Source organism: Desulfuromonas versatilis (assembly GCF_019704135.1).
In the GTDB taxonomy this organism is placed as follows: Bacteria; Desulfobacterota; Desulfuromonadia; order Desulfuromonadales; family NIT-T3; genus Desulfuromonas_A; species Desulfuromonas_A versatilis.
In genome coordinates, this window is record NZ_AP024355.1 from 4,337,430 (window position 1) to 4,451,665 (window position 114,236).

Here is a 114,236-nt window from a genome sequence, read left to right on the forward strand (position 1 = left end):
CCGGTGTTCTCCTCGACCTCGATCTACTCGGTGTTCGCCGTGGACGAGTACCAGGAAGTCAGCGCCGAGCTCGGCTACAGCCTGGCTCCGGGGCTGCGTACCTTCGCCCTGTACACCCGCGAGATCTACCAGGACTTCGACGACGCCAACGTCTACGAGGCCGGCATCGAGAAGATCCGCACCGAGCGTTTCTCCGGTTACCTGATCGGCACCCTGCGCGACGCCGGCGACAGCCAGGACCTCTACGGCTTCAAGGCATACGCTTCCTACCTGTTCTGCCCCTCCTTCCAGGCCGGCCTCGGTGCCCACGTCGACGTGATCGAGCGGCGCCTCGAGGAGCAGGACGACGAAACCACCAGCAGCCGGCTGTGGGTTGACGCCACCACCTACCTGAGCAAGAAGCTCAACGTCCAGGCCAAGGTGGAACGCGTGGAGAGCGACCTGTGGGACGATTACTACCGCGGCCGGGTTCGCCTGAACATTCTCTTTTGATCAAGGAGTTGCGATATGAATAGGATTCTGCTTGCCGCGCTGGCGGCCGTCGCGATGCTGGGAGCCGGGCCCGCCCTGGCGGCCCAGTTCGACCACGCCACGCACAACACCTACCTCGACCCGGTCGACTGCGCCACCTGCCACGTGGCCGGTGCGCCCAGCATCAGCCCGGACCAGAAAGTCTGCCTGGAATGCCACGAGCAGGGCTTCGTCGACGAGGTCAGCTTTCCCGGCCTGAAGACCCACGGGGTCACCTGGCCGCTGACCCACCGCCCCTTCGCCAAGGGCAACACCTATGACTGCGCGGCCTGCCATCAGCAGTCCGACTGCCTGGAGTGCCACAAGTCGGGCTTCGCCGACGAGCAGGGCTCCTTTTCCAACAGCATGCTCAACGTGCACCGCAGCGACTTCCACGTCACCCATCCGCTGGCGGCGCGCACCGAACCGCAGCTGTGCTCGAGCTGCCACGAGCCGAGCTTCTGCAGCGACTGTCACGACAACTTCAACCGCAACGACCTGGCCCTGGCCTCGCATCGTCGCGGCTTCACCGACGGCACCCTGGACGGCGCCCACGCCGGGTTCGACGACAGCCAGTGCCAGACCTGCCACCCCAACTCGGTGCTGCCCACCCACCAGTGGTCGGGCCAGCACGCCCGCGAGGCGCGCAAGAACCTGGCCACCTGCCAGAGCTGCCACCCCGAGGGGGATATCTGTCTCAAATGTCACAGCGCCCGCAGCGGGTTGATGGTCAACCCCCACCCGGGCGACTGGGATGACTTCAAAGGCCGGCTGGATCGTGCCAGCGGCGGCAAAACCTGTCGGAGGTGCCACTAAGGAGCTGCTGCGGTCAAACGACGGACCGCACGGGGCTCCGGCATACACGCCCAATGAGTAACCACCAAAGAAGGAGGCAAGAATGAAAAAGTCAACCCTAACCCTGCTGGCCCTGGCCGCGGCTCTGAGCTTTACGCTTTGGGGCTGCGGTAGCAACCGGGGCTCCGATTCCTCGTCCACCCCAGCGACCGTAGCCATCGAAGATGCGGGAACCACCGGGAACTGTACCCTCTGCCACACGCTTGACGTTCACACCCAGATCAGCGGAATCGCCGGCCAGAATCCCGACCTTACCAACGGATTCGGCTCCCGGGTCACCCATGACTGCGAAGCCTGCCACGGCGGCGGGCAGTTCCACCATGGCGAAGGCCCCATCCCCTTCCCCGCTCCGAACGCCGAGCGCTGCGGTGAGTGTCACACGCAGACCAACCTCATTCTGGCTTCCAAGCACAATGCCGAGAATCCCGAAAACGTCGAGATGCTTGCCGACGGCCATGACACCCGCTACTGCCAGCGCTGTCACACCGCCGAAGGCTCCATCGCCTTCAAGTCCGTGGTCGGCGACAAGGCCACCGTCACCGCTGCCATCGTAGCCAACGGCGACCCCGTGGGCCCCGGCCAGGTGGAAGCTCTGGCCAACGTGGATGGCCAGGGCAACCCGGTTCTCCACGCCCCGGTCTGCGGCGCCTGCCACAACGCCCTGACCAAGCAGATGGTGACCGTCGATCCCGCCTGGGACCCCAACCAGAACGGCGTCTCCGACCAGTTCGACCTCTGCACCAGCTGCCACAACTACCAGCTCAACGACGGCACCATGTTCGGCTCCGGCTCGGTTGACAGCGGTACCGCCCAGTTCTATCACGATACCGCTTGGTACCGCACCCTGCCGACCACCCACTACGACGACCCCAACACCCCTGCCGGCCAGGGTAACGAAGACCTGGCCGCCGTCCCGCCGGTCATCAACCAGATCGAAGGTTACGTCATTCGCATGAACTCGGCGAATCCCTGCTTCGACTGCCACGGCCACGAGCTCAAGACCAACACCCGTCCGCGGGCCGAAGGCGATGAGCGCGGCGCCCCGACCATCCACACCCAGTGGGCCAGCTCGGGCCACGCCGCCAAAGTCTTCGTCCAGAAGCGGGCCGCTGCCGCATCCTTCGATCCGGATACGGACGGCGACGGCATCCTGCACCCCGAGAACGCCCCCCGCAGCGCCGAGGTGGTCGACGCGGTCATGGCGGCCTACGGCTCCGACGGGTCGTCCAACGGCGGCTTCACCCACTATGACTGGGATGCCCAGAATCGCCAGTCCTGCCAGATGTGCCACACCGCAACCGGCTTCGTGAACTACGTCGCCGACCCGGCAGGCTACGATGCCGCGGACAACGACTTCTCCCATCTCTCCGGATGGAGCGTCGACGCCGCTACCGGCACCGTGACCCCCTCGCCGCAGAACGAACTGCTCTACTGCTGGGGCTGCCACACCAGCGCCGAGTCCGGCGCGCTGCGCGTCCAGGGTGCCGTCACCGCCTCCTACACCGTTGGCGGCGAAGCGGTGGTCTTCCCCGACTCCGGCAGCTCCAACACCTGTATCGTCTGCCACAGCGGCCGCGGCAACAACGAGACCGTCTCCACCAGCAGCCGCTTCGCCGGCCACCACGCGCCCGCCGCTGCCACCCTGTTCAGCGAGCTCACCCATGTGGGCGCCGAGTTCCCGGGCCTGAGCTACGCCAACAAGCCCTACTTCGCCCACGACAGCATCAGCGTCGACGGCGCCGGCCCTTGCGCCAGCTGCCACATGAGCGGCGACATGCCCAACCACGAATTCGCCGTGGTTGAAAAGAACGACAGCGGCGTCATCACCGGCATCGTCGCCGATGTCTGCGTCAGCTGCCACGACGGCGAACACGCCCTGTTCGTCGCCCAGGGTCAGGTCGGCCAGACCCTCGACATCTGGAACGGCACCGCCGCGGTACCCACCGTGGTTACCCAGCAGATGGCCGATGATGCCGCCGCGGTTCTCGAGGAAGAGGCCGAGGAGTACCAGGAAGCCGGCCAGCTGCTGGTCGACCTGCTGGCCAACACCGTTGCCAACTACGCCGGCGTCGCCATCGACAACAGCAGCGTGGTGGAGAACGACCTGCGTGCCTTCCAGAACTCCAAGCTGCATGTCGACGAAAAAGGCGGCTTCGCCCATAACCGCTACTACGTCAAGCGTCTGATCTTCGACTCCATCGACTACCTCGAAGACGGCAGCCTGGACGGGACCATCGCCGACTACACCGCGACCTACCCCGGCGCCGCCAACTGGCTGGGCGCAACCCGTCCGTAATCATCAACCTCAACCTGCAACAGCCCCCGCTCCGGCGGGGGCTCGGTTCAGAAAAGGCCGCCCCCATCGGGCGGCCTTTTTTTGTCCGGAATACGGATTTTTTCAATTTCCGTGTTTTCACGGCCCGCCGAGGGGTCTGCCAAACGTTGCTGACTCCCGAATAAAACACAATGGTTTAAAAGACTTACCTGCGACTGCCCAGCCCTGCGAATTTCCCAATTGACAACGGCCACGTTTTCCATTATCTAGCGTTTACCGATAAAGCTCATCACTCTGTACCGACCATCTGCCCACGCAGTCCCCCAGCCCGATTCCCTACCTCACCCATAAACTTCTAATCTTTTCCCCTCTTGGTCGCAGTTGTCAAGAAAGCGACACCGCGAAAAAACGGCGCCCAGGTGTTTTTTTGACGTACCCCCCCGGAGTTTAGGCATTTTTCGGTCTTTTTCCCGCCCAGAAATCCAGGTTTTTCCACTCTTCGCCTCCCCACCAAAGTTGGTATCTTATTTGCTACGATGGCCTCAGCCTAATTAACTGTCGGGGACGGGTTCGTCTATGAAGAAAAATCTGCTTGCCGCGCTGGCGGCCGTCGCGATGCTGGGAGCCGGGCCCGCCCTGGCGGCCCAGTTCGACCACGCCACGCACAACACCTACCTCGACCCGGTCGACTGCGCCACCTGCCACGTGGCCGGTGCGCCCAGCATCAGCCCGGACCAGAAAGTCTGCCTGGAATGCCACGAGCAGGGCTTCGTCGACGAGGTCAGCTTTCCCGGCCTGAAGACCCACGGGGTCACCTGGCCGCTGACCCACCGCCCCTTCGCCAAGGGCAACACCTATGACTGCGCGGCCTGCCATCAGCAGTCCGACTGCCTGGAGTGCCACAAGTCGGGTTTCGCCGACGAGCAGGGCTCCTTTTCCAACAGCATGCTCAACGTGCACCGCAGCGACTTCCACGTCACCCATCCGCTGGCGGCGCGCACCGAACCGCAGCTGTGCTCGAGCTGCCACGAGCCGAGCTTCTGCAGCGACTGTCACGACAACTTCAACCGCAACGACCTGGCCCTGGCCTCGCATCGTCGCGGCTTCACCGACGGCACCCTGGACGGCGCCCACGCCGGGTTCGACGACAGCCAGTGCCAGACCTGCCACCCCAACTCGGTGCTGCCCACCCACCAGTGGTCGGGCCAGCACGCCCGCGAGGCGCGCAAGAACCTGGCCACCTGCCAGAGCTGCCACCCCGAGGGGGATATCTGTCTCAAATGTCACAGCGCCCGCAGCGGGTTGATGGTCAACCCCCACCCGGGTGACTGGGATGAGTTCAAGGGCCGGCTGGATCGCGCCAGCGGCGGCAAAACCTGTCGGAAGTGTCACTGACCGACTCTCCAGCGCACAACCACACCTGAAGGAGGCAACAATGAAAAAATCAACCTTGACCCTGCTGGCCCTGGCCACCGCCCTGAGCCTCTCGCTCTCGGGCTGCGGCAGCAACCGGGGCTCCGGGGGCGATCAGACCGCTCAGGCCGGCGGCGACGGCATCACCGGCGCCCAGACCCTCGGCATCGAAAACTGTGCGACCTGCCACAACCAGGGCACCAGCGTGACCGCCGACTGGATGGCCAGCCGCCACGCCAACGGCAACGCCGTGCCCGACACCGACAACCCCACCTGCACCGTCTGCCACGATCAGCTCAGCGACGGCCTGCAGATGAGCCTCGCCTTCGCCGGGCAGGCCGAGCGCGGCGTGGTCGGCTGCGAGTCCTGCCACGGCGGCGGCCAACTCCATCGGGGCATCGGCCCCCTGCCCTTCCCGGTTCCGGGTCCCGAGCAGTGCGGCCAGTGCCACGGCGTCGACCAGGCACTGTTCCACGGCACCCGCGCCGAGCGGCTGATCAACGACACCCACTTCGACAACCCGGCCACCGCCGACATCGAGGGCTTCGTGGTGAAGACCGCCGAGCAGCAGGGCTGTCAGGTCTGCCATTTCAACGGCCACAACCCGACCCTGGAGATCAATGACGCCTGGGCCCGCTCGGCCCATGGCGGTCACCTGCTGAGCATCAAGGACGCCGCCGCCACGGTGGACGAGCGCCTCGCCGCGGCGGTCACCGACGCCGACGCCCCGGGCTGGGTCCACTACAACTGGGACCAGACCACCGGCACCGGCAACCGCGCCTCCTGTCAGCGCTGCCACACCGCCACCGGCATCGCCAACTACCTGACCGACCCGGCAGGCTATGACCCGGCCAACAACGACTTCTCGCACCTGGCCGACTGGACCCCCGGCACCGGTTCGCCCCAGAACGAGATGCTCTACTGCTGGGGTTGCCACGCCGACAGCAAGGGCTCGCTGCGCGACCCCGGCGCCATCACCGCCGACTACACCGGCGCCAGCTTCACCTACCCCGACGTTGCCGAGTCCAACGTCTGCATGGCCTGCCACACCGGCCGTGAAAGCGGCGGCAGCATCGCCGCCCGGGCCGCCAACCCGGCGACCGACTGGAGCAACCTCAGCTTCATCAACTCGCACTACCTGACCGCCGGCGGCACCATTTTCTCCGCCAGCGGCTACCACTACGCCGGCCGCGAATACCAGACCCCCTCCAACCTGCATGCCGGCATCGGCACCGCCGGTTCGGCAGGCACCTCGGCTGACGACAACGGCCCCTGCGTCAAGTGCCACATGAGCAGCGCCGGAGCCGGGCAGAGCCACAGCTTCGCCGTGGTCACCAAGGATGCTGCCGACCTGGTGACGGCCATCAACCCCGACTTCTGCAACGCCTGCCACGTCGGGGCCCTGGCCCTGGCCGCCGGCGACCTGAACAGCCTGCGTGACGGTTTCGATGCCGCCCTCGATGCTCTCGAGGCCCAGCTGGCCGCCAAGGGGTTTGTCTTCCAGCCCAACCACCCCTACTTCGCGACCAAGAACTGGGGCGACGCCGCCACCGGTCCCAACAACATGGGCGCGGCCTTCAACTTCAACCTGCTGGCTCACGATCCGGGCGCCTATGCCCACAACGTGCGCTACGCCGACCGGCTGATCTGGGACTCCATCGACTGGCTGGACGACAACCTGCTTAACAACTCTACGGTCGCGGCGATCAATGCTCTCGGCCTGCCCGTGGCAACCCGTGATGCCGCGGTGGCCTGGATCGGACTGAGCCGCCCGTAAACGTAAACTTCGGATCGGCGATCTCATTGGGAGATCGCCGATCCCCAGCCCACGCAGTTGCATGCGCCGGCACGGGCCGGTCGCACAAAGACCACTCTAAAGGGAGAAAGTAATATGAAAAGGTGGAACGTAGGAGCAAAACTGCTTCTGGTCGCGATGCTCACCGCGACCCTCGGCCTGGCCGGGTGCGGTGACGACGGCTCTCAGGGCCCTGTCGGCCTTCAGGGCGCTGCCGGCGCTGACGGCGCTGACGGCGCTGCCGGCGCCCCGGGCACCACGATTGTCGACGCCAGCCTGCAGACCCCGGAAACCCTCGCCGCGCTGACCCCGACCGCCGAAGTCACCGGAGTCACCATCAACAGCCCGCCCGTGGTTTCCTTCACCGTGAAGGACGCCAACGGCCGCGGCATCGCCGGCCTGGGCGCCATCCGCGACGGCGGCGTCTCGCGCCTGATCCGCATCAACATCGCCAAGCTGGTCCCCGGCGCGGCCGGCAGCCCCGACAGCTGGGTCAACTACATCCGCAGCGGTTCCGGCTCCCCCACCACTGAAAACAACGGCACCCTGGTCGACAACGGCGACGGCAGCTACGTCTACACCTTCTCCACCGACGTTACCGCGGTGGCCGCCGTCCCCTACGAGCCGACCCTGACCCACCGGGTGGCCGCGCAGATCGGCGATGGCGCCGTGGCGCTGCCGGCGATGAACATGACCTTCGACTTCGTCCCCGCCGGGGGCATCGTCGCCCAGCGTGACATCGCCATGACCACCTCCTGCAACGAGTGCCACGGCAAGCTGACCGTGCACGGCCGTCGCTTCGAGGTCAAATACTGCGTCACATGCCACAACCCCGACCTGACTGCAGGCGCGGGCGACATGACCACCATGGTCCACAAAATCCACATGGGCGCCTACCTGGCCAACGGCTACAGCCTCGGCGGCCACGACTACTCCGGCGTGGTCTACCCGATGAACACCTTTTCCAGCGCCGAAGGCCTGAAGAACTGCGCCAAGTGCCACAGCGGCGCCGACGCAGCCACTCCCCAGGGCGACAACTGGAAAACCCGCCCCAGCCGGGTGGCCTGCGGCTCCTGCCATGACGCCATCGACTTCGCCGCCGGCACCGGCCACCTGGCCCAGACCAACGACAGTTCCTGCGCCAGCTGCCATGTCGGCACCGGCAGCAGCATCGACATCGAGATCGCCCACCGCACCGTGGTCTCCACCGAAAACAACCCCGAGGTTCCGGCCTGGGCCAAGATCCTCCAGTACGAAATCGCCAGCGTGAGCCTGGCCGACACCGCCACCGCCAACCAGAAGCAGGCCACCGTCCGCTTCCGCGTTCTGGCCAAGCAGCTCTCCACCGACACCTTCGCGCCGGTGAACCTGAACAACCTGGCCTCGGTGGGCGCCACCGCCCAGAACCTGAGCTTCCGCCTGATCTGGGCCGCTCCCCAGGCCGCTCCCGCCGATGTCCTGGACGGGCCCGCAATTGCCGCTCCGGCCGACTGGAACAACGCCTTCGGCGCCGGCCGCAGCTACTTTGACGGCGCTGTCGACACCACCCTGGATGCCTTCGACCAGCCGGTCAGCGTCAACCTCAGCACCGTTCTGGCCGGCCTGACCCAGGATGCCGAGGGCTACTACACCGCAAACCTCAACTACAACCTCTCGGCCCAGGCCTTTGCCGCTGTCAACGCCTCGTCCATGCGCGCCATCGGCCTGGAAGGCGGCCTGACCATGACCAACCCCAACACCGGCGCCGGCGTGCTGATCCTCGGCAAGTCGCTGATCGTTGGTGAAGGAAGCAGCGTCGCCAACGGCGAAACCACCAACACTGCCCGCCGCCAGGTGGTCAACATGGATCGCTGCAACGCCTGCCACGAGTGGCTCGGCTTCCATGGCTCCCAAGCCCGCAACAACAATCCTGACTACTGCGTGGCCTGCCACAACGCCGAAATCACCAACAGCGGCCGCGGCACCGCCAACGGCGTCACCTACGGCGAGTTCTCCAACAACCTCAAGGACATGGTCCACGCCATTCACGGCGCAGAAAAACGCACCCTGCCCTTCGACTTCGTCCGCGGCAACATCTCCGCCACCACCGGCGGCCAGGGTGTCCACCTGTTCGGCGAAGTCGATTTCCTGGGACGCGCCGCGGATTGCTCGGCCTGCCACGATCCGGGCACCTTCCTGCCCGAGGCGGTCCCGGCCAACGCCATCTGGAGCACCCTCCAGGCAGCGCCGACCACCGCGGTCACCAACTTCGTGCCGGAAGCCAACCTGCGCATGGCGCCGATCTCCTCGGCCTGCTTCGCCTGCCATGACAGCGCCGCCGCGGAGAACCACATGGCTGCCAACGTGGCCTTCACCCGCAACGGCCCGACCGAGACCTGCGTAACCTGCCACGGCGAAGGTCGCAGTGCCGATGTTCAGGAAGTGCATTAAGCGTACAGCTGATTAACCCCTTGCCCTGGAGCCGGCAGTATCCGGCCGGCTCCAGGCTCAGACAACAAGAAGCCCGCCTCTTCCCGAGGCGGGCTTCTTGTCTTTTCGGCCGGGTTGTCAGAAAACCGGCACCTGCCCCCTTACCCCTGGCGCACCACCTCCACCAGGTAGCCGTCGGGGTCGGCGATGAAATAGAAGCGCGCCTCGCCCCCGGCGAGGCCCTTCAGGGGCTTTGGGTGCAGGCCCATCTCGCTGTGCAGCTTGTGGGAGCCCTCGAGGTCCCGCACTCCCACCGCCAGGTGGGAATAGCCGTTACCCATCACGTAGGGCTCCTTCTGCTCGTAGTTGTAGGTCAGTTCCAGCTCGAAGTTTCCGCCCTGGGCCCGCAGGTAGCACAGGGTGAACTGGTGTTCGGGAAAATCGAGCCTTCTGGCCACCTCGAAGCCGAAGGCCCTGGTGTAAAACTCCAGGGATTTTTCCAGGTCGAGAACGCGGATGCAGCTGTGGATCATCTGGTATTCCATCTATCTCCTCCGTTTTGAAGCGGCCGGGGAAGGCGCCGCCTGCTGGCGGCGGCCCGGCCGTGGTGTAGTATAATTGGGATATCGGAAGGATAGCAGACGGGCAGGTCTGTGGCATTGAAAAAGGAGTGACCCCATGACACGGCTCGATTACCAGAACATTTGCAGCGCAGTCACCGGCGGCGAGGAAAAACAGCTGTTGAACAGCCGCTCGCACCAGGTCGGCCGTATCCTGCCCTGCCATTCGGATTATTTCAACGTCGAGGTCAACGACGGCTGGCAGGTCTGGTCGATGCAGGAATGCGAAGAGCACGGCGCCCCGGCAGCGACTGTCGGCCGCGGCGAATTTCAGATCTGAGGTGAAGCCAGGCCGCTTGCCGCGAGGGGAACGGCCCGTTTATTACTCGAAGCGACCCAGGGTCGGGTCCTCGGGCCGGGATTCGATGGGCAGCACGACGCTCGGCGCAGCCGGGGCCAGGCTCGCGGGGAGACTGCCCTCGCCCGGGCCGGTGGGTGCCAGGGCGCCCGTGGTCAGCAACTGCTCCATGCGCCGCAGGCAGTCGTGCACCAGGCGTTCGCGGGCGGCGCCCGCCTCGGCCACCAGGCCGGCAAGGGCCTCCCGCTGCGCTGGAGCCGCCCGCTGCAGTTGGCGTTTCAGTCGCTCGAGGGCCTGCTCGTGATCGACCAGCTGGTGCCCCAAGGCGCTGCGCAGGTCGATGGCTTCCTCTTCGGCCGAAACCGGCAATTCACCGCCGGCGACCCGCGAAAGCACCAGCCGGTAGGCCTGCTCGAAGCGTTCGCGCTGGGGCGAGGGCCCCTCGGCAACCGCAAGGGCGGCCGCGGGGAGCAGAAAAATCACCAGCAGCCACACCAAAAGCCTGCGACCCAGCCGCCCCTCCCACCCGACCCGCCGGCAAGTCATCCTCCGCTCAGTAGGTAACATAGAGACCGGTGACGAAGCTCTCGAGGGTATCTTCGCGGGTGCCGGCGAAGTCTTCGTCGGCCTCCGCCACCTCGTAGCCGAGCTTGATGTTGGCGTTGTGCCCCTTGATGAAATAGCTCAGCCCGAAGCGCAGCAGCTGGAAGCTCCCCCGATCGCCGGGCCCGTCGCTTTCCCAGATTTCGTAGTCGATCCAGGGCTGCCAGTTGTCGATGAAATACCCGGCCTGCAGGTAGAAACCCTCGCCCTGGGCCTGCTCCCCGGTGGCCCTGCCGACACCGAGCAGACCGCCGCCATTGTCCACCAGCAGCCCGGCATCGTCGAGGTCGAGGTTGACGTAGCCGAACTCGGCGCTCAGCGACCCCGGCCCCAGGGGGTGTTCGCAAAACAGGTCGAAGCTGTACATGGCGTAATCGACGTTGTCCCCCGTCCCCTGCTCGCGGGCCACGCTGTCCTGCAGGTCGAAGGCCAGGCCGATGCCCAGGGTCTTCTTGGTTCCCAGGTAGGTCGAGGAGTTGTAGTAACCCGGTTCGGCCTCGAGGAAGTTGAACTGCACCCGCCCGGCATAACGCTCGCTGTCGCGGCTCGATTCCTGGACCCCGTCATAGACGCCCAGGTAGTACTTGAAATGCAGCTCCGGGGAAAGGGAGTCGCTGCCGAACAGGGTCAGGCCCGTGTCGCGGACGTCGACGTCGCCGCGCAGGCCGGCGTCGAAATCGGTGAAATTGGTGTTGGTAAAGGCCAGGGGGGCCCGGGTGCCCCAGGTCAGGTTCTTGTAGGCAAGCGCCGGCCGGTCGATGGCCATCAGGGCTCCGGAACTGGTCAGGTTCTGGCGCAGCACCGGGGCCATGTTTTCACCGAGATAGAGGTGGGCCAGCTTGTGGGGCTTGAGGACGATGAAGGCGTCGATGATCCGCGCATCGGCCCCCACCCCGGGGTCCTCGGCGAACTCGGTCTGCATGAAGGCGCTGACCCATTGGGTGATGTCCGCCCCCAGGCGGATACGCGCCCGGCGCACCTTGAAATCGTCGTAGTCCTCGAAATCGCCGTCGCCGTTGCGATCCCTCTCGCTGGCCAGGTACAGGGCCTGGAGGCGGAAGCCGAGGTCGATCTGGGAGTCGTCGCTGATCTTGAGGATCGCCCCGGCCCGCACCGGAGCCGGCGCCAGGAGCAGGCCGGCCAGCAGGGCCACCGCCAGAAATGCATATCCGCGCATGCCACACCTCCTTGAAAAAAAATCATTAGAAATTTTCCTTCATAAGCAAACCAGAAACGGGAGGTTTTGCAAGGCGGGAGGAGGATTTTGGCGATGACACCGGCTTTGGCCCGGGGTTGAGCGGCGGATAATCTTAAGCCAGGGGAAAAATCCTTAGCCGCGAATTTTCACCAATTGACACGAATGCTGTCGCTGTGGTGATTTAATATTGAAATGTAGGGGCGGGGGCCCCCCGCCCTGGGCGCGAGAACCGCGTCCCTGCCACGAAAGCGAGATTTCGCTATTTATCCACCTCAGCAATAAGCGTTCGTGGCTGGCCCGGGCTTTCCGTTCACAGAAAAGGAGGGATCGCATGCTCGGCGCTCTGGCCGGGGACATCATCGGCTCCCGGTTCGAATTTCATAATTACAAGGGTAAGGATTTCGACCTGTTCCACCCCGAATGCTGCTTTACCGACGACAGCGTGCACACGGTGGCCCTGGCCGAGAGTCTGCTGAGCGGGCGCGATTACGGCGAGTCGCTGCGGGAATACTTCCGGCTCTACCCGAAGGCCGGCTACGGCGGCCGCTTCCGCGCCTGGGCGGCGGGGCCCGCGGAGGGCCCCTACAACAGCTTCGGCAACGGCTCGGCCATGCGGGTCAGCCCCGTGGGGTGGTATTACGACGACCTGGATGCGGTGCTGGCGGCGGCTCGGGCCAGCGCGGCGGTCACCCACGACCATCCCGAGGGGATCAAGGGGGCCCAGGCGGTGGCGGCGGCCATCCTGCTGGCGCGCCAGGGGCGGGGCAAGGAAGAGATTCGCCGCTTCCTCGGCGAGAAATTCGGCTATCGGCTCGACCGGACCCTCGACGAGATCCGTCCCGACTACCAGTTCGACGTCAGCTGCCAGGGGACGGTCCCCCCGGCCTTCGCCGCCTTTTTCGAGGCCGAGGATTTCGAGGACGCGGTGCGCAACGCCGTCTCCCTGGGCGGCGACAGCGACACCCTGGCCTGCATCGCCGGCAGTTTGGCCGAGGCCTTCTACGGGCAGGTGCCTGGGGCGATTCGGCGGGAGGTCTTCAGGCGCCTGGATCGGCGGCTGGCGCGGATCACCCGGGAATTTCTCGAGCGGACCGGCCGGGGCGCAAGCAATTGACCGGGACCCGGGCACCGGGCGGGCCAATCCCGGTTAATTTCCCCGCCAAGGGTTGACTTCCCCGGGGATGGTGGTATTTGGAGTCACAGGCCTGTTTTTTGCATAATAATGAAAAAAACAACGCCGGGAGGCAGTTAGGCCCGACCACAGCTGCGACAGGAGACCAGCCATGACCATTCACCTGCCCCTTGAGCAAATTTTAGGCAGAAACCCCAAGGAAGTGGGCAAAATCCTCCGCGCCCAGGGGATCGACCCCGACCTTCCCTACCGCGCCACCTTCACCTATACGGAAGTCACCATCGAGCAGGAGCCCCAGCCCCCGCGGATTTCCTCCACCCACTGACCCCCGGGCTGCGCGTCGCTCTTCGATTCTCCCCCCGCCGGAAACCGGCGGGGCTGCTGCCGCCAGCCTGCCGGGCGGTCTCCAACCGGGGGAGCGGCCCGCAGCCGGCGGACCGCTTTGCCTCAGACGGTGATCGTACCCTCCAGGTAGATGGCCGCCTCTCCGGCGATTTTCACCCGTTCGCCCAGATCCTCGCAGAACAGGGTCCCTCCCCGCTCCGATACCTGCAGCGCCTGCAGCGCCTTTTTCCCCAAGCGGTCCGCCCAATAGGGGATCAGGGTGCAATGGGCGCTGCCGGTCACGGGGTCTTCGTCTATGCCGATGGCCGGGGCGAAAAAGCGGGACACGAAATCGGCGCTCTCCCCCGGAGCGCTGGCGATGACCCCCAGGCAGTCGAGGCGCGCCAGGGTCCTGAAGTCGGGGCTCAGCTCGCGGACCTGGGCTTCGCTGGCGAAGACCGCCAGGTAATCCCGGGCCTTGAACAGGGCGAGGGGCGCCGCGCCCAGCCCCTGGACCAGCCCATCGGGGACGCTGCAGGGGACCGCGGGGCGCGCGGGGAAATCCATGGCCAGCAACGCCCCCTCGCGGCGCACTACGAGGGGCCCGCTGCGGGTGGAGAAGCGCACTTCGGGGAGGTGGATATTGAGGTAGTGGAACACCACGTAGGCGGCGGCGAGGGTGGCGTGTCCGCAGAGATCGATCTCGACCTTCGGGGTAAACCAGCGCAGCTCGTACTGTTCGCCGCGGGAGACCAGAAAGGCCGTCTCGGCAAGGTTGTTCTCGGCCGCGATGGCCTGCAGCAGCTGGTCCTCGGGCCAGCTGACCAGCGGGCAGACCGCGGCGGGGTTGCCGCCGAAGACCTCGGCGGCAAAGGCATCGACCTGGTAAATGGGTATCCTCATGACAGCTCCTCGCTCTGGGAAAGGCCTTGCCGGGCATTTTGAGCCCAAGCATTAGGAGCTGTCAAGAAAACAAATGCCCGGCTACTTCCCCCAGCTTTTCACGTGGCGCACGATCTCACCCTCGATCATGTAGTAGACGTCCTCGGCGATGTTGGTGGCCAGGTCGGCGATCCGCTCCAGGTGCCGGGAGACCGTGAGGTACTGGCTGAGCGGCTCGAGGTTCTCGGGATGGGCGAGGATCTCCTGCTTGATCAGGCTGAAGTTGTCCTTGTGCTGCTGGTCGATCTCGTCGTCGAGCTCCAGCACCTTGTGGGCCAGCCGGGTATCCATCTGCACCAGGCAGTCGAGGCTCCCCTTGAGCATGGCCTGGGCCTTGCCGGCCATCCCCAGGTAGTCGAAGGGGGCCGCAATGCGGGGCCCGGCGGCCAGGGCGACGGACCGCTCGGCGATGTTGCTGGCCAGATCCCCGATGCGCTCCAGGTCGTTGTTGATCTTCATCACCGCGATGATGTAGCGCAGGTCGATGGCCACCGGCTGGTGCAGGGCGAGCACCTTGAGGCACTCTTCCTCGAGCTCGACCTCCATCTGATTGATCTTCTCGTCGGTGCTGATGACCTTCTGGGCCAGCGGCACGTCGTTCTTCTCCAGGGCGCGGGTGGCCTGCTGGACCCCCTCCTCGACCACGGCGCTGAGGGTCAGTAGCTGTTTTTTCAGCCTGTCGAGTTCTTTCTGCATCAATTGCGTCATACCTGAGCCCCCTTAACCGAACCGGCCGGTGATATAGTCTTCGGTCTGCTTGTTTTTCGGCTTCATGAATATCTTCTTGGTCAACCCGTACTCGACCAGCAGCCCTTCGTAGAGAAACGCGGTGTAGTCGGAAACCCGGGCGGCCTGCTGCATGTTGTGGGTGACGATGATGATGGTGTAGTCCTGGCGCAGCTCGCCGATCAGGTCCTCGACCCTGGCGGTGGACTTGGGGTCGAGGGCGCTGCAGGGCTCGTCCATGAGAATCACCTCGGGGTTGACGGCAATGGCCCGGGCGATGCAGAGCCGCTGCTGCTGCCCCCCCGAAAGCCCCAGGGCGCTCTGGGTCAGCCGGTCCTTGACCTCGTCCCAGAGAGCCGCCCCCTTGAGGCTTTTCTCAACCGCCTCGTCGAGCACCGCCTTGTTGTTGACCCCGGCGATGCGCAGCCCGTAGATGACGTTCTCGTAGATCGACTTGGGAAACGGGTTGGATTTCTGGAACACCATCCCGACCCGGCGGCGCAGCTCGATGACGTCCATCGACGAGGAGTAGATGTCCGCGCCGTTGATCTTGATGCTCCCCTCCACCCGGGTGCCGTCCACCAGGTCGTTCATCCGGTTGAGGCAGCGCAGGAAGGTCGACTTGCCGCACCCCGAAGGGCCGATCAGGGCGGTCACCTTGCGCCGGGGGAAGGCCAGGCTGATATTGTACAACGCCTGGGCATTGCCGTAGAAGAAATTGAGCTTTTCGGCCTCGATGACCGGTGTTTCCAGGGTCGCGGCGATGTTGTCTTGGCTGAGTTGATCCACTTGGGTACCTCTGCAGATAAAAAGAATTCAGGAGACAGAATCCAGAATTCAGAAGAAACCGGTTGGCTTTTCTGACTCCTGGATTCTGAATTCTGGATTCGGTCTTAAAACGTCCCGTAGGTGAAGCGCTTTTTCATCCGGTTGCGCAGGGTGATGGCGACGCTGCTCATCACCAGCACGATCAGCACCAGCAGCAGCGTGGTCACGAACACCATGGGCTTGGCGGCTTCGACGTTGGGCGACTGGAAGCCGATGTCGTAGATGTGAAAACCCAGGTGCATGAACTTGCGGTCCAGGTGCAGAAAGGGGAAAGTCCCGTCCAGCGGCAGCGCCGGCGCCAGCTTGACGACCCCGGTGATCATCAGCGGGGCCACCTCCCCGGCGGCGCGGGCCATGGCCAGGATCAGGCCGGTCATGATCCCCGGCGAGGCCATCGGCAGCAGCGTACGGCACAGGGTCTGGAACTTGGTCGCCCCCAGCGCCAGCGACCCCTCGCGGACCCCGGCGGGGATCGCTCCCAGGGCCTCCTCGGTGGCGACGATCACCACCGGCACGGTGAGCAGCGCCAGGGTCAGGCTGGCCCAGAGAATGCCCCCGGTGCCGAAGGTGGGGCTGGGCAGGCGCTCGGGGAAAAACAGCTGGTCGATGGTGGCGCCGATGCCGTAGACGAAGAACCCGAGGCCGAAAATCCCGTAAACGATGGAGGGGATGCCGGCCAGGTTGTTGACGGCGATGCGCACGATGCGCACCACCGGCCCGTCTTTGGCGTACTCGCGCAGGTAGACCGCGGCGATCACCCCCAGAGGGAAGGATACCAGGCTCATCAGGAAGATCAGCATGACGGTGCCGAAGATCGCCGGGTACAGCCCCCCCTCGGTATTGGCCTCGCGGGGCTCGCCGAGGATCAGTTCCTTGAGCTTGCTCAGGTAGAACAGGCTCTTCTCGCCCCAGCCCATCTGGTTGGGCTGGTACAGGCGCACGATGTGGGACAGGGGGATCAGCTTCTCGGTCCCCGCGACATCGGTAAACAGCGCCTTGTAGCGCTCCATGTCCTTGACCGCCTCGCCCTGCAGGGCCACCAGCTGATCGAAATCCTGGCGGACGATGGTTCGCTGGCGCTTGACCCGGGTCACCTCGGGGCTCTCCGCGGCAACGCCCCGGTATTCGAGCTTCAGCAGCTCGAGACGCAGCCGTTCCATCTCCCGGCTCAGGCCGGCGACGCGGTGATTGTAATCGGCAACCAGCGCATGCTTCTGCGCCACCACCTCGAGGGCCCGGTTCAGCTGCGCCAGGGGCGCTCCCCCGGCGGCGGCTTCGGGAACCTCCACCCGCTGCAGCAGCCCGTAGAAGTTGCCGTACTCCTCGCGCTCCAGGGCGATCAACTCCTCGGGATAGCTCTGCTGGGCGATCTTCGCCTCGTCCAGCCAGCGAAAATCGAGCCCGTAGAGATCGCGATTGCCGGTCTTGAGCTGCAGCCGCTCCCCCTCGCCCGAAGGCAGGGGCTCGCGCTGCAGGATCTCGCCGGCGACCCGGCCGCCGTCGCGCAGCTCCAGAAGCGCTACGTTTGAGGGCCAGAAGACCCCCAGGCCGTTGACCATGACCACCACCACCAGGGCCAGGGCGATCAGCAGGGTCAGCGCCAGCGCCGCTCCGGTTGCCCAGACGAATGGTTCACCTTCTCGGAAAAACTTTTTCATGGTTTATATCCAGAATCCAGAATTCAGAAGCCAGGAGTCAGGGGGTTTTTCTCGCCTCACTCCTCACACCTCACGCCTCACGGCAGCTAAAACCGTCCGTACTTCTTGCGCAGCCGCTGCCGCACCACCTCGGCCACCGTGTTGAGCACGAAGGTGAGCAGAAACAGGATCACCGCCGAGAAGAACAGCAGCCGGTAGAGGGTTTCGCCCACCGGGGCTTCGGGGATTTCCACCGCGATGTTGGAGGAGAGCGGGCGCATGCCGTTGAAGATGCTCCAGTCCATGATCGGCGTGTTGCCCGTGGCCATCAGCACGATCATGGTTTCACCCACGGCGCGGCCGAAGCCGATCATGATCCCGGCGAAGATCCCCGGGCTCGCCGAGGGGAGCATCACCCGCCAGACGGTCTGCCAGCGGCTCGCCCCCAGGGCCAGCGAGGCCGCCCGCAGGCTCGGCGGCACGTTGGACAACGAGTCCTCGGCGATGGTGAAGATGATCGGGATCACCGCGAAGCCCAGGGCGAAGGCGATGACGATGTTGTTGCGCGGATCGTAGCGGGTGCCCATCTCGTTGAACAGCCAGAGCTTGAAGTCGCCGCCGAACAGCAGGTTTTCGAACAGCGGGCCGAGCACGAAAGCGGCGGCCAGCGCCAGCAGCAGCACCGGGATGACGGCGAGAAATTCATAGCCCCGCTCGACCTTGCGCAGCGGTTCGTAGCGGCGCAGCCCCTGCCAGAGCAGGATGGCCAGCACGAAGGCGGTCGGTACGAAGATCAGGCTCAGGAACAGCGAGGTCAGCGACCTCTCCAGCAGCGGCGCGAACCACAGCGCCGCCAGAAAGCCGATGACCACCGAGGGGATCGCCGCCATCACCTCCACCGCCGGCTTGACCCACTGGCGGAAGCGGCTGCTGCCGAACTGGCTGGTGTAGATGGCGCCGAGCAGGGCCAGGGGGATGGCGAAGACCATGGCGTAGAAGGTCCCCTTGAGGGTGCCGAAGATCAGCGGGGTGAGGCTGAGCTTGGGTTCGAAATCATCGCTCGCCGAGGATGACTGCCAGGCGTAGGCCGGCTCGTCGTAGCTTTCGTACCAGACCTTGCCGAAGAGGGTCTGCACGCTGATTTCCGGGTGGGGATTGTCGATTTTCCAGAGCAGGGACTGGCCCTGGGCGTCGAAAGCGGCGATGGCGTTGCCGCGGATGGCCAGGTCCACATGGCGCACCGGCGCGAGGCTGTCGAGGGTCAGCAGGTGACGCTCGCTGGTCATGTGGTCGAGATGAATGACCCCGTCGCTGTCGAGACTCAGGACCGACTTGTCCCGCTGGGAGGGGAGCAGGGAGACGATGGGACTGCCGTGGCTGGTGAGCTGGTGGATCAGCTGCAGGTGCTTCACGGCGGGGTTCTCCGGGTGACGCACCGGGAACCAGGTGGTGACCTCCCCCTTGCTGTCGCCCACCGCCAGGGAGATGTCCCCCAGCACCAGGGTCAGCGCGGTGATCCGCCGGCCGTCGTCGAAGGCCTGGATCTTCTCGAGCAGCTCGGGGCTGCCCGCCTCACTCAGGTCCCAGCGCAGCAGGGCGCCGCTGGCGGTACCGGCGTAGAGGTTTTTACCGGCATGGTCGAGGGCCAGGCAGAGAACCTCCGCCTCGGCCGCCTCGGGCAGCTCGAAGGTGCTGAGTTCCTCGGACTGGTTGCCGAAGATGTCCGACTCGATGCGCCGCTGGGTGACTTCGAGCCGCCCGTCGGCAAACAGGTCGATCCGCGTCTGCCCTTCGCCGTCGTGGGCCACCCGCGCCAGGCTGCTGGCCGGCACTCCGGTGGCGGGGGGCGCAAAAACCGCAGTGCGCTCCACCTCGCGACGGAAGCTGCGGTTGCCCTGCGCATCGAACAGCGGCGCCAGGGTCACCTTCTCCACGCTCAGGCTGCCGTCACTCCAGAGCACCCCGAAACTCAGCCCCCCCTGGTTGCGGACCATGGTCGGATGCGCATCGGCCGCACCCGGCGGGGTCACCGCGATCTCTTCGACCAGGCTCCCCTCGGTGGATTCGAAGAAGCGAAAGACCCCCTGGCGGTCGAACAGGAAGGTGGTCTCGAGATACTCATCCACTCCGGTGGCCAGGACATTCTCCCGGTCCACCCCGGTTTGCGGGCTGAACTTGGCGTAGACCTGCGCCTTGGGCGCCTGGAACAGGGGCAGAGCGACCTCCCCGATCAGCACCAGGATGAAAATGACGCTGAAGATGATCGCCAGGCCGCCGAGGGTGATGATCCAGCGGGCGATCCGGTCGCGCAGCTTGACTCGTCTGAGAACTTTCTGGTCCATGCAATTAATTCCGCCTTAGGCTTTATTACACACAACAAGGCTCTGCCCGCTGGATCACTCCAGCGGGCAGAACCCGGTCGACTCGGCTAGGCTCCATCCTCCTCGGGGAGGCGAGGCGCCGCTTGCTTACTTGACGCTGGCCAGCTGCTTTTCGGCGATTTTGGCCGGCAGCGGCAGGTAGCCGTCCTTGACCACGATCTCCTGGCCTTCCTTGGAGAGGACGTACTTGAGGAACTCCTCGACCATCTTGGGCAGCGGCTCGTTGGGCTTCTTGGCCACGTAGAGGAAGAGCATCCGGCCCAGGGGGTACTTGCCCTCGAGAACGCTCTCGTAGGTCGGCTCGTAGGCCTGCTCGCCATCTTTCTTGGAGAGGGCGATGGCCTTGACCCCGGAGGTCTTGTAGCCGATGCCCGAGTAGCCGATGCCGGCCTTGTCCTCGGTCACCGAGAGCACTACCGAGGCGGAGCCGGGCTGCTCCTTGACGATGTCTTTGTAGTCGCCCTTGGACAGAGCGTGCTCCTTGAAGAAGCCGTAGGTCCCCGAGGCGCTGTTGCGGCCATAGAGGCTGATCGGCTTGCCGGCCCACTCCCCGTTCAGGCCGACCTGGCCCCAGGTGACGATGTCTTCGACGGCGCCGCCCTTGCGGGTCTTGGAGAAGATGGCGTCGACCTGGGTCAGGGAGAGGGACTCGATGGGGTTGTCCTTGTTGACGAACACCGCCAGCGAGTCGAGAGCCACGCCGATGGCGGTGGGCTTGAAGCCGTACTTCTTCTCGAAGGCCTCGATCTCGCTCTGTTTCATGGGGCGGGACATGGGACCGATCTGGGCGGTTCCCTCGATCAGCGCGGGGGGAGCGGTGCTCGAGCCCTTGCCTTCGATCTGGATGTTGACGTTGGGGTAGGCCTTGCGGAAGCCCTCGGCCCAGAAGGTCATCAGGTTGTTCAGGGTGTCGGAACCGATGCTGTTGAGGTTGCCGGCCACGCCCTGGGTCTTGGCGTACCCGGGCAGGCCCTTGTCGACCTCGATCGGGGAGGCGCCGGCGCCGGGGACGGCAACGGCCGTGACCAGGGCCGCAAAAGAGGCGGCGGCCGCCATCCGTTTCACCATCTGGAAAATCTTGCTGGACATCTGCTTATCTCCTTTTTCTCCGGTTGGGCCGGGGCCCCGCGAAAATCGCCGCGGCCGCCCCGGGTGCTTGGCATTCAATGCAGCGGAGTATCTTCCGCAACTGTTAGCATCGCGTTAGCCAACCGTAAGAAGCTTATGAAATCATCGACTTGCTCGCGCCTGCGAACCGGGGACCGGCCGCTGGCGAACCGAATCCTAACCGGCGATTGTTAGGTTTGTGTTAGCGCCCGGCCTCGGGGCCATTAAAAACCCCTGTCCTTCGCGGCGAAGGTGGATTTCTGGACTCAAAATGATATCCTTTAAATAAAGATTTTCCAAGGAGGGATTTCATGAAATGTACCCAGGCCAGGGCCAGGGGGTTGTGCCTGATGGAGCGGGAAGATGATTGCCCCGACTACCCGTGCGTCTATCTGCAGTGGGCGGCCATCAATCGTGCCGTCGTCAACCAGCGCCGCAGCCCCGGGGCGCCGGGGGAAAGCCACCCGCCAAAAGGCTGAGCGCCCCTTCCCGTCCGATTCCCCCCAACCACCGATTGTCTCCCCGCGAAGTTTCCAAATTCCGCAAATCTGCGCATTTTGACCCATTCCTCCGGGCGTTTCGACACTCGCCCCCGCCCCGGCCAGGTTAATCCCCGACTTTGTCCCGCCCGGCGGCGGCTGGGCACCTATCTTGCGTCAGGCTTTCAGGGTGGTGACTGAACCACGACAATGCCGCACCGGCTCGGCCCCGCCCCGGGGTGGGGCAACCGCGTTGCGCAACGGATAACCCCGGAGACTGTCCCGACCATGGTCCCCATGGACTCTTTGCACCAGATCCGCCTGTTCGCCGGGCTTTCGCCCGAGGCCCTGGAGCTGCTCGCTCAACGCTTGAACCGGCGCTGCTTCGCCGCCGGGCAGACCATCCTGCGCCAGGGCGAGCCGACCCACGCCATCTACTTCATTCTCTCCGGCACGGTCCGGGTGGAACTCACCGATCCCGGGGGGCTCCGCCACACCCTGGCGACCCTCGGCGCCGGCGAGATGTTCGGCGAGCGGGCCCTGCTAACCGGCGAGCTGCGCACCGCCGACGTGCGCAGTGAAACCCAACTCCAGGCCGCCGAATTGCCTGCAGAGGATTTCGCGGCCCTGCTCCCCCTGTGCCCCGAACTCTATGCCAACCTCTGCCGCCAGCTGGCCCGCCAGCTCGGGAACTGGGCCGTGCGCCACCACCAGGACGAACGGGAGAACCGGGAGATCCTCAGCAACCTGGTCGGCTGGCAGCTGCTGCCCGAGTTCGAGGCCTTTCCCGGCACTTCTCCCTGGGCGCAGCAGCTCAACCGTGACCTGGGGGAACTGGCCGAAAGCCCTTCGCACCTGCTGATTCTCGGAGAGATCGGCACCTGGAAGGACCTGGCGGCACGCCTGGTGCACTTTCACAGCGGCGAGGCGGGGCGGCCGGTTCTCTACCTCGACTGCGCCGACCCGCCGCCGGTACTGCGGGAGCAGGGGCGCGAACGCTCGGCCGCCAAACCCTCCCTGGAGCTGCAGATCGCCCAGGAGTCGGCCCTCTTCGGCCACCAGCCCGACAGCGCGATCTACGCCCGCGGCACCCGCCGCGGCTATCTCGAGCTGGCCGACGGCGGAGACCTGATCCTGAGAAACGTCGGCCACCTGGCCCCCGGGGTGCAGAAACTGCTGCTCGCCTACCTCGCTACGGGCAGCTTCACCCGCCGTGGCGAGACCACCGCCCGGCACAGCCGGGTGCGCATGCTCGCCACCAGCGACGAGGATCTGCCGACCCTGGCCGGGCTGGGGCATTTCGACCCCGAACTCTGCGCCCGGCTGGCCGAGACGACGGTGCGGCTCAAGCCGCTCAGGGAGCGCAAGAAGGACATCCCGGTCATCGCCCGGCAGCTGCTCGGGCCCCTCAACAAAAAGCACCACAAGCAGATCGGCCGCATCTCCCAGGACGCCCTCAACCTGCTGGTGGACTACGACTGGCCGCTCAACGGCACGGAACTGCAGCAGGTCATGGACCGGGCGGTGGCGGTGTGCACCGGGCCGGAGATCCAGGCCGAACAGATCTTCCTGCAGGGGGTGGGGCGCACGGGGAGCGGCAAGCACAACCTGCTGCGCCTGCCCGCCGCCGACCGACTGGCCCGCAGCCCCCTGTTCCCTGGGTTGCTGCGCTACCTCTCGGTGCCCACTTTCCTGCTGGCGCTCTGGCACTGCCTGGCCGGCCCCGCCCAGCCGAACCTGGCCAATCTGCTGGTGTGGAGCCTCTGGTGGCCGGTGCTGATCCTGTCGGTGGCGCTGGGGGCACGCAGCTGGTGCAGCTACTGCCCCGTCGAAGCGCTCAGCGAATCCCTCAGCGGCTGGCGCCGCCGCTATTGGGACCCGCCCCGCTGGCTGCGGCGCTCCGGCGGCTGGCTGGCGATGGCCGGGTTCATCGCCGTTCTGCTCGCCGAGCAGGCCACGCAGATGTTCCACCAGGCACGGGCCACCGGATTGCTGCTGGCGGCCCTGCTGGCCGGCACCGTGCTGACCCACCAACTGTTCGGCCCGCGGGTCTGGTGCAAATACCTCTGCCCGCTGGGCAGGATGATCGCCTCCTTCGCGCGCATCTCCCTGGTCGAGATGCACAGCAACGGCAATGTCTGCACCAACCGGTGCAAGATCAGCGACTGCATCAAGGAGAAGAAATGCCCGATGGGGCTTCACCCCACCGCGGTCAACAGCAGCGATGACTGCATCCTCTGCTTCTCCTGCGTCAAGAACTGCCCCCACCACGCGGTGCGCCTCGACCTGCGCGACCCGGCCCTGGGAGTGCTGCAGGGAACCAGACGCACCCTGCCCGGTGCGGCCTTCGCCGCCACCCTGGTCGGCCTGGTCCTGGCCTCCCGGCTCGCCGGACCCTCCGGCGGAGGTCCCTGGGGTTGGCATCAGGCGCTGGGGTTTCTCGGCATCACCCTGGGGTTCGTCGCGGCGGTCTTTCTGGCCTCCTCCGGCACCCGGGCCCGCCGCTGGCAGGCCGGCTTCGCCATCCTCGGCTACGCCTACCTGCCGCTGGCCCTGACCGGCATGTTCAACCTCTATTTCCGCCACTTCGTCAGCCAGGGCCCGGAACTGCTGCGGCTGGCCGCCGACACCCTGGGGCTGGGCCCCTGGCTGCCGCGCGAGCTGCTGAGGCTGGAGCTGGGCACCCTGCAATACCTGCTCCCCCTGCTGACCCTGCTCGGTGCGGGGTTCTCCTTCCGGCTGCTGGGGCAGCTCGCCCACAGCTATGCCCTCGGGCGCATCAGCATCCGCCTGCACCAGGTGCTGATGGCCCTCACCGCGGTTGCTTTCCTGGTGCTGCTGTGATTTGTCGAAAAGATCTCTGCTGATAAACAAGGGGCCGAGAGACGGTGGGGTTTCCAGGAGCCTGCGGCAAATCCGGCCCGTTCAGTCCGACTAGTGTACTGTTTGGTTAATCGTGTCAGTTAATTCCGAGTCATTTTGATCGCTGTCAAGGCGCTGCCGACACAGATCTAGCCGTGCGCTAAATCAAGGAGGCACAACGCAGACAGCGGTCAAAAGGGCCGGAATTAAAGGACAGGATTGGCCGCACAGTCCACTAGAGCGACCCGCTCCAGCGGCGCTGCATGCGCAGCTCGAAGCGACGCACCGCCAGGGAGCAGGCGAAGGTGAGAGCAAAATAGAGCAGGGTGACGGTGATCCAGATTTCCAGGGTGAGGTAGGTCGAGGCCATCAGCTCCATCCCCTGGAAGGTCAACTCCTGGATGGAGATCACCGAGACGATGGCCGAGTCCTTGATGGTGGAGATGAACTGCCCGGCCAGCGCCGGCAGGATACGCGGCAGCGCCTGGGGCAGGATGACGTGACGCAGCTGCTGGCGGCGGCTCAGGCCCAGGGCCGCGGCCCCCTCCCACTGCCCCCGCTCCAGCGACTGGATGCCGGCGCGGACGATCTCGGCGATATAGGCCCCCTCGAAAATGGCCAGGGTGACCAGCGCCGAGAGGAATTCGGGGAGCAGCGCCGGCGGCGCGAAGAAGAACCCCAGCCAGGCCTCGGCCGCCGGCGAGAGGGAGTGGACCAGGGAATCCACCCCCAGCAGGGGCATCAGCTGGCCGCTGACGAAATAATAGAAGATAAAGATCAGCACCAGCGGCGGCAGATTGCGGGCCATCCCGACGTAGCTCTGCCCGACCAGACGCTTGAACAGGCTGGGGCTGACCCGGGAAAGCCCTATCAGGGTGCCGAACAGGGTCGCCAGCAGGGTGCTCCAGAGGCTGAGGCGAACCGTGGTCAGCAGCCCCTCGACCAGCAGGTTGGCGACCCAGCGCTCCTGCTGAGGGTCGTAGCGAAACAGAAACTGGGGGATCGCCCCCCAGTCCCAGCGGTAGCTGAAGTCGCTGCCGGCGCGCACCGCCAGCCAGAGCAGGCTCGCCAGCAGGAGCAGCAGCACCAGGTCGAAAAGGCTCGGACGCCTTCGGTCAGTGGGGGGGAATTCCATCGGCGGCTACTTGACGCGGCTTTCCCACTGTTGGCTGCCGAACCAGTAGTCGCGCCGCTCCTGCAGCCACCCCTCGTCTTCCACCACGCGGATCCAGTTGTCGAAGAAGTTCAGGGTGTCCACGTCCCCCTTGCGCAGGGCAAAGCCGATCGGCTCGCGGGTGAAGGTGTCCGGCAACGGCAGAAACAGCCGGTCGGGGTGTTGCAGGGCCAGAAAGGTCGGCTTGGGCTTGGAGGTGACGAAGGCGTGGGCGCGGCCGTTGAGCAGTTCCTGGACCGCCTGGGCTTCGTCATCGAACTGGCGCAGGGTCGCCCTGGGGAGGTACTTCTGCACCGCCTTCACCCCGGTGGTGCCGATGCGCGCCACCACCACCACGTCCTCGCGGTTGAAATCCGCCAGGGCCGAGAAGCCCGCGGCGAGTTTTTTGCTGGCCACCAGCGACATCCCCGAATGATCGTAGGGGATGGTGAAATTGACCTTGAGGTTGCGCTCGGGCAAAATCCCCATGCCGCCGATGATCACGTCGAACTTGCCGGTCAAGAGCGCCGGGATGATCCCCGACCACTTGGTGGGGACGAACTCCACCTTGACCCCCAGGTCCTGGGCCAGGCGGCTCGCCACGTCGATCTCGAAGCCGATCAGCTCGCCGCTTTTGTCCTTCATCGCCCAGGGGACGAAGGTCGACATGCCGACCCGCAGCACCCCGCGCTGCAGTACCTGCTCGAGGGTGCTCTGCTTCACCAGCTCCTGGCGCAGGTCGGCGGCCGCGGCGGGGAGCGTCAGGGCGACCAGCAGGGTCAGGCAGAGCAGAATGCGGGAAAAAGATCGCATGGGGCCTCCTTTTTCATGAAAAAAAGGAAATTACCAAACTGATAATTTCGATAAAAACTTCCATTCACCACGAAGCGCACGAAGGACACGAAGTAAAAACCCTTATTCTGGTGTTCTTCGTGCTCTTCGTGTCCTTCGTGGTGAACAACCAGCCTTTCCAATCAAACCTTCAGGCATAACAATACCAAGAAAAACCAAGGCTCGCTCTTTCAGGGCCTCCGCCTCATCCCGGTATCGCCAGGCGCCCCTCGAGGAATTTCACCACCGCCGAAAGACTCACCGTGATCACCAGGTAGATGGCCGCCACTGTGAACCAGGTCTCGAAAGTCAAAAAGGTCTCGGCGACGATCACCTGGCCCTGCATGGTCAGATCGTAGATGGCGATGGTGCTGACCAGGGCCGAGTCCTTGACCAGGGAGACGGCCTGGCTGGTCAGCGGCGGCACCACCCGGCGCACCGCCTGGGGGAGCACCACCCGCCGGTAGGTGGCCCAGAGCCCCAACCCCGAGCTGTAGGCCGCCTCCCACTGGCCGCGGGGGACCGAGACGATGCCGGCGCGGATGATCTCCGAGGCGTAGGCCCCCTCGAACAGTCCCAGGGCCAGCACCGCCGAGGCGAAGCGGCCGATCCCCAGCATCGGCGCCAGCACGAAATAGATGAAGAAAATCTGGATCAGCAGCGGGGTGTTGCGCACCAGCTCGAGGTAAAGCCGCGCCAGGGCCGGGGCCACCAGCGACCCGGAGAGGCGCATCAGGGCCACCAGCAGCCCCACCGCCAGGGCTACGACCAGGCTGGCGCCGACGATGCGCAGGGTGACGACAACCCCCTGCAGCAGGGGGCCGGGGACAAAACCAGCCTCGGAGAAGCTGAACAGATAGCGGGGAATCCGGTACCACTGCCAGTGGTAGCCCTGGGCTCCGGCCCCCTGCAGGACCAGCCAGGCCAGCGCCAGCACCAGCAGGATGAATTTGGCGACGCCGAGCCACTGGCCGGCCTTGGAGGGGGGTCTGGGTAGCATGCGGTTTCGAGGAGGGTTAGAGGAATCCCTTGAAAAAACCAGAGCCCGGCAGGTTTGTCAAGGGATTAGTCGGCCCTCCGCGAGGAAGAGCGAGGGGCTCAGGCCGCCGGCAGGATGATGGTGAAGGTGCTCCCCTTGCCCGGGGTGCTGGCCACCACCACCTCGCCGCCGTGGGCCTGGACGATGTGCTTGACGATGGCCAGCCCCAGGCCGGTGCCGCCGAGCCGGCGGCTGCGGGCCTTGTCGACCCGGTAGAAGCGTTCGAAAAGCCGGGGGATGTGCTCGCTCTCGATGCCGCAGCCCCAGTCCTGGACCTTGAGCATGACCCGCCCCTGCAGCCGGGCCGCCTCGATCCGCACCCGGCCCTTCGGGTCGCTGTATTTGACGGCATTGGTCAGCAGGTTGACCACCGCCTGTTCGAGCAGCGGCGCGTTGATCGCCGCGAGCAGGTCCGGAGCGCAGCCGAGTTCGAGAAAGATGGCCTTCTCCTGGGCGGCCATGGCGCAGGCCTGGATCGCCGCCTCGAGCACCGGACGCACCGGCTCGCGGCGCAGGGTGATCCCCTCCTGCTCCACCCCCTGCTCCACCCGGGAGAGCGCCAGCAGGTCGTCGATGATGGCGTTGAGCCGGTCGGCCTGCTTGGCGATGATCCCGGCGAAACGCCTCCCCCCCTCGGGATCGTCGATGGCCCCGTCGAGCAGGGTTTCCGCCGAGCCCTTGATGGCGGTGATGGGGGTCTTGAGTTCGTGGGAGACATTGGCCACGAAGTCGCGGCGCACGTTTTCCAGCCGCCGCAGGCGGGTGACGTCGTTGAGCACCACCAGGGCGCCGATGTCATGGCCCTGGGGGTCGCGCAGCGGCGTGCCGTGGGCTTGCAGGAACTGGTCCTGTTCGCTGGAGCCGAGTACGATGTCCCCTTCCACCGGCTCGCGGCTCTCCAGGGTGCGGGCCACGAAATTGAGCAGCTCGGTCTTGCGCACCAGCTCCTGGATGCGCCGCCCCTTGGCCCGCTCCACCTGCACCTCCAGCAGGCGGGCGGCCGCCTGGTTGATGCGCAGCACCCGCTCGTCGGCGTCCACCGCCAACACCCCCTCGACCATGCTGGAGAGCACCGCATCCTGCTCGTTGCGCTGGCGCACCATGGAGCGAATGCGCTCGTCGAGCTGGGCGGCCATCTGGTTGAGGGCGACGGCGAGGGCCTCGATCTCCTCGGAGCCTTGCACCGCCAGACGCCCTTCCAGATTGCCCCCGGCAAAGCGCTGGGCCCCCCGCTTCATCTCCTCCAGGGGGCGGCTGATGCGCCGCGAGACGCTCAGGCTCAGGACCGCCGCCGCCAGGGCCACCACCAGCCCGCCGCCGGAAACCTTCAGCAGGATGCCGTGCAGGGTCTTTTCGATGGCGGTGGTGGCCAGGGCCGTGCGCACCACCCCCCTCATCCGCTCCTGGCCGTTCACCGGCACCGCCACGTACATCATGTCCTGCTCAAGGGTGTGGCTGTAGCGGGTCGACACCCCGACACCCCCCTGCAGGGCGGCGACGATCTCCGGGCGCCCGGCGTGGTTGTCCATGCGCGCCGGCTCCTCCACCGAATCGCCGAGCACCAGCCCGTCCGGGCGCACCACGGTGATGCGGGTGCCGGTGCGCCACCCCAGCTCCTTGCACAGGGCGTCCACCGCCTCCTCCGGCACCATCCCCAGAAGGCCGTGCAGCTGCTTTTCCACCAGCCAGGCGCGGGCCTCCAGGTCGCTTCGGGTCTGCTCGATGTGGAAGCGGCGCAGCTCCCCGGAAACGTACCAGGTGACCGCCCCCAGGGCGATCGCCACGATGACCAGGTAAGAGGGGAAGAGCTGCCAGAGAAGTCGCCGTCGCCCCATGCTCAATCCTTGAACCGGTAGCCGACGCCGCGCACGGTCTCGATGTAGTTGCCGCAGTCGCCGAGCTTCTTGCGCAGCCCGACGATCTGCACGTCCACCGCCCGCTCGGTCACCGCATAGCCCTCGCCGCGCACCGCGTCGACGATCTGGTTGCGGGTGAAAACCCATCCCGGGCGCCCGGCCAGCAGCTGCAGCACCCGGAACTCGGTGAAGGTCAGCTCGACCTTCTCGCCGGCCACAAACACCTCGTTGCGCCCCGGGTGGATGATAAGCTCGCGAACCTGGATCGGCGCCGCAGTGTCCCCCTTGCGCTGGGCCGCCTCGCGGCGCCGCAGCACCGCCTTGATCCGGGCGGCCAGAACCTGGTGGCTGAAGGGCTTGGTCACGTAATCGTCGGCTCCCAGCTCCAGGCCGCGGACCACGTCCCCCTCCTCCCCCTTGGCGGTCAGCATGATGACCGGGGTCTGGTTGGTCCGCGGATCCTCCTTGAGGCGCCGGCAGACCTCGAGGCCGTCGATCCCGGGCAGCATCAGGTCGAGCAGGACCAGGTCGGGCTGCAGGGTCTGGGCCTTGCGGATTCCTTCCTCGCCGGTCATGGCGCACTCGGCGCGGTAGCCGCCCTTGAGCAGGTTGTAGTGCACCAGCGCCAGGATGTCCTCCTCGTCCTCGATGATCAGAATGTTTTCCTTGGGTTCCTTGGCCATGCGCCTCCCTCCAGCTGTTCGTTGACTCCCTGTTTAATCTCGAATTGTTAGGGTTTGATTAGTCCCCGGCGGACGGGGCCGGGAGACATGGACAAATTTAACCCTGCTTTGACACTTTATTAACATAAATGGGGTTTTCTCTGACACACCCAATTGCAGAGAAAGGAGCAGATATGCTGGCCCGCCAATATCTGAAAGATTTTCCCGCCCAGTTCTTCGAACAGTCGATCAAGGCCCTGCTCAGCCTGCTGCTGGTGGCCCTGCTCGGCACCATCTGCGCCGGTACCGCCAACACCTTCATCGACCTCTGGCGCGGCTTTTCCACCATCTTCGACGAGGGCGGCCTGCACCACAGCCTGCGCTGGATCCTGGTGGACGTTCTGTCGGTTCTCGCGGTGGTCGAGGTCTACCGCACGGCCATGACCTACTTCACCGAAGGCCGGGTCAAGGTCACCTACATCATCGACACCGTGCTGGTGGCGGTACTGACCGAGATGCTCGCCTTCTGGTATCGCGAGGTCGATCCGACCCGGATGCTCATCGCCATCGCCCTGGTGCTGACCCTGATGTTCGTGCGCATCATGGCCATCCGCTTCTCCCCCAAACGCCGCGAGCTCTGCGAAGGGCTCTGAGGAAACCCCGATGACGCGATCTGCCGCCCCTGTGCCCGGTGACTCCCCACCGCCCTCCGAGGAGTCATGCCCCTACCTGGCCGCCGCGCCCCATGCCTGCCTGGCGGCCACCAGCGAGCAGGCTCCCGACCGGCAGCGGCTGAGCCAGTACTGCTGTTCGGAGAATTTCGACCGCTGCGCCCTGTTCCTCTCCCGGCAGCTGCGCAACAGCCGTCCGGTCGACTACCACCGCCATCTGCGCGAGATCTCCCCCGGGGATCTTCGTGACCGGGAAATACGCATGAAAAGGAGGGATATTGCACCCAGGACTTCAAGCTGACCTGTTTCGGGAACCACATCCGCATCGTGTAATCGCATTGACCATGCAAAGGAGACTCAGAACATGAAACGCATGCTTACCGCCGCCCTGCTCGCGGCCATCGTCGCCGGCACCGGCGCTTTCGCCGAAGCCAAGACCCTGGAGGAGATCCTCAAGGACAAGGGGGTCATCACCGAAGCCGACCTCAAGGAAGCCAGCGAGAAAAACGACCTGGCCTACTACAAGCCCGGCCGGGGGATCACCGTGGAGAGTCGCGACGGCAACTACACCGCTCACATCGGCGGCCGCCTGCAGGCCCGCTACACCTTCCTCGACGAGGATCTGGGCCAGGACGAAAGTTCCTTCACCATCCGCCGCATGAAGATCTGGCTGCAGGGCAACGTCTTCAGCAAGAACCTCACCTACAAATACCAGCAGAACCTCAACGAGACCGAAGACGCCTACGCCGCCTACAAGTTCCACGACGCCTTCGCCCTGCAGGTCGGCCAGGCCAAGGCCCCTCAGGGCCGCCAGGAGTTGACCAGCTCGGGCAGCCAGCTGTTCATCGACCGCTCGCTGGCCAACGACACCTTCAACCTCGGCCGCGACATCGGTCTGAGCGCCGAGGGCGAGGTCATGGATCACCTGCTCGAGTACATGGTCGGGGTCTTCAACGGCAACGGCCCCAACCAGGGCAACCCCAACAACCAGCACATGCTGGCCGGGCGCATCGACGTCAATCCCCTCGGCGCCTTCAAGATGGACGAGGCGGGCTGGCCCGAGGACAAGCCGCTGCTCAACATCGGCGCCGCCTACGCCATGCAGACCATGAAGGCCGACGACATGGGCGAAATCGACGGCGACAACGACCTGCTCGACAAGGCCCTGGATATCGACGGCATCGACGCTGCCGCCTTCACCGCCGCCTTCGGCAACGAGCTCGAATGGGATGTGTGGACCGCCAACCTGCACGCCAAGTGGCTGGGAGCGACCTTCGGCGCCGAGTACTACAAGCTGAACGCCGAGCCCGCGGTGGGCAGCGACTGGGACGCCGACGGCTACTACGTGCAGGCCGGCTACCAGGTCATCCCCAAGACCCTCGAGGTGGCCCTGCGCTACTCCGAAATCGACTCCACCGACGCCAACGCCTTCGAAAAATTCGACAAGTCCGAGGTGCAGGGCGCCGTCAACTACTACTTCGCCAAGCACAACGCCAAGCTCCAGGCCGACTACACCGCCGTCAGCGACGATCTGGCGGACAGCAACGACGACAACATCTTCCGCCTGCAGGCCCAGGTCATCTTCTGACCCCCCCGCCTCCGATGACACATTTGCTGCCCAGCGGCGTTTCTCGCGGCCGGCCCCTCCCGGGGCCGGCCATTTTTTTTTGCCGCAGATTTCCCCCGCGGCCGGCAGGGTTTATAATGGTCTTAACGAATTCCAAGGAGTCGATCATGAACATCGAGAATGTCGAAAAAGCCCTGCTCGACCCGATCAGCGTGTTCCGACGCCCGGACGATGTGTTCGCCGACGACACCCTGACCCGCGATCAGAAGATCCGCATCCTGCGCCGCTGGGAATACGACGCCCGCGAGCTGGAGGTCGCCGAGGAAGAGAACATGGGCGGCGGCCCCCCTGATATGCTCGACCAGGTGCTGCAGGTCCTGCACCGGCTCGGCGCCGAGGTGGACGTGGAACATTCCCCTCCGACCAAGCAGGGGGGCGAATAACCGCCGAGAGATTCACGGCAAAGCCTGCCGCCGGAATCGTCTCCGGCCGGGGTGGCTCACCCCTTGGGGACGTGCACGTAGAGCCAGTTGTTGTTGAGCAGGATCTGGATGAAGCCGGCCGGCTCGGCCAGCGAGGTCAGATGCAGATAGGATTTGACGGCGAATTTCCCCGGATTCATGGCCATGTAGATGTGGCTGACCGAATCCCCTCCCTCCCAGGGCTTGACCTTCATCGCCTGGATGATGGCGGTGCGCCGGGCTTCGGGTAGCACCGCCAGCTGGGTGGCATGGGCCAGGTACTCCTGCGGCGCCATGGCGAACTTCTTTACCTTGATATGCTGGTCGACCACCGCATGGGCCACCTCGTGGGCCACCACCCCCGCGTAATGGACCCGGTCGAAGGGCTCGTCGTACATGGTCGGGTTTTCGGCGTTGGCCAGGATGGCCGCATAGGACATGAGGCGGATGCGCTGCTGGCCGCTCTGGTAGCTGCCGTAGGCCAGGTAGCCGTGGTTGTCGATCTTCTCCTCGACAATATCGATGGTGACCGGCTGCTTGAGATGCAGAGCGTAGCGGCCGAGAAAAGCGAGGGCTTTTTCCGCCGCCGCGCAGATCTCGACGTACGCCTCGCCGTCCTCGCTGGCGACCAGCACCGCGGGTTGCCCGGGGCAGGCGCGCTCCCCGGCAAAGCCCGACGCGGCCTGCACGGCCAACAGCAACACCAGCCCGATCATGCGCTTCATGGCGACCCTCCCGGCGTTCGGCCCCCCTGGCAGTCTGCCCCGCATTGCCGCCACCCAGGGACGGGCAAGAACGCTGGCGGCCGCGGCGAAACCGCTGCCCATTTACCTGCCATTATACTCCGGATCACGGGGGCAGGTGCAGGTCCGCACGGGCGCAGGCGCCCTCAATCCAGCGCAAGCCCCCAGTCGAGAAGCCTGGGCTCGGCATCTTCGCCGGCAGCGGGCAGCTCTTCCTCGGCCAGCTCCGCCACCTTGAAGCGGTCGAGCATCTGCCGCAGCAGCTGGGCCTGGGCGGCCAGCTCCCCGGCTGCGCCGGCGCTCTGCTCGGCGCTGGCGGTGTTCTGCTGGGTCACCCGGTCGATCTGCTCCAGCCCCTGACTCACCTCGGCGATGCCGGCCGCCTGATCCTTGGAGGCGACCGCGATCCCGGCCATCAACTCCGATACCCGGGTAATCTGCGAACTGGTCTCGGCGAGCGATCCGGCGGTCTGCCCGGCGAGCTCCACCCCCACCTCGGCCCGGGCCGCCGCCCCTTCGATCAACTGGGCGGTCTCCCGGGCGGCCTTGGCGCTGCGCCCCGCCAGCGAACGGACCTCCTCGGCGACCACCGCGAACCCCTTGCCGTGCTTGCCGGCCCGGGCCGCCTCCACGGCGGCGTTGAGGGCCAGCAGGTTGGTCTGGAAGGCGATGTCGTCGATGGTCTTGATGATCCGGGAGATGTCCTTGCTCGACTGCTTGACCCCCTCCATGGCCTCGACCAGGGAGCTCATCTGCCGGCTCCCCGCCGCCACCGCCTCGCGCGCCGCCGCCGAATACCGGCTGGCATCCCCCGCCTGCGCAGCGTTCTGCCGGGTCCGCGCGGCCATTTCGGTCATGGAGCTGGAAATCTGCTCCAGGGAGCTGGCCTGCTCCGTGGCGCCCTCGGAGAGGATCCGGCTGGCGTCGGCGATCTGCTCGGCCCCGGCGGCGATCCGGCTTCCGGATTGTTTGACCTGCTCCATGAGCCCGCACAGGGCGCCATTGGCCTCGGCCAGCGGCTGGCTGATCACCCCGCCGGCGCGGAAGGTGAAATCCCCTGCCGCCAGCTTCCGGAAGGCGGTGATAACCTCGTGCTGCAGGTTGTCGGCAAAGGCATCCATGCAGCGGGCGAGCTGACCGATTTCATCCCGGCGGCGCATCTCCAGGCGCTGGTCCAGGACCCCGGCGTCGAGGCCGCGCAGCATGCCGACGGTGAGGGCCAGCGGCCCGGTGATGGAACGGGTGATCCGCCAGCCCACCAGGGCCCCCAGGACGATCACCACCAGGGTCAGCACCAGGTTGACCCGCTCCAGCCCCAGCAGCTTATCTTCCACACCCTGCCGCTTGTCCCGCAGCACCTCGGAGGCTGCGGCGACCACCGAGGCCTGCTGCAGGACCCGTTGTTCCAGCTGCCCTTCCATCTCGTCGAGCAGAGCCACCACCTGCCGGTAGACCTCGTTCAGCGGACCGTTGAGCAGGGCCACGGTCTTTTCCTGGGCTCTGAGGGCCTGCTCCTCCAGGGCCAGGACGCCGTCGAGGTCGACGGCCATCGACTTGATGGCCGAGGGGACCTCGTCGCGGTACAGCTTGCGGACCTGCTCCCACTTGCTCTCATAGGTGAGGGAATTCAGCTTGTAGGAAGTCTCCCAGAGCCGGGCATTGACCGGTTCGGCCCGCTCGACGGCCGCGGCCAGCGGGGCGAAACCCGGGGCGAAACGCTGGTAGAGGGGACCGGCCTTGAATTCGGCGAGCGGGGTGTCGGCCAGTTCCTCGTCGAGCAGTTCGCCGATGGAACTCTGGATGAAAATCATGTTGGCCACCTTCAGAGCCCAGTAGATCTGGGCCCGCTTGAGGTCATTGAGTCCATTGGCCAGCCCCTCGTGGCGCGGCCGCCACATCCCGCGCAGCTTCTCATCCGCCTCGAGCAGAGCCTGCCTGGCCTTGCCGAGCTTATCCAGCCCTGCCGCGCCCTCCGCCAGGGACTCGACCAGCCGGGCGCTTTCGGGGGCATTCAGAAAGGCGGCCAGGGGATCGGGCTTGCCCTCCTCGAACAGCCCCACCTCGTCCCGGTTCTGCAGCAGGGCGTCGCGCAAGGCGCCGACCGCCCGATCGAGCTCGGCGCGGGTCTGGCGAACCAGGCCGATCAGGGCCTCGGACTGCGCCGACTGGTCCTGGGCGGCGATGGCCGAATCGAGGGCCCGGGAGACATCCAGGTTGGCCTGCTTGACCCCGCGGGTCGCCCAGAGGGTCACCAGGCACATCAACGCCACCAGGGCGACTACCGCCGCGAACCCCGCTGCCAATCTCCTGCCGATCGAGTTGGAAATCATCTCTGGAACCTCACTTTCCGGCGGAATCGACCGCCGCCAAAAGAAAAACGCGCCCATCTCTGCCTCGGAGACGGACGCGTCTGGATTAGTCGCACCTGGGCTGGCTCTGTACGGCAACCCGGCTGTCCGCGTCCGCGGACCCGTGGCTTTGCGTCACCCGATCACTCGGGTTTTGCCCTTTTCGGATTAAAGCTCACAGCTTGAGTTCAGGCTGCAGGCGGATTTTTAGGCCCTGGTTACGAAAAAGTTAGATGTTCATCCGGCCGGCGGGGCTCACAGCGCCAGGGCCATCACCCCCCAGGAGGAGAGACGGCCCAGGGCGGTTCCCAGCAGGGCCCCCACCAGCACGTCGGTGGGGTAATGCAGCCCCAGGAACACCCGGGAAAGCCCGATCAGCACCGCCAGGGGCAAGAAAAGAGCGACCGATCCGGGCAGCAGGGTGGCGAACGCGCCATACACGGCGAAGGCCGTCATGGTATGCCCCGAGGGGAAGGAGAAGCGGTCGGGTGCGGCCATCAGGCTGGCCAGGTCGAGCCAGGCCTCGCAGGGGCGGGGCCGGCCGATGAGGTCCTTGACCGCCATGAACAGGGCGACCGAGCTTCCCACCGCCAGCAGCCCGGCGGCTACCGCGAGACGTTCGGCGCTGCCGCCGAAAGCCGCCAGCAGCACCCCGCAGGCCACCCAGAGCGGGCCGTCGCCCAGCCGGCTGGCGGTGCGAAACAGCAGGGTGAGCAGGATGGAGCTGCGCAACTGGCAGAAGCGCTGCATGAGCCGGGCTTCGCGGGGGGTAATGTGCTGCGAATAGTAGGCGGCGAAAACCTTGAGCGTGTCCGAGGCTGCCATGAAAACCTCCCTGGGGTGAAGGCCGCTTAGGGATAAGGCGACGGTTTGTCGGGGGCCGTTTCGACCTTTGCCGGGACCTTAACAGCCTTTTGTTACCCCCGGTTTGCGGGGAGGTGAGGATTTCATGAGAGAAATGTCCGGGCGTTCGGTTGGAACCGGAGACTCAGCCGTGGGCGGCCTGGTCCGCGGACCCGGGCAGGCTGCAGACGGGAGAAGCTGCGTACATGGGATTCGGGGCACAGCAGCTCCAACTCGGTAAGCATGGCGGGGGTCACTGGGGACGCCCCAGGGGCCTGGCCACCGACCGGTAGGCGCCGCGCAGCCCCTCGAGAATCTCGACCCAGCTCTGGGCCTCGGCAAAGGCGCGCGCCTGGCGGCCCATGCGGGTCAGGGCGGCGGGGTCGGCCAGCAGTTCATCGAGTACCCCGGCCAGCGCCGCGGCGCTCACCTCGGGGACCAGGCGGCCGTTTTCGCCGTCGCTGATCAGATCCACCGGCCCGGGGGCGCGAAACCCCACCGCCGGCAGCCCCGAGGCCATGGCCTCGAGCAGCACGTTGCCGAAGGTGTCGGTCAGCGAAGGAAACACGAACAGATCCGAGGCCGCGTACAGCCGGGCCAGCTCCTCCCCGTAGCGGTAGCCGGCGAAGCAGACCCGAGGGCCCGCCCGGCGCTGCAGATCGCCGCGCAGGGGCCCGTCGCCGATGATCAGCAGTCGGCAGTGGCCCTGGTGGCGAAGGCCGGACCAGGCATCGAGGAGCATCTCCAGGTTCTTTTCCGCGGCCAGCCGGCCGACGTAAGTGATGACGGTCTCCTCGGGGGAGAACCCCATCCCGCGACGCACCCCCTCGTCCCGGTGGCGGGGGTTAAACCGCTCGCCATCCACCCCGCGGCTCCACAGCCGCACGCCTTCGAACCCCTGCTCGACCAGCATTCGGCAGATGGACGGGGTCGGGCAGAAGGTCATGCGGGTGGCGTTGTGGAACCCGCGCAGGTAGCGCCAGGCGACGGGCTCCAGGGAACCGGCCCGGTAACGCTTCAGGTACTGGGGAAAATTGGTGTGGAAGGAGCTCACCGCCGGCAGCCCGGCCTGCCGCGCGGCGCGCAGCGCCGCCCAGCCCAGCGGCCCCTCGGTGGCGATGTGCACCAGGTGCGGGCTGAACCCCTCCAAGGCCTCCCGGACGCTCTGCGGGCGGACCATGGGCAGCTGCACCTCCCGATAAAAGGGGAGGTGAATCCCCCCCCATTCGCGTTTTTCGATGGCCGGGGGCAGCACCGGCCCCGGCTCCCGGTAGCGGGGGATCAACAGCTGCACCCGGTCGCCGCGCTCGGCCAGGTAGCCGGCCAGCCGGTCCAGGGTCCGGGAGACGCCGTTGACCTGGGGGAACCAGGTTTCCGAGACGATACTGACCCGCAGCGCCCCCTCGCTCACTGCAGCCTCCGCTGCGGAACCACCCCCGCCCCCGCGCTCGACGGCAGCGGCAGGACCACCCGGAAGCAGCTGCCCAGGCCTGGTTCGCTGGAAAGGCCGACCCGCCCGCCCATGGCTTCGGCCAGGGTCCGGGCGATATACAGGCCGAGCCCGGACCCCCGGGTGGTCTCCTGCTGGCCGCGGCCGCGATAGTAGCGTTCGAAGATCCTCGCCTGTTCGTCGTGGGGGATGCCCGGGCCCTGGTCCTGCACCTCGAGGCAGAGCCTCTCGGCGCCATCGAGAAGACATCCCAGCCTGACCGTCGTGCCGGCCCCGCTGTAGTGAATGGCGTTGCCCAGCAGATTGGCCAGCACCACCTTGAGGGCCGCGGCGTTGAGCAAGACCGTTCCCCGGGCCGGCTCGCAGCCGACCTGCAGCTGCACCCGGCGATCCTCGGCCACGGGCTCAAACAGCTTGGCGACCTCCCCGACCAGCGCACCCAACTCGACGAGCTGGCGCGGCAGGACCAGGGAGCCGCTCTCGACCTTGCGCATCATCAGGAACTCCTCCGCCAGGTTGACCAGGTAGCGGGAACTGCGGCGGATCGCCTCGAGATGGCTGCGCGAGCGGTCCTGGCCGAGCCCGGGGATATCCCGGCTCAGCACATCGGAAAAACCGCCGATGACCAGCAGGTGGTTGCGCAGCTCGTGAAACACCATGTCCTGGATGTCGTGCCAGACGCCCGAGCGGCTGCCCAACCGCGCCACCTCGTCCAGCAGCCGGGTCTGCTGCCGCCTGCGCGCGACCAGGTTGCGCGCCTGCAGGATGACCTCCTTCATGGAATAGGGCTTGGGCAGGTAGGCGTCGGCACCCAGCTCGAGGCCCTTCAGCTTGTTGTCGGTGGCGGTCAGGGCGGTCAGCATGATGATCGGGATCGAGGCAACCCGCTCGTCGGGGTGGCTGCGGATCATCCGGCACACCTCCCAGCCGTCCAGGTCAGGCAGCATGATGTCGAGCAGGATCAGCTCCGGCCGGCAGGCGCCGACCTGACGGCAGGCATTGAGCCCGTCGGCAGCGGAAAAGGTCGTGAAGCCCGCCTTGCGCAGGGAATAGTCGAGGGGCTCGAGCAGCTCCGGCTCATCCTCCACGATCAGAACCCGCCCCCCCTGCCCCGGTTCGGTTTCGGCAGTGATCGTCATCGGCCGCTCTCCTCTGGGCAATCCGCCAGGGACCAGCTCAATCACGGGTAAGGCTCTGCTGCAGCCGGGCCGCGGTGCGGCAGGCGTTACGGTAATTCAGGCAACCGATTCCGCCCAGGGCGGCAACCAGAAGAATCAGGGCGACTATGTCCATGGGTGGGCCTCCTGCGCGGTTCGCATCCTCTGCGGGCAAGCATGCCAGGCCCATGTTAAAGTCCTGTTACGAAGAATTTCGCAATCGGTTAGCTTTAGTCGGGAAAGGTGGAGTTCAGCGGCGCGCAGGCTTGGGGGCCGCCGCGGATACTGCAGCGGATAGCAGAGATAGTTGACCGCCTGGATCAGCGGCTGATTCAGCCCCAGGGCCAAAGCCGCCAGGGCGCAGAGCGTAATGACGGGATATTATGCTTTTGTCAGAGCTTTGTTAATTCAGGTGGCGGTGAGTTCCAGGCGGCAGCCGAAGGCCTGCTCGAACAGATCCCCCTTGACCTGCCCGCCGTAGAGCTCCACCGACAGGTCCTCGGCGCCCTCGAGCCTGACCCGCAGGGCCCCGTCGGCCAGCTCGCATTGCAGGGCGCTCACCGCCCCGCTGCGGCGCCGGTCCAGGCCGTCGGCGAGGCGCAGGATGCCGCCGAGCCTTTTCACCAGCGCCTGGTCCTCGCGGCCCAGCCCGGCGAACCCCTCGTGCTTCTTTTTCGGCAGGGCCTTGCGGTGATAGCGGGCCAGGTTGGCGATCAGCTCCTTTTCCCGGGGGGAGAAATCGAACAGGCTGGCGTAGCGGATCAGGTGGTAGGAGTGCTTGTGATGGGCCGAGTAGCTGATGAAGTAGCCAACGTCGTGGAGCAGGGCGGCCGCCTCGAGCAGCTGGCGCTCGCGCTCGGCCAGGGAGAAGGGCTGTGCCAGGGCATCGAAGAGCTGCAGCGCCAGCTTGGCGACCTGCTCGCCGTGGCCTTCGTCCACATGGCAGCTGCGGGCGAAATCCTGCACCGAGGTGCGCCAGTCGCGCACCGTGCGGCGGCGCTCGAGATAACCGTGCTTCTGCAGGCTCTTGAGGATCAGTCCCTCACGGATGCCGCGCTCGTTGACCTTGAGCAGGTTGGTGCCGGAGAGCCGCATCAGCTCATCGACCACCGCCACCCCGGCGACGATGATGTCGGCCCGCTCGGGGCTGAGCCCCGGCAGCGACCTGCGCTCCTTGCAGGTTTTTCGCGCCAGCATCGCCAGCAGGTGGACGATCTCCGAGTGCAGCACCTCGTAGCCGTGCACCGAATCGTAGCGCTCCTTGCGGCCGGCCTTGACCATCCCGGCGATGGTGGTCATCGTCCCGCCCGAGCCGATCAGGTAGCGCACCGGAAAGTCCGCGGGATCCAGAGCGGCGCGCAGCTGCTGGCGGATGTGCTTGCGCAGGTGCGAGAGTTCCTTGTCGGGGATCGGGTCCGCGGCCAGGAAATGCTCGGTGAGAAAAACCGCCCCCAGCTCCAGCGAGGTGATCTCCTCGATGTGCCGGCCGACCGCCGACACCACCTCGACGCTGCCGCCGCCGATATCCACCAGCAGGTAGCGGGCATTGGCCATGTCGAAATGGTGCCAGGCGCTGAGCGCCGCCAGCTCCGCTTCCTCCTCGCCGTCGATGAGCCGCACCCCGATCCCCGTCTCGCGTTCCATGGCGACCAGGAACTCGGCCCCGTTGGCAGCCTTGCGCACCGCGCTGGTGGCCACCGCCTCGATGGTCTCCACCCCCAGCCCGTCCATGATCTTGCGCATCCGCAGCAGCGCCTCGCGGGCCCGCTCCCAGGCCCCCCCGGAGATGGCGCCCGAGGCATACAGCCCTTCGCCGAGCCTTACCATGGCCTTCTCGTCGTCGAGAATCCGAAAGTCGCCGTTTTCCACGATCTCAACGATGATGCAGCGGATGGAGTTGGTGCCTATGTCGATGGCCGCGAGGCGGGGGGGTCTCACATTCTGGCTCCTTTTCGATTACCGGCCGCGGGACGGCCGGGACTCAGGCGCGGGTCCGCTTGAGGGGGCGGCGGGCCTTTTTCAGTCCGCGGGCCAGGCTCCTGGCCCCGGCCTGCTCCAGCCCGTCGAGCCGTTTCTCGATCTTGGCCAGCCGCTTGGCGGCCTGTTTGGGGCGCGCCCCGCACAGCGCCTCGAAGCGCTCCAGCCCGCTCAGCAGCTTGCGCTCCTGTTTTTCCAGGCGCTTTTCCCGGTCACCCTTCAATTTGCCGCCCAGGCGCTCGCGGGCCCGAGCCACCAGTTGCTGCACCTGCTCCCGGACCCGCGCCAGGCCCGCGCGCAGCGCCGCCGTCTTCTCCTCGGGGGCCTGCTCCTCCTCGGCGGCCAGGCCCCGCGCCTGTTCGAGGATCGCAGGGATCATCCTCGGCTGCACGCCGCGGATCCGGGCGAGCCCCTCTTCGCCGAGTTCGGCCAGCTTGGCATGACTGTCGATCCCCGCCTCCACCAGCCGCTGTGCCAGCACCTCGCCGATCCCCCTGATGCGCCGCAGCTCGTCCTGCACCCTCTTCTCCATAACTCCCAACCTTTCTGTTTAATCCCGTGGTTTCCAGTATAGCCCATTCTCGCCGGCTGCCCAGAGACGGGAAGGCCGACAGCCGATTCTTTCATTCAACCCCCTGCAGGTTAGCTTTTGGTTAGCGCTTCACCCTCTTACACGCCCCTAACAATGCCATGAGACCATGGGATACCGACCACACACCACCAGAGGAGCCGAGCCGTGAATTCCGGCGAAAACAAAGAAATCGGGTACAATGAAATGACGGACCCAATCCCGGCCGCAACCCCTTCATCCTCGGATTCGTCAGTGAAGCTCGAAACCATTGTGCCCAAAACCTCCCGCAGCAAACCTCCGGCCGAAAGCAAAAAGCTGTTGGCGCCTCCGCCCGATCTGGATGCGCCCGAGCTGTACCTGAACCGCGAGCTGACCTGGCTGCAGTTCAACCAGCGGGTGCTCAACGAAGCCCTGGACGAGCGCACCCCCCTGCTCGAGCGGGTGAAATTCGCGGCCATCGCCGGCTCGAACCTCGACGAGTTTTTCATGAAACGCATCGGCGGGCTCAAGCAGCAGGTGGCCGCCAAGGTGCTGGAGCGCACCGTGGACGGGCGCACTCCCGCCGAGCAGATCCGCGAGTGCTACACCTTCGTACGCCGCCACCAGAAGGAGAAGCAGCAGATCCTCGGCCAGCTGCGCCAGGACCTCAAGCAGCAGGGGATCGTCATCCTCGGCTACGACCAGCTGAGCAGCGAGGACCGCGAACAGGTTCGCAAGGACTACTACGACAACATCTACCCGCTGGTCACCCCCCAGTCCATCGACCCGGCCCACCCCTTCCCCTTTATCTCCAACCTCTCGCTCAACCTGCTGGTGACCCTGCGCTACGAGAACGACCAGGAGCAGTCCCTGGCCCGGGTCAAGGTGCCGATCAGCGCCGGCGCGCCGCGCTTTTTGCGCGTCGGCCAGCAAAACCGCTTCGTGCTGCTCGAACAGGTGATGGCCAACAACCTCGACATGCTCTTCCCCGGCATGGAGGTGCTCGGCTACGAGATCTTCCGGGTGACCCGCAACGCCAACACCGAACGCTCCCAGGAGCACGCCGACGACCTGCTGGCGCTCATCGAATCGACCCTGCAGGAGCGCAGGTTCGCCCCCATCGTGCGCCTCGAGGTGCTGCCGGGCACCGACCCGGTGCTGCGCGGGCGGCTGGCCGCCGAGCTGGACCTGGACGAGGAGGAGGACGTCTTCGAGGTCGAGGGGATCCTCGGCACCCGCGACTTTTTCGAAATCGCCGCCCTCAACATCCCCGAGCTCAAGGACCGCGTCCACCACCCCATCGACCACCCCGCCCTGCAGAGCAGCCGCAGCATCTTTCACATCATCCGCGACGCCGGCGCGATCCTGCTGCAGCACCCCTACGAGGCCTTCTCCTCCTCGGTGGAGCGGTTCCTGCGCGAAGCCGCCACCGACCCCAAGGTGCGCGGCATCAAGATGACCCTCTACCGCACCTCGAGCCGCAGCCCGATCCTCGACTACCTGATCCAGGCGGCGCAGAACGGCAAGCAGGTGGCGGTGGTGGTGGAGCTCAAGGCGCGTTTCGACGAGGCGGCCAACATCCGCCTGGCCACCCGCCTCGAGGAGGCGGGCATCCACGTCACCTACGGGGTGGTGGGGCTCAAGACCCACGCCAAGATCATCCTGGTGGTGCGCCAGGACTACAACGGCCTGCGCCGCTACGTGCACATCGGCACCGGCAACTACCACCCGGAGACCTCGCGCATCTACAGCGACCTGGGGCTGCTGGTCTACGACAAGGAGATCGGCCAGGACGCCACCGAGCTGTTCAATTACCTGACCACCGGCTACACCCCCAAGCGCAACTACCAGCGCCTGCTGATGGCCCCCAAGGTGCTCAAGAAGGCCCTGCTGGAGAAGATCGCCCGCGAAGCCGAGCTGCACGACAGGCAGAGCCCGGGACACATCATTTTCAAGATGAACGCCCTGGAGGACGCCGATGTGGTGCGCGCCCTCTACCAGGCGGCCATGGCCGGGGTCAAAATCGACCTGCTCATCCGCGACAGCTGCCGGGTGCGGCCGGGGCTCAAGGGCATCTCGGAGAACATGAGGGTCATCTCCATCGTCGGCCGCTTCCTCGAACATGCCCGGGTCTACTACTTCCGCAACGGCGGCCAGGAGGAGTACCTGATCGGCTCGGCCGACGCCATGAAGCGCAACCTCGAGTCCCGGGTGGAGGTGGTGACGCCGGTGGAGGACCCCCAGCTGCGCCAGGATATCCATACCATGCTCGAGACCCAGCTGGGCGACCGGCGCAGCGCCTGGGAGATGCAGCCCGACGGCAGCTACCAGCAGCGCCGGCCGCAGGCGGACGAGGACCCCCGCAGCAGCCAGGAGCTCCTCATCGAACTGGCGGCGCGCCGCAACAAGGACGTCACCCGTCTGAAAAAACGCAAGGCCAAGGGGTTCGGCGGCCGCAACCTGCGCTGAACCCGCAATCACCGTGACCATGCCCGAAACCGGCACCGACACCCACAGCGCCCGGCTGGCACCGCAGATGCCCGCGGCCGAGGCGGTCCGCGGCATCCTTCGCAGGCTGCTCGAGGCCCTGGAGGCCAGGGAGGCGGGGACCCGCGCCGGCCGCGACCCCGAAGAGCTCCACGACTTTCGCGTCGCGGTGCGCCGCATCCGCTCGGCCCTGGGGCGGCTCAAGGGGGCCCTGCCCACCGCGGCCCGGGAGGAATTCGCCCCGGAATTCGCCTGGCTCGGCGCGGCCACGGGGCCGCCCCGCGACATGGACGTCTACCTCCTCAAGTTCCCCGCCTACCGTGACAGCCTCCCCGCGGAAGTGCGCGACGACCTGGAGCCGCTGCGCCGCTTCCTGCTGGAGCGGCAGGGGGCCGAACAGGCCGGCCTGGTCGAGGTGCTCGATTCGCAGCGCTACCGCCGGCTCAAGGAGCGCTGGCGGGAGTTTCTCACCGCGCCCGCCGCCGCCGAACCGCCCGGGGGGCAGCGCCCCCTCGGGGAGGTCGCCGACCGCCGCCTCCGCAAGAGCCTGCGCCGGGTCCTCGAGCAGGGGGCGGCCATCGACGACGACTCGCCGGCCGAAAACCTGCACGAGCTGCGCAAGAGCTGCAAAAAGCTGCGCTACCTGCTGGAATTTTTTCAGGATCTCTATCCCGCCGGGGAGGCGGGCCGGTTCATCAAGGCGCTCAAGGGGCTGCAGGACAACCTCGGCGACTTCCAGGACCTGGAGGTGCAGGCGGCGGCGCTGCGCGAGTTCAGCGTGCGGATGGCCGAACAGGGCCAGGCCCCGCCCGCCACGCTGCTGGCCATGGGGATGCTCATCGAGGGGCTGCGCCAGCGCCAGCAGCAGGCCCGGCAGCAGTTCGCCGAGCGCTTCACCGCCTTTGCGGGCGCCGAAAACCGGCGGCTTGCCAAACGCCTGGTTGCCGGGCATACTTCTGCGGCAACCGCAACAGCCGCAAAGGAGAAAACCATGGGCAGCTGCCTGAAAGGTGAATCGGAAAACAAACTTAAGGAAGGCGCCTATCAGTGCGGGAAGTGCGGGGCGGTCTCGAAGAAAAAAGACCACCTCTGCAAGCCGGACAAGCTCTCGAAAAAGGATGTGAAAAAGGTCGAGGGCAAGGACAGGAAGAAAAAGAAGGAGGATTAGCCGCCCCTTTCGGCCTCCCCTTGCTGCGGGGAGGAGTCACCGTGTCACAGCCGCTCCAGCGCCTCCTCGATCCGCTCGCAGAGGGTCCTGAGGACCTTGATCCGGGCGAACCGCTTGTCGTTGGCCTCGACCAGGGTCCAGGGGGCGACCTGGGTGCTGGTCCGCTCGACCATGTCGCAGATTGCCTCTTCGTAGAGTTCCCACTTTTCCCGGTTGCGCCAGTCCTCGTCGGTGATCTTGAAGCGTTTGAAGGGGGTCGTCTCGCGGGCCTGGAAGCGCTGGTACTGCTCCTGCTTGCTGATCGCCAGCCAGAACTTGACCACCACCGTGTGGTGCCGCACCAGCTGTTCCTCGAAATCGTTGATTTCCGGGTAGGCGCGCAGCCAGTCGACTTCGGCGCATAGCCCCTCGACCCGCTCCACCAGCACCCGTCCGTACCAGGAGCGGTCAAAGATGACCAGCCGCCCCCGGCCCGGCAGCTGGCGCCAGAAGCGCCACAGGTAGGGATGGGCCAGCTCCTCGTCGCTGGGGGCGGCGACGGGCACCACCCGGTAGCGGCGGGCATCGAGGGCCCCGGTCACGCGGCGGATGCTCCCGCCCTTGCCGGCGGCGTCGTTCCCCTCGAAGACCACCACGACGGAGAGCTTGCCGAACTTGCGGCGGCGGCTCAGGCGGTTGAGCCTACCCTGCCAGCGCGCCAGCTGTTTCTGGTACTCCTTTTTGCCCAGGGACTGGGTCAAGTCCAGACAGCGCAGCACGTTGAGCGAATCGATCCGGGGCAGAATGGGCGGAACGGTAACCGGCAACGCCTCCTCACCCTGATTATTCAACCGCTGCTGCAGGGCGCTCAGGAGGGTTTTGCCCAGGCTCAGGTTGCGATAGCGAAAATCGCTCCCCTCGATGATGCCCCAGGGCGCTTCGGCCGAACTGGTCTGCCGCAAGGCCCGCTCGGCCACCCGACGGAACTCGGGATAATGCTCGTGGTTGCGCCAATCGGCCTTGGTCACCCGCCAGCGGGTGGCGGGGTCCTTTTGCAACTTTTCGAAGCGCTTTTTCTGCCCCTTCCGCGAGAGGTGCAGCCAAACCTTGAGCACCAGTTCCCCCTCGTCGACGAGCATCTTTTCGAAGCGGTTGATCCGCTCCATCGCCTGGTCCAGTTCCGCATTGCCGATCCGCTCGAAGACCCGGTCGCGGATGGCTTCGGTGTAAAGGGCGTCGAAAAAGATGCCGATCTTCCCCTTGGGCGGGAGCTCGCGCCAATAGCGCCACATGGGGGGGCGCTCCAGGTCGATCTCGGAGGGCAGGCCGGGGGCGTGGGTCTGGATGTACCGGGGGTCCATCCACTCGTTGAGCAGATTGACCACATCCCCCTTGCCGCCGCCGTCCATCCCAGCAATGATGAGAACCACGGCAAAGCGCGGGGACTGCACCAGTTCGAGCTGCGCCTCGAGCAGGGCTTCACGCAGGGCGGGAACTTCGGCTTCATAGCTGTCGGCCCCGATCTGGTGGCCGAGTTCGGCGGATTCGAACATGCTGAAAGCCTTTTTGGCTAAATGCAGGTCGCGGCCGCGATTCTTGTTTCCCCTGAAGGCAAGCGGCTGTCAACCTGGAACTCTGATCAAGTTATAGTTATACCAGCTTGGCATTGACCCGCCTGGCCCAAGCTGGGGAAAATTACGCCCCTTTCCCCCAAGGAGGCCCCCCATGCCCATGGAGATCGAACGCAAATTCCTGGTCAGCGGCGACCAGTGGCGCCAGGGCGCGCACGGCACCCTGTACCGCCAGGGCTACCTGTGCACCGACCCGGAGCGGACGGTGCGGGTGCGCCTGGCCGGTGACCGGGGGACGTTGACCATCAAGGGAAAGACCGAGGGGATCAGCCGCGCCGAGTTCGAATACCCCATTCCCGCCGGTGAGGCCGCGCAGCTTCTCGACCGGCTCTGCCTGCGGCCGCTCATCGAAAAGCGCCGCTACCGCGTGGAGTACGGCGGACGTATCTGGGAGGTGGATGAGTTTTTCGGCGACAACGCCGGGCTGGTTCTCGCCGAGGTCGAGCTGGAAACGGAAAGCGCCCAGGTGGAACTGCCCAGCTGGGTATTCCGGGAGGTCTCGGACGACCCCCGCTATTTCAATGCGAGCCTGGTGAAAAAACCCTTTTGCACCTGGTAGCTCCCCTGCTGCCCCTGCCTCAGGCGAGGATATACTCGTTGAGCACAAACTGGTCGGCCGCCTCCTGCTCCATGCCGGCAAAGATCAGCTGTTCCCACTCCCAGGCAGCGCTTTTCTGCGCGTTGAGCAGATGCTTCTCCAGCACCCCGCTGCGTTTCATCGACAGCAGCAGGCGAGGCTTCCTGGTCTGCAGGTAGGTCAATCGCATCATTCCAAAATGGTTCAGGTTTTCCACGTTGCCAACTCCAGAGGTTGATTTGTCCCGCTTCCCGCGGCATTGAAACCGGCCGCCATCCGGCGGCGCCCCGGCCTTTCGGCCCATCTTTCCGAAATTTTTCGCGCCTGCCACTCGAGCCTGGAACCGAGGCATTTCCACCAGTCTGCCAGCGAATTGTTATCCCGGCGTTGCGCCCCGGTTATGAAAAGATGATTTCCGGGGACGGGGCCAGCCTCAGTACATCAGGCTGCCCAGCCCCAGGGTGCGGCGAAAGTCCCACAGTCTCATGAAAAAGTCGTCGCAGCGCCCGGTGGCCGGCCACGTAACCCTGGTCAAGGGGGAGCGCTCGCGGCCCGCCGAGTACGCCTGCAACCTGCGGTAGGCGCACCCCAAAGGAGGGAGGGGATTTAAAGCCGCCAATAAAAATGGGGGCTTAGTGCGCCCCCTGCTTCATGTGGAGTAATTTCCCCTTGATTTCCCGAATGACGAAAATGGAAATGAAGGCGCGTATCCGCGCCTGGGGGCTGAGTTCGTGTAGTGCCTGGAGGTACATGGGACGGATCACCCTGCGAAATTCCGGAAACTGTTCGCCGAGGGCCTCGATCGCCGATTCATGCTGAACCTTCTCGGCTTCGTCGTTCACATCCAGCCAATCAGCCTGCCGGTTTTCCCTGTAGAAATCCGGCTGTACCTGTATCAATCTCGAATCCATACGCAAACCCCTGGAAACTATGGTTTTCATGAGGGTTGCGGGCCTGAAATTCTGTCCTTGGCAGATGCCCGCAAGGCTTTCCATGGAGAGAACTGCCTTCTACTGAAACCAATTTATAACCGATTCACTCCCAATTTCAACCCCAAATTGGCGCGCCGCAACCCTTGCCTGGCTCCCTGCGGGGCCGAGCGACCCGGCGCCCGGCCCGACACCCCGTATCGCAGCGCCGGCGGGCGCCACGAAAAATAAATCATTCCTTAATGCAGCCTTAATAATCGCCGGGAAAAATCTCTCCAACCCCAACCCGGGAGGAGCCCATGAGTGCGAGTCAACGCCAACCGTACCGCCCTGCGGAGGGCGAACGGTACATGAACCCCCGGCAGCTGGCCTACTTCAGGGAACTGCTGCTGGAGCAGAAGCGGGAACTGGAATTCCATTACCGGGAGTGTTCGGCCCGCATGCAGGCCGAGCATGCCCACCCGGCAGACCCCATCGACCAGGGAGTGCTGGCCACGGAGCGGGAGCTCGACTGCCAGAGGCGGCTGCGCAACCAGCGGTCGCTGGCGCGCATCGACGCGGCCCTGCAGCGCATCGACGACGGCAGCTTCGGCTACTGCGAAGAGACCGGGGAGCAGATCGGGCTGAAGCGGCTGCTGATCCAGCCCCTGGCCAACCTCTCCGTGGAAGCCCAGGAACATTTGGAACAACGGCAGCGGCTGATCAGGGCCAACGGCCTGCCGGTCTATCACTCATAACCGAAAGCATTCGCGAGGATCCCAACATGACGCTGGAACAAATCAGGAAGATCGCCAGGCAAAGGGGGGTGGCCCCCAGTCGGATGAAAAAGGCCGAGCTGATCCGGGCCGTGCAGCACGCCGAGGGCAATTACAGCTGTTTCGAGACCGGGCAGGCCGCCGCCTGCGCTCAACAGGAGTGCCTGTGGCGGCAGGACTGCCAGTGAGCCCCCTGGCCGCTTCCCGCCGCCCGGCAAGGCTTCGCAGCTGGCTGCTTCTACCGCTGCTGCTCGGGCTGTTCGGCCCGCCGGCAGCGGCGGCCGAGCAGCTGCGCATCGTCTACCAGGCGGCGGACGCCGCCGCCTGGACCCATCTGCTGCCGCGGCTGGCCGAGGAGGTACGGCTGCGCAGCGGGGGGCGGGTGGAGATCGCCTGGTCCGCGGCCCCGGCCGGGGAACAGGCGGCCACTGCTCTGGGCCGGATGCGCCGGGGTGAGATCGACGGCGCGCTGCTTTCCAGCGCCGCGCTCGGCCAGACCATCCCCGCCCTGCAACGCTTCGCGCTGCCGCTGGCCTTCCAGTCCATCGAGGAGCTGGATCTGGTCCGGGCCGACCTGGAACAGCCCTACCGCCAGGCCCTGGGTGCCGCCGGCCTGGAGGGCTTCGGTTGGATCGAAGCCGGTTTCCGCCCAGCGGCCGGTGCCTCCCCGGACTGGCGCTGCGCTTTCAGCACCCTGGTCATTTCCACTGCGCGGCTCGAGGCCTTGGCGCCGGCGAACCGGGAGCAGTTGTTCGCCACCCTGCTGCGGGCCAGCAGTTTCGTCGACCGGCTGAACCGTCTGGCCAACCTGGCAGCCCGGGAGGCACCGCCGCAACAACGCCTGGCCGGCCTTTCCGGCCTGGCTCCGCAGATCGCCGGGCAGCCGCGATGAACCAGGTGCGCATCGGCAGCTGGAACGAGCTGCAGGACCAGCTGTTCGCCGACTCCTGGAACCCCGATCTGGGCCGCTTCCGCTCCCGGCTCGCCTTTCGCGGCCTCTCCGACGCCGGCTACCCCCTGGCCACCACTCTGGAGCGGCTGGGCGGGGAGTTCACCAGCCTGGAGCGCCATTACAGCCCCAGCAGTGCCAAACAGCCCGCCCTTCGCGCCGTGGCCGGCTGGTAGCCGCCCTCCCATTTTCGTTTCCGGATGCTAGAATGGAAGCAGTTGCAGAAACCGCTGATTATCTCAAGTTGACCATGGAAAAACCCGAGTGGTTCTTCAGACAATCCGGCGTCATCCCCTACCGCTGGCACCAGGGACAGCTGCAGGTGCTGCTGGTCACCACCCGGCGCCGCCGGCACTGGATCATCCCCAAGGGGATCATCGAACCGGACATGTCGCCGGCCGAGTCGGCGGTCAACGAGGCCTGGGAGGAGGCCGGCCTGCGCGGCAGCCTGCACCGCCTCGCCGTGGGTGAATACCGTTACGCCAAGTGGGGCGGCATGTGCACGGTGCAGGTGTTTCTGTTCAGGGTGGCACAGATCGAGGAGGACTGGCCCGAGGCCGGAATCCGCTGGCGCCAGTGGCTGAGCGTGGAAGAGGCGGCGCACCGGGTGCGGGAGCCGGAAATGGGACGCATCCTCGAGCGGCTCCCCTGGCTGGTGAGCCAGTCCGACACCGAGGATAACCTGCTGGGGACGGGTGAAACGCCATGAAACGACTGACCCTGATCCGCCATGGCAAATCGAGCTGGAAGGACCCCGACCTGGACGATATCGAGCGCCCGCTGAACAAGCGGGGCAAGCAGGATGCACCCCTGATGGGCGAGCGGCTGGCCCGCAGGGGGCACCTGCCCGACATCATCCTCAGCAGCCCCGCCAAGCGCGCCCGCAAGACCGCCGAGGCCATCGCCGAGAAGCTCGGCATCCCATCCAGCAAGCAGATCCTCGAAAGAGCCATCTACGCGGCCGAACCCTCCGAGCTGCTGGCCCTGGTCCGCCGCCTGGAAGAGGACTGGCAGCACGTCTTTCTGGTCGGCCACAATCCCGGCTTCACCGAGCTCGGCAACCTGCTGGCCGACTGCGGCCTGGACAACCTGCCGACCTGCGGCGTGCTCTGCCTCGACTTCGATGTCCCCACCTGGAAGGAGGTCGCCCCCCACGGCGGCACCCTGGTCTTTCTCGATTATCCGAAAAATCCCGCCGCGGACGGATAATCCGCGCCCTAATCCCGGCAGGCCCCCTGCCCTCCGTGCAGCCTGGCGCAGCCCCAGCTCCCCTCCCAGGGAGGTGCGCCGACGCTCGTCGCAACAGCTCCCTTCTCCACCCACACCCCATCTTGGCCATCCCGTCCCCATGGCGCTAAAATTTTACCGGGAACCTTTTTCCTTTTCGGCGCATCTTTGAGGTGAAACAGCAAAAAAGGAGACGTGCACATGGCAGTGTCAGGCCCAACCCGCTCTACTCTCGACGCCGCCTCGGATCAGGAGGTGGTGGCCCGCATCCGCCAGGATGACGGCGCCGGCTTCGAACTGATCATGCGCCGCTACAACCGGCGCCTCTACCGCATCGCGCGGGGCGTCCTGCGCGACGAGGCCGAGGCCGAGGACGCGGTTCAGGAGGCCTATGTGAGCGCTTATCAGAACCTGGGGCAATTCGCGGGGACCGGTCCGCTTGGGGCCTGGCTGGCCAGAATCACCGTCAACGAGGCGCTGGGGCGCCTGCGGCGGCGAACGGCCGAGAGCCGCGGGCTGTCGCTGGACGACCCGCAGCAGGCAGAGGGGGCGAATTTCATGGCTGAACTGACCTCACCCGGGCCCAGCCCGGAACAGCAGACCGCACGGGGAGAATTCCGCCGCGTGCTCGAAGCGGCCATCGACGCCCTGCCCGAAGCCTACCGCCTGGTCTTTGTGCTGCGCGGGGTCGAAGAGCTGTCGGTGGCCGAAACCGCAGAGTGCCTGGAGGTGGAGCCGGCCACGGTCAAGACCCGCTACCACCGGGCCCGCAAGCTCTTGCAGCAGCACCTCGCCGGGTTGGTGCAGGCCACCGCCGGCGAGGCCTTCCCCTTCGCCGGGGAGCGCTGCGACCGGATTGTCGCCGGAGTGTTCCGACGCCTCGGCCTCTGCCCGCCAGGATGAAGCCGTGCCCGGTCGCCTCAGAGACAATTCACAAGGAAAGGGGAACTCGTCATGAGAAAACTGCTTGCCATCGTCGTCGTTCTGCTGGCCCTGGCCGCCACCGCCGGTGCGGGCGGCAGCAAGGCCCCACCGGACGCTTCCTACAAAAAAGTCAGCGACTTGGTGCCGCTGCCGGAATTCCTGCCGGGGATGGGAACCCTCTACGTACAGCCCGCCACCCTGCCCGTCGGCCCGTTTCTCGCCTACGACCGGGAAGGGACGCTGGTTTCCACCATCTACATGGTCCCCCTGGAAGAGATGCAGCAGCACAATGCCTTCACCGGACTGGCGGTGGGCAGCGACCAGGTCGAGAAGGTCGACCTGAGCTACAACGCCGGCCACCCCGGCGTGGAGGCGCCCCATTATCACGTGACCATCTGGCACGTCGACCCCGCCAGAGCCAAGGTGAAATAGCCATGCTCAGTCGACGCGCACTGCTCCAGGCCGGCGGCCTCTGGCTGGCCGGCCTCTGGCTGGCCGGCCTGGCGCTCGGCCGCCCGGGCTGGAGCGCAGCGCCGCCGGAGGTCGTCGAGATCCACATGCGCAGCGATCCGAGCGGCGCCCATGTCGCCTTCGACCCCGTCGGCCTGCTGATCCGCCCCGGCCAGCGGGTGCGCTGGGTCAACGACGGCCACAACGTACACACCGCCACCGCCTACCATCCCGACAACGCCCGCCACCCCCTGCGCATCCCGGCCGGGGCCACGCCCTGGGACTCGGGCTACCTGCTCCATCCCGGCGACAGCTTCGAACTTCAGCTCACCGTCGAAGGAATCTACGATTACTACTGCGCGCCCCACGAAGCGGCCGGCATGGTCGGCCGGATCGTCGTCCTCAGCCCGGGGCGCCACCCCTCCGCCCTTCCGGAACCCTATCCGGACGATGCCGGAAACCCGGCCTGGGAAAAGGTCCCACCGGCCGCATTGGCTAATTTTCCTGCGGTAGAAACTATCCTTCGCGATGGGGGGATGAGGAACTGAGAGCTATTGTGGGTCGATTAGAAAAATGGAAAAGAACGTTTATATTTAGGCTGCGGTTGAACTTTGAAGTGGTCAACTATTTCCGGACAGTAAAATAGGATTTTTTTCCGCGACAGCAGGAGCACGCCCGCCATTTCTCTGATGGGGGCGGTACCAGTTGTAATAATCCATAAGATATCGGCCAATATCCTTTTGGGCCTCATCGAAAGATGTGTAACCGGCTGAAGGCATCCATTCACTTTTATAGCTGCGAAACACACGCTCCATCGGTGCGTTGTCCCAGCAGTTGCCCCGCCGGCTCATGCTCTGTTTTATCCGATAACGCCATAAGCGTTGGCGAAATGATTTGCTGGCATATTGACAGCCTTGATCTGAGTGAAACGTCACAGCCGTAGGCTGCCCGCGCAACTGGTAAGCATGGTCAAGTGCCGCAATAGTTAAATCGGCATCGACTTTTTCAGACAGACTCCAACCAACGACTCGGCGGCTGTACAGATCCAGGATCACGGCGAGATATATCCATCGCCCTTGTGCCCAGACATAAGTGATATCGCCACACCAGACCTGGTTTGGCTGCTGAACATCGAACTGTCGATCTAAGTGATTCGGTATGTCCGGCCTCTCAACTTTTGCCACTTTGTAGGCGGGTGGCCTGGGTTGTTTACTGACGAGATTAGCTTCTTTCATCAGCCGCCGAACTTTAAAGCGCCCGACAATTTCACCGTCTTGGCGTAGCTTGCTCATAATGCTTCGGCTGCCTGCGGACTGGCGACTTTTGTTGAATATTTCAGTAGCTTTAGCGCGCAACCGCAAACGCTCGACATCAATTTTTTTGCGGCGATCCCGATAGTCGTAATAGCTCGAACGGGGAATTTCCAATAATGAACACAGCTGCTGGACGTTTCCATGCTCCCTTAAGTGGTCGATCAGCGCGAAGATTTTAGATCGTCCGACATTAAGAGAGCGGTAGCCTTTTTTAGGATCGATTTCTCTCTTTCCAGTTTTCTGACTTGTTCCTCTAGCTCTTGGATTCGTTGTTGCTCGGGTGTCAACGCCTGTGCTTTCGGTGTCACTCCGCCATATTCGCCCTGAAGCTGTTTAACCCAGCGGCTCATGGCCGTTGACCCGACACCTGTCGCACGACAGGCTTCGGCTATTGAATAGCCCTGATCCACAACAAGTCCGGCGGCTTCGCGTTTGAACTCTTTGGTAAAGGTCCGTCTTCCCATAACTCTGAACACTCCTTGAAGGTGGCTCAATATACCACCTTAGTTGGTGTCCGGGGTTAGTAGACCACTTCACTTAGCCCCCCGGAACCTAAAAAACAACTGATGGGAAGAGTAGAGAACAGGTTTAACCCTGCCCTCCCTCATCAAACCGTGCATGCGGATTTCCCGCACACGGCTTTCCGATGTTCTTCACTGCAAGGCATGCGCTTTCTTCCAACCCCCTGTTGTGGGCACTTTGTACAGGTTATATTTCTCATACAGCAACCTGCTGGGAAATCTGATGTGCCCTGACTTCCTATCTCTTACCTTGTGTCATCTGCGCTGATGGGTCCTCAACCGCTCCACACGAAGCTTTAACCGCCGCGTAATCGGCGGTTAACGGCAGTGCCCTATATCTTCAGCGCTTAGGCTCGGATTGCGCTCCGATTATCCACAAGAGGCTTCATTTCTGGTGCCGGGAAGGGGCCTCGGCGTTTCTCGAGGCTCATTCGCAGCAGCCCGCCGCTGGCGGCCGGGCCTGCGCCTGATCAAGACAACCCGCAAAGGAGAAAACCCATGGAAGTATGGAAGGATTGCCTGGCCGCCGGCCGCAAAGGCGGATGGCTGAACCGGCTGCTGGAGCGCCGGATGGTTCGTGAGGGAAAAGACGCCGGACAGGAGCAGGACTGGCGCGCGCTCATCGGCGAGCTGAGCCGGGAGTGCGACGAGCTGCGCCGGCGGATGGGCGAGGCCGAACTGGAAGAGGCGGTCTGAGGGGGAAACGGCTCGGGGCGCGGCGCAGGGCTACTCGTCCAGGTAGATCATCTTGCGGGTCATGCCGCCGTCGACCACGAAGTCCTGCCCGGTGACGAAGCCGCTCGCCGGCGAGGCGAGATAGACGGCCAACTCCGCCACATCGCCGGGGTTCCCGACCCGACCGGCGGGGTGCTGCAGGCGGTCGGCCTCGCTGTGCCGGGGCGTCTGCCGGCGGCTTTTTTGCTGCCAGTCGCCGACCTCGATCCACCCCGGGCTGATGCAGTTGACCCGCACCTCGGGGCCGAGGCTGACCGCCAGGGCATGGGTCAGGGCCACCAGCCCCCCCTTGGAGGCGGCGTAGCTCTCGGTGTCGGGCTCGCTCATGCGCGCCCGGGTCGAGGCGATGTTGACGATCGCGCCCCGGCTCCGCCGCAGCGCGGCGGCGCAGGCCCGGGCGCAGAGAAAGGGACCGGTGAGGTTGGTGGCGAGCACCCGGTTCCATTCGGCCACTGAAAGCTCTTCGAGGGGTTTGCGGAGCATGATGGCGGCATTGTTGACCAGGATGTCGACGCCCCCCCAGAAGCCTCCGGCCGCTTCGGCCATGGCCGCCACCGAGGCCGGCTCCGCCACATCGGTCTGAACAAAACGCACCTCACCCAGCGCGGCGAATTCCGCCGCCGTCTCCTCGCCCGCCGCGCGGTCGAACTCGGCCAGCACCACGCGCGCCCCCTCCTGCAGAAAGCGCTGCGCGATCCCCTTGCCGATCCCCTGCCCCGCGCCGGTGATCACCGCCACCCTGCCCTTGAGCCTCATTGCCCCATCCTCCCCTGACCTGCCCTTTTCTCCAGTTGCCTGCAAACTACCACGATCACCCCGGCGGCCGCCAGGGCCAATGCCAGCAGCGCCACCGCGGTGAGCAGGTTATTGAGCAGCGCGGGCCGCGCCAATAGCACCGCGCCGAGCAGCAGCATCATCAGCCCCGAAACCAGCTTGAGCACCCGGCCGTGCCACTCGCTGAGCTTTTTCGAGCCCAGGGTGAGGGTGAACGCCAGCACAATGACCAGCAGCGGCACCACGTAGACCAGGTTGTACAGGGCGAGAAAGGCGTAGTGCTGCCAGCCGGCCAGATCGTGCAGGGTCAGCACCCGGGTGTAGACCATGGGAAACCCCGCCGTGCACAGCAGCTCGTAGCTGTTGGCCGCCACCGCCAGCACCACCGTGCCGAACAGAATGCTGGAGGTGCGGCCGGCCTGGAGCAGGCCGCGCATCCGCTGGAACAGCCGGGGCTTGGCCCCCTCGGGGATGGACAGGGAGAGGCCCCGGTGGAAGAAGAAAAAGTCCTTGATGTTGATCGCCGCGACCACCAGCGCCACCACCCCGGCCAGCGCCGTGATGGCCCGCAGCTGCCCGGCGAGCAGAAACAGGTTGAGCCAGGCGCTCATGAACAGAAAGTAGATCAGCCCCGAGAAACAGACGAAGGTCCCGCCCACCAGCAGCATGGTCCGGCGGCGTTTGGCGTGGACCAGCAGGCTGAGCAGGAAAAACAGCACGAAGAAGGCGCAGGGGTTGAAGCTGTCGAGCAGCCCCAGGACCACGGTGAACAGCGGCAGGGAGAGGGCGTCGGCGTCCAGGGCGCCGAGCAGCGGGACCTCGACCCGCGGCGGCTCTTCCCCGCCAAGCGCGGCGGGGCGCTCCGGCCGGGAAGGCGGGGCCTCCGCCGCGGCCGGTCCCGGCAGCGGATCGGGGCAGCCCTCGGCGAGGCAGCGCACCACCTGCTCCTCGATCTCCCCGGCCACCGCTGCGGAAAACCCGGACCAGACCCGGCCGCCGATGGCGATGGTCGGGGTGCTCACCAGGGAACTGCCCGCGGCCTTGGAAAGCTGCACCATCAGGTCGAAGTGCTCACGGCTGCTCCATACGTCATACTGCTGGATCCGCAGCTGCGGGTAGCGGCTGCGCAGCGTTTCGAGAAACGGCGTCGCCTCGGCACAATGGGGGCAGGCCTGGGTCCAGAAATAATGCAGCCGGACCTCGCCGCTACCGCCTTGTGCCAACACCCGGCAGGGAAGAATCAGCAGAACCAGAAAAAGCAGCCGCCAGCAGGGTACGCGCATGGACTCCCCCGGAATTCCCTGAATGCAATTAAAAACCTATCATAAAAAATCCGCCGGCGAAACACCTTCTCGGCGCCGGAGGCTATCCACAAGGGCCGAAGGGAACCCCCCGCAATCACAGAAAACAGCAGAGCGAACTACCTATTAATTAAAGAAAAGGCGCTTAATTGTCATACCTTGGTGTGATACAAAAATCCAACAATACCACACTTGACAAATGGGGAATTGCAGGTTTAATCGAAACAGATAAAAGGGATTTAAAAGGTATTTTTAATCAAGGCTGGTAGCCTGCCAAGGGAAGACTCCCTGCAGGTTCCCCGTATTTTGGGCAAACCCCCAAGATGGAGGCGAAAACATGAACGGCAAATGGATATGGACCTGGACACCGATCGCGGTCGCAATGTTTGCCTTGGCGGCCTGCGGCACCCCGCAAAAAACGGCTCATATGGCGGCTATGGACACCCAGCGCGCCCAGCTCGAATCCCGCGAAGCGGAACTGAGCAGCATGCAGTCGCAGATCGCTGCGCGGGAGAACCAGCTGGCCCAGCAGCAGGCCCAGCTCGAGCGGCAGATGCGCGAGGCCCGTTCCATGTCCGCCGAGTCCAGGCCGGCCACCATGAGCAGCGGCGAGGCCATGCTGCCGCCCAACGCCAACCCGGGCGAATGCTTCGCCCGAGTCTTCGTCCCCCCCAAATACTCCACGGTGAGCCAGACCGTGCTGAAGCAGGATGCCGGGCAGCGGGTGGAAGTCATCCCCGCCAGGTACGAAACCGTCAAGGAACAGGTCCTGGTGCAGGAAGCCTCGCAGAAGCTCGAGGTGGTTCCCGCCCAGTACGATTGGGTTGAGGAGCAGGTGATGGTCAAGCCCGCCACCAAGCGCCTGGTGCAGGTGCCCGCCAAGTATGAGACGGTGACCGAGAAGGTGATGGTCAAGCCGGCCCACACGGTGTGGAAAAAGGGGACCGGTCCCATCCAGCGCATCGACCAGGCCACCGGCGAGATCATGTGCCTGGTGGATGTGCCCGCCGAGTACAAGACGGTTTCCAAGCAGGTGCTGAAAGCCCCGGCCACCACCAAGGAGATCGAGGAGCCGGCGGTGTTCAAGACCGTCAAGAAGCAGGTGATGGTCAAGGCGCCGACCACCCGCGTGGTCGAGATCCCCGCCAAGTACAACACGGTGACGGTGACCAAGATGGTCTCTCCGCCGCAGGAAAATCGCATCGACATCCCCGCCGAATACCAGACCGTGACCAAGCAGGTTCTGGAGGCCGAGGGACACATGGAGTGGCGTGAAATCCTCTGCAAGACCAACATGACCCCGGGGATGATCAGCAACATCCAGCAGGCGCTGCAGAAGGCCGGCTACAACCCCGGCCCGATCGACGGCGTGGTCGGTTCGCAGACCATGATGGCGGTCAACAGCTTCCAGCGCGACAAGGGGCTGGTGGTGACCGACAACCTGACCATGAACACCATCCGGGCGCTGGGCGTGAACCCGTAGCCTGAACCCGAGCTCATCCGCAGCAAAGCAAAAAGGGGCTCCCATCGCGGGTGCCCCTTTTTGCTGCGTCTTTGGATTGGGGGCTCAGCCGCCCCAGCCCACCTTCTGCAGTCGGCGATCCGCCAGGTAGGTCCCCTCGCGCAGGATCCGGCCCAGCTGGTAGCCGCGCTCGAACAACTGCTCCTCACCCATGCCGGTGGTGGCGACCATCAGCGATACCAGGTCGGCGCCGCACAGCTGGTCGCTGCACTGGCTCAGCCGATCGAGCAGCGCCGGCAGCCCGAGCTGCTCGGCCCAGGCCATGACCATGAGCATGGAGGCGCCGTACAGGTCGGACTCCAGACCCATCTCGTAGCCGTTCTCCTGCGACCAGGAGAACAGCTGGCTGCGCACCCGGGGGTCGCCGAGCACGGTCCCCACCTTGCGGGTTGCCAAAAACCGCTGCAGCGAGGAGGAGTTCTCCCGGCGGGCGAAACCCTTGGCGAGGATCTCGCACACCCCCTCGATGAACCAGCGGGTGTGGTAGGAGGGGCGGCCGTCGATGTCGTGGGCCAGGTTGGGGATGCCCGCCAGCACGTCGTGACCCAGTTCGTGGGGGATGGTGTCGTAGATCAGCTCGGCCAGGTCGGCCGAACCGTAGGGGCCCAGCAGCTGCTCGCCGCGGCGCAGCAGCGCCAGGCGCACCTCGCTCCAGTGGGAATCGGCCGGGTAGCTGGCCTCGAAGGTGTAGGAGAGCGGAATGCTGTCGAGCTCGATCAGGTAGATCAAGACCCCCTTGTCGAGGCTGCGGCCGGTGGCGGTCTCGAGGTAGTCGTAGCTGCGCCGGACGATCCGGGCGATTTCATCGAGGCCGCGCCCCTGGGGGTTGTCGAGGTTGGTCACCACCTGCAGCCGGCGGCCCCGGCCGAGATCGAAGTCATGGCGCTCGATCCCCTCCATCTGCTCGGGGCTGATATTCACTGCCGGGTACGGACGGCCCGAGGGGTCGAGGGAGACCACCTGCTGGGAAAAGGAAACGCCGAGCGGCGGAATTTCCGCGGCGGCCAACACGGGACTGCCCAGGGCGAGCAGGGCGGCCGTGATGAGAACGAATTGCTTCATGGTGATTCTCCTCGCTCCGGAGGGGAGCACTCATACTTTCGTGGCAGAAAAATTCTGCCGGTTAATCAGCCGGTTAACCGGCGTCCTCGGACTGGAAAGATCCAAGAATCGTGCCGATGCCCCGGGGGAGTTTGCTCGAAACAACCAGGCCCCGGGTCGCTGGCCGGCCCCGGGACTTGAGCGGATGTCGCCCCCCCGCGACCAAGCCGGGTCATTTCAGGGGATTGGCGCGGGTCCGAGAGAAAATGTTTATTGGAAAAACATAGGATTAATTCTCCCAAATTACGCCTATCTATCTGAATTACTGTCGCTTTTTTCGTCTGACAGTCTGCCACAAAAGCGCCTTCGGCGTCAATTCGGGCAGGTTTGCCAAAATATTGAGCCGGGACCGGGGGCTCGCCGAGGGGGCCCTCGTGCAATGGCCGAAACAGCGGGTAAACTTTTATCTGAATCCCTGGACCGGCCTGAAAGAGGAGTTGACGATGACTGACCCGGAGCTGTTCTGGAGCGCGGGCGACCAGAACGAGAGACTGCAGGAGCTGACCAGCGACGATCCCCGCGCCAAGGAGCTGCCGCTGCGGCGGGACGTCCGCTCGCTGGGCAGACTGCTCGGCGTGGTGATCAAGGAGCAGGCCGGGCAGGCCGTGTTCGACGCCGAGGAGCACCTGCGGCGCCTGGCGATCCGCCACCGGGAGCTGGAAAGCGATCTGGGCGAAGCGGCCCCGGAGGATCCGGCCGAGCGGGAACTGCTGCGCGAGGCGGCGGCCGCCATCGCCCGGATGAGCGAGGCCGAGGCCTACCAGATCACCAAGGCCTTCTCCACCTTTTTCGAGCTGACCAACCTTGCCGAAACCATGCACCGCAAGCGGCGCAGCCGCGCCCACCTGGTGGCCCGGGCGCCGCAGAAGCCGGGCCGGCTGCGGGCCACCCTGCAGCGTATGCGCCAGGCCGGCATCGACGCCCCCACGGCCCTGGGCTGGCTGGGCCGGGTAGAGGCGGTGCCGGTGTTCACCGCCCACCCCACCGAGGTGGCGCGGCGGGTGGTGCTCTACAAGCGCCGGCGCATCGCCGACGAGCTGGAGAAGCTCGACCGGCTGCCGCTGGGAGAGGAGCAGGTGGCCGAGAGCCAGGAGGCGATGCTCGCCGAAATCACCGCGCTCTGGCAGTCGGACGAGGTGCGCCGGCAGAAGCCGACGGTGCATGACGAGATCCTCATGGGGCTCGACCATTACACGGTATCCCTGCTCCCGCCCATCGCGGCCTTCTACGAGGAGCTGGCCCGGGACTTCCGCGCGGTCTACGGGGGTGATCTGGAGGCTGCCGAACTGCCCACCGTGGTGCGCTTCGGCTCCTGGATCGGCGGCGACCGCGACGGCAACCCCTACGTCAGCGCCGAGAGCACCCGCGACGCGCTGCAGCAGGCCCGGGAGCTGATTCTCTCCAACTACCTGGATGCGGTGGAGAAACTGCGCCGGCTCCTGACCCCCTCCACCTACCGGATGGGCGACCAGGCGCTGCTGCGCAAGGGCCTCGCCGAATTCGCCGAGAAATTCCCCGAAGCGGCCCGCGAGGCCGATGCCCTGCCCCCCTCGGAACCCTACCGACGCCTGCTGACCATGATCCGCCACCGGCTGCGCCTGGCGCTGCTCGATCCCGCCGCGCCTGGGGCCTACCCCGACGCCGCGGCTTTCGGCGACGACCTGGCTCTTCTTGCCAGAAGCCTGCGCCTGCAGGGGGGCGAGCGGCTCGCCCGGCGCCTGGTGGAGCCGCTGCGGCGCAAACTAGGCACCTTCGGCTTTCACCTGCACACCCTCGACATCCGCCAGCACGCCAAGGTTCACGCCCGGGCGGTGGCCGAACTGGCCGCCGGCGCCGGGCATGCCGCCAACCCCGCCGAGCCCCTGCCGCCGGCCGCCTCGCCGCAGACCGCCGAACTGCTCGAGACCCTGCGGGCCCTGGCCCGGCTCAAGCGGGAGTTCCCCCCGCAGGCGCTGCGCAGCTACGTCATCAGCGGCGCCGGCTCGGTGCAGGACGTCCTCTCGCTGGTCTGGCTCATGGAGTTGTGCGGCATCTCGGTAGCCGGCCGCCAGGATCCCGCCGACCCGGGACTGATGCCGGTGCCCCTGTTCGAATCCATCGAGGATTTGCGCAACGCCCCGGAGATCTGCCGCACCCTCTGGAGCAGCCCGGACTACGCCCCGTACCTCGACTCCTGGGGGCGCTGGCAGGAGGTCATGCTCGGCTACTCGGATTCCAACAAGGACGGCGGCATGCTCACCAGCACCTGGGAGATCTACAAGGCCCACCGCGCCCTGCACCAGGTGGCCGAGCAGTGCCGGGTCAGGCTGCGGCTGTTCCACGGCCGCGGCGGCACGGTGGGCCGCGGCGGGGGCCCTACCCACCGGGCGATCATCGCCCAACCGGCCGGCGCCTTCACCGGCGCCTTCAAGCTGACCGAGCAGGGCGAGGTGATCAACTTCAAGTACTCCGACCCGGCCCTGGCCCAGCGCAACCTCGAACTGATGGTGGCCGCCTCCCTGGAGGCGCTGACCCGCACCGGGCTGGTCGAACCGGTGCCCGATCCCGCCTGGGAGCAGGCCATGGAGGAGATGTCCGCCGCGGCCTTCGCCTGCTACCGGGAGCAGATCGCCGACAACCCGGAGATCCTGCCCTATTTCGAGCAGGCCACCCCGGTGCTCGAGTTCGAGCTGGCGCGCATCGGCTCGCGCCCCTCGCGCCGCAGCCAGGGGCGCAGCCTCGACGATCTGCGCGCCATCCCCTGGGGTTTCGGCTGGATCCAGAGCCGCCTGCTGATCCCGGCCTGGTTCGGCGTCGGCAGCGCCTTCGAGGGCTTCGCCTCCCGCGGCGAAGCGCAGCGGGAGCTGCTGCGCACCATGATGCGGCGCTTCCCGATCTTCTTCGACATGGTGCGCAATGTCGAGATGGCCCTGGCCAAGGTCGACCTCCCCCTGGCCCGGGCCTATTCCGGCCTGGTCGCCGACGCCGGGCTGCGCCGGCGGGTCTTTGACCTGCTGGTCGATGAATTCCGCCGCACCCGGCGGATGGTCCTCGAAATCACCGGCCAGCAGCGCCTGCTGCAGACCAACCCCGATCTGGCCCATTCCCTGCGCCTGCGCAACCCCTACGTCGACCCGATGAGCCTGATCCAGATCGAGCTGCTGCGCCGCAAGCGCGCCGGCAAGGCCTCGGAGGAGCTCGACTATGTGCTCGCCGCCACCATCAGCGGTATCGCCGCCGGGCTGCGCAACACCGGCTGAGCCGCGCCCGGACCCCTCGCTCCGGCGCGAAATATGCATCGAACAAGGACATTTTCCGGCGCAGGCCGGAGCGGCGATTTTTTGACAGCCCGCGGACCGGACTCTCCGGCCAGGGGGGCGACAAGCCAAGGGGGAAGGGCATGAAGCGCATCGGCGGCGATCTCGGGATGATGGACCTCCATGACCTGCTGATTTGGGGGGCTGCCCAGGGCAAGACCGGGTCGCTGAAGATCTGGGACGACAAGATCGTCAAGACCTTCTACCTGCAGGAGGGCAAGATCGTCTTTTTGACCTCCAACAAGGAAGGCGAAAGGATCGGCGAATTTCTCGCCCGGGTCGGCTGCCTGGAGCTGAACCTGATCAAGCACGCCATCCAGGAGAGCCAGCGGCTGGGCGTCCCCTTCACCCGCTACCTGCTCGACCAGAAGCTGATGCCGCGCCAGAACCTGCTCAACGTCGTCGGCCGGCTGGTGGTCACCGCGCTGGCCGACGCCCTGGGCTGGGGCGGGGGCAGCTTCGAGTTCAGCGACGCGCTCCCCCCGACCATCATCAACGGGCCGATCATGCTCGAGGCCGCCGACCTCATGGAGCGGGCCGTGGCCCTGCGCGAAAAGGCCGCCGCCCAAACCGGCGACCGCGACGCCGAACTGCTCAGGCAGATCGCCCAGCGCATGGCCGCCGGCGACATCGACATCCCGCCGATCCCCGACACCCTCGTGCGCCTCAAGCAGTGCATGGGCGAGGAGGGCCCCAGCGTCCACGAGATGCTCAAGATCATCATGGGCGACCAGATTCTCACCTCGAAAATCCTCAAAGCGGCCAACTCCACCTATTACGGGCTCCCCGCGCCGGTCACCTCGCTGCAGCACGCCATCGTCTACATGGGCTTCAAGACCATGGTCAACATCGTCACCGCTTATGCCCTGAACAAGATTTTCGTCAAGAATACCGAGGAGATGCGCGCAATTTTGCGGCACAGCCTGATGTGCGCCTACCTGGCCAAGAAGATCGGCGCCGCGGTCGGCATGGACGAGGAGGAGGCGTTTGTCTGCGGTCTGCTCCACGACATCGGCAAAACCGCCCTGCTCAACCTGCTGGCCGATTACGAACTGACCCGCGAGGAGCGCGACAAGGTGATCCGCAAATACCACCCCCAGGCCGGCTCCCTGCTGGCCATCAAATGGAATTTTCCCGAGCTGGTGCGCAACGCCGTACGCTTCCACCACGAGCCGGCCGCCGCCCCCGCCGACCAGGCCGCCGCGGAAATCGTCTGGCTGGCCGACGCCCTGCTCAACGCCCCCGATAAGGCCGAGCAGCTCATGGGCAAGCTCGCCTTCCTGCCCGTCGCCAGGCTCGACCTCAAGGGGCTGCTGGCCGACCTGGAAACCATCGAGGAGGCCGCCAGGGCCATCATCTGACCCGGCCCCGCGGGGCCGGGTCCTACCAGGCGAATTTTCCTTTTCCGCCCCTTCCCGCTTCCATTTTTATTAGCCATGCCTTAAGATGTTGGCCGACCGACGGTTCACAGGGACCGAACAGGCTTCCCCATCATCAACAGGAGGCGGCGGCCGGTGCTGCACCCACTCCGTTTCAAAATCCTCGCCCTGGCCGCCTTTCTGCTGGCCCTGGCGGGCTTCGGCCATGTGCTCTACCAGAGCATCTACGGCTGGAATCTGGACCGCTGGGCCCGCAACCAGGCCCAGCAGACCGCCCGCAACACCTACCTGATGTGCCGCACCGCCCAGGCGGCGATCCACCGGTCGCTGCAGGCGCCGCTGAGCGAAGTCCGCGCACAGCTCCACCGGGCCGCCCCCCAGGCCTTGCAGGGGCTCGAAATGGCGGCCGGCGCCGCCGGCGAAGGCGAAGCGCTCCGCCCCGACCAGGCGCTGGGCGCGCTGCTGGAAAGTCTGCGCAGCAAAACCGGGCATCCGGCGGCAGTCTACCGGCGCATCGAGGAGACGGGAGAGCTGGTGAGGATCGGCGGGGGCGAGGAGAAAACCCCAGGCGGGGAATACCCCGGGCAGGTGCTGCCGGGCAGTGATCCCGCGGCCCTCCGACTGGGGGCGCAGGAGCTGGTCCTGTTCCCCGGCCGGGCCGAGGGGCGCTGGGTCATGGTCGCCCTGCTCCCTTTGCGCCGACCCGGCGGCCAGGGGGTGGCCGGGGCCTTGCAGGTGGTGCTTACCAGCCCTGAGCTGGAACAGCTGGTGCGGCGGATCATGGCGACCTTGATCGGCCGCGACGGCTACGTGTTCGTGCTGGGAGGAAAAGGCGAGCAGCGCGGCCGCTACCTGCTGTCCAAGGACGGATTGCGCGACGGTGAGGACATCTGGGATTCGCTGGATGCCACCGGGCGCCCTTTCATCCAGGCGATTGTCGTGCAGGCCCTGGCTCTTGCCGAAACGTCCGGGGGGGAAGAGCTGCCGGTGGTTTTCGAGCGCTACCCCTGGCAGAACCCGGGAGAGAAATCAGCGCGCCACAAGACCGTGGCCATTGCCTACTTCGAGCCCTGGGACTGGGTCATCGGCGCCGGCTACTACGAAGACGAATTCTGAGAGGCTTCGCCTTCGCCCTCCCCCTGCGCCGAACCTTCGGCATGCGCCTCGCCCGGGGCGCCCAGCAGCACGGCCAGCCAGCGGGTGTCCTCGCCGGTTTCCAGGGCGATCTTCACGCTCATGGTCAAGGGCACCGAGAGCAGCATCCCCACCGGGCCGAGCACCCAGCCCCAGAAAATCAGGGAAACGAACACCACCAGGGTCGACAGGCCCAACCCCTTTCCCATGAAACGGGGCTCGATCACGTTGCCGAAAACCACGTTGGCCAGCAAAAAGCCCGCGGCGGCCAGCAGCGCGCGGCCGGCTCCGAACTGGATGTAACCGAGCAGCACCGGCGGCACCGCGGCAATGATCGAGCCGATGTTGGGGACGTAGTTGAGCAGAAACGCCAGCAGCCCCCAGAGGATGGGGAAGTCGATACCGAGAATCGCCAGCAGGCCGGCCACCGCGGCCCCCGTCCCCAGGCTCACCCAGGTCTTGATGGCCAAATAGCGCTTAAGCCCCTCGACGAATCGTCCCAGCGAAGCGAAGATCCTCGGCCCGTCGCCGAAGGCGGCGCGCAGCTTGGCGGAAAAGCCCGCCGCCTCGAGCAGCATGAAAATCACGGTGAGCAGGATCAAAAAGGTGTTGGCCAGCACCCCGCCCAGGCCGCTGAGCATGTTGGCCACCAGGCGCATGGCCGCGCCCGGGTCGATCTGCTCGGCCAGCGAGCGGTCCGGGGGCTCGATGCCGAGGCGGCCGAGCCAGCCGATCAGGGTTGCCGCCTCCTGCTTGAGGCGGGCCTGGTAGCTGGGCAGGTTGCGGTAAAAGTCGTCGACGGAGGTCCCGACCAAAGCCGCCACCACCAGCTCGACGGCGAGGATGCCGAGCACCACCAGGGTCACCGCCAGGGGGGCCGGAACCCGGCGCCGCTGCAGCCAGAAAACCGGCGGGGAACAGATCACCGCCAGAAAGGCGGCGAGCAGAAAGGGGACCAGCATCGATTGGGCGGCCCGCATGCCGGCCACCACCACCACGAACGCCGCCGCGCTCAGCAGGATGCGCAGCGTGCGGCCCTTGTCGACAGGATCATTCAATACAGCGATCTCCCTCCCGGGCGGAACGCACCGGGTATCAGGCTCCGGCAGCCGGAGCACCCTCGAGCCATTTCTCCACCATGGTCAACAACTGCTGCTGCTTGAAGGGCTTACGCAGGTAATCGTCCATCCCCGCGGCGCGGCAGCGCTCGGGGTCGTCCTTCTGGGCCCGGGCGGTCAGGGCCAGGATCGGCAAGCGGCAGCCGGCGCGGCGCAGCTCCCTGGTCGTCTCGTAGCCGTCCATCACCGGCATCTGGCAATCCATCAGCACCAGCTGGAAGTCCCCCCGGGCCACCGCCGCGAGCGCGGTGCGCCCCTCGCCCACCACCTGCACCCGGTAGCCCCGGCTTTCCAGGATGATCTGCACCAGCCGCTGCGCCGTCGGATTATCCTCCACCAGCAGCACGTTTCGGTGCGCGGGGGTCGGCACGGGAGAAGGGCGACCCGCCCCCGGCGCAGGCTCCCTGCCCTCGAAGCCGGCCAGCAGGGCGGCGACCTTCTCCAGCAGCTGCGCCGGCCGGGGGGGCTTGCGCAGCCCCGGGCCTTCAGGCCGGCCGCTTTCGCCCCAAACCCGCCCGGGCAGCGGTGAGCGCAGCCAGAGCAGCTTGGCCCCGGATTGCGCTGCCGCGGCCCACAGCTCCGCCACCCGGTCTCCGGCCAGCGCCTCGTCCAGGATCATCAGGGACGGGGTGGCCTCGTCCAGGACCTTAAGAGCCTGGTCAGCGTCGGTCGCCGCCACGGGCCGCAGGCCAAGCGCCTCGAGCCAGGAGCCGAGCATGTCACAAAGCGCCTGGCTCGGCGCCGCGATCAGGACCCCGAGCCCCCGGGTGCCGGGAGGCAGGGGCGCTGGCGGAGCGGGGCGCTCGCCGGCTTTTTCAAAAGGCAGACTGATCCAGAAGGTGGAACCCTGCCCCACGCCGCTCTCCAGGCCGAGCTGGCCGCCCATCAGGGCCACCAGCTGGCGCACGATGGCAAGCCCAAGACCCGTGCCGCCAAACCGGCGGGAGGAGGAATCATCGGCCTGGTAGAAGGATTCAAAGATCCGCCCCTGTTCCGGCGGCGCCACACCGATCCCGGTATCCTGGACCTCGAAGCGCATCTGCACCTGGGGTCCCGTCTCTTCGGCCAGCCGCACCCGGATCACCACCTCGCCCTGCTCGGTGAACTTGACGGCATTGCCGATCAGGTTCAGCAGCACCTGGCGCAGCCGCCCCGGATCTCCCCGCAGAACCTCGGGAGCCCCGGGATCAAGGTCGCCAACCAGCTCGAGGCCCCGGGAAAAGGCCTTGTCCGCCAGCAGCTCCAGCGCCCCCCACAGGGTTTCGGCCAGGTCGAATTCGACCTTCTCCAGGCTCAGCTTGCCGGCTTCGATGCGGGAGACGTCCAGTACGTCGTTGAGAATGCCCAGCAGGGCTTCCCCGGAGTTGTGCGCCGTTTCGGCGAAGCTGCGCTGCCGCTCGTCGAGGTGGGTGTTCAGCAGCAGCTCGGTCATGCCGAGCACGCCGATCAGGGGGGTGCGGATCTCGTGGCTCATGTTGGCCAGAAAACGGCTCTTGGCCAGGCTGGCCTCCTCGGCGCGTCGGGCAAGCTCGCGGGCAGAGGCCAGCGAGTCGGCCAGCTCCCGGGTCCGTTCGGCCACCTGGGCCGCGAGGTCCTGCCGGTGCCCCTCGAGCTGCTCCACCAGGGCCGCGTTTCGCAGGTTGATACCGATCACCGAGGCGATGCCGGTCAGCAGGTTGAGGTCGCTCTGCAGCAGATGCCGTTGGGCGCAGCCCTCCACGACCACCATGCCGAGGGCCTGGCCCTCCACCGCCACCGGGCAGCACAGAAAATCGCCCACCCCCAGCTCCCGGAGCAGCTCGAGGGTCGGCGGCCGGACCCGCCCGGTCAGCTGCAGCGGACCGTGAACCAGCAGGGACAGCCGCGCCCTGAGCAGGGTCCAGAGGGCCGGTTCCCGGCAGGCCTCCGGACTCCCGTCGAACAGGGCGGAAATCCTCTCCAGCTCGGCCATCGCGAAGCCGAAGCAGGCCCCGAGCCGCAGCTGGTCGCCCCGCGCGGCGCAGAGCAGGATCAGGCCCCGCCGATAGCCCAGGCGGTTTTCAAGAATCCCGCAGACCCGGGAGAGCACGGCGTCCACCGAGGTTCCGCCACCAAGCAGGCTGCCGACCTCATTGATGGTCTGCGCGTTGTCGTAGTTGAGCTGCAGCTGCTCAAGCAAACTGCTGCTCGACTCGCCCATGCCGGCCAGGGCGGCCTTGAGTTCGGCGCGGCTTTTCGCCTCGGCCAGCAGGGTCAGCGCGCCGAGCGCCACAAACCCCGCCGGCAGCGCGACGTGCAGGGCCAGCCAGGGCGAGAACAGCAGCAGCGGGAAAAACCCGCAGGCGAACAGCCCGCAGGCCAGGTTGCGCAGCCGCGCCCAGGCCCAGGAGGCGGGCTTGCGCCAGGAGACCTCGTAGCGGCAGGCCTGCGCACCGTTGAACATGCACTCGGGATGATGAACCTGCGGGTCGCAGCAGCGGTGCAGCAGGGCGGCGGCCTCCAGGTAACCCATGCGGTTCTGGCACTGGTAGGGCTCCTCGCTCACCCCGGGGTTGGGCGAAACGGTGATGGCCATGCGGTTGAGGGCGATGATCTCCGCCTCGTAGCGGCACGAGCGGCTGAGGGTCGCCGCGATCTTCTGTGCCGAAGTGAACATGGTTTCCGGGGTCAGGAAGCCCAGCGCAAAGCGCCGCATGACCCCCAGGGCCTCGGGGGAAGCGACGAAACGTCCGGCCTCGCGGGCGATCTCCAGGTTGCCGGTGAGCTGCTCGACACGCTGCTGAAAGCGGTTGACCTGCTGCTGGGAAAACCAGTGCCCGTGGTCGTTGACCTGGTAAAGGGTCATTCCGGCGGACGTCAGCAGCTCCTCCTGCTTTACCCGGGGATAGTTGTGGGAGAGAAACCTGAGGTAATTCTTGATGATGCGGCTGTTGTAGAGGGGAGGATCCTGGCTCCCGCCGGAGCGGCCGTGGCGACGCCTGCCGGAGGCGGCCAGGTTTTCCCCGAGGTCGGCGGCGGTTGGCTTCAAGCGAAGATCCTTTCCCGACAAGCGGCCGGCAGCCGCCGCAAAGGGTGAGGGGGTGGATGGAGCCGGCCCGGATTCCAGAAACCCCTGCTCTTCTAATACTTGCTGGCGCGGCTGCCTGTCAATAAAATCCCGCGGTTTTCGCGGGATTCAGCCCGGGTTGCGGGCGATCAGCAGGGCGCGCCGCGGCGCCGGATAGCCTTCGATGGTCATTTCCGGGTCGCGGGGGTCGAGGAAGTCCTCCAGCGTTTCGGTGTTGACCCACTCGGTCTTGCGCTGTTCGGCGCCGGTGGTGCGACTGACGTCGACGCAGCGGATCGCGGTGAAGCCGGCGCGCCGCAGCCAGATCTCCAGGCAGGGGACGCTGGGCAGGAAATAGACGTTGTTCATCTTGGCGTAACGCTCGGCGGGGCACAGCGCCAGCTCCCCCTCGCCGGGAATGACCAGGGTTTCCAGCACCAGCTCCCCGCCGCGGCGCAGCATCCGGCGCATGGCCGCCAGCGTCTCCAGGGGGGCGCGCCGGTGGTAGAGCACGCCCATGGAAAAGACCGTGTCGAAGTAGCCCGCCATGTCCGGCAGCTCCTCGAAACGCACCGGCAGGCCGTAGACCTGGGGAACCCGGGCGTAGTGCTGCAGCAGGCGGAACTGGAACCAGTTGGTCAGGTAGGGTTCGATCCCCAGGGCGAGGGCCGGGTCGGCCGCGGCCATGCGGAACAGGTAGTAGCCGTTGCTGCTGCCGATATCCAGCACCCGGCGCCCGGCCAGCGGCGCGATGTGCTCCCTGAGGCGGTTCCACTTGAGCGAGGAATCCCATTCGGCGTCCAGCTCGATGCCGAACAGCGCGAAGGGCCCCTTGCGCCAGGGGCGGTAATCGCCCAGGGCGGCCCGCAGGGTCTCCCGGGAGGCAGGGTCGAGATCCCCGGGATCGCCGATCCGCACCCTGTCCGAGGCCAGCTCGACGCTGGCCGGCGCCCCCTCGGGAAGCGAGGCGAAGGTGTCCAGGTAGCGCCTGGCCTTGGCGTCGACCCCGGCGATGTAGCGCTGCTTGCGGGCAATCAGCGCGGCGAGCTCCCCTGCCCAGGGGCCCAGGCCGAGCCGCTCGGCGTGCTCCAGCAGGCGTTCCATCTCAGGACTCCCGGAGAGCGACCAGCGCCGCGAAGTTGAACCATTTGAGCCACACCTCGACCGGCCCGAAACCGGCCCGGCCCAGGCGCTCGCAGTGAACCTCCAGGGTTTCGGGGATCAGCACGTTTTCCAGGGCCTCGCGCTTTTGGCTGATTTCCAGCTCCGAGTAGCCGTTGTCCCGCTTGAAGCAGTGGTAGAACTCCTGCTGCAGCTGGGCCAACGTCGGGTTTTGCTGGGTGATCTTCTCGGTAAGCAGCAGGATGCCGCCGGGGGCCAGGGCCGAATGGATGCGCCGGATGAGGGTGTCGCGGTCGGGCACCGGCAGAAACTGCAGGGTGAGGTTGACCACCACCACCGAGGCGTTCTCCAGCGGCAGGCTGCGGATGTCTTCGGCCGCCAGCGACACCAGGGCGGCCTCGGGCCGCTCGGCGAGCCGCCGCCGGTAGGCGTCGAGCATCGGCTGCGAAGTGTCCACCGCCACCATCCGGAAGGGCCGCCCGGCCATGGCGGCGCACAGGGCCATGCCGAAATTGCCGTTGGAGCAGCCCAGGTCGTAGATCCGTGTCCCAGGCTGGTAGAAACGGGCCGCCAGCTGGGCCTGGCGCAGCAGGGTCTCGCGATACAGGGGGACCGAGCGCTCGAGCATGTCGTCGAAAACGCCGGCGACCTGCTCGTTGAATTCGAAGGGGATGATCCTCTCCCGGGGGGAGGCGTATATTTTGTCCTGCGCCATGGCTGTGCAAGCTTCCTTTACCACGCAAAGTAAAGCTCGCATTTTACAGGGCCGGCACCGGGTTTGACAAGAGGGCAGGAAAATTCCCGCGCGGAACTCGGGCGACAGGGGCCCGCCGCTCAGTTCCAGGACTCTTTGACGGGTTGCAGGCAGGTGGTGAGACTTCTGTGGAAGAGGATGCTGATTTTGTTGCGCGGCCCGGGCAGCGCCCTGAAAGGAACGCTCGGCGCCTGGCCGGCCTCCCTGGCCAGCAGTGGGGGGTGCCCCCGCCAGGCGGCCAGGGTGCGTTCGGCGATCGTGGCGAATTTCATTTCTGTTCCGCCGCGCCCAGGTAGTCGCGAATCTTCTCCGCCCGCTTGAAATCGTCGGCGGCGTTGCGGGCCATGGAAAATACCCGCTCACGGTTGAATCGGCTGATCGTGCGAAAATATTGGATCAACTGGGCCTCTTTTTCGGTGACATCAAGAATCATTCCGCCTCCATTGCTGTTAACGGCCCGGGAAGGCCGAAACGGCGCCCTCCCGGACCGGGATGGTTACTCCTCGAAACTACCCTCCTACCTCAGCAACCCCCGTGCCAGGCCGATTTTCATGGTCTTTCCAGCTATTTGCATGTGCCAGGCCCCGTCGGAGCGAAATCCCGCCCACCGGCAGCAGCGCAAAGCGTCTGCGGATGCCGACAGAATCCCCGCCGCGGGCGCAAAGGTTGCGAAATCAGGCGAGTGCTGCTGTCGCGAAACGGCGTCAACGACGCTTCCCGGGCGCGGGCCAAACCACCTCCTGCCCGGGAAGGTCTGCGCCCAAGCCGGCCAATCCCTTCCCCCCTCAAAAAAAACGCCAGGGAATCTCCCTGGCGTCCGGTCTGTGGCGAAACCCTGCCCTTGACGGTCAGGCCGTCCCCCTGGCACCTGCGCCCGGAAGCGCGGGTTGGCGGCCGATGCTGGCCGCCAGCTGATTGCGGCCCCGGTGGAAGCGGCGGATGAATTCGGCGGGCCGGTACAGGCACAGCTCGGCCATGGCGAATTCGTCGAACTCCCGGAAGACGGCGGCGAGCGTCTGCCGGTCCACCCCTTTCAGGGAAGGCTTGCCGGGATGCAGGCGATCGGCCACGATGCGCAGCACCGGGCCGGAAACCAGGAAGAAATCGAGATCCTCGCGTTCCGGGATCAGGGCCCCGTGCTGGCGCATGGCCCGGACCAGCTCCAGCAGGGCTTCACAGGTTCGGATGCTGCCGCCCTGGCTGCTGAGCAGTTCGGCGGCCAGCAGGGTGGATTGCCGCCAGCAGCGGGACCTGACCAGGTTTCGCCGGACAACGGCCCGGACGTGATCCAGGGCATCCAGGTAGTTGGGAGTGGATTGGAGCATGCGACCTCCTCTGACGGATCCATTTGAACAAACCAATGTTAGATTAGTCCAACTCTGTCGCGATGGCAAGAAATTCTTTTATGCCATGGGAGGTTAGGGGTGGCGGGAGGGATTTTTCTGGGGGAGGGCCGGCGCGGCAGCCACGGGGAAGCGGACATCTACTGTCCGCCTCACCCTGGCCACCGGCCGCACGCCGGGAGCGGGTTACGGAGCCGCCGGCACCGGATTGAGCTTCCAGATTTGCGCGTTGTACTCCTCCATGGTCCGGTCGGTGGAAAAACGGCCGCTGAAGGCGGTGTTGAGGATGCTCATGCGGGTCCAGACATCGCGGTCCCGGAAGGCCGTGGCGGCGCGGCGCTGGGCTTCGACGTAGCTGCGGAAATCGGCCAGCACCAGCCAGGGGTCCTGGGGGCTGGTGAGCGAGTGCAGGATGGGATCGAAAATCCCCGGTTCACACTGGTTGAAATGGCCGCTTTGCAGCAGCTGCACCACCCGGCGCAGGTCCCGGTCGGCACCGATGATCCCCCAGGGATCGTAATGGCGGCGCTGCTCGGCGACCTCCTCGGCGGTCAGCCCGAACAGGAAGAAGTTGGCGTCGCCCACCTCTTCGCGGATCTCGATATTGGCGCCGTCGAGGGTGCCGATGGTCAAGGCGCCGTTCATCATGAACTTCATGTTGCCGGTGCCCGAGGCCTCCTTGCCGGCCGTGGAGATCTGCTCCGAGAGGTCGGTGCCCGGGCAGATCAGCTCCATGGCCGAGACCCGGTAGTTGGGCAGGAAGGCGACCTTGAGCAGGTCGCCGACCGCCGGGTCGCTGTTGATCACCTGGGCCACGTTGCTGATCAGCTTGATGATGCGCTTGGCCATGAAATAGCCCGGCGCCGCCTTGCCGCCGATCAACACGCAGCGCGGCGTCCAGTCGGTGGTCTCGCCGCGCTTGATGCGGTCGTAGAGGTGGATGACGTGCAGCACGTTGAGCAGCTGGCGCTTGTATTCGTGGATGCGCTTGACCTGCACGTCGAACATGGCCGAAAGGGGGAAGTCGACCCCGCACTGGCTGCGGACCAGTTCGGCCAGCCGCTGCTTGTTCTGCTGCTTGACCTGGTGCCAGCGCCGGCGGAAATCGCCATCGTCGGCATGGGGAGCGAGTTCGCGCAGCCGCTCCAGGTGGGCGGGCCAGCCCTCGCCCAGGGTTTCAGTGATCAGCTCCGTCAGCCCCGGGTTGCACCAGGCCAGCCAGCGGCGCGGGGTGACGCCGTTGGTCTTGTTGTTGAACTTGTGCGGCCAAAGCTCGAAGAAATCGCGGAACAGCCCTTCGCTGAGCAGCTTCGAGTGCAGCGCGGCGACGCCGTTGACCGAGAAGCTGCCGACGATGGCCAGGTAGGCCATGCGCACCATCGGCACCGGGCCCTCCTCGATGATCGACATGCGCCGCAGCCGCTCGTGGTCGCCGGGCCACCTGCGGGAGACCTCGGCCAGGAAGCGGGCGTTGATCTCGTAGATGATCTCCAGCAGCCGCGGCAGCAGCTGCTCGAAGAGGGGCACCGGCCACTTCTCCAGGGCCTCGGGAAGCAGGGTGTGGTTGGTGTAGGCCATGGTGCGGCAGGTGATCTCCCAGGCCTCGTCCCAGCCCAGCACGTGATCGTCGAGCAGCAGCCGCATCAGTTCGGCGACGCAGATCGCCGGGTGGGTGTCGTTGAGCTGGAAGACGTTCTTGTCGGCGAAGCTCGCCAGGTCGATCCCCTCGGTGCCGATCCACTGGGCCAGCACGTCCTGCAGGCTGGCCGAGGCCAGGAAGTACTGCTGGCGCAGGCGCAGCTCCTTGCCGCTCTCCGAAGCGTCGTTGGGGTAGAGCACCATGGTGATTTTCTCGGCGTCGTTCTTGGCGGCCACCGACTCGGGGTAGGAGCCGGCGTTGAACTCGCCGAGGTCGAACTCGTCGGTGGCGGTGGCGCTCCACAGCCGCAGGGTGTTCACCGTGCCGTTGCGGTAGCCGGGGATGGGGAGGTCGTAGGGGACCGCCAGCACGTCCTGGGTGTCCAGCCAGCGCGCGCTGAGCCGGCCGTCAGCGGTGCGCTTGACCTCGCTGCGGCCGCCGAAGCGCACCCGCTGGGAAAATTCGGGGCGCTCGATCTCCCAGGGGTTGCCGTCACGCAGCCAGTGGTCGGGTTCCTCGAGCTGCTCGCCGTTGCGGATCGACTGGCGGAACATCCCGTAGCGGTAGCGGATGCCGTAGCCGAGCACCGGCAGCTGCAGGGTGGCGCAGCTGTCGAGAAAACAGGCCGCCAGCCGCCCCAGGCCGCCGTTGCCGAGACCGGCATCGGCCTCCTCCTCGGCCAGCTCCTCGAGCTCCAGGCCAAGCTGGTGCAGGGCTTCACCGACTTCGCCGACCACCCCCAGGTTGAGCACGGCGTTGCCCAGCGAACGCCCCATCAGGTACTCCAGGGACATGTAGTAGGCCCGCCGGCAGCGGCTGTCCTGGTAGGCGTAGCGGGTGTTCTTCCAGCGCTCCATGAGCCGCTCGCGCAAAGTCAGCACCAGCGCCTCGTAGAGGTAGTGGGCGGTGCGGCAGTTCTTGTCCCGCCCCAGATGGTGGGAATAAAAACGGCGGAAATCCTTTATCAGACTCTCCGGGTCGTTTCCCAGCGGCGGCAGATCGGTCAGATCGGTGGCCGGGGTACTTTTGTAAAGGCGTCTGGCGTCCATGGAAAACCCCTTGCAGCGGATCGGGTGGGAGGTTCGGCGAATCTTTGTAATTATACCCGCCGGTCTGCGCTGTCAAGACGCCTGGCAGCCGGGCGCCGGATTGTCCGCCCGGGGGCGGGCCCGGGTCCGACTACCTGCCGCAGGCGAAAAAGGTGATGTACGCCCCCACCCGGGAGACCCCCACGGCCTGCACCGCGCGGCTGAGCAGGTTGGTGTTGTGCCCGGCGGAGTTGCGCCAGCCCTCGAGCATCGCTTCGGGGCTCGGGTAGTTCCAGCCGACGTTTTCCACGCAGTTGCCATAGCCCGAGCGGCTGAAGCGCTCGGTGAAGCCCTCGTGGCTCAGCACCCCGCTGGCCTGCATGTTCTGGCTGTGCTCACGGGCCAGCTCATGCAGCTGCGCATCGAAAGCCAGTCCCCCCAGCCCCTGCTCCGCCCGGTAATTGCTGATCAGCTGGCGCAGGCGGCTGTCGAAGTCGCTTTCGGCAACCGGGCAGGCCAGGTCGGCCCCGTCGCAGTCCTGGTCGATGCCGTCGCCGCACACCTCCGTCGCCCCGGGGCGACGGGTGAAGTCGCCGTCGTCGCAGTCGCCGGAAACCCCGTCGAGGTCCCTGGCCTCGGCATAGGCCGGGCCGGGGCTCTGCGGCGCCTCCAGGCTGCTGCCGTCGGAGTAGCCGTCGCGGTCGGCGTCGCGGAACCAGAGCCGGTTTTCCGCCTGAGGGCAGGCCAGGTCGGCGCCGCTGCAGTCCTGGTCGATGCCGTCGCCGCACCACTCTGTCGCTCCGGGGTGACGCCCCGGGTCGGCATCGTCGCAGTCGAGGGCCGGCCCCTTGAGCTCCGCGGCCTCGAAATACCCCGGCCCGGGGCGTTCCAGGGTCGAAAGGGTGCCGCCGCCCCCGAAACCGTCGCCGTCGGCATCCAGGTACCAGAGCCGAGGCTGACCGGGCAGGCACTCGGGAGCGACGCCGTCGCAGTCCTGGTCGATGGCGTCGCCGCACACCTCCACCGCGCCCGGGAAGATGTCGGCCGCCCGGTCGTTGCAATCCCCCTGCTCCTCGCTCAGGCCGTCGCCGTCATCGTCAAGCCGAGCGAGGCTGGCCCTGAGGTGAGCGCGGGCCTGGGCGGCGGAGCGCAGTGCGCGGTCGCCGCCCTCGGCAAACACCCCCCGTGCGTTCAGATGGGTGAACAGCTCCAGTAGCGGGGCCTGGTTGGCGAAGTCGGCGGCCCCCAGGCTGAAGTCGATGAGCGAGGCGCTCAACTCCGCCCCCGCTTCGGGGGGCAGGACGATGCCGTTTTCCGGATCGCCGTCCAAGTCAAGTGACTGCAAAAGGCGACAGAGATTGGTGACCGTGCCGTTGGTTTCGTCGATCGCCCCGGGGACCAGGGTCACCGGGGTCACGATGGCCCGCCCGGCGACGCGCCCCAGTTCCTGGGAACCGAGCAGGAAAACCACCTGCTCGCCAGCGCGGTAATTGAAGCTGCCGCCGCTGCCGGTGAGGCCGCTGAGAGACGGGGTCCGGTAGGCCAGTCCAGCCACCGGGCTGTCGATGAAAACCCCTGTCAAAACTGGGGTTTCTGGTGAAGTTCCGGAAGGGTTGCCGGCCTCGCCGCCGCCCCCGCCCCCGCCGCAGCCGGCCGCCAGCAACAGCCCCAGCAGGGCCAGCACCAGCCCCAGGGACCAGCGCCCCCCGGATTTGGTCCGCCGGCGCGGTTTTTTCGAAAAGATCGGTCTGTGCATGTCCACCTCCGCCCGCTATTCCTGGAAGGGGTCTCCAGCTTTGCTGCGGGTTCAGAGGTGTTCTGCAAAAACTCCGCCAGGGGCTCGCCGGCAGGCGCTATCCCAGCTGCAGGGCGAACAGGTTGATCAGGCCGATGAGGAAACCGAGCAGGGCGCCGAACAGGTTGATGTACTTGAACTGCTCCTTCATGATCCCCATGAGCAGCCCTTCGACCTGCAGCAGGTCGAGGGAATTGACCTTGTCCTCGACGATGCGCCGCACATTGAGGGTCTCCACCAGCGGCGGGACCTCCTTCTTCAGCAGCTCGGCCAGCTGGCCATAGAGGCCCTGCTCGAGCTCCTCGCGCACGTCGGCGGGAATCCGGGCCGAGAGCTTGCCCAGCGGCCGCTGGAACAGCCACTGCTCGAACTTCTCGGCCAGCAGCGCCTCCAGCGCCCGGCGCGCCTCGGGAGCGCGCAGCAGGGTGAGCAGGCGCTCGGCGAGCAGGCTGCGGCCCCGTTCCAGCCCCCCCTCGGGCAGGGCGGATTCCAGCAGCGCACGGAAGGAGCGGTCCTTGACCCGGTCGATGCCGCGCTCGGCAAGATTCAACAGCGAGTCGGCGGCGCGGCGGCTCTGCACCAGCTCCACCGCCCGGCCCCGCACGAAACGGCGCACCCCGGCGACCTTCTCGTAGGGGACTTTCTCCAGGTACTCGCTCAGCGAGCGGTCGAGCAGCGCGTCGATGCGCTCGCGCAGCATCAGCGCCACCTGGGCCTGGGTCTTCTCCTCGCGCAGCCAGCGGGCGATCTCGTCGCCGGCCTTGTCGAGAAACTCGGGAATGCGCTCGTAGAGCTTATCGAGGTTGATGAAGCCGGCCAGCAGGGCGGTGAGCCCACCCAGCGAATCGAGAAAGCCCTCGATCGCCTCCTTGCCCTTTTTCACCAGGCGGCGGCGGAACTCGGGGTCGTAGAGCAGACCGCCGAACTTCTCCAGCAGCGGCGGGATCTCCTTCTCGAGCTGGGAGAGGATCACCTCCACCAGGTCGGCGGGGAGCAGCTCGCGGATGGTGCGGTCGGTCTGCAGCCACTGCTCGGTTTTGCCGTCCACGAAGCGGGCCACCGCCACCCCCACCTGCTTGGACTGCAGAAAGGCGCTGAGGCGGCTGTCGAGGTGACGGCGCAGCCCGGCATAGCGTTCGGGGCTGAGAAAGCTCTCCAGGTCGCGGGAGAGCACCTCGTCCCCCTTGCGGTCGAGAAACTCGCGCAGGCGGATTTCGAATTCGGGACTCTCCAGGTAGTCGAACACCGCCTTGAGCGCCTTCCAGCGCAGCAGGCCGGCCAGGTCGCGGAAGCGCGCCTTGAACTCGCCCGGGACCAGGGATTCGACGGTGCCCAGTTCCCGGTCGAGGAAGTTGGCCAGCTTATCGCTCACCGCCCCCTTGAGCTCGCGGCGGAACCCCTCCTTGGCCAAAGCCCGGCCGACGTCCTCGCTGGTCAGCAGGTGGCTGCCGACCATCTCACCCATCTTCATGGCCAGTTCGCCCCGCTTGGCGGGGATGATCCCCGGGGTCATGGGCAGGCGCACGCCGAGGACCCGCCAGGGGCGCAGGGGGCGGAACAGCATGCGGATGGCGATGTAGTTGGTCACGTAGCCGATGAAGGCCCCGAGCAGCGGAGGCATCAGGTAGGGGAGCAGGTTTTGGATGGTCGTCATGGTCTTGGCGGATCCTTTGCGCGAGCGGTTTATCAGCCTTTACGGCAATCTGTCATCATACCCCCTTCGAGATGCAAGAACAAGCGGTGCAAGCCGGTTTAATCTGCTATACTTCTGGCACTTGAAATTACTCCACGAAGAGGTCCGGCAGCATGGAAAAAGAGGCAGACTCGGGCAGCGACCGGCTGCGCATTCGCGAAATGACCATCGACGATTTCTCCGAGGTGTTCCACATGGGCGAGGAGGTCTTCACCTCCGACTACTCCCCCAGCATGTACCGCACCTGGGACGAATACGAGATCACCACCCTGTTCAATTCCGACAGCGAGCTGTGCCTGGTGGCCGAGGCCGACGAGGAGCTGCTCGGCTTTGCCCTGGGCACCACCGTGGACAAGGCCAACTCGGCCTGGAAATACGGCTACCTGGTCTGGCTCGGGGTGCGCAAGGGGCTGCAGAAGGCGGGGGTGGGCGATAAGCTGTTCCGCGAAATCAAGCGGCGCATGGTCGACCAGGGGGTGCGCATGATGATCATCGACACCGACGCCGACAACGAGGCAGGGATCCGCTTCTTCAAGAAGCAGGGCTTCGGCAACGTTCAGCAGCACGTCTACATGACCCTCAACCTCTCGCGCCGCTCGCGGCGCAGGAAGGAGCGCGCCGAATGAGCGACCAGTTGCTGGACAGGGTCTGGAGTGCCATCGATCCCGAACGGGTGCGGCGGCTGCTGCTGGAGATGGTGGAGATCTACTCGCCCTCGGGCAAGGAAGAGGATGTCCAGCTCTACCTCGAGGAGGTGCTTGCCGGGGCCGGCTTCGCGGTGGAACGCCAGCCGGTGGAGGAGGCGCGCTACAATCTGCACCTGGTGATGGGCGAAGGTGAGCCGCAGCTCTACCTGGTCGGCCACGTCGACACGGTGGCAGCCTGGGACCTGGAGGAGTACGGGCCCCGGGAGGAGTGGGGGGTGGTGCGCGGGCTGGGCACCGCCGACATGAAAGGGGGCTGCGCGGCCATGGTCGAGGCCTGGCTGGCCCTGGCCAGCCTGCCGCCGGAAGAGCGCCCGCCGGTGGGGCTGCTGCTGGTGGTCGGCGAGGAGGAGAACGGCGACGGCAGCGCCGAGTTTCTGCAGACCCGCCGACCGCCCTGGGTGGTGATCGGCGAGCCGACCTCGCTGGCCCCCTGCTTCAGTCATTACGGCTACCTGGAAGCGGCCCTGACCACCCAGGGGCGGCGCATCCACTCCTCGCTGCCGGAACTGGGGCACAACGCCGTGGAGTCGATGCTGCGGGTGCTGCTGCACCTGGGCAAAGACCCGCTGTTCGACCGGCAGAGTTCGGACATCGTCTACTCGATCCGCGAGATGAGCTCCTCGCGGGCCGGGTTCGTGGTGCCCGACCGCTGCGAGGCCCTGATCGACCTGCACCTGCCGCCCGAGACCGACCCGGCCCAGGTCCAGCAGGCCATGCGGGAGCGGCTGGCCAACGCCGGCCAGTTCGTCGAGGGCCTGAACCTGGAGGTCAGCTTCGACTTCGCCTCGCGGGGCTACCAGATCGGCGGCGACAACCGCCTTGGCCAGGTGCTCGAGGCCATCTATCCGCGCCTCAACCTGCCCCTGAGGTTCGACGCCTTCCGCTCCCACTCGGACGGCAACCTGTTCTTCGAGGCCGGCGTCCCCTGCCTGATTCTCGGCCCGGGGTCGCTGGAAACCGCCCACACCCCCGACGAGCAGACCTCGCTGCCCGAGGTGGAGGCCGCCGCGCGGATCTACGCCGCGCTGTGCCTGGGGAGCCGGGCCGGTTGAGCGGGCCCGCCGCGCCCCCCGCAGTTCAGGGGGCCGGGGGAGCTATCGGGGGTTCGCGCCTGGCCCGGGCCTTGAGCAGGCGGCGCATGGCCAGGTAGCTGAACTGGACGCAAAGCGCCAGGGCAAAGGCGCAGGCCAGTGCCGAGAGGAAAAAATTGCACGCGCAGGCCTCGGTCTGGACTGCCCAGGCGGGGTGAGCCCAGCCGGCCAGCGCGCAGAGCAGGATCCATCGAGCCGTGTTACCCATGTTCTCCTCCAACCGGCAAAGCCGGAAACCTCCCCAGGCCACCGGGCGACTTGCCCCCCTCCGCTACTCCTCCTCGAAATCGGGATGGCGAGACAGGAAGGCCGCCAGGGCGACCAGAGCAAAGCCCCCCAGGTAGCCCGTCGCCAGCAGGGCCCAGGGCCAGTCCATCCGTATCGCCAGGAAACCGCCGGTCCAGGCGGTCAGGACCAGGGTTGCCCCCAGCACCAAGGTTCTCTCCAAAGGCCCAAGCATTCCGCAACTCCTTTCGCTTCGCGCCGTGCCGGCGCCGTTTGCGGTAATCCCAGGAGCAACCAGCGTACCAATCTGTTTTAAGGTGATTTTTCGGATGGTTACGGGATGGGACCGAAAGCGGACGCGGCCCGCGCCAACTGCCGGAAGAGAAATGTGTCGGATTCGGCCGACAAACGAACCGGCGAAATCCGGCCAGGGGCCCGCCTGCTCCGATCCCGGAGCCGTCGGCGGCAGGCGACAGGGGGGGGAGGGTTCCGGGACGGACGGAAACCCGGGCGAAGAGCCCGGGCCGCCGGCCCGGAACCGGTCTGGGTCAGCCTTCCATCTCGATCAGCGAGTGGTCGCCGATATTCATCCGCCGCGGCGAGCCGATCAGGGTCACGCTGTCGCCGAGGATCGAACTGTGCAGGATCAGGTCGCGCACCTTGCTGTTGGCGTTGATGATCGAGTCCTTGATGATGCTCTCCTCGACTACGCTGCCGGCGGCCACCGAGACGTTGGGGCCGAGAATCGAGCCGCGCACGATGGCCCCCTTTTCCACGTGCACCGGTTCGATCAGCACGGTGTTGAGCACCTCGCCATGCACGTGGTGCCGGCCGCGCAGCAGATAGCGGTTGGTCTCGAGCAGAGTCTCTGGCTTGCCGCAGTCGAGCCAGGCATCGATCTCGGGAGCACGGAACTTCAGGCCGTCCTGGATCATGCGCATGAACACCGACGGCAGGTAGTACTCCCCCTTGACCTTGTCGCCGGCGGCGATGGTCGCCTCGAGGTAACCCATGAACCGCCGGCCGTCCTTGAGGTAGTAGAGCCCCACCTGGGCCAGGCGCGAAATGGGGGTGTCGGGCTTTTCGACCATGTCGACGATGTAGCCGCCGCGTACCACGTTGACCCCGAAGCGCTGGTAGTCCTCAACTTCCTTGGAGTAGATCAGCCCGTCGCTTTCGGCGCACAGGGAGGGGATCTGCTCCAGGTCGGTGACGAAGATGGTGTCGTTGAACACCACCAGCACGTCGTCCCCTTCGGCGATGCGCGGCGCCGCCAAGGCCACGGCGTGGGCCGGGCCGAGCCGCTCCTTCTGCACCGTGTAGCTGCAGTTGAGGGCGGGGAACTTGGCGGCCATGAAATCCTCGATCTGCTTGCCGTTCTCGTCGGTGATGAAGATGAACTCGTCGGCGCCAAGAATCATCAGCCGGCTGATGATGTGCTCGAGAACCGTCTTGCCGGCCACGTGCACCAGCGACTTGGCCTTGGTATGGGTGTGGGGACGCAGGCGGGTTCCCTTGCCCGCCACGGGCAGAATGATCTTCATCGACTCCTCCTGGCAAGAAGCTTGTCAGGCAGGGGCGCTTCCGGTAACATGCGCCCTGCCAGAAGCATGGTTTGAAACGGCAATAATAACCCAACCTTCATGAACAGACAAGCCGGGTAAGGCGGTTACTCCCCGGCAGCACCAAGTGCAAGGAGCAGAGCATGAAAGACCAGCTGGTCCGCATCCTGAGCAACGACGGGTCCCTGCGCGCCATGGCCGCGGTCACCACCGAACTGACCGAGGGCATCCGCCGCCGCCAGCAGACCGACCCCACCGCCACCGTGGCCATCGGCCGCCTGGTGACCGGCGCCGCCCTGCTGGGCAGCCTGCTCAAGGGGGAGCAGCGCCTGGCCCTGATGATCGAGGGGAACGGGCCGCTGCAGAAACTTCATGCCGAAACCGACGCCAAGGGGCACCTGCGGGCCTCGCTGAAAAACCCCGTGGCCGGCCTGCCGCCCAAGGCGGGGCGCTTCGACGTGGCCGGGGCCGTTGGCCGCGCCGGGTTTCTGCACGTGGTCAAGGACCTCGGCCTCAAGGAGCCCTACCGCAGCATGGTCCAGCTTTACAGCAGCGAGATCGCCGAGGACCTCGCCTACTACCTGACCACCTCCGAGCAGGTCCCCTCCACCGTAGCACTGGGGGTCACCCTGGGGGGTGACGCCTCGGTGGCCGCCGCCGGCGGCTTCATCGTCCAGGCCATGCCCGGCGGCGACGAATCGCTGATCCCCCTGCTCGAGCAGCGCCTGGCGGCGCTGCCGCCGACCACCGACCTGCTCCACGAGGGGCGCGGACCCCTGGCGATTCTCGAGCTGCTGCTCGAGGGGATCCCCTTTGCCGTGAAAGAGCAGATCGACCTGGCTTTCCAATGCAGCTGCAGCCAGCAGCAGGTGCTGCGCATGCTGGCCGGACTGGGCAAGCCCGAACTGCGCGAACTGCTGGCAAAGGGGGAAAATGTTGCGGTCACCTGCGAATTCTGCAAGCAGCACTACGAATTCGCCCCCGAGCACCTGGAACCCTTGTTGAAATAACCCGGGAATTCAGAATCCAGAATTCAGGAGTCAGAAGGGAATGCACCGATCCTTAGGCTTTCTTCTGGATTCTGGATTCTCCACTTATCTAATCCCGCCGCAAAACAATCTCCAGCGGCGCCCCCTCCCCGGCCTCGGCGCTGATCGCGAGGCGCTGCGCATCGACCCCCTGTTTCCTGAAATACCGCTCCAGCAGCTCGGCGCGCTTCTGCGCCAGCACCAGGTCGTACTCGGCGGAAACCCCGGTGGCGGCCCGCACCACCGCCTGCCAGGATGTGCCCTGATGGGCCCGCAGCAGCGCGGCCAGCGCCCCGAGCCCCTCGGCCTCGTCGGCCCGGGGCAGGGCGGAGAGATGCGGAAAGAGGCTCTCGCCGGGAAAACGGATGCCCGGAGGCCCGGCCTGGCCCGCCTCGCCACCCGGCAGGGCGGCCAGCTGGGCACGCAGCGCGGCCTCATCCAGCGGCGCCGGCCCCCGGGGCGGGGCGCAGGAGAAGAGCAGAAGCAGCAGCGGGACGAACAGCAGTCTGGGCAGGTTCATGGTGGAGCCTCTGGCAATGGGGTTGGTCTTTTGCGGCCGCGTCAGATCCGACGGATCGGACCGATCCGACCGATCCGTCGGATGATTCGCGGCCGCAAACGAAGTATAAAACAAAAAAGCCCGGTTCAGACCCTCAGCCGAACGGCGATCATTCCTTGGCGCCGTTGCCCAGCCCCAGGTTCTGCAGGCGCCACATGCGGGCATAGAGCCCGTCGGCCGCCAGCAGCTGCTCGTGGGTACCCCGCTCGCGAACCCGCCCGGCGCGCAGCACCAGGATCTGCGAGGCGTGCCGGGCCGATGCCAGCCGGTGGGCGATGAGCAGCACGCTGCGCCCCTGGGTGGCGGCCGCCAGACCACGCCCGACCACCTGCTCGGTCACCATGTCGAGGCGGCTGGTAGCCTCGTCGAGGATCAGCAGCTGCGGCTCGCCGGCCAGGGCCCGCGCCAGGCAGAGCAGCTGGCGCTCGCCGGCCGACAGGTTGCGCCCCCGCTCGGCGAGCCTGGCGTCCAGCCCCCCCAGGCGCTCCACCACCGCCGCGGCGCCGGAGTTCTCCAGCACCTCGTGCAACACGGGCTCGGCCAGCCGCCCTTCGGGGTCGATGTTCTCCCGCAGGGTTCCGGCGAACAGAAACGGCTCCTGGGACACCCAGCCGATCCGCCGCCGCACCTCGGCCGGGTCGAGTTCGGCCAGGTCCTCGCCGCCGAGCAGGATGCGCCCCGCGTCGGGCGGGTAGAAGCGCAGCAGCAGGCGGGCCAGGGTGGTCTTGCCGCTTCCGGTATCGCCCACCAGGGCCAGGGTGCGGCCGGGGGGAATCTCCAGATCCACGCCCCGCAGCACCGGCGTGGTCCCGTCGTAGCTGAAGCTCACCCCCTCCAGGCGCACCCCGTTATGGCCCCCCGCCGGCGGGCGCCCCGCCGCCTCGAGAGGCTGGTCCTGCAGGTCGAAAATCCTCTCCAGGGAGGCATTGCTCGACTGGATCACCGAATACTTGGCCGAGAGATCGCGCAGCGGAGCGAAGAATTTCTGCACGTACTCGATAAAGGCGACCAGGGTTCCGAAAGTCGCCGCCCCGGCCACCACCTCGCCGCCGGCCCGCCAGAGAATGGCCGCGATGGCCACGGCGCCGAGGGCCTCGACCACGGCATAGAGGATGGCGTCCCAGTTGACCACCCGCAGGGTGCTGGCAAAGTAGTCCTGCTGCAGTTCCTCGAACTCGTCGAGGGTGCGCTGCTCCTGGCCGAACAGGCGCACCTCGTCCACCCCGGCGATGCGCTCGGCGACAAAGGCGTTGAGCCCGGCCAGCCGCGAGCGCACCCGCCGCATGGCCCCGCGCATCTGGCGCCGGAACAGCAGCAGGGTGAGCGCCAGCAGCGGGATCACCGAAAACGCCACCAGCGACAGCTCCAGGTCCATCCAGAGCATGATCGAGACGATCCCCACCAGGGTAAGCACATCGCCCAGCGCCGAGACCACCCCCGAGCCGAACAGTTCGCCGACGTTCTCCACATCGCTGGTCATCCGGGTCACCAGCCGTCCCGAGGGGTGCCGGTCGAAGAAGGCGACCGGCAGCCGCAGCAGGCGGCGAAACCCATGCCGGCGCAGGTCGGCCATGACCCGCTGCCCCACCCCCTGCACCAGGTAGCTCTGGCAGAATTGCAGCAGGCTTTCGGCGAGCAGGGCCGCCATGAACAACGCCGCCAGGCCGGCCAACCCCTCCAGGCGGGCCGGCACGATGTGACTGTCTATGGCGATTTTAAGCAGGTAAGGCTGCGCCAGCTTGGCCACCGCGACCAGCGGCAGCAGCGCCAGCGAAGCGAGCGCCGGCCAGCGATAGGGCCGCAGCAACCCGAGAAACCTCAGGTAGAGCCGCCAGTCGAGGTGACGCCCGGTGATCTCGTCGCCGTCGTGAATCCCGTGCCGCATCCGCTCAGCGTCCGGCCCCGCGGGCCGCCTCCGTGGTTTCCCGGGTGAATCCTTCGAGTTCCCGCTCCAGGCGCTCCCGCTCAGCCAGCCGTGCGTAGAGCCCGTCCTGCCCCAGCAGTTCCTCGTGAGTCCCCTGCTGAACCAGGCGGCCCGCCTCGAGCACCAGGATCCGGTCGGTCTGCGCCAGCAGCGAGACCCGTCCGGAGACCAGCAGCACAGTCCGTCCGGCGAGCTGTGGCCGCAGCTGCGCCCAAACCGCCTCCGCAGTGGCCGCGTCGAGGTGGCTGAAGGGGTCGTCGAGCAGCCAAAGCGAACCGTCGCGCACCAGCGCCCGTCCCAGGCAGACCCGCTGGCGCTGACCGCCGGAGAGGGTCATCCCCCCTTCGCCCACCCGGGTCTGGTAACCCTGCCCGAAGCCGGCAATCTCCTGCTCCAGGCACACCTGGCGGCTTACCTGGCGCAGACGCTCCTCGCCCGCCTCGGGGGAGGCGTAGAGCAGGTTCTCCCGCACGCTCCCGGAAAACAGCCGCCCCTCCTGGGGGACCGCGGCCAACCGCCGGCGGTAGCCGCGCGGCTCGAGCCCTGCCAGGTCCTCATCGTCGATGAACAGCTTGCCCGGGGGCAGGGGGTAGAGCCCGGCGAGCAGCCGCAGCAGCGTGGTCTTGCCCGCCGCGGTCGGCCCGGCGATCCCCACCAGGGACCCGGCGGGCAGCTCGAACTGCAGCTCGCGCAGTACCGCGGAGCCGGCGTAGGCGAAATCGAGGCCGCGCAGGGTGACCCGCGGGGCCTGCCGCGGCGGGGCCTCCACCGGCGCCGGAGCGGGGGCCGGCAGATCGAGCAGGATGCCGAGCCGCTCCATGCTGGCCGCGGCGCGCTGCAGCAGGGTCAGCACCCAGCCGAGCAGCAGGGTCGGCCAGGTGAGCTGCATCAGATAGGCGTTGAAGGCCACCAGCTCGCCGAGGCTCATACTGCCGGCGGCCACCCGGCCGCCGCCGAAATAGATCACCAGCAGGGTTCCCAGCGGCCCGACCAGGGTCATCACCGGCAGCACCAGCGAGCGCAGCCGGGCCAGCACCAGGTTGCGGCGCAGGTACTCCTCGTTGAGCCCGTCGAACTGCCGGGTGCGCACCCCCTGCAGGCCGCAGGCGCGGATCACCGCCTGCCCCGAGACCGCCTCCTCCACCGCCTCGCTGAGCTGCCCGACCCCCTCCTGGACCAGGGTCGAGTGATGCAGCAGGTGCCGGCTCAGGTACTTGACCGCCAGCAGCATCAGCGGATAGGGGATCAGCGCCAGCAGGGTCAGCGAGGGCGAGAGGCCCAGCAGCAGCACCAGGGTGAACAGATAGACCAGGGCGGCGTTGAGAATGGTCAGCACACCGAAACCCGCCAGCATCCGCACGTTGGCCAGGTCGTTGGTGAAGCGCGAGAGCAGGTCGCCGGTGCGGTGCCGGTCGAAAAAGGCCGACTGCTGGCCGAGCAGCCGGGCGAGCAGGTCGCGGCGCAGGTCGAGTTCGATGCGCCGCGCGGCATGCAGATACTTCTGCCGCGAACGGATCCGGGTCCCCCCCCGCACCAGGGCGGCCAGGCCGAGGACCGCGGCATAGATGGGGATCTCCCCCTGGCGCCCCGCGGGGATGGCGTCCACCCCGGCCTTGAGCATCCAGGGGATGACCAGCGCCAGCGCGTCGGTGACCGCCAGCCAGGCCAGCCCGGCCCACAGGGCCCCCTGGTAGCGCCGCAGGTAGGGAATGAGGGAGAGCAGGGATTTCACCGATCCTCCCCCCCCTGGAAGGCCGCGTGCCCCCGCAGCAGCTCGAGCAGCAGGTCCGCGGCGATGCCGTTGGCCACCCCGGTGCCGGCGGCGAAGAGCAGGAAGAAAGGGAACATCTGCCAGAGCCCGTCGTGCCGGACCAGCAGCAGCCAGGCCACCAGCACCTGGCCGGCGGCGTGGCCGGCGGCGCCGAGCACCGAGACGCCCACCGGACCGATCAGCCGGCCGAACAGGGCGCGGGCGCCGGTCATCAGCGCGGTGGCCGCCACCCCGCCACCGAGCGAGAGCAGAAAACCGGGCGAGAACAGGTTGCCCAGCAGCAGCGAGCCGACCCCGATGCGGGTCAGGTTGACCGCCCAGGCGGCCCGGCCGCCGTAGAGAAACAGGGCGGTCAGGGCGAGGATGTTGGCGAAGCCGAGGCGAAACCAGGGGACCGGGGACGGCAGGAGAAACTCGAGGGTATGCAGGGCCACCGCCAGGGCGGCAAACAGGGCGAGAAAGATTCGCCGGCGGGAACGCTGCAGCTCCACAGGGTCAACGGCTGATGAGGTCATAGTCCTCCCGCCGCTGGCCCCCGCGCCCCTCGATGCGCACCAGCAGGTGATTGGGGACGCAGGCCAGCAGTTCCCCCTCGCGGGCCACCTCGCCCATGCCGATGCAGACCTTCAAAGGACAGGGGCTTTCGAGGATGCAGACCTTGCCCCCGTGGATGGAAAGAAGCGCCGCCCCGAGGGGACCCTCGAGGAGGGCGGTGCGCTCTTCGGCGAGGGGCGCGGTAAAGATCACCTTGCCGTCGCGCTCGACCACCACCCGCTCGCCGCGAGCTCCCGTGCCGGCCAGCACCACCCCGCCGAGCCCCGCCAGTAATACGGCAAGCACGATCACCCGGTCGAGCCAGGTGGTGCGGCGCAGCAGCGGGCTCAGGGCCACGACAGCCGCTCCTTCAGCCCCGGCGAGGGGTGGGGCACCCCGTCGGCGCCCACCACCATCCCTTCGGCGCCGGGGAACTGTTCCAGAAGGGCCAGCCCGGCCTCGGGCCCCAGCACGAAGGCCGCCGTGGCCAGAGCGTCGGCCAACATGGCGCTGTCGGCCACCACGGTGACGCTCTGGCTGGCTGCGGACGGGTAACCGGTGCGGGGATCGAAGAGGTGATGGTAGCGCCTGCCGTCCTTCTCGAAAAACCGCTCGTAGTCCCCCGAAGTGACCACCGCGGTGTCGGCCAGCGCCAGGGTGGCGAGCATGACCTGATCCTGGCGCGGGTGCTGAATCCCGATCCGCCAGGGGCGTCCCTGGTGGTCGCCAAGCAGGCGCAGGTCGCCGCCGGCATTGATCGAGGCACGCTCGATGCCGGCGTTTTTCAGCACCGCCGCCGCCCGGTCGACGGCATAGCCCTTGGCGATACCACCGAGATCGACGGCCAGGTCGACGGCCCCTTTCTCCACCCGGGTCCCGTCCAGACGCAGGGCCTCGAGCCCGGTTCCCTGCAGGGCCTCGGCGATATCGCCCGCCGCAGGGACGCGGGGATTCTCCGTCTCCACCCCCCACAGCTCCTTGAGCCGGCCCAGGGTCATGTCGAAGGCCCCCCCGCTGACCCTGGCCACCTGCAGTCCCAGGGTGAGGACCGCGGCGGTATCCGGCGAGACCTCCAGGGAGGAGACCGGCCCGGCCAGGCGGGCGACGTCGCTGCCCGGGAGATGGGGAGACATCAGCCCCTCGATGCGGCTCATCTCGGCGAAGGCGTCATTGACCGCCGCCTCGAGAGCGTCCTGATCTTCGCCCAGGGCGGTAATTTCCACCACCGTCCCCATGATGATGCGGCTACGGCGCACCTCGCCGCGACCCTCCCCCCCCCAGCGCTGGAAGGAAAAGACGGCGACGATCAACAGCAGCAAAACAACAATAAAAGGGCGATTGAAGGGCAAGGAGAGGTCTCCGCAGGGCAGGAATCGAAACGGGAAAAAAGCGGAGGGGCTCGGCCGGCACGCCTCACCCCTCACGCCTCACCCCTCACGACCTTCAGGATTCGACGATTTCGCCGATCAGGTCGTAATCCGAGGAATCGGTGATGCGCAGCGCCACGATAGAGCCGATGTCGGCGTGGCCGGCGGTGACATAGACCTGGCCGTCGACGTCGGGAGCCTGGCGGATGCTGCGGCCGCGCAGCAGCAGGTCGGTCTCCTCGCTGTAGCCCTCGATGAGCACCGGCTCGGTATTGCCTACCAGGGCCCGGTTCTTGCGGAAGGAGACCCGTTTCTGCGCCTTCATCAGCTTCTGGTAGCGGCTCTTCTTGATCCGCTCAGGGACCTGGCTTTCCAGCTCCGCCGCGGCGGTCCCCTCCTCGCGGGAGTAGCGGAACACCCCGACCCGCTCGAAGTGCCCCTCGTTGACGAAATCGAGCAACCGCTCGAACTGGGACTCGGTCTCCCCGGGAAAGCCGACGATGAATGAGGTGCGCAGGGTGATTTCGGGGATCCGCCGGCGCAGCCGGTCGAGCAGGCCGCGGATCGCCGCCTGGTCCACCCGCCGGTTCATCATGGCGAGAATGCTATCGTCCACGTGCTGCAGCGGCACGTCGAGGTACTTGCAGATCTTCTCCTCGCTGGCGATCAGCTCGATCAGCTCGTCGCTGATGCCGTCGGGGTAAGCGTACAGCAGGCGCAGCCACTGCAGCCCCTCGATCTTGACCAGCTCGCCCAGCAGGTCCTCGAGGCGCGCCCCGTCCTCGCGGTCGGCGCCGTAGGCGGTCACGTCCTGGGCGATCAGGTTGACCTCCTTGACCCCTTCGGCGACCAGCCTTTGCACCTCGGCAACCACCGAGGCGATGCTGCGCGAGCGCAGGGTGCCGCGCAGCTGCGGGATGATGCAGTAGGAGCAGTGGTTGGCGCAGCCCTCGGCGATCTTGACGTAGGTCGAGTAGAAGGGGGAGGACTTGACCCGCGGCGTGGTGTGGTCGTAGAGGTAATCGGCCATGCCCACCGCCAGCGGCAGCCGCTCGCCCTCAAGGTCGGCATCGAGCAGCTCGACGATGCGCGGCGCATCGCCGGTCCCCATGAACAGGTCGACCTCGGGCAGCTCGCGGGCGAGCTCGTCCTGGTAGCGCTGGGGCAGGCAGCCGCTGACCACCAGCTTGCGGCAGTTCCCATTCTTCTTGAAGTCGGCCACCTCGAGGATGGTTTCCACCGACTCCTCCTTGGCTTCCTTGATGAAGGAGCAGGTGTTGACGATGATGATGTCGGCCTTGGCCTCGTCGGTGATGATCTCGAAGCGGTCGGCGGGCAGATGCCCGAGCATCACCTCGGCGTCCACCAGGTTTTTCGGACAGCCGAGGCTGACCAGTGCGACTTTCTGTTTTTTCAAGGCGATTTCCTTCGGAAATCAGGCCAAAGGCAAAAGGCCAGAGGCAAAAAGGAGTATTTCAGCTCCCATCTCCCTCCTTCCTTCTCCCTTCTCCTGAGATATTACGATCTCATATTCACGAACTGCAGCTCGACCCCCAGGTCCTGGCCCTTGAGCAGCTGGATGACCTGCTGCAGGTCGTCGATCTGCTTGCCGGTGACCCGCACCTGGTCCTCCATGATCTGGGGCTGGACCTTGAGCTTGGAGTCCTTGATCAGCTTGATGATCTCCTTGCCCTTGTCCTTGGAAATCCCCTGCACGATGGCCACCCGCTGGCGCACGGCGCCGGCGGAAGCCGGCTCCTTCTTGCCGAAATCGAGGCACTTGGGCGAGACGTTGCGCCGCACCAGCTTCCCCTTGAGGATGTCCACCACCGCCTGCAGCTTGTAGTCGTCGGCGGCCAGGATGACCATGGCTTCCTTTTCCAGCTCGATCTCGTTGTGGGTCCCCTTGAAATCGTAGCGCTGCTCGATCTCCTTGCGGGCCTGGTTGACGGCGTTGTCGATCTCCTGCATGTCGACCTTGGAAACAATGTCAAAGCTGGGCATCGCTGTCCCTCCCTCGCGAAATTCTCCCGGCCGGGCTGAAGAACCCCACCGAATCAAAGACTTATAACACACAACCGCCCCGGATGGGAAGTCCCAATCCAGGGCGGTTGCCAGCTGTCGGCATTCAGCGATCAGCTTTCAGCTTTTTCTGGTTACTCGTTACTTATCACTCGTCACGCCTCTGGGTTTAAAAGCCCATCTCCGCGCCGGTGGGGCGCAGCACCTCGACGCCGGCGGGCAGGATGAAATTGAACTGGCCCGCGGAGAGCCCGCGGTTGACCCGGACATTGCTGAACTCGATGAGCGTGCTGTTGCCGCTGGGGTCGTAGACCAGGGTCGAGAGAATCGGGAAGACGCTCCCCGTCTGCCCCGACCGGGATTTGGCGAGCACCGCCTCGCGGGCGACCACCACCTGCATCCGCTCGATCATCGGCGATACCCGACGCGGGCGCAGCTCGAGCACCCAGTTGCCGACCAGATCCTGGTTCGGCGAAGCCCAGGTGATCAGAAAATCCCGGGAGAGGTTGCCCAGTCCGGTCAGGAAGGTGACCGGGTCGTTGGCCCGGGCCTGGGAGGTGAAATCGATTTCCGAGCGGATCACCTGGCGGTTCTCCGGCAGGTAGACCCAGATGGTGCTGCCGTCCGAGACGATCTCCTGGGTGGTCGGCTGGTCGTATTCCCAGCGGAACAGGGCGCGGGGCACCAGGTCGCCGCGGTCCCGGTCAAATTTCACCGAGACGCGGCCGCGGCCGCGCTGCAGCCGGTCGAGGGAAACGATGCGCGACTCCTGGAAGAAATCCCCCTGGAAATCGTGGATCGCCGCCTGCGGGTCACCGCCGCTGCGGAAGGGACCCTCCAGGGTGGCAACAACCTCGCTCAGGCCGATGGACTCGCCCTTCTGGGCGAGCAGCAGCGAAGGCGCCGCCAGCAGCAGGGCGAGGGAAAGAATGCAAAGCCGCTTCATGACTTCCTCCTTGAAAAAATTGTATCCAGAATACAGAAGCCAGAAGCCAGGAGCCAGAAGGAAAACGCATAAGCCATTAAATGCGGCATTTTCCTGGATTCTGGATTCTGACTCCTGGATTCGCTCTTTCGCCTTAAAGAGTGATGATCTTTTCCCCGCCGCGCACCGAGCGCACCAGCACCTGGCCGCTGGCGAGGTCGAAGAACACCGTGCGCCCGTAATTGCCGCCGACATCCTCGGCGAGCAGGGGAACCCCCAGGGCGGCAAGCAGCTCCCTGGCACAGCGGGCGTTGCGGGCGCCGATCCCCTCTTCGGGGCTGGGGTGGAGCGATTCGAACATGTTGGCGCCGCCGATGATCTTGGCCCAGATCCGCTCCCGCGCGGCACCCAGTTCTTCGAGCTGCTCAAGCATGAGGCCAATGGCGGTGCTGACGAACTTGCTCGGCCGCGCCTCCTCCCGCCCCTGCCGGGGTGCGGGAAGCAGGGTGTGGGCGAGGCCACCGACCTTCTGCCCCGGGTCGTAGAGCACGATCCCCAGACAGGAGCCCAGGCCGAAGGTGGCCAGTTCGGCCGGGGCCTGCGCAACCTGCAGTTCGGATATTCCCACCCTGAGCTGCGGGGTCATCCCTCCCCTCCCACGGCCTCGAGAATGACATCCAGGGTATGGGGATCGGGCAGCAGCAGGAAATGCCCCTTGATCGGCTCCTGATCCGGCCGGTCGCCCCAGAAATCGGTCTCCACGATCAGGGCCAGCTCCCCCGCCTCGCTCAGTTCGATGAGGATATTGTCCACAACGGCACCCGCCATGTCAAAAGCCAGCAGGGGGATCGAGGGGATCAGGGTCATGTGCAGCAGGCTGCCCAGGGCGCTGAGATAGGCCGAGGAAAGGATGTTGCCGACCTCCTTGAGGGTGGAGGTGCTCAGCTCATCCAGCTCGGACTCCCGAAACTCCTTGCGCACCAGCCGGGACAGCAGCAGGGTGACGCTTTCCCGGGGAAAGACCAGCAGGATGTTGCCCCGGGCGTCGCCGAGCACCTGCAGGGTGATCCCCACCACCACCTTTTCCGGACCGCCCAGCAGGTCGGGAACCGCGCCGATCTCGCTGACGGTGATCCGCGGAACCCGCAGGTGCACGGTGTCCCCGATCATCTGCGACAGGGCGGTGGCCGCATGGCCCATGCCGATGTTGCTGATTTCCTTGAGCGCGTCAAGCTGCGTCTCGGTCAGATGGGTAAAGGTCATCGGGCTTCTCCCGGGGCGGCCGCCGATACGCCTGCAGGCCGTTCGTCGAGCATGGTTTGCGGATCGATGATGAACAGGATGCTGCCGTCGCCAAGCACCGTGGCGCCGCTCACGCCAGGCAGCCGGTTCAGGGGGTACTCCAGGGCCTTGACGAAGACTTCGCGCTGGCCGGCCAGCCGATCGACCACCAGGCCGACGCGCCGCCCGCGGATTTCGCTCACCACGATCTGGATCCCTCCCCCGAAGGGGCGGTTCGGCTGGCGCAGGATCTTGCGCAGGGAGAGCAGAGGTAGCATTTCGTCCCCCAGCCGGATGACCAGCTGGCGGCCGCTGGAGCGGATCTCCTCCCGGGTCACTTCCAGGGTGCGTTGCACCTTGGTGATCGGCAGCCCGACCAGGAAGCCGTCCGATTCCACCAGCAGGATCTGGATGATGGCCACCGACAGGGGGAGCTTGACCAGCATCCGGCTGCCCCGGCCCTGCTGGGACTGGATCTCCAGAGAACCGCCGAGGCTCTCCACGGCCGACTTGACCACGTCCATTCCGACGCCGCGCCCGGAGGTCTCGGTCACCTGCTCGGCGGTGGAAAACCCCGGGTGGCAGACCAGCTGCAGCAGGTCGCGCTCGCGCATCCCGCGGGCCTGGGCCGCTGAGAGCAGACCGCGCTCCTGGGCCTTGCGGCGGATCGCCTCCGGATCCATGCCACGTCCGTTGTCGGCTACCTCGAGCAGCACCAGGTCCTTTTCCCTGGTGGCCCGCACCTGGACCTCGCCGCGCTCCTCGATGCCGTGGTCGACGGCGTTGCGCACCATGTGCACCAGCGGATCGGCCAGCTCCTCAAGGATCGCCCGGTCCAGCTCGACTTCCTCGCCCTCGATGCGCAGGGCGACCTGCTTGCCGGTCTTGCGCTCCAGGTCCCGCACCAGGCGGGGCAGGCGTCCGGTGATGCTCTCCAGCGGGGTCATTCGCACCTGCAGCACGTGGTGGTGCAGATCGGTGACCAGCCTGGCGAGTTGGTCGAGCCCGCCGCTCAGATCCTTCCAGCGCTCGGCCTGGGCAGCGGCCTGCAGCATGTAGCGGCTGGTGAGCAGTTCTCCGGTCAGGTTGATAAAGGTGTCCAGCAGATCGGTGCGAACCCGCACCGTGCGGTGGCCTTCGCCGCGGCGTGGGGTCCGGGCGGCCGCGGCAGGCTCCACCACCTCCACCAGGCTCACCTCGGCGATGTCGCTCATCGCCTGGAGGGTTTTTTCGATCTCTTCGGCTGCGCGGCCACTTTGCAGCCGCACCTCGAGGGCCCTGGGCGAAGCCCCCTTTTTCAAGGCCTCCTCGCCCGGCTCGCTGTGGGTCACCGTGCCGAGCGCAGCCAGACCCCGCAGGGCCAGCAGTGCCCGGGCGGCCGGGGCCACCGTCCCTTCGGCGAAGGTCGCAACGATCCGCCAGCTGCGCGCCGCCTCGGCGCCCCGGGTTTCCGCCTTCCCCTCGGGCTCCACGGCCGGAGCTTTGGCCTGTTCCCGGCCCCTGGGAGGCGGATCGGCGGCGGGCGCCGGCGAAGTCTTGCCCTGCCCGGCGATAAACCCCGCCACCTCCCGCTCCGGATGCTCGGCAGCGACATCCCCGAGCAGGCCTTCGAGCAGGTCGAGCCCTTCGAGCATGTGGTCGACCGCCGGCGGCGGAACGGCGCCGGTGGAGCGGAAGCCGTCCATCAGGTCTTCCAGGTGATGAGCCAGTTCGGCGGTGCGCTCATAGCCCATGGAGGCGGCCATCCCCTTGACCGAATGGGCCTCCCTGAACAGGGCGTCGATCCCCTCGCGGTCGGCGGGGTTCTTCTCCAGGGCGATGAGCAGGCGGCTCATCTTCTTGAGATGCTCTCTGGATTCGCTCAGGAACATCTCGCGGTATTTGGACATGTCCATGGATTGCTCTCCGCAGAGCCCGAAGCCGGAAGCCAGAGGCTGGGAAACGGGCACCCGGCCCCGCGCTCAGATCCTAATCCGCCACCACCCGCCCCACCACCTCGAGCACCCGCTCGGCTTTGAAGGGTTTGACGATGAAGTCGCGGGCGCCGGCCTGGACCGCTTCCAGGATCAGCGACTCCTGGCCGAGGGCGCTGCACATGACCACACGGGCTGCGGGGTCGTCATCGATGATCTCCTTGAGAGCTTCGATGCCGCTGCGCAGGGGCATGACGATGTCCATGGTGACCAGGTCGGGCTGGAGCCTGCGGTAGCTTTCCACCGCCTCGATGCCGTTGCCCGCCTCGCCGATAACCTCGTAGCCCCCATCGATGAAGATTTCCTTGAGCATGTTGCGCATGAAAAGGGCATCGTCCACGATCAGTACCCTTGCCGCCATAAGACCCTCCTGTGGCAGATCAGATCTTCTCCAGGCTGCCCAGCAGCCGTTCCATGTCCAACAAATTCACCATGTCCGCCTCCAGGTTCAGCACCCCGCGGATGCAGGCGGTCTGCTGCTCCTGCTGCTGCACCGGCAACAGCGCATCCGGGTCGAGGGGCACGATTTTGCCAAGGGCCGCCACCGCCAGCGCCAGCCGGCCGAACTCCCGGCTCAGGACGATGACCCGCGGGTCGCGCTCCCGGTTGTCGAAGCCCAGCAGCGCCGCCAGGTCGAGCACCGGCAGAATGCTGCCGTGCACGTTGATCGCCCCGAGCAGCCAGTCGGCCCCCCGCGGCACCTGGTAAATGGGCGGCGATTCGACGATCTCCTGCAGATGGGCGATCTCCAGGCCGTAATGCTCGGCGCCCAGGCGAAAGGTCAGCACCTGTTCCATGCCGCCTCAAGCGTTGCCCAGCTCGAAGCGGCGCACCACCTCGAGCAGGTCTTCGGCCAGCGTCGAAAGCCCCTGGGCGGCATGGGCCATCTCCTCCATGGCGGCCGACTGCTGCTGGGTGGTGGCGGAGACCTCCTCGGTGGCGGCGGCATTGTCGGCCACCACCCGGGAGATCTCATCGATCGCCTTGACCATGCCGGCGGAGCCTTCGGTCTGCTTTTCCGCCAGTTCGGCGATGCCGGTGGCCTTGGTCTGGGTCACCAGGGCGGTCTGGATGATCTCCTCGAAGGCCTGGCCGGTGGTGTTGATGGCATCCCGGCCGGCGCCGATCTCGCGGATGCTCTCGCTCATCGAGGCCTGCACCTTCTGCCCCTCGTCGCGGATCGCCTCGATCAGCTCGGTGATCTCCCCGGCCGACTGGCCGGTGGAGTCGGCCAGCTTGCGGATCTCCTCGGCGACCACCGCGAAGCCGCGCCCGTACTCACCGGCGCGGGCCGCTTCGATGGTGGCGTTGAGGGCCAGCAGGTTGGTCTTGCCGGCGATGCCGGTGATCACCTCGACGATCTTGCCGATCTTCTGCACCTGCATCCCGAAGGACCCCATCTGCGCGCCGTTGCGCTCCACGTCGGCGAGCACCTGTTTCATCTTGCCGATGGCGGTGCCGACCATCTCCCCGCCGCGCTGGGCGGTGCCGGCGGTGTCGTTGGCCGAGGCGGCGACCTTTTTCGCCGAGGAGGCGATCAGCTCGATGGAGACCGCCATCTCCTTGATCAGCCGCGAGCAGCGCTCGATCATCTCGGCCTGGGTCTCGGCGCCGCGGCTGATCTGCTCCACAGTGTTGGCAACCTCGTTGGCCGAGGCGGTCATTTCCTCCGAGGTCGAGGAGAGCCCCTGGGCCGACTCGGCCACCCTGATCGAGGAGGAGCGGATCTTGCCCACCAGCTCGCGCAGGCTTTCGACCACCTGGTTCAGCGAATTGGCCAGGTCGAGGGTCTCGTCGGGAAGGGCGGTGCTGCGCAGCTGCACCGGCTGGGACAGGTCCCCCTGGCGAAGCCGCTCGGCCGACTCGGTCAGCACCCGGATATTGGCGGTAAAGGCCCGGGAAAAACCCCAGCCCAGGGCGAGGCCCACCAGGATGGCGCAGCCCACCGAGAACAGCTGCTGCCATTCCTGGGGAATTCCCAGGTAGGGGACCACCAGGTTGACCAGCACGATGGAACCCACCACGATGATGAATCCCATGATGAACTTGTTGCTGATTTCAACGCGCATCGTTCCGCTCCTTTTGTGGCAAAAAAGGCAACAGCAAATCTCTGTTTCGTGCCTGGGCCTGCCTCAGCGTCGCCGGTAAATCCGCTCCTCGGGGTTTTCCACCGAAAACAGCTGACGGGTCTCGCCGAGCATGGATTCGGCCCGCCCGAGCACCAGGAAGCCGTCCGCGGGAAGCGCCGCGGCGAAGCCGGCAAGGATTCTGTCCTGCTCCTGGCGGGAGAAATAGATCAGCACGTTCCGGCACAGGATCAGGTCGGCCGAGGGATAATCGCCGGCAGTCAGCACGTTGTGCTGCCGGAACTGGACCATGGTGCGGATGCGCTCATCGAGGCGGAAGAAGCGCCCCTCCCGGGTAAAGTATTTGTCGCGCAACGCGGCGGGCAGTTCGGTCATCCGCTGCGGATCGAAAACCCCGCTGCCGGCCCGCTCGAGGATCGCCGGGCTGAGGTCGGTGCCGAGGATCGCGACGCGGACATCCCGCGGCGCCAGTTCGCTGACCAGCAGGGCCAGCGAATAGGGTTCCTCGCCGCTGGAGCAGCCGACGCTCCAGAGCAGAAGCTCCCGGCGTCCCTGCTGGCGTGCCCGGGCGAACAGCCGGGGCAGAACCTCGGCCTCCAGGGCGGCAAAGGTCGCCGGGTTGCGAAAGAACTGGGAGACGTGGATGGTCAGTGCCGTCATCAGCGCATCGACCTCGGACTCCCGGCTGCGCAGAACGGCGAGGTAGGCGGCGGCGTCATCCAGCCCCAGGGCACGCACCCGCTTGGCGACCCGGCGACGGATGCAGCGGTCCTTGTACATCCCCAGGTCAAAACCGAGCTTGTCGAGCAGAATCCGGCGAACCTCGGCAAATTCCTCGTCGGGAAACTCACTCCCCACGAAAGGGGCGAGACGTTCTTTGTCCGACCCCTGCTCGGTCAAATACACCCTCCGGAGTGCAAACAAGCAAACATCGATCCAAAATTCCGATCCCGGGCCAAAATTCCCCGCAACCCGGCTCAGGCGCCCGGCTGAAAGTGGTTGAAGCCCAGCCGCGTCGGCCGATAGGGGTGCCCCTGCAGATCGAGGATCTGCAAGCCTTCTTCCGGGGAAACGATCCGCCCTACCCGGGTCAGCGGAACCCCGACCTCGGCGGCAAGCCGCTGCAGCTGGGGTTCGTGGCGGGGATCCAGGGTAAACAACAGCTCATAGTCCTCGCCGCCGGCCAGCGCCAGTTCGACCAGGCCGGGCGCGGCCGCGAGCGCCGCGCGAAATGCCGGCGAGAGCGGCACCAGGCCCAGTTCAACACGGGCGCCGACCCCCGAGGCCTCGAGAACGTGTCCGAGGTCGGCCAGCAGGCCGTCGGAAAGGTCGATCATCGCCGAGGGCAGCCGGGCCGCCGCCAGGGCGCGCCCCAGGCCGCTGCGGGCGGTGGGGTCGTGGTGGCGCCGCGCCAGCCAGGGATCGGGCTCGGCGCCGGCGAGCAGCCGGTCGAGCGCCAGGGCGCTGTCGCCGAGGGTGCCGGAGACGTAGATGGCGTCTCCGGGGCGGGCCCCGCCGCGGCGGACCAGCTCCTCGGCAGGGACGCTCCCCTGGGCGGTGACCGAGATCAGCAGCGGCCCCGCCGAGCGGCAGGTGTCGCCGCCGACCAGGGCGGCGCCGTACTCGGCGGCCGCCTCGATGAACCCGGCCATGAACGCCTCGAGTTCCTCGGCTTCGGTGGCGGCCGGGATCCCCAGTCCGAGGAACAGGTGGCGGGGCGTCCCGCCCATGGCGGCGATGTCGCTGATGTTGACCGCGACGCTCTTGCGCCCCAGGCTGCGCGGATCGGTCCAGTCGCGGCGGAAGTGCACCTGCTCGATGAGCAGGTCGGTGGTGGTCAGCAGCAGCTCGCCGGGGGGCAGCTCCAGGGCGGCGCAATCGTCGCCGATGCCCAGGCGCACCCCGGGCCCGTCGCTCACCTGCTGGCGCAGCCGCCGGATAAAGCCGAACTCGCCAAGCTCGGAGAGCTTCATGCCTGCCCTTCCAGGGCTGCCTGCAACACCTCGTCCATGGTCCGGGCGAGAACGAAGCGCACCTTCTTGCGCAGGTGTGCGGGGATCTCCTCGATATCCTTCTCGTTGCGGTGGGGAATGATGATGGTGGTGATGTGGTGGCGTACCGCGGCCAGCACCTTCTCCTTGAGGCCGCCGATGGGCAGCACCTTGCCGCGCAGGGTGATTTCGCCGGTCATGGCCACCGCGTTGTTCACTTTGCGCCCGGAGAGCGCGGAGATCAGCGCCGTGGCCATGGTCACCCCGGCGCTCGGCCCGTCCTTGGGGATGGCCCCGGCGGGCACGTGCACATGGAGGTCGTGCTTCTCGAAGAACTCGGGGTCGATCCCCAGCTCGGCGGCGTTGGCCCGGGCGTAGGAGAGCGCGGCCTGGGCGCTCTCCTTCATCACGTCTCCCAGGTGCCCGGTGAGGGTGAGGCTCCCCTTGCCCTTCATGGTGTTGACTTCGACGAACAGGATCTCGCCGCCCACCTCGGTCCAGGCCAGCCCGGTGGCCACCCCGGCTTCGCTCTCGCTGCGCTCCTCTTCGGGGAGAAAACGCGGCGGGCCCAGAAACCGGTGCACCGCGGTCTCGGTGACCTGCACCGGCTTTTTCTTGCCCTCGGCAAAGCGCCGCGCCACCTTGCGGCAGACGCTGCCCAGCTCGCGCTCCAGGTTGCGCAGCCCGGCCTCGGCGGTGTACTCGGTGATCAGCTTGAGCAGCGCGTTGCGCGAGAAGCGCACGTCCTTCTGCTTGAGGCCGTTGGCCTCGCGCTGGCGGGGGATCAGGTAGCGCTCGGCGATGGAGAGCTTCTCCTCGGTGCTGTAGCCCGACAGGCGGATCACCTCCAGGCGGTCCTTGAGGGCCGAGGGGACCGGGTCCATGACGTTGGCCGTGGCGATGAACAGCACGTTGGACAGATCGAAGGGGAGGTTGATGTAGTGGTCGGAAAAGGCGTGGTTCTGCTCGGGATCGAGCAGCTCGAGAAGGGCCGCCGAGGGGTCGCCGCGGAAATCGGCGCCGATCTTGTCGAGCTCGTCGAGCATGAATACCGGGTTGTTGGTGCCGGCCTGCTTGATCCCCTGGATGATGCGCCCCGGCAGGGCGCCGACGTAGGTGCGGCGGTGGCCGCGGATCTCCGCCTCGTCCCGCACCCCGCCCAGCGAGATGCGCACGAACTTGCGCCCCAAGGCGCGGGCGATGGACTTGCCGAGGCTGGTCTTGCCCACCCCCGGCGGGCCGACAAAGCAGAGCACCGGACCCTTGAGCTCTTTTTTGAGCTTGCGCACGGCGAGAAACTCGAGGATGCGTTCCTTGACCTTCTCGAGGTTGAAATGATCCTCGTCAAGCACCTTGCGGGCTTTTTTCAGGTCGAGGTTGTCGCGGGTCGCCTTGCTCCAGGGCAGCTCCACCAGCCAGTCGAGAAAGGTGCGCAGCATGGAGTACTCGGCGGCCTCGGGGTGCATGGTTTCCAGGCGCCGCAGCTGTTTCTCGGCCTCGGCCTGGGCCTCCTCGGGCAACCCCGCCTCCTCGAGCTTCTGGCGCAGCTCGGCGACCTCTTCGGCGCGCATGTCGGTCTCGCCGAGCTCCGACTGGATGGCCCGCAACTGCTCGCGCAGGAAATACTCGCGCTGGGTCTTGCCCATCTCCTCCTTGGCCTGGCTCTGGATGCGGTTCTGCACCGCCATCAGCTCCAGCTCCTTGGCGAGGATGTCCTTGACCCGGCGCAGCCGTTCGAGGGGCTCGAGCACCTCGATCAGCTCCTGGGCCTGGCTGACCTTGAGGCCGATGTTGCTGGAAACCAGATCGGCGAGGCTCCCGGGGTCTTCGATGTTCTCCAGCACCACCAGCACTTCCGGGGGGAAGGAGCGGCCCATGTTCATGAGCTGCGCCAGCTGGTCGCGCACCGTGCGCATCAGCGCCTCGGTCTCCAGGCTCAGCTCGGTCACCCGCGGCTCGAGGCTGCGCTCGACCCGGGCGCTGAAGTAGGGCTCGGTGGCGACGAAATCGAGCAGCCGCCCCTTGGCCAGTCCCTGCACCAGCACCTTGACCCGGCCGTCGGGAAGCTTGAGCATGCGCATGATCATCGCCACCGTACCGACCCGGTAGATGTCCTCGGGCTCGGGTTCCTCCTGGGCCATCTCCTTCTGGGTGGCCAGGAAGATCAGCCGATCCTTGGCCAGGGCGGCATCGACGGCGGCGATCGACTTCTCGCGCCCGACGAACAGGGGGATAATCATGTAGGGGAAGATGACAACGTCCCGTACCGGGAGCAGGGGGAGAATTTCGGGGATCTGGAGTTCGCTCTTATCCTGGGGGTTATCCAATCGTTCCTCCGCTGGCAGCTTGGCTCGCAGACCCCTTGCAGGCGGGGTCTGTGGTTTTGAAAACATACATAAACGCTTGACGAATGTCCAGCGGGATCAAAGCCGCCCAGGGCTCTCAGGGGGTCGCCGAATCACCCCGCGAGGCCGGTTCCCCGGCAGGCAGGCCCAGCCCCAGCCTGGCCTTGAGCGAATGCACCTGCCCCAGCAGCCAGCCTCCCTTCTGACGCTGGTTAAGGGCCTGAAGCTCGATGGCGGCCCGGGCATGGCTGATGCGCTCCCGCCCCAAATCCCGATAGATGCGGTCGGCCTGGCGCCGGCGCCGCACCGCGTCGCCGGCATCGAGAAAGGCCTCCAGCGCCTCCACCCCCCGGATCAGCAGGCCGGTGGCGGCGGTAAAATGCAGGCGGCTGGTCAGCTCGTGCAGGCGGTCCTCCAAGCGGGCAGCGATCACTTCCAGCTCAGCCTGGAAAAGCTCGCGCTGGGCAACCGGGCTCGGCCGCACCCGGGCGATGGCCTCGCGCACCCGCTCGGCACAGAGCAGGTTGAAATCCTGAAAGGCGGCCAGCTGGCGCAGGCCCGACTCGGCCTTTGCGGCCTCCTGGCTCTGCAGCAGGGTGCAGGCCTGATGGCAGCGCTCCCAGGCCTGCCAGGCGTAGACAAAACCCAACCCGGTCCCCTTGATGTTCTGCAGCCCCATGATCCGCCCCAGCAGCCCCGGGGGGGTTGCCGCACAGATGCGCTGGATGATCTGGTCGCCCGAGGCGTGAGGATCCTCGATCACCACCAGCTTGGCCTCGAACCAGGCACTCAGCAGGGCTCGAGCCCCGGCGTCGAGGTCGGCCCGGTCGGCGCCCGGGTCCTCCAGGCGCCGCGCGAACTGGCGATACTGCTCGAGCCGCTGCTGATCTTCAACCAGCTGGCGGGCGACCTCCCCGGCCCCTTCACCGGCTCCTGCCTGCTGCAGCCAAAGTTTGGCCGCCGCGGCATCCGGCCAGAGTTCCGCCGGCGCTTCTGCGGTCATGCCGAGCCCCTCGAGCATAGCCCGCAGCCGGCCGCGCACCTGCGCGTCGTCGTGGGGCACGCGCAGCCAGCGGGCGGCCTGCCGGAAAATCTCCCCGGCGTCCGCCCCGCCTTCCTCCGGCCACAGGGTCCAGGCTGCGAGCCGCTCGCGCCAGGCCCGCCGGATGTAGCCGAGCAGGCCGCTCAGATTGGTGCCGATCAGCACATGCCGGTCGGCGCTCAGCTCGCTGGCCAGCAGCCCGGCGAATACCTGGGAGCGGGGAACCCGGTCCCCGCGGTTGTTGACCAGGGTGGTGACCCAGACCTCCGGGTCGGCATCGAGCGCGTGCCGGTCGAAACCGGTCCGCCGCCAGTTGGAGAGCGTCGCGAAGCGTTCGTTGGCCGACATGCCGTTGACAAACTCGAGGCGGCGCCCCTGCAGCCGCGCCGCGGGAAAGCTCTTCAGCACGCCGAGATCGGGCAAGACCCGGTCGGCCATCTCCTTGATGGCGAAATCCGCCGGGATCCCCAGCTCCGCGGCAAGCGACAGGACCAGCGCGATGTTGTGGGGGTGCTCCTGGTAGGGGAAGCGTTCCAGCACATCCGGGGTCAGCAGGCCGGCCTCCAGCCAGCCGACGCTGTGCACCCGGGTGCCGCGAAGCGCTGCGGCCTGGCGCAGCACCGGCAGCATCTGCTCCTCGCTGGTGCACAGCACCCCGTTCTCGGGGATGAAATCGCACATCACCTCGGGGATGTTGATGCCGGCCGGCCCCTGCAGGTCCTCATGATCGGGGTAGGTGTTGGTGATGGTGGAGAGGTCGTCGCGCATCCAGCGCCGCACGATGCGCACGTAGGCCGGGGTGAGGGCCATGCATTCGTAGAGAAACACCTCGGTCCCCAGGCGCCTGGCCAGGCGCACCACGTTGTGCTGCTCCCAGATGGTCGCCTTGTCGTAGGGCCTGAACAGGAACATCTCCCGCGCCGGGCCGAAGGGGAGCCCGTGCAGGAACATCGCCTCGCAGCCGGTGGTCTTGGCCACCACGGCGTGGCCCAGGGCATTGAACAGGGCCGCCTTGAGCCGCTCGGTCCCCGATTTGCCGCGAGTCCCCCAGCCGCCGATGACCAGCGGCAGTGCCCGGCGGGCACGGCGCAGGGCCCGCTCAAGCCACCACTGCCGGCCGAGGAACAGGGTCGTGCCGATGCCGGCGAACAGCACCAGGTCCGAGAGCGTGTTCTCGTAGAGCGAGAAGAAATAACTCTTCAGCCGCCCCCAGAGGCTTTCGTCGAAAAACGGCAGCAGGGCCGGAAAGAAGCGGCTCACCGCCGGATCGACCGGGCGGGGTGCGGCGGTTCCGCCGTGGGGCGCAAAGCTGAACCGGTAGCCGAGGCACCCCAGGGCCTTCAGGTAGGCGTCGGGGGGCTCGGCGCTCCCCGCCTGCCAATTGCGCAGCCGCGCGTAGCGCCGAAAATCCCGGGTCAGGGTGGCCCTGGCCCGCAGCCGCCGCAGGGGGGAGCGGGGCGGGTGGATCTCCGTCACCCCTTCGGCGGTAAACAGCCGTACCGGCCCGCCAAGCCACCCCTGGTCGAGGGCCGAAAGCACCTCGTCGACCAGCGGCAGATAGGGGCGCCAGCCCCCCTCTTCGCCGATGTACAGGGGTTCGCCGGGCACCTTGGTTTCGGCCAGCTCGGCCAGGATCGCCGAAGGGGCCCGCAGCCGGCCGCGGAAAATCCGGCCGACGGTATGGGGAAAGGATTCGCGCTTGTCCGAGGAGGGACGGGCCAGCTCGATGAGCGTCCGCCAGAGGCGGAAGCCGAAGCGGTGGCCGCGGGTCAGCTTCTGCCGCAGAGCGCCGGGCTCCAGATCGAGGCCGTAGTCCTCCTGGGCCAATAGGGCCAGAACCCGCCCGAGGGTTTCGGCATCGACGCCCTCCGTCAGGCGCCGGGGAAGGCCGCCCCGGCGCCCCGGCCGAAGACGCTGCAGGCGGCCCGCCAGCGCTTCCCGCAGCCGGCTGGCCGCCGGGTCGGCGAGGCACCAGATCGTTTCCAGCGCCTGGGCCGCCCAGCGCCGCGCCGGCAGGTACTGCGCCTGGACGTGCAGGGTCTGCAGGACCGGAACCAGCCGGTCACGCCAGGCGTCGGCCGCCATGTGCCGGTCGGCGGCGATGAGCCGTTCCATGGCCTGTGCCGCCACCCGGCAGGCGACCCGCAGCACAAAGGGATCCTGCTCGCGCTCCAGGGCCGCGGCCAGGGTTTGGCGTACCAGCTCCTCAAGGTCGAGCCGCTCGAGCAGCGTCAGGCCCGCCAGCAGCGCCGCCCCCCGCACCTGCGGAACTTCGTCGGCAAAGGCCAGCTGCGGCAGCCAGCGCTGCACCGCCTCGGCAGGCGCCTGGCGCAGCGCCGCCGGCAGCGCCTGGCGGACAAAGGGGCTGGGATCGCGGGCCGCCGTTTCAACCAGCGGCAGCAACTCCTCCAGCAAGGACAGGTTGCGGCCGAGCAGCTCCACGGCCCGGCGGCGCACGAACAGGTCGTTGCCGGCCAGCGGCCGGTTCAGGCGCTTTTCCAGCGCGCGGGCCAGGGCCCCCGGGTCGAGGCTTTGCAGCAGCTCCAGGGCCTCGGCCTGCAGCCAGACCTGCTGGCGCGCCTCCATGGCGAACCGGAAGATGTACTGCAGCACCCCCTCGGAAAGCGCCCCCTGCTGATCGGCCCTCGGCAGGGCCCGCAGGGCGCGGGAGAGGCAGCGGAACGCGGCGATGCAGACCCGCCCGTCCCCCTCGTGGGTGAGCAGCGGCTTGACGGTTTTCTCCAGCTCCAGCCGCCGCCAGAGGGCGGCAAATCCCGCGCTCTCCCCTTCCTTGGCCAGCAGCCGCGCGCTGACCGCGCCGATCCGGTCGAGCAGAAAGGCCAGCTGCCGCTCGCTCTCGGCGAGCCGGCGCTGGTAGCGGTCGGTCACCGCATCGGGGCCGAACCAGCGGTCGAGGGCGCGGCGGTCGCCGCGCAGCCGGCCGCCCCGCGAACCGAGATCCCGGGCATACTCCAGCACGTGATGGCCCCGTTCGGCCTCGGTGGCCGCAGCGCCGAGGCGCTTGACGAACTCCAGATGCCGGCGCTCCAGCTGCTGCCGGCGGTCCAGTTCCTGTTCGAGGCCCTGCAGGAGGTAGCGAACCAGCTGCCGGGCCAGGCTCTCCCCGGCGGGCGCCTCGGCCCCCGGCCGCCTCTGCCCGGCCTCGGCCCCCTGGGCAGGGCGGGCCGCAAAGCCCTCGGCCAACCGCTTCAGCCGGGCCGCCTCGACCCTCTGCCAGAGCTGCGTCAGGCCTTCTGCGAGCAGTTCGCCTACAGCTTGTTCAGTCGCCTTGCGCATCGTCGATCCTGTTGTTCTTCCAAGTGGCGGCCCGCCGCTCGCGCAGGCCGGAAAAGTCGACCTCGCCGGGCCAGAAATCCCGATAGCCGCGACCGTTGCCGCCATGCCAGAGCAGCGACAGCATCCCCAGGCTCTCGCTGCGGTCGAGATCCCGGGTCAGGCGCAGCCGGAGTTCCAGGCGATGCTGGCGGTAGAACCACCAGTCCCAGCCCAGCTCCAGAAACAGCTGGTCGCGGGTGAAGTTGGCCGCGCGGTCGCCGTCGTCGAAATACCAGCTGGCGGCGTAGCCCGCCTCCAGGTCGAAGTCCCCCAGCAGCTGCTGCCAACCCAGGCGGTAGCGCAGATGGTCGGGCCGCAGGGGGTTGAGGTCTTCGTTGGAGGTCAGGGTGAAGCCGGCATACCAGCGGGTATCGAGCCAGGGCTGATGCACCAGGGTTTCCCCCAGCCCCCAGCCCCAGCGGTGATCGGCCTTGTAGGGGGTGAAAACGTCCTGGTCAAGCCGCTCGCGGTCCCGCTCCCGGCCCGGGGAGCGGTCGCGGCTCAGGTAGCGGACGAACAGGAACAGCTCGGGCAGGTGGTGGGTTTTGGGGGTGATTTCCCGCCGCTGGCTGATAGCGCCGCGCAGGCCCAAGGCCCAGTCGGTCCGGCCGCCGCCGGTGGGATCGAGGGGAATGCCGCCGGGGCGCTGCAGAAAGGCGCTGCCGTCGAACCGCAGGGTGACCGGCAGCGCCTCGGGCCGGTGGACGATGCGCTCGCGCAGGCCGAGGGTCGGCCCCCCCTCCTCACGCAGCCGGGCGAGAAAATCGGTCTTGAACCAGGTTCGCCGCTGGGGCGCGTAATAGCGGTGGGTGGCGCCGAACTCGGCGAACTGCTCCGGGTTTCCGGAGAGATCCACGTCCTCCTGCACGTTGCGGCGGCGCACCAGGCTGAGGTAGCGGCTCCAGGTACCGTCCTCCTGACCTCCCAGCGGGTAGGCGTCGAAAAAATGCACCGTCGGCGGCTTCCCGGCAGCCTCGAGGCGCAGCAGGGGCCCGGGCAGGGGAACGGCGGTGACCAGAGGCGGCCGGCCCTCCTCGGAAGGTGCTTCCCCGGCGGACAGTCTCTGATGGATACGCAGCAGCCGTTCGCGCTCCCCGGCCCCGGGGACCAGAACCAGCTCCTGCCAGCCGGCATCAACGTAGCGATAGGAGACCAGCTGCTGGCCCTGCTGCAGTTCGTCGATACGCAGCCAGGCGGGCCCGGGCACCAGCAGCCTGAGCGGCTCGGCGGCGGTCGCCACCTGCCAGGGGCGCTCCAGCTGCTGGAGCAGGGGCCGGTAGTGCCCCGCCTGCTCTTCCAGAACCCGCACCCTCAGGTACTGGTTGGCCAGGGGGGCCTCGACGGCGACCCGCAGTCCATGGCGTCCGGCAGGAACCTGCAGGTCGAGTACCTCGGTCGGCTTGCCGGCATCCAGGGTCAGGCGGCGGGGAATCTGGTCATCGAGACCCACTTCGGCAACCAGGGGGGCCAGCGGGTGCAGCGCCGCCTCTTCGGCGGCCAGCTCCAGGCGCACCCGGCCCGGCTGCAGGTTGAGCATCCCCACCACCAGGCTGCTGCCGCCGTAGACCAGCTGCTCCCCCTCGTCAAGGGGGGCCAGCAACGCCCGGCGGACCCGCAGATGGGGGCTTTCCGGCTGCCAGCCGGCCAGGGGCAGGTAGCGCAGGCCGGCGCTGGCGCTGACGGTGGTCACCGGCTCCCAGCGACTGTCCCTGCCCAGGCGCGCCAGCAGGGAGGCGATCTCGGGGCTGCGGGGCGCCCCCTGCACCAGCGCCTCGGCCTTGGCCAGGGCCTCGCCGCGCCGCTGGGGGCTGCGCTCGGCAAGCCACAGCAGCAGGGTCAGGCGGCGCACCAGGGCCTGCTCCCCCTGCCCGCCTTCGCTCAGGGTCAATGCGTCATCGATACGCGCTTCGGCCAGAGCCCTGGCCGCCGCGGGCGGCTGCGCCGGGCGCTCTTGGCGCCGGGCCTGCAGGCGTTCGGACAGCAGCCGTGCCGCGGCGAACACCTGCTGCGGATCGGCCAGAGAGTCGGCCTGGGGCGGCCAGCCGGCTGCGGCGGCCAACAGCGTCGCCGGGGTCAGCGGCGGCAGCACCGGCAGCGGAATCTCCGGGCGCCGGGCGAAGAAGCGCACCAGCACCGGCCCTTCCTCGCTGGCCACCTCCACCTCGTGGACGCCGGGGCCGAAGGCGAACTCCCCCTCGGCCAGAACGCCGGCGGCCTGATCCGGCTCCCCGGCGACGGCCAACCCCGGTGAGGGGAGATTGTTGCTGATCGGCAGCAGCTGCAGGCCTTCGGCATCGCGCAGGCGCAGCCAGCCGTCGAAGGGGATCGTGCCCCCTGCCGGGTGCAGCGGGCGGGCCTCGATGCGCAGCCGCAGCGGACCGGCCAGACGCAGCCGCACCGGTTGCCCCGGAGCGCTGCGATAGGCGCGGAAATAGCGGTCGGTATCGATGGCATAGAGGGTCGCCGCGCCGGGATAGTCGGCCACCAGCCCCCCGGCCTCGCGCCAGGTGAAGGGCCCGGGCTGCTGCTCCTGCCAGAGTTCCCAGTCGAGCAGCGCCGCTTCGCGCACCACGGGGTCCGCCGAGCGCAGCCGGCCGTGGATGGCCAGGCCGTCCAGCAGCCGCCGCTCGAGCTCCCGGCCGGGGGCGCCGGCCTGCCGCAGATGCCCGCGGGCGGCGGCATACTCGCCCATCTCCAATTCGCGCAGGGCCTGCCAGTAGTGTCGCTGATCTTCCGACAGCTCTCCGAGCAGCTGTTCGAAGGAGCGCCACCAGGAGAGCTGGAAGCAGGCCCGCAGCAGGGTCGACGACACCTGCTCCCCGCCGGCGGCCAGCCCGGCGGCCAGCCCGGCGGCCAGGGCCAGGGGGTACTCGCCCGCATCGGCCAGGGTCGCGGCCAGCTCGCCAAGCCGCCCGGGCTCGGGCGCCGTGACGATGGCGTGGGCCAGCAGCGCCTGCAGACCGGCGCTATCCCCATTGCGCCGGTACTCCCTCTCGAGGCGGGCGAAGGCCTCCTGGCGCAGCTGCGGGTCGCCGTCATGCAGCAGCAGGGCGCGCAGCCGGCGCTCGGCGAGATACCCCTCGCCCAGCGCACCAAGGGCTTCGACCTGCTGCAGATGGGCCTCGCGGCGCTCGGCCGCGGCCGTAGCGGGCAGCCCCTGCACCAGTCGGCTCCACTGCTCCAGGGCGGGCAGCCACTGCCCTGACCTTTCGGCCGCCTGGGCTTCGAGGCGCAGCTGCTGCCGCTGCGCTTCGTCAAGCGGCACCGCCGCGCCGGCCGCAGGCGGAGAGAGTCCGGCGGCAAAGCCGCGGGCCCGCCCCTGCAGCCAGCGCACCAGGGGCAGCAGATGATTGTCGAGTTCGGCCCCGGCAGGGGGAAGCGCTTCCCAGGCGGCGCCCCCCTGGAGCAGGCGGCCGAGGCGCTGCAGCAGAGGCTCGGGGTGGGTGCGCCGGAGCATTTCCAGAAACCCTGCTTCGGCGAGTTGGTAGGGCTTGGCGGCCCGGTACTGGAGAGCCAGAAACACCTCGTCCGCTTCCGCCTCCTCGCGCCAGACGCGCACCCGGGAGCTGCCGGCGGCCAGCGGCAGCTGCCAGCTTGCCGCCGCCGGCCGGGGAGCCGGCTCGCGGCGCACCGCAAAGGGTCCGCCGAGGGTGCCGGCATCGATCCCCGCATGCCGCACCGCCAGCACTTCGAGGGCCGTTTCGGCGGTCGAGCGGTGAAACTCGGTTTCGGGGAGTCCGGTCCGGGTATCCAGCTCGAACCGTATCGGCGGCTGGTCATCCAGCTGCAGCCAGAAGGCGCTGCGGGCAGGCTCCCCCCGGCGGAAGGCGAGCAGCCGCAGAGCGCCCGCCGCCTCGCGGGGCGGCAGCAGATAGAGCTGCGCCGGATCGGCCTGCGGCACCGGGGCGGGCGCGGCGACTTCGAAATCGATCTCGACCCGCCGGTTCAACTGCATCCCCTCAGCGCTGTCGTTGCCCGCCCGCGGTTCGCTCTCGCCCTTGCCGGCAATCCGCAGGCGGCTCGGGCTGAGCCCCTGCCGCGTCAGGAACAGGGCGACGCTGGCGGCGCGGCGTTCGGAAAGGTCCTGGTTGTAGGCCTCGGGGGCGCGACTGTCGGTGTGCCCGGTGACGCGGATTTCGCCCCGGGTGCGGTTTTTGAGATAGTTCGCCAGCTCGGTCAGCGCCTCGCGGACCTCGGGGCGCAGCTCGGCGCGGTCGGTGTCGAACAGCAGATCGCCGGGCAGCGCGATTTCCAGCCGGTTCTCCGGGGTGCGCTGCAGAGTGGCCCTCTCGGCGGCGCCGCGCCGGGGCACCGGCACGAAGAAGCCGCCCACCAGCTGGTCGAGTCCGGCCTCCAGGTGCTGCTCGCCGAGCACCCCCTCGCCGCGGCGCTCTCCGGGGTCGCGCAGGGAGCGCACCACCACCCAGGCGAACTGCTGCGATCCGCCCTGGCTGCGGCTGGCCGGGAGCAGGTCGCGGAAAAAGCTGTGGCTGCCCAGCAGGCGGTCGGCGGCGGTCCCCAGCTCCGGATGGTCAGGGCGCCGGGGCGCGGCCCGCTCCAGCAGCCCGGCGCCGCTCAGGCCGCCTTCGCGGCGACGGTTGTCCCGCGCCGTGCGCAGGGCCAGCCGCTCCAGCAAATCGCCGCGCTGGGGCGACGCCTGTTCGAGGCCGCGGATATCGCCGTCCGCCAGCTGGGTCCAGGCCCGGCGCAGCGGCTCGGGCAGGGGTTCGGCGCGCACTTCGGCCGCGCCGGGCGCCGGGGCGTTGAGGGCCGGCAGCAGGTAGTCGGGGGCGTCCTGCTCGAGCAGCCGCAGGTAGAGCGGGGCGGTGGCATCGAGGCGCAGGGTCCGGCGCCCGGCGGGGATCTCGAAATAGCCGACTTCGCGCCGGCCGAGGGTCGCCTGGCGGCCGTCGAGCCAGAGCGGCTCGCTGGTCTCGGCGGTGGCGGCGACCTCCAGCACCTGGGTCGAGCCGTCATCGAAGCGGGCGCTCAGCCGGTAGCCGAGGCGCTGTTCGCTTTCGCCCCGGGGATAGGCGAGGCGGTGCTCCACCGCCAGGCGCGCCGGCCCCTGCAGCTCAACCTCCAGGGGCTTTTCCGGAGCCAGCCACCAGAAATCCATCGCTGCAGCCTGGTGCCTGGTGCGCAGTCGGGCCGGCTCCCCCGGCAGGGAGCGCAGGCGACGGTAGGGGGCGATTTCGCCCAGCGGTTCACGCCGCGAAACGAACAGCGCCACCTCGAGCGCCTCGCGGCTGGCCGCGGGCCGCGCCAGGCGCACCACCGCCGGCCCCCCCGGATCGGGGGTGAGCAGCAGCGAGCGCCCATCGGTCGAACCCTGCAGCGCCTGGGCGGCAAACAGCCCCGAGCCGTTGGAGACAAAGGCCTCGAGATCTGTCGGGGCCAGTTCCCCGACGGGCCGCACCACGCGCAGCTGCTCCCCTTCGGGCAGCCGTACCCGGACCTCGGCGCCGGGCTCCAGGGTCACCAGGTGCCAACCGCTGGCCTTTGCGTAGGCCGGCGAGGCCCCCTCGACCCAGAACTCGGCCCCTTCGACATTATCCCAGCGCAGGGGCAGGGCGAACTGCTCCAGCAGCCGCTCCTGCACCCGGTCGGGTGCGGCCGACACCACCCCGGGTGCGCAAAGCAGCAGGACAAGAACCAGCATCAAAGGTGTGATACGGCGGCCGTTCATGGTCCTCCCGTGCAGAAACAGGCCTGGAAATCGTTGCGGGCGGCGGGATTCGTGCCCAGGCGGCGGCGCAGCTGGAGCGCCAGTTCGGCGTGCACGAAGCCGGCAAACCCCGCCTCGCGCAGCACCGCCCCGATGCTGTTGCCGGTGCCGCCCAGTTCGCGGACCTCATCGGGAAACAGCCGCACCGGATCATCCAGCCTTTGGCCGAGGCAGGACCTGGCCGTACGCAGCCCGGGTCCAGGGTAGCGGTGGCCGGCGCTGAGGATCAGCGCCGCCTGCCCGGCGGCCTCGGTCCGGCGGTTCTCGGCGGCAAAGCCGTGCAGCTGCACCAGCCGGCCGTCCGGGTAGACCCTGGCAAAGGCCCTCGAAAAGGCGGCCAGTATGCTCTGCCGCTGGTGCGCCAGGTCGCTCTGCTGGCGCCCGGCGGCCAGGACCTGATCCCGGGGGACGGTGTTCCAGGCGGCCGCAGCCGCTTCGCCTTCAAGCATCAGGGCCAGGGCCAGATCTCCGGTGTCGAGATCCCGGAAACTGTGCGGCGCCTGCCAGGCGAGGCGGCAGGCCGCAGCGGGCCGCAGCAGATAAAAACCGCGCCCGCTCTTGCGCCCTGGCAGCTCCCTGAGTGCCAGCAGCCGCTGCCCCGGCCGGTCCAGGGCCAGCATTTCGAACCCCTCCTCGGCCCAGGCGGCAACCAGGGCGGGCCCCGACTCCCCGCCCAGCGTCCTTTCGAAAAGGAGCTGCGCGCGCTCCACGGCCGAACGCTCGGGAAGCCGGTAGGCTCCGCCGCGGCGGGCCTCGGCCAGCAGTTCCGCCGGCTCGCTGGCCGCCGCCGCCGCGGCGGCCAGCAGCAGAAGCGCCAGCAGAAAAATCCCGCTCCGCCGCCTAATCATCGCCGGCCTCCCTCACCCAGTCCCGTTCCCGCAGCAGGGCACGCTCGGCATGGTCTCCCGGGGTCAGGCGCGACAGCAGCAGGTAGCCCGGGGCCCCGTCTTCGAGGGAGATCCTGACCCGCAGCGGCCCGGGGGGCAGGTCTCTGCCCAGCGGGATGAAAAAGGCCTGCCCCTGGTCGACCGACTCGCCGCCGGAGGCGAGGACCGGCACGGCCTCTCCGGACGGGGGGAGCAGATCGAAGCGCCGCAGGCCGAAAGTCCAGTCGGCCGTCGGGGTGGAAGCCCCCTTCCCGCGCCCTTCGAGGGTCACCCGCAGCCGGGTCCGGCCGACCTGGCCGGCCGGGGCAAAGAAACGCACCGAGAGGGTCTCTTCGGCCCCGCCCCGTTCGATGGTAAAGCTCAGCGGCTCGCGGCCGATGCGGTTGGCGAGACGGCGGCGGAAGGCCGCTCCGGCGCCGTCGGCGAAATTCACCAGGTAGCGGCCCGGCTCCGCGACCTCAAGCCGCAGCCGGTGCACCC

Annotated in this window: 98 protein-coding genes and 1 riboswitch (2 of these 99 cut by a window edge); of the genes, 35 read left to right on the forward strand and 63 right to left on the reverse strand. The window is 66.9% G+C overall.

All coding sequences use genetic code 11. The features are described from left to right. The 6 genes from DESUT3_RS19460 to DESUT3_RS19485 all read left to right on the forward strand — a co-directional run. Positions 1-492, forward strand: the 3' end of a protein-coding gene (locus DESUT3_RS19460; protein WP_221250154.1) for a hypothetical protein. The gene continues 723 nt to the left of window position 1, outside the view; 492 of the gene's 1,215 nt are visible here — the last part of the coding sequence; its start codon lies off the left edge, out of view; its stop codon occupies positions 490-492. A gap of 15 nt (positions 493-507) precedes the next feature. Beyond that, positions 508-1,326: a cytochrome C gene (locus DESUT3_RS19465; protein ID WP_221250155.1), complete on the forward strand. Its 819-nt coding sequence runs from the start codon at positions 508-510 to the stop codon at positions 1,324-1,326. An 82-nt stretch (positions 1,327-1,408) separates the two neighbouring features. Next, the gene (locus tag DESUT3_RS19470; protein ID WP_221250156.1) at positions 1,409-3,661 is read left to right on the forward strand and encodes a hypothetical protein; all 2,253 of its coding nucleotides are present in this window, start codon (positions 1,409-1,411) and stop codon (positions 3,659-3,661) included. A gap of 555 nt (positions 3,662-4,216) precedes the next feature. After that, a complete protein-coding gene (locus DESUT3_RS19475; protein WP_221250157.1) occupies positions 4,217-5,035 on the forward strand; it encodes a cytochrome C in 819 nt (272 codons plus the stop codon). A gap of 40 nt (positions 5,036-5,075) precedes the next feature. After that, on the forward strand, positions 5,076-6,830 hold the full coding sequence (locus DESUT3_RS19480) for a cytochrome c family protein (RefSeq protein ID WP_221250158.1): 1,755 nt from the start codon (positions 5,076-5,078) through the stop codon (positions 6,828-6,830). 114 nt (positions 6,831-6,944) lie between these two features. Beyond that, positions 6,945-9,278 (forward strand): OmcA/MtrC family decaheme c-type cytochrome, encoded by a 2,334-nt coding sequence (locus tag DESUT3_RS19485; RefSeq protein WP_221250159.1) that lies wholly within the window; start codon positions 6,945-6,947, stop codon positions 9,276-9,278. A gap of 140 nt (positions 9,279-9,418) precedes the next feature. Here the strand turns inward: DESUT3_RS19485 and gloA are convergent, their stop codons facing one another. Then, positions 9,419-9,802, reverse strand: a complete 384-nt coding sequence (gloA, locus tag DESUT3_RS19490; RefSeq protein WP_221250160.1) for a lactoylglutathione lyase — start codon at positions 9,800-9,802, stop codon at positions 9,419-9,421. A gap of 133 nt (positions 9,803-9,935) precedes the next feature. Between gloA and DESUT3_RS19495 the strand changes: the two genes are divergently transcribed. After that, positions 9,936-10,157 (forward strand): hypothetical protein, encoded by a 222-nt coding sequence (locus DESUT3_RS19495; protein ID WP_221250161.1) that lies wholly within the window; start codon positions 9,936-9,938, stop codon positions 10,155-10,157. Between the two features lie 42 nt (positions 10,158-10,199). Here DESUT3_RS19495 and DESUT3_RS19500 read toward each other — a convergent pair whose 3' ends face one another. Together DESUT3_RS19500 and DESUT3_RS19505 are read right to left on the reverse strand one after the other, a co-directional pair. Then, positions 10,200-10,673, reverse strand: coding sequence for a hypothetical protein (locus tag DESUT3_RS19500; RefSeq protein WP_221250162.1), 474 nt, complete (start codon positions 10,671-10,673; stop codon positions 10,200-10,202). A 55-nt stretch (positions 10,674-10,728) separates the two neighbouring features. After that, the gene (locus DESUT3_RS19505) at positions 10,729-11,955 is read right to left on the reverse strand and encodes a porin (protein WP_221250163.1); all 1,227 of its coding nucleotides are present in this window, start codon (positions 11,953-11,955) and stop codon (positions 10,729-10,731) included. A 352-nt stretch (positions 11,956-12,307) separates the two neighbouring features. Here DESUT3_RS19505 and DESUT3_RS19510 point away from each other — a divergent pair, with 352 nt between their 5' ends. Both DESUT3_RS19510 and DESUT3_RS19515 read left to right on the forward strand, forming a co-directional pair. Further along, entirely contained in the window at positions 12,308-13,090 is a 783-nt protein-coding gene (locus DESUT3_RS19510; RefSeq protein WP_221250164.1) for an ADP-ribosylglycohydrolase family protein, read from the forward strand. Between the two features lie 169 nt (positions 13,091-13,259). Then, positions 13,260-13,433, forward strand: coding sequence for a hypothetical protein (locus DESUT3_RS19515; RefSeq protein WP_221250165.1), 174 nt, complete (start codon positions 13,260-13,262; stop codon positions 13,431-13,433). Between the two features lie 122 nt (positions 13,434-13,555). On the opposite strand, the gene DESUT3_RS19520 is transcribed toward DESUT3_RS19515, so the two are convergent. From DESUT3_RS19520 to DESUT3_RS19545, 6 genes are all read right to left on the reverse strand, one after another. After that, positions 13,556-14,335: a PhzF family phenazine biosynthesis protein gene (locus DESUT3_RS19520; RefSeq protein WP_221250166.1), complete on the reverse strand. Its 780-nt coding sequence runs from the start codon at positions 14,333-14,335 to the stop codon at positions 13,556-13,558. A gap of 81 nt (positions 14,336-14,416) precedes the next feature. Next, complete coding sequence (phoU, locus tag DESUT3_RS19525; protein ID WP_221250167.1) at positions 14,417-15,082, reverse strand: phosphate signaling complex protein PhoU; 666 nt, start codon at positions 15,080-15,082, stop codon at positions 14,417-14,419. Positions 15,083-15,094: 12 nt separating this feature from the next. Continuing rightward, the gene (gene pstB / locus DESUT3_RS19530) at positions 15,095-15,907 is read right to left on the reverse strand and encodes a phosphate ABC transporter ATP-binding protein PstB (RefSeq protein WP_404827058.1); all 813 of its coding nucleotides are present in this window, start codon (positions 15,905-15,907) and stop codon (positions 15,095-15,097) included. Between the two features lie 86 nt (positions 15,908-15,993). Further along, on the reverse strand, positions 15,994-17,586 hold the full coding sequence (pstA, locus tag DESUT3_RS19535; RefSeq protein WP_221250168.1) for a phosphate ABC transporter permease PstA: 1,593 nt from the start codon (positions 17,584-17,586) through the stop codon (positions 15,994-15,996). 86 nt (positions 17,587-17,672) lie between these two features. Further along, on the reverse strand, positions 17,673-19,907 hold the full coding sequence (locus DESUT3_RS19540; protein ID WP_221250169.1) for an ABC transporter permease subunit: 2,235 nt from the start codon (positions 19,905-19,907) through the stop codon (positions 17,673-17,675). 126 nt (positions 19,908-20,033) lie between these two features. Then, positions 20,034-21,035: a PstS family phosphate ABC transporter substrate-binding protein gene (locus DESUT3_RS19545; RefSeq protein ID WP_221250170.1), complete on the reverse strand. Its 1,002-nt coding sequence runs from the start codon at positions 21,033-21,035 to the stop codon at positions 20,034-20,036. A gap of 329 nt (positions 21,036-21,364) precedes the next feature. Here DESUT3_RS19545 and DESUT3_RS19550 point away from each other — a divergent pair, with 329 nt between their 5' ends. Both DESUT3_RS19550 and DESUT3_RS19555 read left to right on the forward strand, forming a co-directional pair. Beyond that, the gene (locus DESUT3_RS19550) at positions 21,365-21,532 is read left to right on the forward strand and encodes a hypothetical protein (protein WP_221250171.1); all 168 of its coding nucleotides are present in this window, start codon (positions 21,365-21,367) and stop codon (positions 21,530-21,532) included. 288 nt (positions 21,533-21,820) lie between these two features. After that, positions 21,821-24,376 carry a sigma 54-interacting transcriptional regulator gene (locus DESUT3_RS19555; RefSeq protein ID WP_221250172.1) on the forward strand — a complete coding sequence of 852 codons (2,556 nt, stop codon included), beginning with the start codon at positions 21,821-21,823 and terminating at the stop codon, positions 24,374-24,376. Between the two features lie 253 nt (positions 24,377-24,629). Here DESUT3_RS19555 and DESUT3_RS19560 read toward each other — a convergent pair whose 3' ends face one another. The 5 genes from DESUT3_RS19560 to DESUT3_RS19580 all read right to left on the reverse strand — a co-directional run bounded on the left by DESUT3_RS19560 (position 24,630) and on the right by DESUT3_RS19580 (position 29,956). Continuing rightward, positions 24,630-25,529 carry an amino acid ABC transporter permease gene (locus DESUT3_RS19560; RefSeq protein ID WP_221250173.1) on the reverse strand — a complete coding sequence of 300 codons (900 nt, stop codon included), beginning with the start codon at positions 25,527-25,529 and terminating at the stop codon, positions 24,630-24,632. Positions 25,530-25,535: 6 nt separating this feature from the next. Then, positions 25,536-26,360: a transporter substrate-binding domain-containing protein gene (locus DESUT3_RS19565; protein WP_221250174.1), complete on the reverse strand. Its 825-nt coding sequence runs from the start codon at positions 26,358-26,360 to the stop codon at positions 25,536-25,538. A gap of 223 nt (positions 26,361-26,583) precedes the next feature. Beyond that, positions 26,584-27,378: an amino acid ABC transporter permease gene (locus DESUT3_RS19570; RefSeq protein WP_221250175.1), complete on the reverse strand. Its 795-nt coding sequence runs from the start codon at positions 27,376-27,378 to the stop codon at positions 26,584-26,586. A gap of 98 nt (positions 27,379-27,476) precedes the next feature. After that, a complete protein-coding gene (locus DESUT3_RS19575; RefSeq protein ID WP_221250176.1) occupies positions 27,477-29,252 on the reverse strand; it encodes an ATP-binding protein in 1,776 nt (591 codons plus the stop codon). A 2-nt stretch (positions 29,253-29,254) separates the two neighbouring features. After that, positions 29,255-29,956, reverse strand: a complete 702-nt coding sequence (locus DESUT3_RS19580) for a response regulator (protein WP_221250177.1) — start codon at positions 29,954-29,956, stop codon at positions 29,255-29,257. 173 nt (positions 29,957-30,129) lie between these two features. On the opposite strand from DESUT3_RS19580, the gene DESUT3_RS19585 reads away from it, so the two are divergent. From DESUT3_RS19585 to DESUT3_RS19600, 4 genes are all read left to right on the forward strand, one after another. Then, positions 30,130-30,588, forward strand: coding sequence for a phosphate-starvation-inducible PsiE family protein (locus DESUT3_RS19585; RefSeq protein WP_221250178.1), 459 nt, complete (start codon positions 30,130-30,132; stop codon positions 30,586-30,588). 10 nt (positions 30,589-30,598) lie between these two features. Beyond that, the gene (locus DESUT3_RS19590) at positions 30,599-30,907 is read left to right on the forward strand and encodes a hypothetical protein (protein WP_221250179.1); all 309 of its coding nucleotides are present in this window, start codon (positions 30,599-30,601) and stop codon (positions 30,905-30,907) included. Between the two features lie 63 nt (positions 30,908-30,970). Continuing rightward, a complete protein-coding gene (locus tag DESUT3_RS19595; protein ID WP_221250180.1) occupies positions 30,971-32,194 on the forward strand; it encodes a porin in 1,224 nt (407 codons plus the stop codon). Between the two features lie 146 nt (positions 32,195-32,340). Further along, entirely contained in the window at positions 32,341-32,616 is a 276-nt protein-coding gene (locus tag DESUT3_RS19600; RefSeq protein ID WP_221250181.1) for a hypothetical protein, read from the forward strand. A 56-nt stretch (positions 32,617-32,672) separates the two neighbouring features. Here the strand turns inward: DESUT3_RS19600 and DESUT3_RS19605 are convergent, their stop codons facing one another. The 7 genes from DESUT3_RS19605 to DESUT3_RS19635 form a co-directional block, all read right to left on the reverse strand. Beyond that, the gene (locus DESUT3_RS19605) at positions 32,673-33,359 is read right to left on the reverse strand and encodes a DUF6639 family protein (RefSeq protein ID WP_221250182.1); all 687 of its coding nucleotides are present in this window, start codon (positions 33,357-33,359) and stop codon (positions 32,673-32,675) included. Positions 33,360-33,523: 164 nt separating this feature from the next. Further along, entirely contained in the window at positions 33,524-35,707 is a 2,184-nt protein-coding gene (locus DESUT3_RS19610) for a methyl-accepting chemotaxis protein (protein WP_221250183.1), read from the reverse strand. Positions 35,708-35,816: 109 nt separating this feature from the next. After that, a riboswitch (cyclic di-GMP riboswitch) is annotated at positions 35,817-35,894 on the reverse strand. Between the two features lie 86 nt (positions 35,895-35,980). Continuing rightward, complete coding sequence (locus tag DESUT3_RS19615; RefSeq protein ID WP_221250184.1) at positions 35,981-36,550, reverse strand: phosphatase PAP2 family protein; 570 nt, start codon at positions 36,548-36,550, stop codon at positions 35,981-35,983. 271 nt (positions 36,551-36,821) lie between these two features. After that, positions 36,822-37,979: a glycosyltransferase family 4 protein gene (locus tag DESUT3_RS19620; RefSeq protein WP_221250185.1), complete on the reverse strand. Its 1,158-nt coding sequence runs from the start codon at positions 37,977-37,979 to the stop codon at positions 36,822-36,824. Then, entirely contained in the window at positions 37,976-39,157 is a 1,182-nt protein-coding gene (locus DESUT3_RS19625) for a hybrid sensor histidine kinase/response regulator (RefSeq protein ID WP_221250186.1), read from the reverse strand. The genes DESUT3_RS19620 and DESUT3_RS19625 overlap by 4 nt, the downstream gene beginning before the upstream one ends. Positions 39,158-39,583: 426 nt before the next feature. Beyond that, on the reverse strand, positions 39,584-41,113 hold the full coding sequence (locus DESUT3_RS19630; protein ID WP_221250187.1) for a Ppx/GppA phosphatase family protein: 1,530 nt from the start codon (positions 41,111-41,113) through the stop codon (positions 39,584-39,586). A 43-nt stretch (positions 41,114-41,156) separates the two neighbouring features. Beyond that, positions 41,157-41,684 carry a helix-hairpin-helix domain-containing protein gene (locus DESUT3_RS19635; protein ID WP_221250188.1) on the reverse strand — a complete coding sequence of 176 codons (528 nt, stop codon included), beginning with the start codon at positions 41,682-41,684 and terminating at the stop codon, positions 41,157-41,159. Between the two features lie 243 nt (positions 41,685-41,927). On the opposite strand from DESUT3_RS19635, the gene ppk1 reads away from it, so the two are divergent. Together ppk1 and DESUT3_RS19645 are read left to right on the forward strand one after the other, a co-directional pair. Continuing rightward, a complete protein-coding gene (gene ppk1 / locus DESUT3_RS19640; protein ID WP_221250189.1) occupies positions 41,928-44,171 on the forward strand; it encodes a polyphosphate kinase 1 in 2,244 nt (747 codons plus the stop codon). A gap of 19 nt (positions 44,172-44,190) precedes the next feature. After that, positions 44,191-45,357: a CHAD domain-containing protein gene (locus tag DESUT3_RS19645; protein WP_225911723.1), complete on the forward strand. Its 1,167-nt coding sequence runs from the start codon at positions 44,191-44,193 to the stop codon at positions 45,355-45,357. A 44-nt stretch (positions 45,358-45,401) separates the two neighbouring features. Here DESUT3_RS19645 and pap read toward each other — a convergent pair whose 3' ends face one another. Next, a complete protein-coding gene (pap, locus tag DESUT3_RS19650; protein ID WP_221250191.1) occupies positions 45,402-46,889 on the reverse strand; it encodes a polyphosphate:AMP phosphotransferase in 1,488 nt (495 codons plus the stop codon). 172 nt (positions 46,890-47,061) lie between these two features. On the opposite strand from pap, the gene DESUT3_RS19655 reads away from it, so the two are divergent. Then, on the forward strand, positions 47,062-47,526 hold the full coding sequence (locus DESUT3_RS19655) for a CYTH domain-containing protein (protein WP_221250192.1): 465 nt from the start codon (positions 47,062-47,064) through the stop codon (positions 47,524-47,526). Between the two features lie 19 nt (positions 47,527-47,545). On the opposite strand, the gene DESUT3_RS19660 is transcribed toward DESUT3_RS19655, so the two are convergent. Beyond that, positions 47,546-47,761, reverse strand: a complete 216-nt coding sequence (locus tag DESUT3_RS19660; protein ID WP_221250193.1) for a TnpV protein — start codon at positions 47,759-47,761, stop codon at positions 47,546-47,548. A 415-nt stretch (positions 47,762-48,176) separates the two neighbouring features. Further along, positions 48,177-48,539 carry a hypothetical protein gene (locus tag DESUT3_RS19665; RefSeq protein ID WP_221250194.1) on the reverse strand — a complete coding sequence of 121 codons (363 nt, stop codon included), beginning with the start codon at positions 48,537-48,539 and terminating at the stop codon, positions 48,177-48,179. A gap of 233 nt (positions 48,540-48,772) precedes the next feature. On the opposite strand from DESUT3_RS19665, the gene DESUT3_RS19670 reads away from it, so the two are divergent. The 9 genes from DESUT3_RS19670 (at position 48,773) to DESUT3_RS19710 (ending at position 53,326) form a co-directional block, all read left to right on the forward strand. Next, positions 48,773-49,210: a TraR/DksA family transcriptional regulator gene (locus tag DESUT3_RS19670; RefSeq protein WP_221250195.1), complete on the forward strand. Its 438-nt coding sequence runs from the start codon at positions 48,773-48,775 to the stop codon at positions 49,208-49,210. Between the two features lie 26 nt (positions 49,211-49,236). After that, on the forward strand, positions 49,237-49,416 hold the full coding sequence (locus tag DESUT3_RS19675) for a Rho termination factor N-terminal domain-containing protein (protein WP_221250196.1): 180 nt from the start codon (positions 49,237-49,239) through the stop codon (positions 49,414-49,416). Further along, entirely contained in the window at positions 49,395-50,120 is a 726-nt protein-coding gene (gene dctP, locus DESUT3_RS19680; RefSeq protein ID WP_221250197.1) for a TRAP transporter substrate-binding protein DctP, read from the forward strand. The genes DESUT3_RS19675 and dctP overlap by 22 nt, the downstream gene beginning before the upstream one ends. Then, positions 50,117-50,353 carry a hypothetical protein gene (locus DESUT3_RS19685; protein WP_225911571.1) on the forward strand — a complete coding sequence of 79 codons (237 nt, stop codon included), beginning with the start codon at positions 50,117-50,119 and terminating at the stop codon, positions 50,351-50,353. Before dctP ends, DESUT3_RS19685 begins: the two co-directional genes overlap by 4 nt. A gap of 32 nt (positions 50,354-50,385) precedes the next feature. Continuing rightward, positions 50,386-50,886, forward strand: coding sequence for an NUDIX hydrolase (locus DESUT3_RS19690; RefSeq protein ID WP_221250198.1), 501 nt, complete (start codon positions 50,386-50,388; stop codon positions 50,884-50,886). Further along, a complete protein-coding gene (locus DESUT3_RS19695) occupies positions 50,883-51,386 on the forward strand; it encodes a SixA phosphatase family protein (RefSeq protein ID WP_221250199.1) in 504 nt (167 codons plus the stop codon). Before DESUT3_RS19690 ends, DESUT3_RS19695 begins: the two co-directional genes overlap by 4 nt. A 219-nt stretch (positions 51,387-51,605) precedes the next feature. Further along, positions 51,606-52,307 carry an RNA polymerase sigma factor gene (locus DESUT3_RS19700; RefSeq protein WP_221250200.1) on the forward strand — a complete coding sequence of 234 codons (702 nt, stop codon included), beginning with the start codon at positions 51,606-51,608 and terminating at the stop codon, positions 52,305-52,307. A 51-nt stretch (positions 52,308-52,358) separates the two neighbouring features. Then, positions 52,359-52,760, forward strand: coding sequence for a hypothetical protein (locus DESUT3_RS19705; RefSeq protein WP_221250201.1), 402 nt, complete (start codon positions 52,359-52,361; stop codon positions 52,758-52,760). A 2-nt stretch (positions 52,761-52,762) separates the two neighbouring features. Further along, the gene (locus tag DESUT3_RS19710) at positions 52,763-53,326 is read left to right on the forward strand and encodes a cupredoxin domain-containing protein (RefSeq protein ID WP_221250202.1); all 564 of its coding nucleotides are present in this window, start codon (positions 52,763-52,765) and stop codon (positions 53,324-53,326) included. A 72-nt stretch (positions 53,327-53,398) separates the two neighbouring features. On the opposite strand, the gene DESUT3_RS19715 is transcribed toward DESUT3_RS19710, so the two are convergent. Beyond that, positions 53,399-54,555 (reverse strand): IS3 family transposase gene (locus DESUT3_RS19715; protein WP_221248485.1). Its coding sequence is split into 2 segments (ribosomal slippage): positions 53,399-54,306 and positions 54,306-54,555, totalling 1,158 coding nucleotides; the frame shifts between segments, so codons are not numbered across the junction. 555 nt (positions 54,556-55,110) lie between these two features. Between DESUT3_RS19715 and DESUT3_RS19720 the strand changes: the two genes are divergently transcribed. Further along, the gene (locus DESUT3_RS19720) at positions 55,111-55,308 is read left to right on the forward strand and encodes a hypothetical protein (RefSeq protein WP_221250203.1); all 198 of its coding nucleotides are present in this window, start codon (positions 55,111-55,113) and stop codon (positions 55,306-55,308) included. Positions 55,309-55,338: 30 nt separating this feature from the next. Here the strand turns inward: DESUT3_RS19720 and DESUT3_RS19725 are convergent, their stop codons facing one another. Continuing rightward, complete coding sequence (locus DESUT3_RS19725) at positions 55,339-56,103, reverse strand: glucose 1-dehydrogenase (RefSeq protein WP_221250204.1); 765 nt, start codon at positions 56,101-56,103, stop codon at positions 55,339-55,341. Beyond that, on the reverse strand, positions 56,100-57,404 hold the full coding sequence (locus DESUT3_RS19730) for a glutaredoxin family protein (protein ID WP_221250205.1): 1,305 nt from the start codon (positions 57,402-57,404) through the stop codon (positions 56,100-56,102). Before DESUT3_RS19730 ends, DESUT3_RS19725 begins: the two co-directional genes overlap by 4 nt. Positions 57,405-57,849: 445 nt before the next feature. Here DESUT3_RS19730 and DESUT3_RS19735 point away from each other — a divergent pair, with 445 nt between their 5' ends. Then, positions 57,850-58,905, forward strand: coding sequence for a peptidoglycan-binding domain-containing protein (locus DESUT3_RS19735; RefSeq protein ID WP_221250206.1), 1,056 nt, complete (start codon positions 57,850-57,852; stop codon positions 58,903-58,905). Between the two features lie 84 nt (positions 58,906-58,989). On the opposite strand, the gene DESUT3_RS19740 is transcribed toward DESUT3_RS19735, so the two are convergent. Continuing rightward, positions 58,990-60,006 (reverse strand): hypothetical protein, encoded by a 1,017-nt coding sequence (locus DESUT3_RS19740; protein ID WP_221250207.1) that lies wholly within the window; start codon positions 60,004-60,006, stop codon positions 58,990-58,992. A 482-nt stretch (positions 60,007-60,488) separates the two neighbouring features. Here DESUT3_RS19740 and ppc point away from each other — a divergent pair, with 482 nt between their 5' ends. The 3 genes from ppc to DESUT3_RS19755 all read left to right on the forward strand — a co-directional run bounded on the left by ppc (position 60,489) and on the right by DESUT3_RS19755 (position 65,836). Further along, on the forward strand, positions 60,489-63,284 hold the full coding sequence (gene ppc, locus DESUT3_RS19745; protein ID WP_221250208.1) for a phosphoenolpyruvate carboxylase: 2,796 nt from the start codon (positions 60,489-60,491) through the stop codon (positions 63,282-63,284). A gap of 140 nt (positions 63,285-63,424) precedes the next feature. Continuing rightward, the gene (locus DESUT3_RS19750) at positions 63,425-64,702 is read left to right on the forward strand and encodes an HDOD domain-containing protein (RefSeq protein ID WP_221250209.1); all 1,278 of its coding nucleotides are present in this window, start codon (positions 63,425-63,427) and stop codon (positions 64,700-64,702) included. Positions 64,703-64,855: 153 nt separating this feature from the next. Continuing rightward, a complete protein-coding gene (locus DESUT3_RS19755) occupies positions 64,856-65,836 on the forward strand; it encodes a Cache 3/Cache 2 fusion domain-containing protein (protein ID WP_221250210.1) in 981 nt (326 codons plus the stop codon). Here DESUT3_RS19755 and DESUT3_RS19760 read toward each other — a convergent pair. From DESUT3_RS19760 to DESUT3_RS19805, 10 genes are all read right to left on the reverse strand, one after another. Then, positions 65,818-66,912 (reverse strand): AI-2E family transporter, encoded by a 1,095-nt coding sequence (locus tag DESUT3_RS19760; RefSeq protein ID WP_221250211.1) that lies wholly within the window; start codon positions 66,910-66,912, stop codon positions 65,818-65,820. The two genes, DESUT3_RS19755 and DESUT3_RS19760, sit on opposite strands and share 19 nt — an antisense overlap. Before the next feature lie 37 nt (positions 66,913-66,949). Then, a complete protein-coding gene (locus tag DESUT3_RS19765) occupies positions 66,950-69,979 on the reverse strand; it encodes a hybrid sensor histidine kinase/response regulator (protein ID WP_221250212.1) in 3,030 nt (1,009 codons plus the stop codon). A 147-nt stretch (positions 69,980-70,126) separates the two neighbouring features. After that, positions 70,127-71,101 (reverse strand): tRNA 5-methoxyuridine(34)/uridine 5-oxyacetic acid(34) synthase CmoB, encoded by a 975-nt coding sequence (gene cmoB / locus DESUT3_RS19770; protein WP_221250213.1) that lies wholly within the window; start codon positions 71,099-71,101, stop codon positions 70,127-70,129. A 1-nt stretch (position 71,102) separates the two neighbouring features. Then, positions 71,103-71,834, reverse strand: a complete 732-nt coding sequence (gene cmoA / locus DESUT3_RS19775; RefSeq protein WP_221250214.1) for a carboxy-S-adenosyl-L-methionine synthase CmoA — start codon at positions 71,832-71,834, stop codon at positions 71,103-71,105. A gap of 119 nt (positions 71,835-71,953) precedes the next feature. After that, on the reverse strand, positions 71,954-72,145 hold the full coding sequence (locus tag DESUT3_RS19780) for a hypothetical protein (RefSeq protein WP_221250215.1): 192 nt from the start codon (positions 72,143-72,145) through the stop codon (positions 71,954-71,956). Next, the gene (locus tag DESUT3_RS19785) at positions 72,142-72,306 is read right to left on the reverse strand and encodes a hypothetical protein (protein WP_221250216.1); all 165 of its coding nucleotides are present in this window, start codon (positions 72,304-72,306) and stop codon (positions 72,142-72,144) included. Before DESUT3_RS19785 ends, DESUT3_RS19780 begins: the two co-directional genes overlap by 4 nt. A 415-nt stretch (positions 72,307-72,721) precedes the next feature. Beyond that, a complete protein-coding gene (locus tag DESUT3_RS19790) occupies positions 72,722-73,198 on the reverse strand; it encodes a hypothetical protein (protein ID WP_221250217.1) in 477 nt (158 codons plus the stop codon). Between the two features lie 204 nt (positions 73,199-73,402). Then, entirely contained in the window at positions 73,403-75,904 is a 2,502-nt protein-coding gene (locus DESUT3_RS19795) for a glycogen/starch/alpha-glucan phosphorylase (protein WP_221250218.1), read from the reverse strand. A gap of 130 nt (positions 75,905-76,034) precedes the next feature. Beyond that, a complete protein-coding gene (locus DESUT3_RS19800) occupies positions 76,035-77,639 on the reverse strand; it encodes a MopE-related protein (protein ID WP_221250219.1) in 1,605 nt (534 codons plus the stop codon). A 97-nt stretch (positions 77,640-77,736) separates the two neighbouring features. Continuing rightward, a complete protein-coding gene (locus DESUT3_RS19805; RefSeq protein WP_221250220.1) occupies positions 77,737-79,332 on the reverse strand; it encodes a DUF445 family protein in 1,596 nt (531 codons plus the stop codon). A 152-nt stretch (positions 79,333-79,484) separates the two neighbouring features. On the opposite strand from DESUT3_RS19805, the gene DESUT3_RS19810 reads away from it, so the two are divergent. Together DESUT3_RS19810 and DESUT3_RS19815 are read left to right on the forward strand one after the other, a co-directional pair. Next, on the forward strand, positions 79,485-79,997 hold the full coding sequence (locus DESUT3_RS19810) for a GNAT family N-acetyltransferase (RefSeq protein WP_221250221.1): 513 nt from the start codon (positions 79,485-79,487) through the stop codon (positions 79,995-79,997). Further along, positions 79,994-81,130 (forward strand): M20 family metallopeptidase, encoded by a 1,137-nt coding sequence (locus DESUT3_RS19815; protein ID WP_221250222.1) that lies wholly within the window; start codon positions 79,994-79,996, stop codon positions 81,128-81,130. Before DESUT3_RS19810 ends, DESUT3_RS19815 begins: the two co-directional genes overlap by 4 nt. Before the next feature lie 25 nt (positions 81,131-81,155). Here the strand turns inward: DESUT3_RS19815 and DESUT3_RS19820 are convergent, their stop codons facing one another. The 3 genes from DESUT3_RS19820 to DESUT3_RS19830 form a co-directional block, all read right to left on the reverse strand. Further along, positions 81,156-81,377: a hypothetical protein gene (locus tag DESUT3_RS19820; RefSeq protein ID WP_221250223.1), complete on the reverse strand. Its 222-nt coding sequence runs from the start codon at positions 81,375-81,377 to the stop codon at positions 81,156-81,158. Between the two features lie 63 nt (positions 81,378-81,440). After that, positions 81,441-81,629 (reverse strand): hypothetical protein, encoded by a 189-nt coding sequence (locus DESUT3_RS19825; RefSeq protein WP_221250224.1) that lies wholly within the window; start codon positions 81,627-81,629, stop codon positions 81,441-81,443. A 313-nt stretch (positions 81,630-81,942) separates the two neighbouring features. Beyond that, positions 81,943-82,938, reverse strand: coding sequence for a sugar nucleotidyltransferase (locus DESUT3_RS19830; RefSeq protein WP_221250225.1), 996 nt, complete (start codon positions 82,936-82,938; stop codon positions 81,943-81,945). A gap of 161 nt (positions 82,939-83,099) precedes the next feature. On the opposite strand from DESUT3_RS19830, the gene hslO reads away from it, so the two are divergent. After that, positions 83,100-83,966: an Hsp33 family molecular chaperone HslO gene (hslO, locus tag DESUT3_RS19835; RefSeq protein WP_221250226.1), complete on the forward strand. Its 867-nt coding sequence runs from the start codon at positions 83,100-83,102 to the stop codon at positions 83,964-83,966. Between the two features lie 88 nt (positions 83,967-84,054). Here the strand turns inward: hslO and DESUT3_RS19840 are convergent, their stop codons facing one another. The 22 genes from DESUT3_RS19840 to DESUT3_RS19945 all read right to left on the reverse strand — a co-directional run. Beyond that, positions 84,055-84,504, reverse strand: coding sequence for an OmpA family protein (locus tag DESUT3_RS19840; protein ID WP_221250227.1), 450 nt, complete (start codon positions 84,502-84,504; stop codon positions 84,055-84,057). Positions 84,505-84,652: 148 nt separating this feature from the next. Beyond that, positions 84,653-86,428: an ABC transporter ATP-binding protein gene (locus DESUT3_RS19845; RefSeq protein WP_221250228.1), complete on the reverse strand. Its 1,776-nt coding sequence runs from the start codon at positions 86,426-86,428 to the stop codon at positions 84,653-84,655. 4 nt (positions 86,429-86,432) lie between these two features. After that, positions 86,433-88,199 (reverse strand): ABC transporter ATP-binding protein, encoded by a 1,767-nt coding sequence (locus DESUT3_RS19850; protein WP_221250229.1) that lies wholly within the window; start codon positions 88,197-88,199, stop codon positions 86,433-86,435. Then, positions 88,196-88,753: a Gx transporter family protein gene (locus DESUT3_RS19855; RefSeq protein ID WP_221250230.1), complete on the reverse strand. Its 558-nt coding sequence runs from the start codon at positions 88,751-88,753 to the stop codon at positions 88,196-88,198. Before DESUT3_RS19855 ends, DESUT3_RS19850 begins: the two co-directional genes overlap by 4 nt. Further along, entirely contained in the window at positions 88,734-89,129 is a 396-nt protein-coding gene (locus tag DESUT3_RS19860) for a NusG domain II-containing protein (protein ID WP_221250231.1), read from the reverse strand. Before DESUT3_RS19860 ends, DESUT3_RS19855 begins: the two co-directional genes overlap by 20 nt. Next, positions 89,120-90,121 carry an FAD:protein FMN transferase gene (locus DESUT3_RS19865; RefSeq protein WP_221250232.1) on the reverse strand — a complete coding sequence of 334 codons (1,002 nt, stop codon included), beginning with the start codon at positions 90,119-90,121 and terminating at the stop codon, positions 89,120-89,122. The genes DESUT3_RS19860 and DESUT3_RS19865 overlap by 10 nt, the downstream gene beginning before the upstream one ends. A gap of 94 nt (positions 90,122-90,215) precedes the next feature. Then, the gene (gene rimO / locus DESUT3_RS19870; protein WP_221252609.1) at positions 90,216-91,562 is read right to left on the reverse strand and encodes a 30S ribosomal protein S12 methylthiotransferase RimO; all 1,347 of its coding nucleotides are present in this window, start codon (positions 91,560-91,562) and stop codon (positions 90,216-90,218) included. 95 nt (positions 91,563-91,657) lie between these two features. After that, on the reverse strand, positions 91,658-92,143 hold the full coding sequence (locus DESUT3_RS19875) for a YajQ family cyclic di-GMP-binding protein (RefSeq protein WP_221250233.1): 486 nt from the start codon (positions 92,141-92,143) through the stop codon (positions 91,658-91,660). Positions 92,144-92,330: 187 nt separating this feature from the next. Continuing rightward, complete coding sequence (locus DESUT3_RS19880) at positions 92,331-93,107, reverse strand: LolA family protein (protein WP_221250234.1); 777 nt, start codon at positions 93,105-93,107, stop codon at positions 92,331-92,333. Positions 93,108-93,240: 133 nt separating this feature from the next. Further along, the gene (locus DESUT3_RS19885; protein ID WP_221250235.1) at positions 93,241-93,732 is read right to left on the reverse strand and encodes a chemotaxis protein CheD; all 492 of its coding nucleotides are present in this window, start codon (positions 93,730-93,732) and stop codon (positions 93,241-93,243) included. Continuing rightward, positions 93,729-94,349 carry a chemotaxis protein CheC gene (locus DESUT3_RS19890; protein ID WP_221250236.1) on the reverse strand — a complete coding sequence of 207 codons (621 nt, stop codon included), beginning with the start codon at positions 94,347-94,349 and terminating at the stop codon, positions 93,729-93,731. Before DESUT3_RS19890 ends, DESUT3_RS19885 begins: the two co-directional genes overlap by 4 nt. Beyond that, the gene (locus DESUT3_RS19895) at positions 94,346-96,262 is read right to left on the reverse strand and encodes a chemotaxis protein CheA (RefSeq protein ID WP_221250237.1); all 1,917 of its coding nucleotides are present in this window, start codon (positions 96,260-96,262) and stop codon (positions 94,346-94,348) included. Before DESUT3_RS19895 ends, DESUT3_RS19890 begins: the two co-directional genes overlap by 4 nt. A gap of 73 nt (positions 96,263-96,335) precedes the next feature. After that, positions 96,336-96,701 (reverse strand): response regulator, encoded by a 366-nt coding sequence (locus DESUT3_RS19900; protein ID WP_221250238.1) that lies wholly within the window; start codon positions 96,699-96,701, stop codon positions 96,336-96,338. 19 nt (positions 96,702-96,720) lie between these two features. Then, positions 96,721-97,137, reverse strand: a complete 417-nt coding sequence (locus DESUT3_RS19905) for a chemotaxis protein CheW (RefSeq protein ID WP_221250239.1) — start codon at positions 97,135-97,137, stop codon at positions 96,721-96,723. Positions 97,138-97,143: 6 nt separating this feature from the next. Continuing rightward, positions 97,144-98,409 carry a methyl-accepting chemotaxis protein gene (locus DESUT3_RS19910; RefSeq protein ID WP_221250240.1) on the reverse strand — a complete coding sequence of 422 codons (1,266 nt, stop codon included), beginning with the start codon at positions 98,407-98,409 and terminating at the stop codon, positions 97,144-97,146. A 63-nt stretch (positions 98,410-98,472) separates the two neighbouring features. Next, entirely contained in the window at positions 98,473-99,327 is an 855-nt protein-coding gene (locus DESUT3_RS19915; RefSeq protein ID WP_221250241.1) for a CheR family methyltransferase, read from the reverse strand. A 77-nt stretch (positions 99,328-99,404) separates the two neighbouring features. After that, positions 99,405-100,400, reverse strand: coding sequence for a thiamine-phosphate kinase (gene thiL / locus DESUT3_RS19920; protein WP_221250242.1), 996 nt, complete (start codon positions 100,398-100,400; stop codon positions 99,405-99,407). Beyond that, positions 100,397-102,745: an endopeptidase La gene (gene lon / locus DESUT3_RS19925; RefSeq protein ID WP_225911572.1), complete on the reverse strand. Its 2,349-nt coding sequence runs from the start codon at positions 102,743-102,745 to the stop codon at positions 100,397-100,399. Before lon ends, thiL begins: the two co-directional genes overlap by 4 nt. 115 nt (positions 102,746-102,860) lie before the next feature. Beyond that, a complete protein-coding gene (locus DESUT3_RS19930; protein WP_221250244.1) occupies positions 102,861-107,102 on the reverse strand; it encodes a hypothetical protein in 4,242 nt (1,413 codons plus the stop codon). Then, positions 107,086-112,830, reverse strand: coding sequence for an OmpA family protein (locus DESUT3_RS19935; protein WP_221250245.1), 5,745 nt, complete (start codon positions 112,828-112,830; stop codon positions 107,086-107,088). Before DESUT3_RS19935 ends, DESUT3_RS19930 begins: the two co-directional genes overlap by 17 nt. Continuing rightward, positions 112,827-113,717, reverse strand: coding sequence for a hypothetical protein (locus DESUT3_RS19940; protein WP_221250246.1), 891 nt, complete (start codon positions 113,715-113,717; stop codon positions 112,827-112,829). The genes DESUT3_RS19935 and DESUT3_RS19940 overlap by 4 nt, the downstream gene beginning before the upstream one ends. After that, positions 113,710-114,236, reverse strand: the final stretch of a protein-coding gene (locus tag DESUT3_RS19945; protein ID WP_221250247.1) for a hypothetical protein. Its footprint extends 1,939 nt past the window's final position; 527 of the gene's 2,466 nt are visible here — the last part of the coding sequence; its start codon lies off the right edge, out of view — the gene reads right to left on this strand; it ends in the stop codon at positions 113,710-113,712. Before DESUT3_RS19945 ends, DESUT3_RS19940 begins: the two co-directional genes overlap by 8 nt.

Excerpts from the sequence above, each read along its gene's own strand:
- DESUT3_RS19810 (WP_221250221.1), top strand. The coding sequence starts at position 79,485 with ATGGAAAAAGAGGCAGACTCGGGCAGCGACCGGCTGCGCATTCGCGAA.
- DESUT3_RS19900 (WP_221250238.1), bottom strand. The coding sequence starts at position 96,701 with ATGGCGGCAAGGGTACTGATCGTGGACGATGCCCTTTTCATGCGCAAC.
- ppk1 (WP_221250189.1), top strand. The coding sequence starts at position 41,928 with ATGACGGACCCAATCCCGGCCGCAACCCCTTCATCCTCGGATTCGTCA.
- DESUT3_RS19700 (WP_221250200.1), top strand. The coding sequence starts at position 51,606 with ATGGCAGTGTCAGGCCCAACCCGCTCTACTCTCGACGCCGCCTCGGAT.
- DESUT3_RS19710 (WP_221250202.1), top strand. The coding sequence starts at position 52,763 with ATGCTCAGTCGACGCGCACTGCTCCAGGCCGGCGGCCTCTGGCTGGCC.
- DESUT3_RS19655 (WP_221250192.1), top strand. The coding sequence starts at position 47,062 with ATGCCCATGGAGATCGAACGCAAATTCCTGGTCAGCGGCGACCAGTGG.
- DESUT3_RS19820 (WP_221250223.1), bottom strand. The coding sequence starts at position 81,377 with ATGGGTAACACGGCTCGATGGATCCTGCTCTGCGCGCTGGCCGGCTGG.
- hslO (WP_221250226.1), top strand. The coding sequence starts at position 83,100 with ATGAAAGACCAGCTGGTCCGCATCCTGAGCAACGACGGGTCCCTGCGC.
- DESUT3_RS19625 (WP_221250186.1), bottom strand. The coding sequence starts at position 39,157 with ATGACGATCACTGCCGAAACCGAACCGGGGCAGGGGGGGCGGGTTCTG.
- cmoB (WP_221250213.1), bottom strand. The coding sequence starts at position 71,101 with ATGGAACGCCTGCTGGAGCACGCCGAGCGGCTCGGCCTGGGCCCCTGG.
- DESUT3_RS19790 (WP_221250217.1), bottom strand. The coding sequence starts at position 73,198 with ATGCTCCAATCCACTCCCAACTACCTGGATGCCCTGGATCACGTCCGG.
- DESUT3_RS19935 (WP_221250245.1), bottom strand. The coding sequence starts at position 112,830 with ATGAACGGCCGCCGTATCACACCTTTGATGCTGGTTCTTGTCCTGCTG.
- DESUT3_RS19545 (WP_221250170.1), bottom strand. The coding sequence starts at position 21,035 with ATGTCCAGCAAGATTTTCCAGATGGTGAAACGGATGGCGGCCGCCGCC.
- DESUT3_RS19800 (WP_221250219.1), bottom strand. The coding sequence starts at position 77,639 with ATGCACAGACCGATCTTTTCGAAAAAACCGCGCCGGCGGACCAAATCC.
- DESUT3_RS19750 (WP_221250209.1), top strand. The coding sequence starts at position 63,425 with ATGAAGCGCATCGGCGGCGATCTCGGGATGATGGACCTCCATGACCTG.
- DESUT3_RS19830 (WP_221250225.1), bottom strand. The coding sequence starts at position 82,938 with ATGAAGATCATTCTGCCCGTGGCGGGCAAGGGAACCCGCCTGCGTCCC.
- DESUT3_RS19795 (WP_221250218.1), bottom strand. The coding sequence starts at position 75,904 with ATGGACGCCAGACGCCTTTACAAAAGTACCCCGGCCACCGATCTGACC.
- DESUT3_RS19510 (WP_221250164.1), top strand. The coding sequence starts at position 12,308 with ATGCTCGGCGCTCTGGCCGGGGACATCATCGGCTCCCGGTTCGAATTT.
- DESUT3_RS19470 (WP_221250156.1), top strand. The coding sequence starts at position 1,409 with ATGAAAAAGTCAACCCTAACCCTGCTGGCCCTGGCCGCGGCTCTGAGC.
- DESUT3_RS19815 (WP_221250222.1), top strand. The coding sequence starts at position 79,994 with ATGAGCGACCAGTTGCTGGACAGGGTCTGGAGTGCCATCGATCCCGAA.
- DESUT3_RS19570 (WP_221250175.1), bottom strand. The coding sequence starts at position 27,378 with ATGCTACCCAGACCCCCCTCCAAGGCCGGCCAGTGGCTCGGCGTCGCC.
- DESUT3_RS19805 (WP_221250220.1), bottom strand. The coding sequence starts at position 79,332 with ATGACGACCATCCAAAACCTGCTCCCCTACCTGATGCCTCCGCTGCTC.
- DESUT3_RS19785 (WP_221250216.1), bottom strand. The coding sequence starts at position 72,306 with ATGATTCTTGATGTCACCGAAAAAGAGGCCCAGTTGATCCAATATTTT.
- DESUT3_RS19665 (WP_221250194.1), bottom strand. The coding sequence starts at position 48,539 with ATGGAAAGCCTTGCGGGCATCTGCCAAGGACAGAATTTCAGGCCCGCA.
- DESUT3_RS19555 (WP_221250172.1), top strand. The coding sequence starts at position 21,821 with ATGGTCCCCATGGACTCTTTGCACCAGATCCGCCTGTTCGCCGGGCTT.
- DESUT3_RS19610 (WP_221250183.1), bottom strand. The coding sequence starts at position 35,707 with ATGATTTCCAACTCGATCGGCAGGAGATTGGCAGCGGGGTTCGCGGCG.
- DESUT3_RS19940 (WP_221250246.1), bottom strand. The coding sequence starts at position 113,717 with ATGATTAGGCGGCGGAGCGGGATTTTTCTGCTGGCGCTTCTGCTGCTG.
- DESUT3_RS19930 (WP_221250244.1), bottom strand. The coding sequence starts at position 107,102 with ATGCGCAAGGCGACTGAACAAGCTGTAGGCGAACTGCTCGCAGAAGGC.
- DESUT3_RS19465 (WP_221250155.1), top strand. The coding sequence starts at position 508 with ATGAATAGGATTCTGCTTGCCGCGCTGGCGGCCGTCGCGATGCTGGGA.
- DESUT3_RS19825 (WP_221250224.1), bottom strand. The coding sequence starts at position 81,629 with ATGCTTGGGCCTTTGGAGAGAACCTTGGTGCTGGGGGCAACCCTGGTC.
- DESUT3_RS19910 (WP_221250240.1), bottom strand. The coding sequence starts at position 98,409 with ATGCGCGTTGAAATCAGCAACAAGTTCATCATGGGATTCATCATCGTG.
- DESUT3_RS19515 (WP_221250165.1), top strand. The coding sequence starts at position 13,260 with ATGACCATTCACCTGCCCCTTGAGCAAATTTTAGGCAGAAACCCCAAG.
- DESUT3_RS19600 (WP_221250181.1), top strand. The coding sequence starts at position 32,341 with ATGAACATCGAGAATGTCGAAAAAGCCCTGCTCGACCCGATCAGCGTG.
- DESUT3_RS19565 (WP_221250174.1), bottom strand. The coding sequence starts at position 26,360 with ATGCGATCTTTTTCCCGCATTCTGCTCTGCCTGACCCTGCTGGTCGCC.
- DESUT3_RS19605 (WP_221250182.1), bottom strand. The coding sequence starts at position 33,359 with ATGAAGCGCATGATCGGGCTGGTGTTGCTGTTGGCCGTGCAGGCCGCG.
- DESUT3_RS19520 (WP_221250166.1), bottom strand. The coding sequence starts at position 14,335 with ATGAGGATACCCATTTACCAGGTCGATGCCTTTGCCGCCGAGGTCTTC.
- DESUT3_RS19480 (WP_221250158.1), top strand. The coding sequence starts at position 5,076 with ATGAAAAAATCAACCTTGACCCTGCTGGCCCTGGCCACCGCCCTGAGC.
- DESUT3_RS19695 (WP_221250199.1), top strand. The coding sequence starts at position 50,883 with ATGAAACGACTGACCCTGATCCGCCATGGCAAATCGAGCTGGAAGGAC.
- DESUT3_RS19675 (WP_221250196.1), top strand. The coding sequence starts at position 49,237 with ATGACGCTGGAACAAATCAGGAAGATCGCCAGGCAAAGGGGGGTGGCC.
- DESUT3_RS19855 (WP_221250230.1), bottom strand. The coding sequence starts at position 88,753 with ATGACCTCATCAGCCGTTGACCCTGTGGAGCTGCAGCGTTCCCGCCGG.
- DESUT3_RS19690 (WP_221250198.1), top strand. The coding sequence starts at position 50,386 with ATGGAAGCAGTTGCAGAAACCGCTGATTATCTCAAGTTGACCATGGAA.
- DESUT3_RS19485 (WP_221250159.1), top strand. The coding sequence starts at position 6,945 with ATGAAAAGGTGGAACGTAGGAGCAAAACTGCTTCTGGTCGCGATGCTC.
- DESUT3_RS19635 (WP_221250188.1), bottom strand. The coding sequence starts at position 41,684 with ATGGAGAAGAGGGTGCAGGACGAGCTGCGGCGCATCAGGGGGATCGGC.
- DESUT3_RS19560 (WP_221250173.1), bottom strand. The coding sequence starts at position 25,529 with ATGGAATTCCCCCCCACTGACCGAAGGCGTCCGAGCCTTTTCGACCTG.
- DESUT3_RS19615 (WP_221250184.1), bottom strand. The coding sequence starts at position 36,550 with ATGGCAGCCTCGGACACGCTCAAGGTTTTCGCCGCCTACTATTCGCAG.
- DESUT3_RS19885 (WP_221250235.1), bottom strand. The coding sequence starts at position 93,732 with ATGACCCCGCAGCTCAGGGTGGGAATATCCGAACTGCAGGTTGCGCAG.
- DESUT3_RS19840 (WP_221250227.1), bottom strand. The coding sequence starts at position 84,504 with ATGAACCTGCCCAGACTGCTGTTCGTCCCGCTGCTGCTTCTGCTCTTC.
- DESUT3_RS19735 (WP_221250206.1), top strand. The coding sequence starts at position 57,850 with ATGGCGGCTATGGACACCCAGCGCGCCCAGCTCGAATCCCGCGAAGCG.
- ppc (WP_221250208.1), top strand. The coding sequence starts at position 60,489 with ATGACTGACCCGGAGCTGTTCTGGAGCGCGGGCGACCAGAACGAGAGA.
- DESUT3_RS19595 (WP_221250180.1), top strand. The coding sequence starts at position 30,971 with ATGAAACGCATGCTTACCGCCGCCCTGCTCGCGGCCATCGTCGCCGGC.
- DESUT3_RS19880 (WP_221250234.1), bottom strand. The coding sequence starts at position 93,107 with ATGAAGCGGCTTTGCATTCTTTCCCTCGCCCTGCTGCTGGCGGCGCCT.
- DESUT3_RS19845 (WP_221250228.1), bottom strand. The coding sequence starts at position 86,428 with ATGCGGCACGGGATTCACGACGGCGACGAGATCACCGGGCGTCACCTC.
- DESUT3_RS19780 (WP_221250215.1), bottom strand. The coding sequence starts at position 72,145 with ATGAAATTCGCCACGATCGCCGAACGCACCCTGGCCGCCTGGCGGGGG.
- DESUT3_RS19740 (WP_221250207.1), bottom strand. The coding sequence starts at position 60,006 with ATGAAGCAATTCGTTCTCATCACGGCCGCCCTGCTCGCCCTGGGCAGT.
- DESUT3_RS19875 (WP_221250233.1), bottom strand. The coding sequence starts at position 92,143 with ATGCCCAGCTTTGACATTGTTTCCAAGGTCGACATGCAGGAGATCGAC.
- DESUT3_RS19730 (WP_221250205.1), bottom strand. The coding sequence starts at position 57,404 with ATGCGCGTACCCTGCTGGCGGCTGCTTTTTCTGGTTCTGCTGATTCTT.
- DESUT3_RS19705 (WP_221250201.1), top strand. The coding sequence starts at position 52,359 with ATGAGAAAACTGCTTGCCATCGTCGTCGTTCTGCTGGCCCTGGCCGCC.
- DESUT3_RS19505 (WP_221250163.1), bottom strand. The coding sequence starts at position 11,955 with ATGCGCGGATATGCATTTCTGGCGGTGGCCCTGCTGGCCGGCCTGCTC.
- DESUT3_RS19580 (WP_221250177.1), bottom strand. The coding sequence starts at position 29,956 with ATGGCCAAGGAACCCAAGGAAAACATTCTGATCATCGAGGACGAGGAG.
- DESUT3_RS19590 (WP_221250179.1), top strand. The coding sequence starts at position 30,599 with ATGACGCGATCTGCCGCCCCTGTGCCCGGTGACTCCCCACCGCCCTCC.
- DESUT3_RS19575 (WP_221250176.1), bottom strand. The coding sequence starts at position 29,252 with ATGGGGCGACGGCGACTTCTCTGGCAGCTCTTCCCCTCTTACCTGGTC.
- DESUT3_RS19890 (WP_221250236.1), bottom strand. The coding sequence starts at position 94,349 with ATGACCTTTACCCATCTGACCGAGACGCAGCTTGACGCGCTCAAGGAA.
- DESUT3_RS19685 (WP_225911571.1), top strand. The coding sequence starts at position 50,117 with ATGAACCAGGTGCGCATCGGCAGCTGGAACGAGCTGCAGGACCAGCTG.
- DESUT3_RS19495 (WP_221250161.1), top strand. The coding sequence starts at position 9,936 with ATGACACGGCTCGATTACCAGAACATTTGCAGCGCAGTCACCGGCGGC.
- DESUT3_RS19475 (WP_221250157.1), top strand. The coding sequence starts at position 4,217 with ATGAAGAAAAATCTGCTTGCCGCGCTGGCGGCCGTCGCGATGCTGGGA.
- DESUT3_RS19720 (WP_221250203.1), top strand. The coding sequence starts at position 55,111 with ATGGAAGTATGGAAGGATTGCCTGGCCGCCGGCCGCAAAGGCGGATGG.
- gloA (WP_221250160.1), bottom strand. The coding sequence starts at position 9,802 with ATGGAATACCAGATGATCCACAGCTGCATCCGCGTTCTCGACCTGGAA.
- pstA (WP_221250168.1), bottom strand. The coding sequence starts at position 17,586 with ATGAAAAAGTTTTTCCGAGAAGGTGAACCATTCGTCTGGGCAACCGGA.
- DESUT3_RS19550 (WP_221250171.1), top strand. The coding sequence starts at position 21,365 with ATGAAATGTACCCAGGCCAGGGCCAGGGGGTTGTGCCTGATGGAGCGG.
- DESUT3_RS19670 (WP_221250195.1), top strand. The coding sequence starts at position 48,773 with ATGAGTGCGAGTCAACGCCAACCGTACCGCCCTGCGGAGGGCGAACGG.
- thiL (WP_221250242.1), bottom strand. The coding sequence starts at position 100,400 with ATGAAGCTCTCCGAGCTTGGCGAGTTCGGCTTTATCCGGCGGCTGCGC.
- DESUT3_RS19895 (WP_221250237.1), bottom strand. The coding sequence starts at position 96,262 with ATGGACATGTCCAAATACCGCGAGATGTTCCTGAGCGAATCCAGAGAG.
- phoU (WP_221250167.1), bottom strand. The coding sequence starts at position 15,082 with ATGACGCAATTGATGCAGAAAGAACTCGACAGGCTGAAAAAACAGCTA.
- DESUT3_RS19725 (WP_221250204.1), bottom strand. The coding sequence starts at position 56,103 with ATGAGGCTCAAGGGCAGGGTGGCGGTGATCACCGGCGCGGGGCAGGGG.
- DESUT3_RS19540 (WP_221250169.1), bottom strand. The coding sequence starts at position 19,907 with ATGGACCAGAAAGTTCTCAGACGAGTCAAGCTGCGCGACCGGATCGCC.
- DESUT3_RS19585 (WP_221250178.1), top strand. The coding sequence starts at position 30,130 with ATGCTGGCCCGCCAATATCTGAAAGATTTTCCCGCCCAGTTCTTCGAA.
- DESUT3_RS19905 (WP_221250239.1), bottom strand. The coding sequence starts at position 97,137 with ATGGAACAGGTGCTGACCTTTCGCCTGGGCGCCGAGCATTACGGCCTG.
- pap (WP_221250191.1), bottom strand. The coding sequence starts at position 46,889 with ATGTTCGAATCCGCCGAACTCGGCCACCAGATCGGGGCCGACAGCTAT.
- cmoA (WP_221250214.1), bottom strand. The coding sequence starts at position 71,834 with ATGGCGCAGGACAAAATATACGCCTCCCCCCGGGAGAGGATCATCCCC.
- DESUT3_RS19645 (WP_225911723.1), top strand. The coding sequence starts at position 44,191 with ATGCCCGAAACCGGCACCGACACCCACAGCGCCCGGCTGGCACCGCAG.